The 115,343-nt window shown below is 71.2% G+C and carries 92 protein-coding genes, 1 pseudogene and 1 riboswitch (1 of these 94 running past the window's edge); of the genes and pseudogenes, 40 read left to right on the top strand and 53 right to left on the bottom strand.

Translation table 11 applies throughout. The features are described from left to right. Nucleotides 1-128: 128 nt before the first annotated feature. From AB0F72_RS01535 to AB0F72_RS01510, 6 genes are all read right to left on the bottom strand, one after another. Nucleotides 129-788: a response regulator transcription factor gene (locus AB0F72_RS01535; RefSeq protein WP_360423341.1), complete on the bottom strand. Its 660-nt coding sequence runs from the start codon at nucleotides 786-788 to the stop codon at nucleotides 129-131. Then, nucleotides 785-2,047, bottom strand: a complete 1,263-nt coding sequence (locus AB0F72_RS01530; RefSeq protein ID WP_360423338.1) for a sensor histidine kinase — start codon at nucleotides 2,045-2,047, stop codon at nucleotides 785-787. The genes AB0F72_RS01535 and AB0F72_RS01530 overlap by 4 nt, the downstream gene beginning before the upstream one ends. Next, on the bottom strand, nucleotides 2,044-2,820 hold the full coding sequence (locus tag AB0F72_RS01525; protein ID WP_360423336.1) for an ABC transporter permease: 777 nt from the start codon (nucleotides 2,818-2,820) through the stop codon (nucleotides 2,044-2,046). Before AB0F72_RS01525 ends, AB0F72_RS01530 begins: the two co-directional genes overlap by 4 nt. Before the next feature lie 86 nt (nucleotides 2,821-2,906). Beyond that, nucleotides 2,907-3,743 (bottom strand): ABC transporter ATP-binding protein, encoded by an 837-nt coding sequence (locus AB0F72_RS01520; RefSeq protein WP_360423333.1) that lies wholly within the window; start codon nucleotides 3,741-3,743, stop codon nucleotides 2,907-2,909. Nucleotides 3,744-3,884: 141 nt separating this feature from the next. Next, the gene (locus tag AB0F72_RS01515) at nucleotides 3,885-4,646 is read right to left on the bottom strand and encodes an ABC transporter permease (protein WP_360423330.1); all 762 of its coding nucleotides are present in this window, start codon (nucleotides 4,644-4,646) and stop codon (nucleotides 3,885-3,887) included. Further along, nucleotides 4,643-5,695: an ABC transporter ATP-binding protein gene (locus tag AB0F72_RS01510; RefSeq protein WP_360423327.1), complete on the bottom strand. Its 1,053-nt coding sequence runs from the start codon at nucleotides 5,693-5,695 to the stop codon at nucleotides 4,643-4,645. Before AB0F72_RS01510 ends, AB0F72_RS01515 begins: the two co-directional genes overlap by 4 nt. A gap of 156 nt (nucleotides 5,696-5,851) precedes the next feature. On the opposite strand from AB0F72_RS01510, the gene rnhA reads away from it, so the two are divergent. From rnhA to AB0F72_RS01495, 3 genes are all read left to right on the top strand, one after another. Next, complete coding sequence (gene rnhA / locus AB0F72_RS01505; RefSeq protein ID WP_360423324.1) at nucleotides 5,852-6,328, top strand: ribonuclease HI; 477 nt, start codon at nucleotides 5,852-5,854, stop codon at nucleotides 6,326-6,328. 868 nt (nucleotides 6,329-7,196) lie between these two features. After that, nucleotides 7,197-8,501, top strand: a complete 1,305-nt coding sequence (locus tag AB0F72_RS01500) for an ABC transporter substrate-binding protein (protein ID WP_360423321.1) — start codon at nucleotides 7,197-7,199, stop codon at nucleotides 8,499-8,501. 52 nt (nucleotides 8,502-8,553) lie between these two features. Then, a complete protein-coding gene (locus AB0F72_RS01495) occupies nucleotides 8,554-9,666 on the top strand; it encodes an ATP-dependent DNA ligase (RefSeq protein WP_360423318.1) in 1,113 nt (370 codons plus the stop codon). A 1-nt stretch (nucleotide 9,667) separates the two neighbouring features. On the opposite strand, the gene AB0F72_RS01490 is transcribed toward AB0F72_RS01495, so the two are convergent. Next, entirely contained in the window at nucleotides 9,668-10,054 is a 387-nt protein-coding gene (locus AB0F72_RS01490; protein ID WP_360423315.1) for a hypothetical protein, read from the bottom strand. Between the two features lie 10 nt (nucleotides 10,055-10,064). Beyond that, nucleotides 10,065-10,424 (bottom strand): hypothetical protein, encoded by a 360-nt coding sequence (locus tag AB0F72_RS01485; protein ID WP_360423313.1) that lies wholly within the window; start codon nucleotides 10,422-10,424, stop codon nucleotides 10,065-10,067. A 472-nt stretch (nucleotides 10,425-10,896) separates the two neighbouring features. On the opposite strand from AB0F72_RS01485, the gene AB0F72_RS01480 reads away from it, so the two are divergent. Further along, entirely contained in the window at nucleotides 10,897-12,126 is a 1,230-nt protein-coding gene (locus AB0F72_RS01480; RefSeq protein WP_360423311.1) for a helix-turn-helix transcriptional regulator, read from the top strand. Between the two features lie 159 nt (nucleotides 12,127-12,285). Here the strand turns inward: AB0F72_RS01480 and AB0F72_RS01475 are convergent, their stop codons facing one another. Then, nucleotides 12,286-12,807, bottom strand: coding sequence for a hypothetical protein (locus tag AB0F72_RS01475; RefSeq protein WP_360423308.1), 522 nt, complete (start codon nucleotides 12,805-12,807; stop codon nucleotides 12,286-12,288). A gap of 123 nt (nucleotides 12,808-12,930) precedes the next feature. Here AB0F72_RS01475 and AB0F72_RS01470 point away from each other — a divergent pair, with 123 nt between their 5' ends. The 6 genes from AB0F72_RS01470 to AB0F72_RS01445 all read left to right on the top strand — a co-directional run bounded on the left by AB0F72_RS01470 (nucleotide 12,931) and on the right by AB0F72_RS01445 (nucleotide 19,781). After that, on the top strand, nucleotides 12,931-14,073 hold the full coding sequence (locus AB0F72_RS01470; protein WP_360423305.1) for a histidine kinase: 1,143 nt from the start codon (nucleotides 12,931-12,933) through the stop codon (nucleotides 14,071-14,073). 47 nt (nucleotides 14,074-14,120) lie between these two features. Beyond that, nucleotides 14,121-14,804: a response regulator transcription factor gene (locus tag AB0F72_RS01465; RefSeq protein ID WP_360423302.1), complete on the top strand. Its 684-nt coding sequence runs from the start codon at nucleotides 14,121-14,123 to the stop codon at nucleotides 14,802-14,804. A gap of 103 nt (nucleotides 14,805-14,907) precedes the next feature. Then, nucleotides 14,908-17,667 carry an EAL domain-containing protein gene (locus tag AB0F72_RS01460; RefSeq protein WP_360423299.1) on the top strand — a complete coding sequence of 920 codons (2,760 nt, stop codon included), beginning with the start codon at nucleotides 14,908-14,910 and terminating at the stop codon, nucleotides 17,665-17,667. A gap of 39 nt (nucleotides 17,668-17,706) precedes the next feature. Beyond that, a complete protein-coding gene (locus AB0F72_RS01455) occupies nucleotides 17,707-18,153 on the top strand; it encodes a TIGR03618 family F420-dependent PPOX class oxidoreductase (protein WP_360423297.1) in 447 nt (148 codons plus the stop codon). A gap of 9 nt (nucleotides 18,154-18,162) precedes the next feature. After that, nucleotides 18,163-19,047 carry a TIGR03619 family F420-dependent LLM class oxidoreductase gene (locus AB0F72_RS01450; RefSeq protein ID WP_360423294.1) on the top strand — a complete coding sequence of 295 codons (885 nt, stop codon included), beginning with the start codon at nucleotides 18,163-18,165 and terminating at the stop codon, nucleotides 19,045-19,047. 17 nt (nucleotides 19,048-19,064) lie between these two features. Next, nucleotides 19,065-19,781, top strand: coding sequence for a carbohydrate-binding protein (locus tag AB0F72_RS01445; RefSeq protein ID WP_360423292.1), 717 nt, complete (start codon nucleotides 19,065-19,067; stop codon nucleotides 19,779-19,781). A gap of 92 nt (nucleotides 19,782-19,873) precedes the next feature. Here the strand turns inward: AB0F72_RS01445 and AB0F72_RS01440 are convergent, their stop codons facing one another. After that, nucleotides 19,874-20,293 carry an Hsp20/alpha crystallin family protein gene (locus tag AB0F72_RS01440; protein WP_360423289.1) on the bottom strand — a complete coding sequence of 140 codons (420 nt, stop codon included), beginning with the start codon at nucleotides 20,291-20,293 and terminating at the stop codon, nucleotides 19,874-19,876. A 150-nt stretch (nucleotides 20,294-20,443) separates the two neighbouring features. Between AB0F72_RS01440 and dinB the strand changes: the two genes are divergently transcribed. From dinB to AB0F72_RS01425, 3 genes are all read left to right on the top strand, one after another. Continuing rightward, the gene (dinB, locus tag AB0F72_RS01435) at nucleotides 20,444-21,640 is read left to right on the top strand and encodes a DNA polymerase IV (protein ID WP_360423286.1); all 1,197 of its coding nucleotides are present in this window, start codon (nucleotides 20,444-20,446) and stop codon (nucleotides 21,638-21,640) included. A gap of 46 nt (nucleotides 21,641-21,686) precedes the next feature. Then, nucleotides 21,687-22,454, top strand: a complete 768-nt coding sequence (cobF, locus tag AB0F72_RS01430) for a precorrin-6A synthase (deacetylating) (RefSeq protein WP_360423283.1) — start codon at nucleotides 21,687-21,689, stop codon at nucleotides 22,452-22,454. Nucleotides 22,455-23,051: 597 nt separating this feature from the next. After that, entirely contained in the window at nucleotides 23,052-23,270 is a 219-nt protein-coding gene (locus AB0F72_RS01425) for a hypothetical protein (protein WP_360423280.1), read from the top strand. A gap of 4 nt (nucleotides 23,271-23,274) precedes the next feature. On the opposite strand, the gene cobN is transcribed toward AB0F72_RS01425, so the two are convergent. Beyond that, complete coding sequence (gene cobN / locus AB0F72_RS01420; RefSeq protein WP_360423278.1) at nucleotides 23,275-26,808, bottom strand: cobaltochelatase subunit CobN; 3,534 nt, start codon at nucleotides 26,806-26,808, stop codon at nucleotides 23,275-23,277. 35 nt (nucleotides 26,809-26,843) lie between these two features. Further along, nucleotides 26,844-26,967: riboswitch (cobalamin riboswitch) on the bottom strand. 105 nt (nucleotides 26,968-27,072) lie between these two features. Between cobN and AB0F72_RS01415 the strand changes: the two genes are divergently transcribed. From AB0F72_RS01415 to AB0F72_RS01400, 4 genes are all read left to right on the top strand, one after another. Continuing rightward, nucleotides 27,073-28,401: a precorrin-3B synthase gene (locus AB0F72_RS01415; protein ID WP_360423276.1), complete on the top strand. Its 1,329-nt coding sequence runs from the start codon at nucleotides 27,073-27,075 to the stop codon at nucleotides 28,399-28,401. After that, nucleotides 28,398-29,018: a precorrin-8X methylmutase gene (locus AB0F72_RS01410; RefSeq protein WP_360423806.1), complete on the top strand. Its 621-nt coding sequence runs from the start codon at nucleotides 28,398-28,400 to the stop codon at nucleotides 29,016-29,018. Before AB0F72_RS01415 ends, AB0F72_RS01410 begins: the two co-directional genes overlap by 4 nt. Nucleotides 29,019-29,022: 4 nt before the next feature. Beyond that, nucleotides 29,023-30,582 (top strand): precorrin-2 C(20)-methyltransferase, encoded by a 1,560-nt coding sequence (locus AB0F72_RS01405; protein WP_360423273.1) that lies wholly within the window; start codon nucleotides 29,023-29,025, stop codon nucleotides 30,580-30,582. 161 nt (nucleotides 30,583-30,743) lie between these two features. Then, on the top strand, nucleotides 30,744-32,285 hold the full coding sequence (locus AB0F72_RS01400; protein WP_360423270.1) for a cellulase family glycosylhydrolase: 1,542 nt from the start codon (nucleotides 30,744-30,746) through the stop codon (nucleotides 32,283-32,285). On the opposite strand, the gene AB0F72_RS01395 is transcribed toward AB0F72_RS01400, so the two are convergent. The 10 genes from AB0F72_RS01395 to AB0F72_RS01350 form a co-directional block, all read right to left on the bottom strand. After that, nucleotides 32,225-33,436, bottom strand: a complete 1,212-nt coding sequence (locus AB0F72_RS01395) for a glycosyltransferase family 4 protein (RefSeq protein ID WP_360423267.1) — start codon at nucleotides 33,434-33,436, stop codon at nucleotides 32,225-32,227. The two genes, AB0F72_RS01400 and AB0F72_RS01395, sit on opposite strands and share 61 nt — an antisense overlap. Next, nucleotides 33,408-34,658 carry a glycosyltransferase family 4 protein gene (locus AB0F72_RS01390; protein WP_360423264.1) on the bottom strand — a complete coding sequence of 417 codons (1,251 nt, stop codon included), beginning with the start codon at nucleotides 34,656-34,658 and terminating at the stop codon, nucleotides 33,408-33,410. The genes AB0F72_RS01395 and AB0F72_RS01390 overlap by 29 nt, the downstream gene beginning before the upstream one ends. Continuing rightward, nucleotides 34,655-36,070: a sugar transporter gene (locus AB0F72_RS01385; RefSeq protein ID WP_360423262.1), complete on the bottom strand. Its 1,416-nt coding sequence runs from the start codon at nucleotides 36,068-36,070 to the stop codon at nucleotides 34,655-34,657. Before AB0F72_RS01385 ends, AB0F72_RS01390 begins: the two co-directional genes overlap by 4 nt. Then, on the bottom strand, nucleotides 36,064-37,044 hold the full coding sequence (locus AB0F72_RS01380) for a hypothetical protein (RefSeq protein WP_360423259.1): 981 nt from the start codon (nucleotides 37,042-37,044) through the stop codon (nucleotides 36,064-36,066). Before AB0F72_RS01380 ends, AB0F72_RS01385 begins: the two co-directional genes overlap by 7 nt. Beyond that, nucleotides 37,041-38,975: a hypothetical protein gene (locus AB0F72_RS01375; RefSeq protein WP_360423257.1), complete on the bottom strand. Its 1,935-nt coding sequence runs from the start codon at nucleotides 38,973-38,975 to the stop codon at nucleotides 37,041-37,043. Before AB0F72_RS01375 ends, AB0F72_RS01380 begins: the two co-directional genes overlap by 4 nt. After that, a complete protein-coding gene (locus AB0F72_RS01370; protein WP_360423255.1) occupies nucleotides 38,972-40,087 on the bottom strand; it encodes a glycosyltransferase family 4 protein in 1,116 nt (371 codons plus the stop codon). Before AB0F72_RS01370 ends, AB0F72_RS01375 begins: the two co-directional genes overlap by 4 nt. Further along, nucleotides 40,084-41,160, bottom strand: a complete 1,077-nt coding sequence (locus AB0F72_RS01365; protein ID WP_360423252.1) for a glycosyltransferase family 2 protein — start codon at nucleotides 41,158-41,160, stop codon at nucleotides 40,084-40,086. Before AB0F72_RS01365 ends, AB0F72_RS01370 begins: the two co-directional genes overlap by 4 nt. Nucleotides 41,161-41,222: 62 nt before the next feature. Continuing rightward, nucleotides 41,223-41,471: a hypothetical protein gene (locus AB0F72_RS01360; RefSeq protein ID WP_360423250.1), complete on the bottom strand. Its 249-nt coding sequence runs from the start codon at nucleotides 41,469-41,471 to the stop codon at nucleotides 41,223-41,225. A 113-nt stretch (nucleotides 41,472-41,584) separates the two neighbouring features. After that, nucleotides 41,585-42,736, bottom strand: a complete 1,152-nt coding sequence (gene solA / locus AB0F72_RS01355) for an N-methyl-L-tryptophan oxidase (protein WP_360423247.1) — start codon at nucleotides 42,734-42,736, stop codon at nucleotides 41,585-41,587. 28 nt (nucleotides 42,737-42,764) lie between these two features. Further along, nucleotides 42,765-45,071, bottom strand: coding sequence for an FAD-dependent oxidoreductase (locus AB0F72_RS01350; protein ID WP_360423244.1), 2,307 nt, complete (start codon nucleotides 45,069-45,071; stop codon nucleotides 42,765-42,767). A 242-nt stretch (nucleotides 45,072-45,313) separates the two neighbouring features. On the opposite strand from AB0F72_RS01350, the gene AB0F72_RS01345 reads away from it, so the two are divergent. The 4 genes and pseudogenes from AB0F72_RS01345 (at nucleotide 45,314) to AB0F72_RS01330 (ending at nucleotide 50,122) form a co-directional block, all read left to right on the top strand. Further along, the gene (locus tag AB0F72_RS01345) at nucleotides 45,314-46,120 is read left to right on the top strand and encodes a glycerophosphodiester phosphodiesterase (protein WP_360423241.1); all 807 of its coding nucleotides are present in this window, start codon (nucleotides 45,314-45,316) and stop codon (nucleotides 46,118-46,120) included. A 404-nt stretch (nucleotides 46,121-46,524) separates the two neighbouring features. Continuing rightward, nucleotides 46,525-47,058: pseudogene (locus AB0F72_RS01340) on the top strand (Pecanex-like protein 1); the annotation flags it as partial. Between the two features lie 964 nt (nucleotides 47,059-48,022). Next, nucleotides 48,023-48,859: a siderophore-interacting protein gene (locus tag AB0F72_RS01335; protein WP_360423238.1), complete on the top strand. Its 837-nt coding sequence runs from the start codon at nucleotides 48,023-48,025 to the stop codon at nucleotides 48,857-48,859. Between the two features lie 72 nt (nucleotides 48,860-48,931). After that, nucleotides 48,932-50,122: an MFS transporter gene (locus tag AB0F72_RS01330; RefSeq protein WP_360423235.1), complete on the top strand. Its 1,191-nt coding sequence runs from the start codon at nucleotides 48,932-48,934 to the stop codon at nucleotides 50,120-50,122. Between the two features lie 199 nt (nucleotides 50,123-50,321). On the opposite strand, the gene AB0F72_RS01325 is transcribed toward AB0F72_RS01330, so the two are convergent. Continuing rightward, the gene (locus AB0F72_RS01325) at nucleotides 50,322-51,815 is read right to left on the bottom strand and encodes a glycosyltransferase family 39 protein (protein WP_360423232.1); all 1,494 of its coding nucleotides are present in this window, start codon (nucleotides 51,813-51,815) and stop codon (nucleotides 50,322-50,324) included. A 196-nt stretch (nucleotides 51,816-52,011) separates the two neighbouring features. Between AB0F72_RS01325 and AB0F72_RS01320 the strand changes: the two genes are divergently transcribed. The 6 genes from AB0F72_RS01320 (at nucleotide 52,012) to AB0F72_RS01295 (ending at nucleotide 57,058) form a co-directional block, all read left to right on the top strand. Beyond that, the gene (locus tag AB0F72_RS01320) at nucleotides 52,012-52,251 is read left to right on the top strand and encodes a phosphopantetheine-binding protein (protein ID WP_360423230.1); all 240 of its coding nucleotides are present in this window, start codon (nucleotides 52,012-52,014) and stop codon (nucleotides 52,249-52,251) included. Continuing rightward, on the top strand, nucleotides 52,248-53,018 hold the full coding sequence (locus AB0F72_RS01315; protein ID WP_360423227.1) for a 2,3-dihydro-2,3-dihydroxybenzoate dehydrogenase: 771 nt from the start codon (nucleotides 52,248-52,250) through the stop codon (nucleotides 53,016-53,018). Before AB0F72_RS01320 ends, AB0F72_RS01315 begins: the two co-directional genes overlap by 4 nt. A gap of 60 nt (nucleotides 53,019-53,078) precedes the next feature. Continuing rightward, nucleotides 53,079-54,185 carry an isochorismate synthase gene (locus tag AB0F72_RS01310; RefSeq protein ID WP_360423224.1) on the top strand — a complete coding sequence of 369 codons (1,107 nt, stop codon included), beginning with the start codon at nucleotides 53,079-53,081 and terminating at the stop codon, nucleotides 54,183-54,185. Further along, nucleotides 54,172-55,734 (top strand): (2,3-dihydroxybenzoyl)adenylate synthase, encoded by a 1,563-nt coding sequence (locus AB0F72_RS01305; protein ID WP_360423221.1) that lies wholly within the window; start codon nucleotides 54,172-54,174, stop codon nucleotides 55,732-55,734. The genes AB0F72_RS01310 and AB0F72_RS01305 overlap by 14 nt, the downstream gene beginning before the upstream one ends. Before the next feature lie 13 nt (nucleotides 55,735-55,747). Next, nucleotides 55,748-56,401, top strand: coding sequence for an isochorismatase family protein (locus AB0F72_RS01300; protein ID WP_360423218.1), 654 nt, complete (start codon nucleotides 55,748-55,750; stop codon nucleotides 56,399-56,401). A gap of 66 nt (nucleotides 56,402-56,467) precedes the next feature. After that, entirely contained in the window at nucleotides 56,468-57,058 is a 591-nt protein-coding gene (locus AB0F72_RS01295; protein ID WP_360423215.1) for an RDD family protein, read from the top strand. Between the two features lie 7 nt (nucleotides 57,059-57,065). On the opposite strand, the gene AB0F72_RS01290 is transcribed toward AB0F72_RS01295, so the two are convergent. After that, complete coding sequence (locus AB0F72_RS01290; protein WP_360423212.1) at nucleotides 57,066-57,803, bottom strand: hypothetical protein; 738 nt, start codon at nucleotides 57,801-57,803, stop codon at nucleotides 57,066-57,068. 69 nt (nucleotides 57,804-57,872) lie between these two features. Beyond that, nucleotides 57,873-59,102, bottom strand: a complete 1,230-nt coding sequence (gene fes, locus AB0F72_RS01285; RefSeq protein ID WP_360423210.1) for an enterochelin esterase — start codon at nucleotides 59,100-59,102, stop codon at nucleotides 57,873-57,875. 56 nt (nucleotides 59,103-59,158) lie between these two features. Between fes and AB0F72_RS01280 the strand changes: the two genes are divergently transcribed. After that, nucleotides 59,159-63,106 carry an amino acid adenylation domain-containing protein gene (locus AB0F72_RS01280; RefSeq protein WP_360423207.1) on the top strand — a complete coding sequence of 1,316 codons (3,948 nt, stop codon included), beginning with the start codon at nucleotides 59,159-59,161 and terminating at the stop codon, nucleotides 63,104-63,106. A 413-nt stretch (nucleotides 63,107-63,519) separates the two neighbouring features. Here AB0F72_RS01280 and AB0F72_RS01275 read toward each other — a convergent pair whose 3' ends face one another. The 4 genes from AB0F72_RS01275 to AB0F72_RS01260 are packed head-to-tail and all read right to left on the bottom strand — an operon-like array spanning nucleotide 63,520 to nucleotide 67,229. Continuing rightward, nucleotides 63,520-64,554 (bottom strand): iron chelate uptake ABC transporter family permease subunit, encoded by a 1,035-nt coding sequence (locus AB0F72_RS01275; RefSeq protein WP_360423205.1) that lies wholly within the window; start codon nucleotides 64,552-64,554, stop codon nucleotides 63,520-63,522. Continuing rightward, the gene (locus tag AB0F72_RS01270) at nucleotides 64,551-65,567 is read right to left on the bottom strand and encodes an iron chelate uptake ABC transporter family permease subunit (protein ID WP_360423202.1); all 1,017 of its coding nucleotides are present in this window, start codon (nucleotides 65,565-65,567) and stop codon (nucleotides 64,551-64,553) included. Before AB0F72_RS01270 ends, AB0F72_RS01275 begins: the two co-directional genes overlap by 4 nt. After that, nucleotides 65,564-66,208, bottom strand: a complete 645-nt coding sequence (locus AB0F72_RS01265) for a hypothetical protein (protein WP_360423199.1) — start codon at nucleotides 66,206-66,208, stop codon at nucleotides 65,564-65,566. The genes AB0F72_RS01270 and AB0F72_RS01265 overlap by 4 nt, the downstream gene beginning before the upstream one ends. 25 nt (nucleotides 66,209-66,233) lie before the next feature. Further along, on the bottom strand, nucleotides 66,234-67,229 hold the full coding sequence (locus AB0F72_RS01260) for an ABC transporter substrate-binding protein (RefSeq protein ID WP_360423196.1): 996 nt from the start codon (nucleotides 67,227-67,229) through the stop codon (nucleotides 66,234-66,236). A gap of 144 nt (nucleotides 67,230-67,373) precedes the next feature. Between AB0F72_RS01260 and AB0F72_RS01255 the strand changes: the two genes are divergently transcribed. From AB0F72_RS01255 to AB0F72_RS01245, 3 genes are all read left to right on the top strand, one after another. Then, nucleotides 67,374-68,561, top strand: a complete 1,188-nt coding sequence (locus AB0F72_RS01255) for a hypothetical protein (RefSeq protein WP_360423193.1) — start codon at nucleotides 67,374-67,376, stop codon at nucleotides 68,559-68,561. 76 nt (nucleotides 68,562-68,637) lie between these two features. Further along, the gene (locus tag AB0F72_RS01250) at nucleotides 68,638-69,666 is read left to right on the top strand and encodes a DUF916 domain-containing protein (protein WP_360423190.1); all 1,029 of its coding nucleotides are present in this window, start codon (nucleotides 68,638-68,640) and stop codon (nucleotides 69,664-69,666) included. Next, entirely contained in the window at nucleotides 69,663-71,141 is a 1,479-nt protein-coding gene (locus AB0F72_RS01245) for a class E sortase (protein WP_360423187.1), read from the top strand. Before AB0F72_RS01250 ends, AB0F72_RS01245 begins: the two co-directional genes overlap by 4 nt. Here the strand turns inward: AB0F72_RS01245 and AB0F72_RS01240 are convergent. Together AB0F72_RS01240 and AB0F72_RS01235 are read right to left on the bottom strand one after the other, a co-directional pair. Next, the gene (locus tag AB0F72_RS01240; RefSeq protein ID WP_360423184.1) at nucleotides 71,108-71,767 is read right to left on the bottom strand and encodes a 4'-phosphopantetheinyl transferase superfamily protein; all 660 of its coding nucleotides are present in this window, start codon (nucleotides 71,765-71,767) and stop codon (nucleotides 71,108-71,110) included. The two genes, AB0F72_RS01245 and AB0F72_RS01240, sit on opposite strands and share 34 nt — an antisense overlap. A gap of 47 nt (nucleotides 71,768-71,814) precedes the next feature. Then, complete coding sequence (locus AB0F72_RS01235; RefSeq protein WP_360423181.1) at nucleotides 71,815-72,855, bottom strand: YncE family protein; 1,041 nt, start codon at nucleotides 72,853-72,855, stop codon at nucleotides 71,815-71,817. An 832-nt stretch (nucleotides 72,856-73,687) separates the two neighbouring features. Here AB0F72_RS01235 and AB0F72_RS01230 point away from each other — a divergent pair. The 3 genes from AB0F72_RS01230 to AB0F72_RS01220 all read left to right on the top strand — a co-directional run bounded on the left by AB0F72_RS01230 (nucleotide 73,688) and on the right by AB0F72_RS01220 (nucleotide 77,674). Then, nucleotides 73,688-76,126: a glycogen/starch/alpha-glucan phosphorylase gene (locus AB0F72_RS01230; RefSeq protein ID WP_360423178.1), complete on the top strand. Its 2,439-nt coding sequence runs from the start codon at nucleotides 73,688-73,690 to the stop codon at nucleotides 76,124-76,126. A gap of 199 nt (nucleotides 76,127-76,325) precedes the next feature. After that, on the top strand, nucleotides 76,326-76,832 hold the full coding sequence (locus AB0F72_RS01225) for a SigE family RNA polymerase sigma factor (RefSeq protein ID WP_360423175.1): 507 nt from the start codon (nucleotides 76,326-76,328) through the stop codon (nucleotides 76,830-76,832). Then, complete coding sequence (locus tag AB0F72_RS01220; RefSeq protein WP_360423172.1) at nucleotides 76,829-77,674, top strand: hypothetical protein; 846 nt, start codon at nucleotides 76,829-76,831, stop codon at nucleotides 77,672-77,674. Before AB0F72_RS01225 ends, AB0F72_RS01220 begins: the two co-directional genes overlap by 4 nt. Before the next feature lie 12 nt (nucleotides 77,675-77,686). Here the strand turns inward: AB0F72_RS01220 and AB0F72_RS01215 are convergent, their stop codons facing one another. The 5 genes from AB0F72_RS01215 to AB0F72_RS01195 all read right to left on the bottom strand — a co-directional run bounded on the left by AB0F72_RS01215 (nucleotide 77,687) and on the right by AB0F72_RS01195 (nucleotide 83,383). Further along, nucleotides 77,687-78,595 (bottom strand): DUF6282 family protein, encoded by a 909-nt coding sequence (locus tag AB0F72_RS01215; protein ID WP_360423170.1) that lies wholly within the window; start codon nucleotides 78,593-78,595, stop codon nucleotides 77,687-77,689. Between the two features lie 8 nt (nucleotides 78,596-78,603). Beyond that, the gene (locus AB0F72_RS01210; protein ID WP_360423167.1) at nucleotides 78,604-80,163 is read right to left on the bottom strand and encodes a ricin-type beta-trefoil lectin domain protein; all 1,560 of its coding nucleotides are present in this window, start codon (nucleotides 80,161-80,163) and stop codon (nucleotides 78,604-78,606) included. Between the two features lie 2 nt (nucleotides 80,164-80,165). Further along, the gene (locus AB0F72_RS01205) at nucleotides 80,166-80,759 is read right to left on the bottom strand and encodes a type II secretion system protein (RefSeq protein ID WP_360423164.1); all 594 of its coding nucleotides are present in this window, start codon (nucleotides 80,757-80,759) and stop codon (nucleotides 80,166-80,168) included. After that, on the bottom strand, nucleotides 80,756-82,210 hold the full coding sequence (locus AB0F72_RS01200; RefSeq protein WP_360423161.1) for an Ig domain-containing protein: 1,455 nt from the start codon (nucleotides 82,208-82,210) through the stop codon (nucleotides 80,756-80,758). The genes AB0F72_RS01205 and AB0F72_RS01200 overlap by 4 nt, the downstream gene beginning before the upstream one ends. A 180-nt stretch (nucleotides 82,211-82,390) precedes the next feature. Continuing rightward, a complete protein-coding gene (locus AB0F72_RS01195) occupies nucleotides 82,391-83,383 on the bottom strand; it encodes a polyprenyl synthetase family protein (protein WP_360423158.1) in 993 nt (330 codons plus the stop codon). Nucleotides 83,384-83,494: 111 nt separating this feature from the next. Here AB0F72_RS01195 and AB0F72_RS01190 point away from each other — a divergent pair, with 111 nt between their 5' ends. Next, nucleotides 83,495-84,673 (top strand): acyl-CoA dehydrogenase family protein, encoded by a 1,179-nt coding sequence (locus AB0F72_RS01190; protein ID WP_360423155.1) that lies wholly within the window; start codon nucleotides 83,495-83,497, stop codon nucleotides 84,671-84,673. Between the two features lie 113 nt (nucleotides 84,674-84,786). Here the strand turns inward: AB0F72_RS01190 and AB0F72_RS01185 are convergent, their stop codons facing one another. Together AB0F72_RS01185 and AB0F72_RS01180 are read right to left on the bottom strand one after the other, a co-directional pair. Beyond that, the gene (locus AB0F72_RS01185; protein ID WP_360423152.1) at nucleotides 84,787-86,583 is read right to left on the bottom strand and encodes a TIM barrel protein; all 1,797 of its coding nucleotides are present in this window, start codon (nucleotides 86,581-86,583) and stop codon (nucleotides 84,787-84,789) included. Further along, the gene (locus tag AB0F72_RS01180; RefSeq protein WP_360423149.1) at nucleotides 86,583-87,248 is read right to left on the bottom strand and encodes a TetR/AcrR family transcriptional regulator; all 666 of its coding nucleotides are present in this window, start codon (nucleotides 87,246-87,248) and stop codon (nucleotides 86,583-86,585) included. Before AB0F72_RS01180 ends, AB0F72_RS01185 begins: the two co-directional genes overlap by 1 nt. A gap of 92 nt (nucleotides 87,249-87,340) precedes the next feature. On the opposite strand from AB0F72_RS01180, the gene AB0F72_RS01175 reads away from it, so the two are divergent. Further along, on the top strand, nucleotides 87,341-88,153 hold the full coding sequence (locus AB0F72_RS01175; protein ID WP_360423146.1) for a shikimate dehydrogenase: 813 nt from the start codon (nucleotides 87,341-87,343) through the stop codon (nucleotides 88,151-88,153). An 81-nt stretch (nucleotides 88,154-88,234) separates the two neighbouring features. Then, nucleotides 88,235-89,566: an Nramp family divalent metal transporter gene (locus AB0F72_RS01170; protein WP_360423143.1), complete on the top strand. Its 1,332-nt coding sequence runs from the start codon at nucleotides 88,235-88,237 to the stop codon at nucleotides 89,564-89,566. 323 nt (nucleotides 89,567-89,889) lie between these two features. Here the strand turns inward: AB0F72_RS01170 and AB0F72_RS01165 are convergent, their stop codons facing one another. Together AB0F72_RS01165 and AB0F72_RS01160 are read right to left on the bottom strand one after the other, a co-directional pair. Then, on the bottom strand, nucleotides 89,890-90,414 hold the full coding sequence (locus AB0F72_RS01165; protein WP_360423140.1) for a GNAT family N-acetyltransferase: 525 nt from the start codon (nucleotides 90,412-90,414) through the stop codon (nucleotides 89,890-89,892). A gap of 188 nt (nucleotides 90,415-90,602) precedes the next feature. Then, on the bottom strand, nucleotides 90,603-91,292 hold the full coding sequence (locus AB0F72_RS01160; RefSeq protein WP_360423137.1) for a DUF998 domain-containing protein: 690 nt from the start codon (nucleotides 91,290-91,292) through the stop codon (nucleotides 90,603-90,605). A gap of 142 nt (nucleotides 91,293-91,434) precedes the next feature. Between AB0F72_RS01160 and AB0F72_RS01155 the strand changes: the two genes are divergently transcribed. Beyond that, the gene (locus AB0F72_RS01155; RefSeq protein ID WP_360423133.1) at nucleotides 91,435-91,755 is read left to right on the top strand and encodes a YciI family protein; all 321 of its coding nucleotides are present in this window, start codon (nucleotides 91,435-91,437) and stop codon (nucleotides 91,753-91,755) included. Next, complete coding sequence (locus tag AB0F72_RS01150; protein ID WP_360423130.1) at nucleotides 91,752-93,605, top strand: DUF6596 domain-containing protein; 1,854 nt, start codon at nucleotides 91,752-91,754, stop codon at nucleotides 93,603-93,605. The genes AB0F72_RS01155 and AB0F72_RS01150 overlap by 4 nt, the downstream gene beginning before the upstream one ends. A 34-nt stretch (nucleotides 93,606-93,639) precedes the next feature. On the opposite strand, the gene AB0F72_RS01145 is transcribed toward AB0F72_RS01150, so the two are convergent. The 7 genes from AB0F72_RS01145 to AB0F72_RS01115 form a co-directional block, all read right to left on the bottom strand. Further along, complete coding sequence (locus tag AB0F72_RS01145; protein ID WP_360423127.1) at nucleotides 93,640-94,416, bottom strand: peptidase; 777 nt, start codon at nucleotides 94,414-94,416, stop codon at nucleotides 93,640-93,642. A gap of 1 nt (nucleotide 94,417) precedes the next feature. Beyond that, nucleotides 94,418-95,743, bottom strand: a complete 1,326-nt coding sequence (locus AB0F72_RS01140; RefSeq protein WP_360423124.1) for a VWA domain-containing protein — start codon at nucleotides 95,741-95,743, stop codon at nucleotides 94,418-94,420. A 759-nt stretch (nucleotides 95,744-96,502) separates the two neighbouring features. Then, on the bottom strand, nucleotides 96,503-97,561 hold the full coding sequence (locus AB0F72_RS01135; protein ID WP_360423121.1) for a VWA domain-containing protein: 1,059 nt from the start codon (nucleotides 97,559-97,561) through the stop codon (nucleotides 96,503-96,505). After that, nucleotides 97,561-98,517 (bottom strand): VWA domain-containing protein, encoded by a 957-nt coding sequence (locus AB0F72_RS01130; RefSeq protein WP_360423118.1) that lies wholly within the window; start codon nucleotides 98,515-98,517, stop codon nucleotides 97,561-97,563. The genes AB0F72_RS01135 and AB0F72_RS01130 overlap by 1 nt, the downstream gene beginning before the upstream one ends. Then, complete coding sequence (locus tag AB0F72_RS01125; RefSeq protein WP_360423115.1) at nucleotides 98,514-99,434, bottom strand: DUF58 domain-containing protein; 921 nt, start codon at nucleotides 99,432-99,434, stop codon at nucleotides 98,514-98,516. The genes AB0F72_RS01130 and AB0F72_RS01125 overlap by 4 nt, the downstream gene beginning before the upstream one ends. A 4-nt stretch (nucleotides 99,435-99,438) precedes the next feature. Further along, a complete protein-coding gene (locus AB0F72_RS01120) occupies nucleotides 99,439-100,425 on the bottom strand; it encodes a MoxR family ATPase (protein ID WP_360423112.1) in 987 nt (328 codons plus the stop codon). Between the two features lie 40 nt (nucleotides 100,426-100,465). Then, entirely contained in the window at nucleotides 100,466-101,341 is an 876-nt protein-coding gene (locus tag AB0F72_RS01115; protein ID WP_360423109.1) for a trypsin-like peptidase domain-containing protein, read from the bottom strand. 504 nt (nucleotides 101,342-101,845) lie between these two features. Between AB0F72_RS01115 and AB0F72_RS01110 the strand changes: the two genes are divergently transcribed. Continuing rightward, nucleotides 101,846-103,828, top strand: coding sequence for an endo-1,4-beta-xylanase (locus tag AB0F72_RS01110; protein WP_360423107.1), 1,983 nt, complete (start codon nucleotides 101,846-101,848; stop codon nucleotides 103,826-103,828). 174 nt (nucleotides 103,829-104,002) lie between these two features. Here AB0F72_RS01110 and AB0F72_RS01105 read toward each other — a convergent pair whose 3' ends face one another. The 7 genes from AB0F72_RS01105 to AB0F72_RS01075 form a co-directional block, all read right to left on the bottom strand. Then, on the bottom strand, nucleotides 104,003-106,822 hold the full coding sequence (locus AB0F72_RS01105) for a hypothetical protein (RefSeq protein WP_360423105.1): 2,820 nt from the start codon (nucleotides 106,820-106,822) through the stop codon (nucleotides 104,003-104,005). Next, nucleotides 106,819-107,931: an AAA family ATPase gene (locus tag AB0F72_RS01100; protein ID WP_360423103.1), complete on the bottom strand. Its 1,113-nt coding sequence runs from the start codon at nucleotides 107,929-107,931 to the stop codon at nucleotides 106,819-106,821. Before AB0F72_RS01100 ends, AB0F72_RS01105 begins: the two co-directional genes overlap by 4 nt. Nucleotides 107,932-107,942: 11 nt before the next feature. Continuing rightward, entirely contained in the window at nucleotides 107,943-109,397 is a 1,455-nt protein-coding gene (locus AB0F72_RS01095; RefSeq protein WP_360423100.1) for a VWA domain-containing protein, read from the bottom strand. Continuing rightward, complete coding sequence (locus AB0F72_RS01090) at nucleotides 109,394-110,743, bottom strand: hypothetical protein (RefSeq protein ID WP_360423097.1); 1,350 nt, start codon at nucleotides 110,741-110,743, stop codon at nucleotides 109,394-109,396. Before AB0F72_RS01090 ends, AB0F72_RS01095 begins: the two co-directional genes overlap by 4 nt. Further along, nucleotides 110,743-111,228 (bottom strand): hypothetical protein, encoded by a 486-nt coding sequence (locus AB0F72_RS01085; protein ID WP_360423094.1) that lies wholly within the window; start codon nucleotides 111,226-111,228, stop codon nucleotides 110,743-110,745. The genes AB0F72_RS01090 and AB0F72_RS01085 overlap by 1 nt, the downstream gene beginning before the upstream one ends. 63 nt (nucleotides 111,229-111,291) lie before the next feature. Next, the gene (locus AB0F72_RS01080; protein WP_360423091.1) at nucleotides 111,292-113,538 is read right to left on the bottom strand and encodes an MMPL family transporter; all 2,247 of its coding nucleotides are present in this window, start codon (nucleotides 113,536-113,538) and stop codon (nucleotides 111,292-111,294) included. Between the two features lie 7 nt (nucleotides 113,539-113,545). Further along, nucleotides 113,546-115,343, bottom strand: the end of a protein-coding gene (locus AB0F72_RS01075; RefSeq protein ID WP_360423088.1) for an aminotransferase class I/II-fold pyridoxal phosphate-dependent enzyme. Its footprint extends 2,855 nt past the window's final position; the window shows 1,798 of its 4,653 coding nt (coding positions 2,856-4,653); the start codon falls outside the window, past its right edge — the gene reads right to left on this strand; the stop codon is at nucleotides 113,546-113,548.

The following is a 115,343-nucleotide window of genomic DNA, read 5'->3' as shown; positions in this document are numbered from 1 at the left end:
GCACAGCTGTCCCCTGGGGGACAGGAGAAAGAGCCGGCTCAGAGTAAGAAGCCGGCCCAGAGCAGGAAATCGGCCCAGAGTAAGAAATCGGCCCAGAGTAGGAAATCGGCTCAGAGCTGGAAATCGGCTCAGAGCAAGCCGTGGCGCATCGCGGTGGTCACCGCCGCCGTCCGGTCCGCCACCCCCAGCTTGTTGAAGACCCGCAGCAAATGCGTCTTCACTGTCGCCTCGGAGATGAACAGCCGCTTGCCGATCTCGGCGTTGGTGAGCCCGGCCGCCACCTGCTTCAGCACCTCGGTCTCCCGGGCGGAAAGAGCCGGAGGCGCCGGGGTACGGACCTGGCGCACCAGCGTCGACGCGACGCTCGGCGCCAGCACCGTCTCACCCCGCGCCGCTGCCCGGACCGCCTCCGCCAGCTCGGCCGGCGTCGCGTCCTTGAGCAGGTACCCGGACGCGCCGGCCTCGATGGCCCGCAGAATGTCCCGGTCCGACTCGTAGGTGGTCAGCACCATGACCCGCACGGGCGCGCCCACCCCAGAAGCAGCACCCCCAGCATCAGCAGCCCGCGGTGCCCCAGCCAGGATCCGCGCGGTCGCCTCCACCCCGTCACCGTCCGGCATCCGCAGGTCCATCAGCACGATGTCGGGGCGCTCGGCCAGCGCCAGAGCCACCCCTTCGCTGCCGGACGACGCCTCACCGATCACGGTCAGGTCGGGTTCGGCGTCGAGCATGCCGCGCAGCCCCATCCGCACCACGGGGTGGTCGTCGACGAGCAGGATCCGGATCACGCGGGAATCTCCACTTCGATAGTCGTGCCACCGGCACCCGGCTCACCCGTGTGGCCGCTGAGCACGGCCACCTGGCCGCCGACCTGAGCGGCTCGCGCCCGGATATTGGAAATCCCGAACCCACCCCCGCCGGCACCGCCGACCCCGCCGGCACTGCCAACCCCGCCCGGTAGGGCTCCGGCCGGGTCGAAGCCACGCCCATCGTCCCGCACGACCAGCCGCACACTCGACGCCGCATAGGCGAGCACCACACCGACCTCGGTCGCCCCGGCATGCCGGCGCACGTTCGCCAGAGCCTCCTGCGTGGCGCGCAGCAGGACCACCTCCACCCGGGTCGGCAGGTCCCGAGGCTCGCCTGTCACCCGGACCGTGGACGGCACACCCGACTCTTCGCTGAATCGGGCGGCTTGACGGCGTACCGCCTCGGGAAGTGAAGCGGAAGCCAACGCGGCGGGTGAGAGAGCCGCGATGAGTGCCCGCGACTCGGCCAGGTTTTCCCGTGCGGTACGCACGGCAAGCGCGAGGCGCTCGTCGGCGAGCTGGGGGTCGGCGGCCTGGACCAGCGTGATGATGCTGGTGAAGCCCTGGGCGAGGGTGTCGTGGATCTCGCCGGCCAGCCGGTTGCGCTCGGCCGCCGCCCCGGCCTCGTGGGAGAGCCGTGCCAGCTCCGCCCGGCTCGCCTCCAGCTCGGCCCGGCTCGCCTCCAGCTGGACGATGAGGGCGGCCCGCTCGTCGCTCTGTGCCAGCGCCCGCACGATCCAGAGGCCCATGCAGATGCCGGCGCCGGTGGAGATCGCCGCGATCACCAGGTCGAGCCCGACGCTGCCCTCCGGGTCGTTGAACAGGTCGGCCACCGGCGGGACCAGGTTTATCACCACGATCAGGACGATGGCCAGCCGTACCGTGACCATCTGGAAGATCAGTGGGATGACCGCGAACATCAGCCAGGTGGTCAGCGGCACCGCGAAGATGGCGATCGCGAAGAGCGTGAGCTGCACGAGCAGGACGATCCGGCTGGTGTTGTCCGGGCGGTCCCGGAGGGTCAGCGGCCGGCCGATCACCACGTGCAGCAGGACCATCACGGCGAGGGCGGTCAGTGCCACACCCCGCTCCAGCGACGAGAACCCGTCCACGATGACGATCGCGACCGCCACAGCAGCCGCGATCACCGCGAAATAGAGATCCCAGAGCCAGGTGGCGGGGGCCGAACCGCCTGCGACGGGGACTGCTTCCAGAGGGACTGCTTCCGGGGAACTCATTTCTCGTTGTTGTTCCACCGGAAGGTCATCAGGCACAGCACCAATCCGACCACACACCACACTCCGAGAACCAACGCCACCCTGCCGAGCTCCCACGACCCGTTCAGCTCCTGGCTCTCGGCGGACGCGGGGAGGAACACGTACCGGAAGCCCTGCGCCATCCACCGCACCGGGAAGATCGACGCGACCGTGATCAGCCAGTCCGGGAGCTGGCTCATCGGCTGGATGAACACGCCGGAGATGAACTGCAGCGCCACCACCGGCACGTTGAGGATGCCGCCGGCGTTGCGGGCGTTGCGGACCAGGGCGCTGACCGCTACGCCGAGCAGCGAACAGGCGATCACCGAGAGCAGGAAGATCCAGGTGAACGTGATCCAGTGATCGGCCGGCGGCAGCGGCATGTCGAAGACCAGCACGCCCATCAGGATCAGCAGCGCCGCTTCGGCGAGGCTCAGGACGAGAACCAGAAGAGCCTTGCCCACCAGGTACGCGGAGACCGGCATCGGAGTTCCACGGAGGCGCTTGAGCGTCCCGTCCTCCCGGTCCAGCGCGAGACCCGAGCCCATCGTCACGAACGCGGTGTTCAAGACCCCGTACGCCACCATGCTCGCCGTGAAGATCTGGCTCGCGCTGACGCCACTGTCGGTGTAGTCGTCCCCGAAGATCGTGCCGAAGAGCAGCAGGAGCATCGCCGGGAACGCGAACGTGAAGATCAGCGCCGTCTTGTCCCGGACGAACTGCAGAAGCTCGACATGCCCGCGGCTCACACTCATGGCAATGGTCCGCGCGGACCTGCTGCTCGTGGGCATGCTGCTCGTGGGCGTAGTACCCGTGGGCGTAGTACTCGTGGGCATGGTGCTCATCGGGTGGCTCCGATCAGGCTCAGGTAGGTGTCTTCCAGCGTCGGGCGGCTGATCGTGAGCGTGGTCAGGTCGGCGCCGGTCGCGACCAGCCGGCGGATCAGCTCGGTCGGGTCCTCGTGCTGCTCCTCGTGGAGCACGCCGTCCTCCCGCCAGCTGACCCGAGCCGCCGCCGCGGACCGTCCGCCCAGCGTGGCCGGGGTGCCCTCGGCGACGATCAGGCCGCCGGCCAGCACCACGAGACGATCGGCGAGGGCCTCGGCCTCGTCCAGGTAGTGGGTGGTGAGCACGATCGTGGTGCCGTCACCGGCGAGGTGCCGGATCAGCTCCCAGAACTGGCGGCGGGCCTCCGGGTCGAACCCGGTGGTCGGCTCGTCGAGGAAGAGCAGCTCGGGGCGGCCGACGATGCCGAGCGCCACGTCCACGCGGCGGCGCTGACCACCGGAGAGGGTACGGATCTTGCTGTTCCGTTTGGCGGTGAGCCCGACCAGGTCGATCACCTCGTCGGCCGGGCGCGCGTCGGGGTAGAACCCGCCGATGTGCCGGACCATCTCCCGCACGGTCAGGTCGGCGGCGTCGTCCGTGTCCTGCAGGACGATCCCGATCCGGCTGCGCCAGGCGGATCCGGCTCGCCCCGGGTCCTCACCCAGCACCCGGACGTCCCCGCTGGTCCGCCGCCGGTGCCCCTCCAGGATCTCCACTGTGGTGGTCTTGCCGGCGCCGTTCGGCCCGAGCAGCGCGAAGATCTCGCCGCGCGCCACGACCAGGTCGACGCCCGCGACCGCTTCACGATCTTTGTAAGTCTTACGAAGCCCGGTTACTTCGATTGCTTCCATGCACCGATCGTGCCGCTAGGGCACACCCCGGCGGGACGACCGCCCGGCCGTCATCGGCTGTCAACCGTTCGATGGACAGACCGGATCCGACAGAGCTGACCGGACAGAGCGAACATGCCGGACCGGACCCGGCAGGCCGGCTCACTCCCAGCGGAAATTGCGGGCGGCCGCCGTCAGCCAGACCACCGCCCACAGACCCAGGCTGAGCCAGATCGTGACCGGCACCGACGAGTCGTACAAAAGGGTGGCCCGCAACGCCTCCGCGTGCGCGGCCAGCGGCAGCAGGAACCATCCGGCCGTGCCCAGGTCGGGCGCGGCGAACATGATCCCGCCGACCGAGAGCATCAGCACGTAGATCAGCGTCGCGGCGCCGGTCGTCGTCTCCGGCTTGAGGACGCTGGCCAGCAGCAACGCGAGGCCGCTGTAGCCGGCCGCGGCCAGCACGGTCACCCCGACCGCCGGCAGCAGCTGGTCGCCGTGCGGGCGCCAGCCGACCGCGAGGCCGACCGCCGCGAGCACCAGCACCTGCAGCACGATCTGGACGAGCACCGCCGCGGTCTTGGCGAGCAGCAGGCCGGGCCGGGTCAGCGGGGAGGCGCCGAGTCGTTTGAGCACGCCGTAACTGCGCTCGTACCCCGTGGTGATCGCCTGTCCGGTGAAGGCTGTCGACATCACGGTCAGCGCGAGGACACCGGGGACCACGAAACCGAGACGGTCATCGGTCGGCAGATTGGTCACCTCGAAGAGGCCCGCTCCGAGCAGAACCAGCAGGGGTACGCCCATGGCCAGCACCACTGCTTCCCCGCGACGGGCCGTCAGCAGCAGTTCCATCCGGATCTGCTTGCCGATGATCGTCCGCATGGGTGCCCGGCCGGGCGCCGGCGTGAACGTTCCGGCGCTCATTGCGACGCTCCAACGGGGTTAGCAGGGTTCTCAGCAGCGGGGTCTTCAGCAGCGGGGTCTTCAGCAGCAGAGTTCTCGGCAGCAGAGTTCTCAGCGGCGGGGGCAAAGGAGGAGGTCAGCGAGAGGTACACGTCTTCAAGGGTTCGCCGGCGACTGCTCACGGCGGTGACGTGCGCGTCCACGCTCGCGAACCAGCCCAGCACGTCGGCCAGCGCACGGGTGTCCAGCTCACCGGCGATCGTGTACTCCCCCGGCGAGGTCTCGGTGACCTTCCGCTGCGTGCCTGCGGAGTTCAGACCGTTCAGGCAGGTCAGGGCGCGCAGCCCGGCCAGCTCGATGCCCGGGTCGGCACGCACTTCGAGCAGGTCGATGCCGGCCGCCGCGGTCAGCTCGGCCGGTGTCCCGGTCGCCGCCACCCGCCCGGACCGCATGATCACCACGTCGTCGGCGAGGCGCTCGGCCTCGTCCAGCAGATGGGTGGTGAGCAGGACGGAGACGCCGTCGGCCCGCAGCTCCTCGATCAGCTGCCAGGTGGTGTGCCGGGCCTCGGTGTCCATGCCGGCCGTCGGCTCGTCGAGGAAGACCAGCTCGGGCCGGCCGACCAGGGCCACCGCCAGGCTGAGCCGCTGCTGCTCGCCGCCGGAGAGCCGCCGGAACCGGGTGCGCTCCAGCTTCCGCAGGCCGAGCCGGTCCATCAGCATGCCGGTGTCGAGCGGGTTGGCCGCGAACGAGGCGAAGAGCTGGAGGATCTCGCCGGCCGCCGCCCACGGGTAGACGCCGCCGGACTGCAGCATGATCCCGAGCCGGGGCATGAGCGCGTCGTGGTCGCCGACCGGGTCCAGCCCGAGCACCCGGGCCCGCCCCGCGTCCGGCCGCCGGAATCCCTCGCAGACCTGCAGCAGGCTGGTCTTGCCCGCTCCGTTGTGGCCGAGCAGCGCCAGCACCCGTCCCCGGGGCAGGCTCAGTGACACTCCGTCGACGGCCGTCGTCTCGCCGTAGCGCACCACGACATCGGTGATCTCGACCGCCGCGGCTCTCTCGGCTGACAAGGCACTGTCGCCACCCACCATTGAGCTCCCGCCCCATCAGGATTTCTGGAATCGCCGCCCCCGCAACCTTACGGCGCGGCCCTGAAAAGACCCGTCACGGTGGTCCAGCAGGATGCAATGGCTCACGCCCATCATCCCCGACGATAGGGTGCGCGCATGAGCAGCCCCGTCTCCCCCAGCCGGGCCGTCGAGATCTACACCGACGGCGCCTGCGTGCCGAATCCCGGTCCGGGCGGCTGGGGCGCAGTCCTCCGGTACGGAAAGGCAGAGAAGGACCTCTGCGGTGGAGAGGCGAACCCGACGACCAACAACCGGATGGAGCTGATGGCGCCGATCCGCGCGCTGGAGACCCTGAACCGGGCGCCGCTCACCGTGGACATCTACACCGACAGCGTCTACGTCCGGGACGGCATCACGAAGTGGGTGGCCCGCTGGCGGGCCAACGGCTGGCAGACCGCGTCCCGCCAGCCGGTGAAGAACGTCGACCTGTGGCAGCGCCTGGACGCCGCGGTCCGCCGGCACGAGGTCCGGTGGCACTGGGTGAAGGGCCATGCCGGCCACCCGGAGAACGAACGCGCCGACCGCCTGGCCGCCCGCGGCCTGCAGGAGGCGCTGGAAGCGGCGAGATCCTGAGCTAGGCGCCGCGCGGCCGGGGCACGTGCGGCCGAGCCGCCTCCCGGTCCCCGGCACCGGCCGGACCCAACCCCGCCGGGCCCACGACGCCTGCCGAGCCCATGACATCAGGCGAGCCCATGACATCCTCCGAGCGGACAGCCCGGGCCCGCATCACCCGAGCGCGGGCCACGCGATCCGGCGGCAGCCGATAGGTGGCCGCCCGGACCAGCTCGTCGGGAACCGTGTGCCGCCCCTCGGACGACACAGCCGGACGCGGATCCGGCACCATCGCACGTCCCGCCGAAGCTCGCCCAGCCCCAGCCCGTCCAGCCCCAGCCCGTCCAGCCCCAGCCCGTCCAGCCACACCCCGCCCAGCCACAGCCCGGCCCGCCGCCGCACGAGTCGCCATGCTGAACACACTCCGGGTGCCCGTCGCGTACCCCTCCCGATAGGCGGCGGCCCGATCCGTGCCGTGACGGCGCCGCTGATGGACCCGGCCCGCGGTGTATCCACAACAGGCCGTGAACGCGGCGAGCAGCACGAAAAGGATCAACAGGTCGCCCGGAGCGGTCATGCCACGATTGTGACGATGTGGATAGACCACGAGCTATGGCCCGTTTGACCTACCCCGAACGAATTAGTGCAAAGGCTCAACCTGTGGCACCCGGCCGGAAAGCGACATTTTGCCTGACGGACACCCGTAGATTGTGATCTCTACTGCAGGGTAACCAGGACTCCTGTGGCATCTGCCGAGGTCAAAATCCGGATGACCGCTCCGCAGGCGACTGCACCGATAGGTCACCAGTTGACACTTTTGCCCGCCGAGCGGCACGGTACTCCCAGTTGTCCACAAGACAACGATGAACTTGGATGATTGGGGTTGGACATGCGCTCCACCCGCCGTTCTCTGGCGGCCCGGCTCACGGCGGCCGGCGCGGGGCTCGTCCTGCTGCTGCCGGCCGCCGCCTGCAGCGCCGGCGACGACGACACCGGCGCGGCCCGGGTGGAAGTCTTCACCTGGTGGGCCGAGGGCGGCGAGAAGGCCGGCCTGGACGCCCTGGTCAGCCGCTTCACCGCGGACTGTCCCGGTCAGCAGTTCACCGACGGCGTGGTGGCCGGTGGGGCCGGCATCAACGCGAAACAGGTGCTCACCGCCCGCCTGGCACAGGACGACCCGCCGGACACGTTCCAGGTGCACGCCGGGGCCGAGCTCACCGAGCACATCGACGCCGGCCAGGTGCAGGACCTGACCGCCGAGTACGACACGTGGGGCCTGCGCCAAGCTCTCCCGGAGGGCCTGGTCGACGACCTCACGGTCAACGGCAAGATCTATTCGGTACCGGCGAACGTCCACCGCGCCAACGTGGTCTGGATCAATCCGCAGGTGCTCTCCGACGCCGGCATTCACACCACGCCGAAGACGATCACCGCTTTCCTGCGGGACCTGGAGAAGCTGCGGAAGTCGGGGATCGAGTCGCCGCTCGCGCTGGGTCGCGACTGGACCCAGCTGATGCTGCTGGAGGCCGTGCTGATCAGCAAGCTGGGCGCGGAGAAGTTCTCCGGCCTGTTCAGCGGTGAGACCAGCTGGAGCAGCAGCGCGGTCTCGGCCGGGGTCCGCGACTTCGCGAAGCTGGTGAGTTACAGCAACGCCGACCGGGACTCGATGGACTGGCCGGACGCGGAGCGGCTGCTCATCGACGGCAAGGCCGGCTACCAGGTGATGGGTGACTGGGAGGCGGCCGACCTGGAGGCCAAGGGCTTCAAGGCGTACGACTGGTTCACCTTCCCGGGCAACGGCGACGTCTTCCAGTGGCTGGCCGACTCGTTCGTGCTCGCCGAGGGCGCGCCCAACCCGGACGGCACGAAGTGCTGGCTCAAGACGGTCGCCTCGGCGGAGGGTCAGGGGGTGTTCAACGCCGCCAAGGGCTCGATCCCGGCCCGCACCGATGCGGCCGGCACCGGATCGGCAAGCACCGCTGGGTTCTCCTCCTACCAGCAGTCCGCCATGGAGGACTGGAAGACGGCGACGCCGGTGCCGTCCTGCGCGCACGGCTCAGCCTGCTCCCAGGCCTGGCAGAACGCGGTGAACAGCGCGCTCAGCGCCTACTCCACCACCCATCAGAACGCCACCACGCTGCACAAGGCCCTCGTCGCTGCCGCCACTCAGTTCATCAAGCAGGAGCGGGAGTAAGCGGGGTCCGATCCGGACGGCGAGCCACCCGGATTTCCGGCACGATGGCTGCATGGCGGAAAAACGCGGCTCGAGTACCGGAACAAAGAGGACGAGCAAGGGTACGGGTGAAGAGCGCGACGGCGTGCCGCTGACCAATCTGGATCAGGAGCTCTTCCCCGGCGCCGGCGCCACCAAGCGGGATCTCGTGGATTACCTGGACGTGATGTCCAGCCGCCTGATCCCGGTGCTCCGCGATCGGCCGCTCTCCGTCATCCGGGTCCTGCCCAAGCACGGCCGGCAAGAGAAGCCCGGCCAGCAAGAGAAACCCGGCCAGCAGGAGAAGCCCGGCGGGCAGGACAAGTTCATGCAGAAGAACCTGCCGAAGTACACGCCGGACTGGGTTCCCCGCACCAGCATCTGGGCGGACGCCTCCCATCGCGAGGTCGTCTACGCGCTCGGCAACGACCGCCGCACCCTGATCTGGTTCGGCAACCAGCGCGCAGTCGAGTACCACCCCGGCCTCACCCTCGCCGGCTCGCACCACCCCACCCACCTGATCATGGATCTGGACCCGCCCGAGGACCAGGAGTCCCCGATCACCGGCTTCCGGCTGGCGGTGCAGGCCGCCAGGCTCGTGCGCCAGGTCCTCGCCGACGCGGGCATGACCGGGGCGGTGAAGACGTCCGGCTCCAAGGGCGTGCACGTCTTCGTGCCGCTCGCGCCGGAGACGGCGCCGGAGGACGTGGCCGCCGCGCAGCGAGCCGTCGCAGCCCGCGCCGAGCGGCTCGATCCCGGCCTCGCCACCACGGCGTTCATCCGCGAGGACCGGCACGGCAAGGTCTTCCTCGACGCCACCCGGGCCGGCGGCGCGACAGTGGCGGCGGCCTACAGCCCGCGGATCCGGCCCGGCGTGCCGGTGTCGTTCCCGGTCGGCTGGGCGGACCTGGACGACGTGGCCCCCGGCGACTTCACCCTGCACACCGTGCCCGGCCTGCTCGGCGACCGGGATCCGTGGGCCGATGCCCTGCCGGCGCCGCAGCCCCTGGAGAAAGGCCTGGTCGAGGAGGGGCACACCATTCCGGTCGCCCGGGTGCAGGCCATGCACGAGGGCAAACGCCGAGCCCGCGCCCAACGGGAAGCCGAAAGCACGAGGCAGCAAGAAGACCGTCCCCTCCAGGGGTGAGTCAGGCAGCTGGCGGACCGAGCTTCGGCCGATGCACCCGGATCCACTCCTCGACCGCCGAGGCCTCCCACATGCAACCCGCGTTGAGCACCGCGTACGGCGCCGGGAAGCTCGGCCCGTTGACCAGCTGATACGCCCGCTGGCGAGAGACACCCAGGCGTGCCCGGATCTCAGCGGCGCCCATCATCCGCAGCTTTCCTTGGCCCGTGATCGCGTCAGCGGCGAGCTCGGCAACCTCGGCCGTCGTCATGCGGATCACCGGGCCGCCGTCGTCGACAACCACCATCAGGCTGCGCTCGGCGCCCGGCAGGTGCGTGCCGGCTTCCGCACGAGCAGCCAGCTCCGCGCGGAGTGCGGCAGCGATCCGTTGCTCTACCTCGGAGGTCACTGGCACGCACCTACCGGAGCAGGTTCGGTCGCTGCGGCAGTCCACCGGGACCCGGTTGTGCCCGGGCGGACGAGGCGTGCGTTCCTTGGCACTTCAGGCACAGCGGCCGGACGGCATCCGCCGGCCACTTCGCCGACTGCAGATAGCCGTGCGGCCCGTACTCGATCTGCTCCACAACGACGAACGGCATGATCTCCTTCAGCGTGTGCGCGTCCATCAGCCCCGGCGGGACCATGCCGCCGAAGCAGAAGTGCAGCTGCCGCGACGGGTACGCCTCATAGGCCGCGTCGATCGCCGCCGCCGGCGAATTGCCGCCCTCTACACAGTGCGGGGCATGCAGCACCACGCCAGGCGGGTAGTCCCTGCGCATCACCGCCACCCCCGGCCCGCGTTCATCGACCGGCGAGCAGGCCGGAACGGCTCGGCGAATTGAGCGCGCCGGCGTTCCGCAGGGCACGGATACGCATCCACGCCGCATCGGCATCCAACCTTCCATGGTCTGCCGCGCCGCCAGAGTCGCCGGCGTCCGTGCTCGATCGGGTACTGCTGTCGCCAGGTCACGCTCATCGCCTCCGCTCACCGCGCCGATCCGGGATTGGGCAGCGGCGGCGAGCCTTCGAGGAGCCAGCCCGGAAATGCCCGCCGCCGCTGTACGCCGCGGCGGGGCCGCTGAAGATGTCCAGTCGACGCCGGCCCGCCACCGCTAAAAGCAGCTTTCCGACCACCCGGCGGAGTTGGAAGCAGCCAGCTATTGCCACATGGGGTCGCGTACAGTCGGCAACCTTGGCAACACTGGACGAACGACAAGCAGGGGGCAGCCTGTGGAAACGTTCGGATCGGCCGTGCGGCGGCTGCGCGAGCAACGCGGCATGTCTCAGAACAAGCTCGCCGCTGCGGCCTTCATGACACCGGGGCATCTGTCCCGCATCATCAACGACCTGCGGCCACCGAACCCGGAGATCGCGCGCCAGCTTGACCAGGCGCTCGGCACCGGCGGCGAGCTGACCGCCATGCTGCGCGGGCCCTGGATTCACAACGGCGGCCTCTGGCGACCAGGTGACGCGGAACAGCTCGCCGCCGAGCTCGCCACCGCGACACCCACTGCTGAGAACGCCGTCAACCTTGCCCACCAGTGGCTCATCGCCGAACCACCACAGGTCACCGAGTCCCGCGCCGGACGCCGGATCGGCATGGGCATGGTGCGCACGGTGGAGACGAGGGTGCGGCAATTACGCCTGATGGACGACCACGTGGGCGGTGCCGACACGTACGCCATGGTGACCGCAGAGCTCACCGCAACCATCAACTTGCTTCGGGACCGCTCGTACACCGAAGAGGTAGGCCGGCGGCTGCTCGTCGCAGTCGGCGAGCTGTGCCAGCTGGCTGGCTGGACCACCAGCGACGCGGGCCGGTACGCCGAGGCCGAGCGCATCTATCTGCTCGGTGTCAGTGCGGCACATGCCGGTGGCGATCCAGCCGGAGCGGCGAACAACCTGTCGAGCCTGGCTTATCAGGTCGCCAACATCGGGGACCCGAAGCACGCGATCACCCTCGCCCGGTCGGCGTATGCCGGCGCCCGCCACGGTGCGACACCGAAGAGCCTCGCGCTGCTCGGCGAGCGCGTGGCCTGGGCAACGGCTCGTGCCGGGGACGCCCGGGCCGCCGGCCGGGCCCTTGCCAAGGTTGATGCCGACTATGACGCCCAGCAATCCCACCACGTCGAGCCTGACTGGGTGTACTGGCTCAGCCCGGAAGAGATCGCGGTGATGGCGGGCCGCGTGTGGACACAACTACGCCGGCCACTGCGGGCCGTACCGATCTTGGAACAGGCGATTGCCGGGTACGGCGACGACACCGGTCGCGAGACGGCGCTCTATCAATCATGGATGGCGGAATCACTGGTCCAGGCCAATGAGCCGGACCGGGCTGCTGCGGCTGCGACCAAGGCACTACGCCTATCGCGGCGGGCATCGTCGGTGCGTGCCGAGGACCGGGTGGCGCTGCTGCGGCGGCAGCTGCGCCGGCACAAGGGAAACGCAGCGGTAGATGCGTTCCTGGAGGAGTCCGCGTAGAGAGGGTCGTCCCTGCGGCCTGCCGGGCAGGGCATTGCGCAGGTGCGGGAGTGCGGTCAGAGGTAGCTTCGGAGCGCACCGAACTGGCTGCCCAGGCGCGTCCCGCGTGGTCTTGCCGCTCTTCGCCCGGGCCGACGAAGAACTCCGACCCAGCCCGCCTCAGGTGGTGAGGGCGCTCCAGAACGGGACGGTGGAGCGGGCCTGCCGGCCGGCCGGCTCGCCGATGGCGAACTCCCGGTTCAGCCAGTCGCACAGGTCGGCGCCGTAGACGATCACGTCGGTCTGGTAGATGGAGAGCACCGGATGCCCGGCGATCCCGGCCGGCAGGTACCGGTGCGCGTACAGCGGGATCATCCGGGGCGCGATCAGCAGGCCGGCGCGGGCCGTCGCGAGGCGGTCGCCGAAGGCGGGACCCCACCCCTCGTACCAGAAATCGTTCTCGGCCACATCGAAGAGGACGCCCTCGACCGGCGCGGCCAGGGCGGCGCGCAGCCCGGCACGGTCCGGCGACCGCCAGTCCGGCCAGCCGACGCCGGTGGGCACGCCGGCGGCGAGGAACTCGCGGTGGTCGGGCGCGAACGTGAAGCCGAACTCGCGCTCGATATCGGAGGCTTCCGTTTCGGACAGTCCGGGCGCGATGGTGAAGCGGCCGGAGGCGGCGAGCAGTTCCGCGGCGGTCACTCCGCTACCTTAACGAACAAGGGACATACATCGAATGGTGTAGCTCGTACGCGGGAGGAGCAGACCCCGGTGACAGCCGCAGGACGACGCGCTGACCAGCCGGGCGGCCCTAGCGTTCCGGACATGTTGACGAAGAACTTCACCTATGCGGCGGCCGGGCTCACCCTGGTCGGCGTTCCGGCCGGCATCGCCGTCACCGGCGGTGACATCAACCTCAGCGGCGATGTGGTCCGCGGCGGCGGCGTCGAGGGCGCGATCTTCGCCGGGACGCTGGCCTTCTGGCTGGCCCTGTCCGCGCTCGGGCTGCGCCGCTGGCCCCGCGGCATCCTGATCCTCTCCCTCTGCGGCGTCTTCGCCATGCGCGGCGCCCTGCTGGTCCACAGCGGCGCGGTCTGGCCGGTCACCGCAGCCCTGATCGCGGTGGTGCTCGCCGGGCACCTGCGGTTCGCGATCGTCACGGGTTCGGCGGCGGTGCTCTGGTTCGCGCTCTGGGATGCGACGGCCGGCCAGCGGTCCGCCGACTGGGTGCTCGGCAGCCTGGGTGGTGAGACACTCTGGCTCGCGGCGGTGCTGGCGGGCGTCACCGCGTACCGGAACTCGGTGCGCTGGCGCCACGAGGTCGCGCACCGGATCGCTCAGGACGAGTCGCAGCGAGAGATCGATGCTCGCCGCAGGCGGGCGGAAGAGCGCGTGGAGATCGCCCGTGACCTGCACGACGTGGTCTCGCACACCCTGGCCGTGGTGGGGGTGCACCTGAACGTGGCGCTGGATTCGTTCGACGCCGAGCCGGAGGAGGCGCGTGCCTCGATGAAGCTCGCTCAGGAGGTGCGCAACCGGGCGATGACCGACCTGAAATCGCTGGTCGGCGTGCTGCGGGAGGGCGAGTTGCCGGCGCTGGAGAGCGTGGAGCGGCTCGCCGAGCAGGTCCGCGCCGCGGGCCTCCGGGTGTCGGTGAACGAGTTCGGCGATCCGGCGGACGTCCCGGCGCCGATCGCCACGGCGGTTTATCGGGTGGTGCAGGAGTCGCTGACCAACACGGTCCGGCACGCCGGGGCGACACGTGTCGTGGTGACGCTGCGGTACGCGCCGACGCGGGTCGTGGTCGACGTCCATGACGACGGCGCCGGCGCCGGCGGCTCGATCATCGACGGGCACGGCATCGCCGGGATGCGGGAGCGGGTGGCCGCGCTGGGCGGCGCGCTCACCGCCGGACCGGGCACGAGCGGTTTCACGGTACGGGCGAGCATCCCCATCCCTGCGAACTGAGGCTCGAGCAGACCGGGGGCTCGAGTAGAGAGGGGGCTTGAGTAGACATGGCGATCACGGTTCTTCTCGCCGACGACCAGCACCTGGTCCGCGCCGGTTTCCGCAGCCTGCTGCGCCGCGGGCGGGACATCGACGTGGTCGGCGAGGCGTCCACCGGCGACGAGGCGGTACGCGCCGCCCGTACCCTCAAGCCCGATGTCGTCCTGATGGACATCCGCATGCCGGGCATGGACGGGATCGCCGCGACCCGGATGGTGCTCCGGGACCTCCCGACCTGCAAGATCATTATCTTGACCACGTTCGAGACCGACGAGTACGTCTTCTCCGCGCTCGCCGCCGGCGCCAGCGGCTTCCTGACCAAGGAGATCGACCCGGACGGCCTGCGCACAGCGGTGCGCGTGGTCGCCGCCGGGGACGCGCTTCTCTCCCCCAGCGTCACCCGGCGGGTCGTCGGCCAGTTCGCGCACCGCCCGGTCCCGGCGGCCGGCCGGCCCGGGGGGAACCCGGCCGGGGGAAACCCGCCCGGCGGTGACCGGCTCGCCGTCCTCACCGACCGGGAACGTGAGGTGGTCCGGCTCGTCGCCACCGGCCTCTCCAACCTCGAGATCGCCGCCCAGCTGGTGATCAGCCCGCTGACCGCGAAAACCCACGTCACCCGGGCCATCGCCAAGCTCGGCGTCCGGGACCGGGTGCAGCTGGTGATCGTGGCCTTCGAGGACGGGCTGATCTGAGCCTCCCGGTTCACGTTCCCGAGTGGCGTTTTTCTCAGGCGGGGTCACCTCTGCCCGATACGCCGGATGACCACCCACTGACGGTGGCGAACCGGAGGCTCCGATGGCACTCAGCTCCGACGCAGGGCGCCGATGGGTGCGCGCCTGCGCCCTGATCGTGGCGTTCCTCGCCCTGGTCACCGTGCTGTTCGCCGCCGGCGGCCCGGACAGCGACCGGATCGTCGCGCTCACCGCGCTGCCGCTGGCGACCGTCGCGGCGGCCGCCGCCTGCCTGTGGCGGTCCCGCCGGTTCACCGGACGCGCCCGGTGGGGCTGGGCCACCCTCGCGGCCGGCCTGCTCTGCTGGGGCGGCGGTCAGTTCCAGTTCCTGCTGACCGCGGGTCCGACGATCGAGGCGGGACCGGTCACCCCGGGTCTCACGCTGATCGGGATGGCGGTGCTGGTCCCGGCCGGTCTGCTGATCCTGCCGAGCAGGTCGCAACCGCTCGCGAACCGGATCCGCAGCGTGCTCGACGGCCTCATGATCGCCGCCTCGCTCGTCCTGGTCGCCTGGGTCTTCGTCTCCGGGCTGATCACGGACGCCCGGGTGGGGCTGCCGTTCTACATCACGCTGCTCTTCCCGCTCGGCGACATCGTGATCGCCACGATGGCCGCGTACATGCTGCCGCAGCAGCGGCGCCGGAACGGCTGCGGCGCTGACCTGGCCTTCTTCGGCGCCGGCATGCTGGCTTTCGCGATCTCCGACATCGGGTACGCCTACCTCGGGCTGGTGCACGACGACGGCGTGGGACGGCTGCTCGACCTGGGCTGGCTCGCCGGTTACGGGCTGATCGTCGCCGGCGCGCTGCGTCCCCGGGTGCCCGCTGTCACGCCGGTCGACCTTCCGGCCGGCGTCCGCAGCGGCGCGGTGCTCCTGCCCTACCTGGCGGTACTGGCCGCGCTCGCCTCCAGCGTGCTGTTCCACATCTCGACCGGCCACAGCCACCCGTTCGTCGCGTACACCCGCTCGTTCCTGATCCTGCTGATCGTCGGCCGGCAGCTGCTCACCCAGCTGGAGAACCGCGACCTGACCCGTCACCTGGAGCAGCGCGTCGCGGACCGGACGGCCGAGCTCTACGCCCGGGAACAGCAGTTCCACGCGCTGGTCCAGCAGAGTTCCGACGTGGTGACGGTGGTCAGCCCGGAAGCCGACGTGATCTACCAGAGCGAGTCGGTCCAGCGGATCTTCGGATATCCGGCGCGGTTCCTCACCGGCCGGCGGCTCACCCAGCTGCTCGACCCGGAGTCGGCGATGCGGCTGGCTCAGGCGCTGCGGCAGGTGAGCGGGCGCCCGCACGCGACCACCGTCCTCGAGCTGACCGTGCGGCACCGGGACGGACGCACCCGTCAGGCCGAGATGACCATCACGAACCTGCTGGACGATCCGCACGTACGCGGCCTGGTGCTGAACACCCGGGACATCAGCGAGCGGATGGAGCTGCAGGAACAGCTGGTGCACGAGGCGTATCACGACTCGCTCACCCAGCTCGCGAACCGCGCCCTGTTCCGCGACCGGACCGCGGCGGCGCTCGCCTCCTCGGGTCCCGCCGTGACAGTGCTCCACCTCGACCTCGACGGGTTCAAGCGGGTCAACGACAGCCTCGGCCACCTCGCCGGCGATCAGCTGCTGGTGCAGGTCGCCGACCGGATCCGGTCCTGCGTGCGGGACACCGACGTGGTGGCCCGGTTCGGCGCCGACGAGTTCGGGGTGCTGCTCGACGAGGACGGGTCCGAAGCGGTGGCCCGGCGGATCCTGAACGACCTGGAGGCGCCGATCGTGGCCGGCGAGCGGCAGATCCACGTGCGCGCCAGCATCGGCCTGGCGAACGCGTCCTCGATCATGGAGGCCTCGAACACGGGGGCCTCGAACACGGGGGCCTCGAACACGGGGGCCTCGAACACCGAACCGCGGCTCGCGGGTTCCGGCTTCGGTGAGCGTGCCGAGCAGCTGATGCGCAACGCCGACCTCGCCATGCACCACGCCAAGGCGGCCGGTGGCGGCGTCTACGCCGGGTACCGCCCGCAGATGCGCGACGGTCTGATCGAGCGTCTCGAACTCGAATCCGACCTGCGCGGCGCCCTGGAACGCGGGGAGCTGCGCCTGCACTACCAGCCAACGGTCGACCTGGTCACCCACGAGGTGGTCGGCTTCGAAGCGCTGGCCCGCTGGCCGCACCCGACCCGCGGCATGATCAACCCGCTGGACTTCATCCCGATCGCCGAGGCCACCGGCCTGATCGTGCCGCTCGGCCGCTGGGTCCTGCAGGAGGCCTGCCGGCAGGCCGTCGAGTGGAGCCGGGCCGCCGGGGGACGCCCGCTGAAGATGTCCGTCAACGTCTCGGTGCGCCAGTTCGACCAGCCCGACCTCGCCGAGACGGTGGCCGCCGTGCTCGCCGAGACCGGCATGCCGGCTGACCTGCTCTGCCTGGAGATGACCGAGAGCGTCCTGATGACCGACACCGAGGCCAACCTGGAGCAGCTGGTCCGGCTCAAGGCCCTCGGGCTCACCCTGGCGATCGACGACTTCGGCACGGGCTACTCGTCGCTCGCGTACCTGCGCCGTTTCCCGGTCGACACCCTGAAGATCGACCGTTCGTTCGTCGAGCGCCTCGGCGTCCTGGCCGACGACACGGCGCTGACCGACACGATCGTGCGGCTCGGCAAGAGCCTGGGCATGGCGACGGTCGCCGAGGGCATCGAGGAGTTCGGCCAGCTGGCGGCGTTGCGGGAGATGGGTTGTTCGTACGCGCAGGGCTACTACTTCTCCCGCCCGGTCCCCGCCGCCGAAGCCGGCCGCCTCTTCATGGAGGGCGCGCCCGTCTGACACAGCAGTCCCGTCTGAACAGCAGTAGGGTCGGGAGCCATGGGTGCGCTTGAGGATGCCTGGGAGCTGAGCCGGGCCGAGACCGGCCTGGCGATCGTCTCCACGGTCCGGGCCGATCAGACCGTGCAGTCCACGCTCGTCAACACCGGGGTGATCGCACATCCGGCAGGCGGCGAGCCGGTGCTGGCGTTCGTCACCTACGGCGCGGTCAAGCTGCGCAACCTGCGGCAGCGCCCCCAGCTGGCGGTCGCCTTCCGCAGCGGCTGGCGGTACGCCACGGTCGAGGGCCGCGCGCTGCTGGCCGGACCGGACGACCCGCAGCCGTGGCTCGACGCGGAACGGCTCCGGCTGCTGCTGCGCGAGATCTTCACGGCGGCCGGCGGCACGCACGACGACTGGGACGCCTACGACCACACGATGGTGGAGCAGCGGCGCGCCGCCGTCCTGATCACGCCGAGCCGCATCTATCCCTCGGTGACGGGATAGTTTCACGTCATGCTGATCAGTTTCGGATGTCCGGTCTCCGGCGCCTGGGCCCGGCCGGAGACGATCACCACGATCGCCCGCCGCGCCGAGGAGCTCGGCTATGCCGGTCTGTGGGCGTTCCAGCGGCTGCTCGTCGGCCAGGACCAGGATCTCGCGCCGGTCTATCGCAGCGTGCTCGATCCGACCGTGGCGCTGACCTGGGCGGCGGCCGCGACCAGCCGGATCCGCCTCGGCGTCTCGGTGATCAACCTGCCGTACCTGTCCCCCGCCTATCTCGCGAAGCAGGTGAGCACCCTCGACCTGCTCTCCGGCGGGCGGTTCGATCTGGGCCTGGGCACCGGCTGGTCGGAACCGGAGTTCGTGGCGACCGGCTCGAACCCGAACCCGCGCGGCCGCCGCGTCGAGGAGTACCTGACGGTCCTGCACACCCTCTTCTCCGGTGGCGGGTCGTCGTTCTCGGGCAGTCTCTACGAGCTCCCGCCGAGCGAGATGGCGCCGCGGCCGGCCCAGCCGGGCGGTCCACCGATCCTGCTGGGCGGCACGGCCGACGTCGCGCTGCGGCGGGCCGGCCGGATCGCCCTCGGCTGGGTGAGCAGCAGCCGGGCCAGCATCGAGGACATCGCGCGGGGCGCGCGCATCGTCCGGGAGGCGGCTGAGGAAGCCGGAAAAGACCCTTCCCGGGTACGCATCGTCGTGCGCGGCGTCCTGCATTCCGGCCCGCTTTCCGGAACGTGGTCGCAGATCCGGGAGGGCACGCAGCGGTACGCGGAGGCCGGGGCCACCGAGCTCTTCTACGACCCGAACTGGGATCCCCGGGTCGGCGGGCCGGACGCGGATCCGAAAGCCGCCGCCGAGCTGGGCGAAGAGATCCTCACCGAACTCGCGCCGCGCTGACTCATTACCCTGTTGCGGTGGATCATCGATCGCCCAGTGTCTACCGCACCCGCTCGTGGACGAACCGCCGCCGGCTGCTGACCGCGCTCGGCGGCGTCGCCCTGGTGCTGGTCGGGTACGCGATCGGCCGCTGGCAGGACACTCCGGCCGAGGTCGTCCCCGCGGTGCCGGTCGCCGCTTCGGCTGCCGCTCCCGCGCCGGGCAGCGAGCCGGCCACTGAGTCAGCCCCCGATCCGGCCACCGGTCCGGGCAGCGGTCCGGGCAGCGAGTCAGCCAGCGGTCCGGCCACGAATGCCTCCTCGCCGCAGCCGGCCACCCCGGCGCCGGTCGCCGTCGAGTACCCGGTGATGCAGGCCGAGTCGGCGACCGAACTCGCCGGCATCCAGACTCAGGAGACCGAGGACTCCGGCGGCGGCCTGAACACCGCCTGGATCACCCGGAGCGACCACCTGCGGTTCGACAACATCGACTTCGGGCAGGTCCCGGCGACGAAGGCGCGGATCCGGCTGTCATCGGACGCGGGCGTCACCGGCCGGGTGCAGATCCGGCTCGACAGCAAGGACAATCAGCCCGTCGGCGAGGTCTCGGTCAGCAGCACCGGCGGCTGGCAGCAGTGGCGGACGGACACCGCGGCGCTGCAGCCGATCACCGGGGTGCACACGGTCTTCGTGACGTTCACGGCGCCGGACGACAGCGAGTTCGTCAACGTGAACTGGCTTCAGTTCGCCCGATGAGAAACGTTCGCCCGATGACAAAAGTTCGCCCGATGAGAGAAGTTCGCCCGATGACAGAAGGGCCGCGCGAAGCGGCCCTTCTCACCAGCTGATCAGGCGCTGACCAGCTCGATCTTGCGCGGCTTCTGCTCCAGGACCGGGATCCGCAGGGTCAGCACGCCGTTGTCGTGCCGGGCCTCCAGCCGGTCGACGTCGAGCTTCTCGGAGAGCTGGACCTGACGGGAGAAGTTGCCCATCGGGCGCTCCGCGACGAGCAGCCGCACGTCCTCGCCGCCGGCGCCCGCGCCGGCCCGCTTGCGCTCGGCGCGAACGGTCAGCACCTTGCCGTCGACCGTGATGTCGATCGTGGCCGGGTCGATGCCGGGCAGGTCGATGTCGATGAAGAACGTGTCGTCACGCCGGTAGGCGTCCAGACGGGCACCGGACTCGCGGGTCGCGTAGACCCGGGCGGTGAGGCGCTCGAGGTCGCGCACTGTGGGGGTGGTGAGCACAGCGGGCGTACTGAGCAACATGGGTGGCTCCTCAAGGCTTGAGCGTGGGTGACTCAACTTCTCTAACCGAGAGACTTGCCTCGGGATTCCCTCAAATTACTCAGCCGGGACGGGCATCTCCAGCCATCGTGGTGGCCACCACGATTAGCACAGATGTACTAGGATTCGACCGTGATCCTGCACGCCGACCTGGACTCCTTCTACGCGTCGGTCGAGCAGCGCGACGACCCCGCGCTGCGCGGCCGGCCCGTTCTCGTGGGCGGCGGCGTGGTGCTCGCGGCCAGCTACGAGGCGAAGGCGTTCGGCGTCCGCACACCGATGGCGCTGGGCCGCGCACGGGCGCTCTGCCCGCAGGCGATCGTGGTCCCGCCCCGCATGACGGCGTATGCGAGAGCCAGCCGTCAGGTCTTCGAGATCTTCGACGACACCACCCCGATCGTCGAGCCGCTCTCCATCGACGAGGCGTTCCTCGACGTCGACGGCCTCCGCAAGATCCGGGGCGGCCCGGTGGAGATCGCGCAGCGGCTGCGCGCCGAGGTGCGCGAGCGGGCCGGGCTGCCGATCACTGTCGGCGTGGCCGGCACCAAGTTCCTGGCCAAGGTGGCGAGCGGCGCCGGCAAGCCGGACGGGCTGCTGGTCGTGCCACCCGGCGAGGAGCTCGCGTTCCTGCATCCGCTGCCGGTGGAGAAACTCTGGGGCGTCGGCCCGGTCACCGCGGCCAAGCTGCGCGAGCGGCAGATCCACACGGTCGGTCACGTGGCCCGGATCGGCGAGGCGGCCCTCGTCTCCATGCTCGGCGCCCACGCCGGGCGGCACCTGCACGCGCTCGCCCACAACCGTGACCCACGCCGGGTCGACACCGGCCACCGCCGCGGCTCGATCGGGGCGCAGTGCGCGCTGGGCGCCGGTTCCCGGCGGGACGGCTCGCACAGCGAGGAGCACGTGCTGGCGACGCTCGCGGCTCTCGTCGACCGGGTGACACGGCGGATGCGCCGGGCGCACCGGGCCGGGCGGACCGTCACGGTGCGCCTGCGCTTCGGCGACTTCAGCCGGGCCACTCGTTCCCGCAGCCTGCTCAAGGCCACGATGGGGACCGAGGCGATCCTGCGCACCGCGGAGGATCTGCTGCGCGAGGCACGGCCGATCATCGCCGAGCGCGGGCTCACGCTTGTCGGCGTCGCGGTCAGCAACCTGGACGGCGAGGGGAACGTGCAGCTGGAGCTGCCGTTCGACAGTGCCGCCAAGGACTCGGGCGGGCTGGACGCGGCGGTGGACCGGGTGCGCGACCGTTTCGGGGCGGGCGCGCTGCGCCGAGCCGCGATGATCGGGCGAGACCTCTCCCCCTCGGTCCCCCTCCTGAGTGATTGAGCCCGGGGCGATTGAGCCCGAGGCGATTGAGGCAGACTTCTCTTCCATGCGGAAGATCTATGTGATCGGGATCGGCGCCGGCGACCCGGACCATCTGACCCTCCAGGCGGCCAAGGCGATCGGCCGGACCAACGTGTTCTTCCTGATCGACAAGGGCGAGGCCAAGCAGAGCCTGATCGACCTGCGCGAGCGGATCATCCGGGCGTACTCGCACCCGCACAAGCGGATCGTCGAGGGCCGCGATCCGGACCGCGACCGCACCCCGGCCGACTACACCGGCACGATCGCCGACTGGCGGCACCGGCGTTCCCAGGTCTTCGAGGAGCTGATCGCCGAGCACCTCAAGGAGGGCGAGATCGGCGCGTTCCTGGTCTGGGGCGACCCGTCGCTCTACGACTCCACGATCGCAATCCTCGACGAGATCCTGGACCGGGGCAGGACCACCTTCGAGTACGAGGTGATCCCCGGCATCAGCAGCGTGTCCGCCCTCGCCGCGAAACACCGGGTCGGGCTGAACCGGGTCGGCCAGCCGTTCCAGATCACCACGGGCCGGCGGCTCGCCGAGGGCTGGCCGGAGGGCGTCGACGACGTGGTCGTGATGCTCGACGCGCAGCAGGCGTTCACGGCACACCCGGACGCCGAGATCTACTGGGGCGCCTACGTGAGCACCGAGGACGAGCTGCTCGCGTCCGGGCGTGTCGCGGATGTGGCGGAGGAGATCGTCAAGACCCGTACCGAGGCCCGCGAGCGGCACGGCTGGATCATGGACACCTACCTGCTGCGCCGCCGTCCGGCCAAAGGCGACAAGGCCTAGTGGGTTGACCACTGAGGTTCACCGGGTCTGATTCGTCAGGCGGCCTTTCGCGGTCGACCCCAGCGTTGCCGGCGTTCGCTGCGCCCGGGCTCGTTCCCGGCGCGGGGCGGCCAAGACGTCGGGGCGACGGCGTCGCGTTGACGCACGTAATTCTGCGGGCCGCCATGATGAGCCGTTGCCGGCGGCTGTCGGTGGGGGTGACCCGGTGTTGTCGCCAGCCGGTGAAGGTTCGTGGTCAACGCACCCGGTGGTCCGGCTGGTGCTCGGCCCCGATCTTGGAACGCGCCGTCCCGGCCGTAGCCCAGACATGTGATCAAGCTCGGATAACCGCTCTGGCCTACGGCTGGCGTCGCCGGGCCGTAGCCTAAGCATGTGATCAAGCCCGGATAACCGCTCTGGCCTACGGCTGGCGTCGCCCGGCCGTAGCCCAGACATGTGATCAAGCCCGGATAACCGCTCCGGCCTACGCTCCGCCGGCCCAGGGGGCGGCTTGGCGCCTGTCAGCGGCGGCCGCACCCTCGTTTCGCAGGCAGAGCGTTCCTCAATTAGCCAGCAAGGTCGGCACTGACGACCAGCTCACTCTCCAGCTGGCCGCCAGTGCTCCCGAGCATCCGTTTTGTCCGCACTGAGAACCAGCCACCCCGATCCCTCCAAGATCCGCTAAACGCCTGCGTCGCCCCGCCGATCTGGGACAAGGCCGCGAAGCACTTCACCGAGCCGGAGCTGGCGGCGATCGTGTTGTGGATCGCCACCAGCAACTTCTTCAACCGGATCAACGTGACGACGCGGCAGCAAGCACCTCAGAACTGGGGCTGACCGCTCAGTTGTCCTCCAGCTCGCCCTCGGTCTCCAGGTAGAGCTGCTGGAGCGCGGTCAGGGTCGCGGGATCCGGTGACTCCCAGAGCTTGCGCTCGGCCGCCTCCAGCAGTCGCTCACTGATGCCGTGCAGCGCCCACGGGTTGGACTCGCGCATGAACTTCTGGTTGTCCGGGTCGAGCACGTAACTCGCCGCGAGCTGCTCGTACATCCAGTCGGTCACCACGCCGGCCGTGGCGTCGTACCCGAAGAGGTAGTCGACGGTGGCCGCCAGCTCGAACGCGCCCTTGTAGCCGTGCCGCCGCATCGCGGCGATCCAGCGCGGGTTCACCACCCGGGCCCGGAAGATCCGGGCGGTCTCCTCGGTCAGGCTGCGGGTCCGTGCCTGGTCCGGGTTGGTGGAGTCGCCGATGTACGCGGCCGGCGCCTTCCCGGTGAGCGCGCGAACCGTGGCAATCATGCCGCCGTGGTACTGGAAGTAGTCGTCGGAGTCCGCGATGTCATGCTCACGGGTGTCGATGTTCTTCGCCGCCACCTCGATCCGCCGGTACGCGTTCTCCATGTCCGGTCGCGCCGGAACGCCGTCCAGGTCCCGCCCGTACGCGAAACCGCCCCACACCGCGTAGACCTCGGCCAGATCAGCGTCGTCGCGCCAGTTCCGGCTGTCCATCAGCGGCAGGATCCCGGCGCCGTACGCACCCGGCCGCGACCCGAAGATCCGCATGGTCGCCCGCCGCCAGTCGCCGTGCTCGCCCTGGTCCCGCAGCGCGTGCTCGCGGACGTAGTTGTCCGGCTCGTCCAGCGTCGCGACCATCGTGAACGCGTCGTCGAGCATCGCGACAACGTGCGGGAACGCGTCCCGGAAGAAGCCGGAGATACGCACTGTCACGTCGATCCGGGGCCGGCCCAGCTCCGCGCGGGAGATCGGCTCCAGGCCGGTGACCCGCCGGGACGCCGGGTCCCAGTTCGGCCGCACACCGATCAGGGCGAGGATCTCGGCGATGTCGTCGCCGGCGGTACGCATGGCGCTCGTGCCCCACGCGGAAATACCGATCGATTTCGGCCAGGTGCCGTCATGGTCGGCGCGGTAGCGGTCGAGCAGCGAGTCCGCCATGGCCTGCCCGGTCTCCCAGGCGAGGGCGCTGGGGATGGCCTTCGGGTCGACCGAGTAGAAGTTGCGGCCGGTCGGCAGCACGTTGATCAGGCCGCGCAGCGGGGAGCCGCTCGGACCGGCCGGGACGTAGCCGCCGTCGAGCGCGTGCAGCACGTGCGTGATCTCGTCGGTGGTCTTCGCGAGCCGGGGGACGATCTCGGTGGCGGCGAACTCCAGCACCCGGATCACATCGGCGTTGTCCGACAAGTCCGCGATGCCGTCACGAGCCCAGCCGCGCTCCTCCATCGCCGTCACGAGAGCCCGGGCCTCGGCCTCGATCTCGTCGACACGGGTGAGCGGGGCGTCCTCGGCCAGGCCCAGCGCCTCCCGCAGACCGGGCAGCGCGGCCACCTTCCCGGCCCACATCTGCCGCGCCCGCAGCATGGCGAGCACCAGGTTGATCCGCGCCTCACCGGCCGGGGCCGCGCCGAGCACGTGCAGCCCGTCCCGGATCTGCACGTCCTTGACCTCACACAGCCATCCGTCGATGTGCATGATGAAGTCGTCGAACTCCTCGTCCCCGGGGCGCTGCGACTGCCCGAGGTCGTGGTCCATCTTCGCGGCCTGGATCAGGGTCCAGATCTGCGCCCGGATCGCCGGCAGTTTCGCCGGGTCGAGCGCGGCGATGTTCGCGTGCTCGTCGAGCAGCTGCTCCAGCCGGGCGATGTCGCCGTAGGACTCGGCGCGCGCCATCGGCGGGATCAGGTGGTCGACGAGCGTGGCGTGGGCCCGGCGCTTGGCCTGCGTGCCCTCACCGGGGTCGTTCACCAGGAACGGATAGATCAGCGGCAGGTCGCCGAGCGCCGCGTCGGTGCCGTCCGAGGCGGACATGCCGACGTTCTTGCCGGGCAGCCATTCCAGGTTGCCGTGCTTGCCGACGTGGACCACCGCGTGCGCGCCGAAGTCGTCCGCGATCCACCGGTACGCGGCCAGGTAGTGATGTGACGGCGGCAGGTCCGGGTCGTGGTAGATCGCCACCGGGTTCGCGCCGAACCCGCGCGGCGGCTGCACCATGACCACGATGTTCTCGTCGCGCAGCGCGGCGAGGACGATGTCCCCGCTGTCGACGTAGAGCTCGCCGGGCGGCGGCCCCCAGTGCTGCTCCACCGAGGTCCGGAAGTCCTCCGGCATCGTCTCGAACCACGCCTGGTACGCCTCGCCGGAGATGCGCACCGGGTTGCCGGCGAGCTGCTCCTCGGTGAGCCAGTCCGAGTCCTGCCCGCCGGCCGCGATCAACGCGTGGATCAACCCGTCGCCGTCGTAGGACCCGAAGTCCCCGATCCGGTACCCGGCGGTGGCGAGCGCGTCCAGCAGGGCCACCGTCGAGGCGGGCGTGTCCAGCCCGACCGCGTTGCCGATCCGCGAGTGCTTGGTCGGATAGGCCGACAGCATGAGGACGATCTTGCGATCGGCCGGCGGCACGTGCCGGAGCCGGGCGTGCGCCACGGCGATCCCGGCGACCCGCGAGGCCCGCTCCGGGTCCGCGACGTAGACCGACAGCCCTTCCGGGTCGATCTCCTTGAACGAGAACGGCACCGTGATGATCCGCCCGTCGAACTCCGGGATCGCCACCTGCGTCGCCGCGTCCAGCGGCGACAGCCCGTCGTCGCTCGCCTCCCACGCGGCCCGTGAGCTGGTCAGGCAGAGCCCCTGCAGGATCGGCACGTCCAGGTCGGCGAGCACGCCGACGTCCCAGGCCTCGTCGTCGCCACCGGCGCCCACGGTCGCCGGTTTGGTGCCACCGGCCGCGAGCACTGTCACCACCAGGGCGTCCGCGGTGCGCAGCTCGGCCAGCAGCTCCGGCGGCGCGGTCCGCAGCGACGCCGTGAAGATCGGCAGCGCGCGGGCGCCCTTCGCCTCGATCGCCTGGCAGAGCGTCTCGACGAACGCGGTGTTCCCGGCCATGTGATGGGCGCGATAGTAGAGAACCGCCACGGTCGCCGGCCCGCCCTCGGACGCGGCGCGCGGCAGCACACCCCACTGCGGCGCCTCGACGGCCGGCGCGAACCCGTTGCCGGTCAGCAGCACCGTGTCGGACAGGAAGTCGTGCAGCGAGGCCAGGTTCTCCGCGCCGCCCTGCGCGAGGTAGACGTGCGCGTCCGCCGCGACACCGGCCGGGACCGTGGAGAGTTTCATCAGGTCGGCGTCCGGGGCCTGCTCGCCACCGAGGACCACCACCGGGACGTCGCCGGCGAGCAGGGCGTCGAGGCCCTCCTCCCAGGCGCGGCGGCCACCGAGGATGCGGACGACGACCAGGTCGACGCCGTCGAGCAGGGCGGGAAGATCGGAGACCGAGGTCCGGGCCGGGTTGCCCAGCCGCCAGGCCGAGCCGCTGGCCCGGGCGCTGAGCAGGTCGGTGTCGGACGTGGACAGCAGCAGAAACACGCGTTGCGCTCCCCCTCGGGGTCCGCGCCCCGGAGTAGTTGGGATCACGGCGAACGGAGTTCCTGACTCCCGGGCTGGGAACCCGGTCACAGTGGCGGGACCGTGCCGGACTCGCACCGGCTTCCTCCGCGGCTTCGCCGCTCGTAGACCTCCCACCTTTCCGAACGCTCCCGCCCGCCGTCAAGGTGGGGTGACATCACCGATACAGCCGGGTGGCGACCCGAGGATGTGGTCCTGTCGGTGGCCGCCCGTAGTATCCGGGCCGTGACACCCCTCCGGCAGTCCGACACCGACGCCTGCCCCGGCGCCCTGCGGTTGCACGCCGCGGCCGACGGGTTGCTGGCGCGTGTCCGTCTGCCCGCGGGCGTGCTGAGCGGCGCGCAGCTGCGTGTTCTGCGCGAGCTGACCGAGCAGTTCGGCGACGGTTTCCTGGAGCTGACCTCCCGAGCGAACCTCCAGGTCAGAGGCGTGCGAGCAGAGGACGCGGAGACCTTGGCGGCCCGCTTGCGCGCCGCCGGCCTCCTGCCGTCGGCAACCCACGATGCGGTACGGAACATCGCGGCGCCCCCACTGGCCGGACCGGCGCTTCGCGCTCTGACATCCCAGCTGGACACCGCCCTCCTCGGCGACCCCGCCCTGTCCCGCCTCCCCGGCAAGTTCCTGTTCGCCATCGGCCACGTCCCCCTGGCCGCCGACGTCGCCGCAGTCCCCGCCAGGCCTGCGCCGGGTGGTGTGCCCGAGCGGTTCGCTATCCGGCTCGGCGGCCACGACGCGGGCATCCGCGTGGACGGCGAGACGGTGGTCCCCACGATGCTGGCGGCGGCACACGCCTTCCTCGCCGAGCGGGAGGCCCAGCGCAGCGGCGGCCCGGCAGCCTGGCGACTGCGCGAGCTCACCGACGGCCCGTCCCGAGTAGCCGCCCGTGTCCGCGCCGCCCTCGGCCCGACCACCGCGGACACGGAACCGATCGGCCCGGTCGAGGCGCTCGAGCCCGGTGATCTGCTGGGTGTGCTGGACCAGCCCGGCTCCCCGCTCGTCGCGGTGGGCGCCCTGGTCCCGCTGGGGCGGCTCGGTGGCGTACCCATGCGGGTCTTGGAGAAAGCGACCCGGCTCGTCATCACACCGTGGCGGGGCGTCCTGGTCACCGACCTCCCGCGCGCCGACGCGGCACAGTGGGCGGACCAGCTGATCGATTCCGGTCTCGCTCTGGCGGCGGACTCTCCGTGGGTGGGCGTGACCGCGTGCGCCGGCCGCCCCGGCTGCGCGAAATCCCTCGCCGATGTCCGTGCCGACGCCACGAGAGCCGCGCGTTTCGTCGACGGCCTCCCGGTTCACTGGGTGGGCTGCGCGCGGGCGTGCGGCAGCCCCGCGGGCCGGCACGTCCAGGTCCAGGCCACCCCCACCGGTTACCAGGTGTCCCGCCCGAACAGCGGCGCCACGACCGGCGCGAACACCGGTACCGACGCCGAGACCGACACCGTGACCGACACCATGATCAACCCCGACACCGTCGACCCCGACACCGTCGACCCCGACACCGATGACCCCAGCCGTGATCTAGGAGCTGTTGTGGCGACAGCGAGGAGGCCCTGATGGAGTACGTGCGCGACGGCGCGGAGATCTACAAGCGGTCGTTCGCCACGATCCGCGCCGAGGCGGACCTGACCGGCCTGCCGTCCGATGTGGCCCGCGTCGTGGTGCGGATGATCCACGCCTGCGGGATGGTGGACCTGGTCCAGGACGTGCGGTTCAGTCCCGGTGTGGCCACCGCCGCGAGGAAGGCGCTGCTCAGCGGCGCCCCGATCCTCTGCGACGCGGAGATGGTCGCCTCCGGCGTGACCCGCTCCCGGCTGCCCGCCGCCAACGACGTGATCTGCACCCTGCGGGACCCGGCCGTCCCGGAGATCGCGGCCCGGATCGGCAACACCCGCAGCGCCGCCGCCATGGATCTCTGGGGCGACCGGCTGGACGGCGCCGTGGTGGCGATCGGCAACGCGCCGACCGCGCTGTTCCGCCTGCTCGAGATGATCGAGGCGGGAGCGCCCCGGCCGGCCGCGGTGCTCGGGATCCCGGTCGGTTTCATCGGCGCGGCCGAGTCCAAGGAGGCGCTCGCCGGCTCCGGACTGGAATATCTGATCGTGCGCGGGCGGCGCGGCGGCAGCGCCATGACCGCCGCGGCCATCAACGCCCTGGCATCGGAAAATGAGTAGGCACATGACGACCAACGCAACGCGGCCCGGCCGGCTCTACGGTGTCGGGCTCGGCCCCGGCGACCCCGAGCTGGTCACGGTGAAGGCCGCCCGGCTGATCGCGGCGGCCGACGTGGTGGCGTACCACGCGGCCCGGCACGGCCGCAGCAACGCCCGGGCGATCGCCGCCGGTTACCTGCGGGACGGGCAGATCGAGGAACCGCTGATCTACCCGGTGACCACCGAGGGGACCGATCACCCCGGCGGTTACCAGGGCGCCATCGACGAGTTCTACGCCGAGGCGGCCGCCCGCCTTGCCGCGCACCTGGACGCCGGCCGGGACGTGGTGGTGCTCGCCGAGGGCGACCCGTTCTTCTACGGCTCCTACATGCACATGCACAAGCGGCTCGCCGACCGGTACGAGACGGCCGTCGTCCCCGGTGTCACCTCGGTGAGCGCGGCCTCCGCCGTTCTCGGCCGGCCGCTGATGGAGCGCGACGAGGTGCTCACCGTGCTGCCCGGCACTCTGCCTGCGGAGGAACTGGCGACCCGGCTGTCCACCACCGACTCGGCCGCCGTGATGAAGCTGGGCCGCACGTTCACCGGGGTCCGCGACGCCCTGGAACGCTCCGGCCGGTTGGCCGACGCGTGGTACGTGGAGCGCGCCACCACTGATCGGGAACGGTCAGGGCCGCTGAGCGAGGTGGATCCGGACACGGTCCCGTACTTCTCTCTGGCGCTCCTGCCCAGTCCGGCCGCGGCGGCGTTCACGGACGAGAAGAGCGACGAGAACAGCGACGAGAAGAGCGCGGAGAAGCCGGGAACGGCCACGCGCCCCGCCAGCGTCACCGTGATCGGCCTCGGGCCGGGCCCCCGCGACTGGCTCACCCCGGAAGCGCAGGCCGCCCTCGCCACCGCCGACGACGTGGTCGGCTACGGGCCCTATGTGGACCGGGTGCCGGTGAGCCCCCGGCAGCGCCGGCACCCCTCCGACAACCGGGTCGAGGCCGAGCGTGCCGCCTTCGCCCTCGACCTGGCGAAACGCGGCCGCCGGGTGGCTGTCGTCTCGTCCGGCGACCCGGGTGTCTTCGCGATGGCGGCGGCGGTGCTGGAGACCGCCGAGGACCCGCAGTGGCGCGACGTCAGCGTCCGGATCGTTCCGGGCCTGACCGCCGCGCAGGCGGTGGCGAGCCGGGCCGGCGCGCCGCTCGGTCACGACTTCTGCACCCTGTCCCTCTCCGACCGGCTCAAGCCCTGGTCGGTGATCGAGAAACGGCTCGCGGCGGCGGCCGCCGCCGACCTGGTGATCGCGATCTACAACCCGGCGTCGAAGACCCGCACCGAGCAGCTGGCCCGGGCGCAGAAACTGCTGCTGGACCACCGGTCCGCGGACACGCCGGTGGTGGTCGGCCGGGACGTCGGCGGTCCGGCCGAGTCGGTCCGGGTCACCACGCTGGGCGACCTCGACCCGGCGACCGTGGACATGCGCTGCCTGCTGATCATCGGCTCGTCGCAGACCCGGGCCGTGATCCGGGGCGACGGGACCACAGCGGTCTACACCCCGAGGACGTACCCCCAGGGGTGACGCGGCCCCCATCGGCCGCGGTTGCGGGAATGAAGAGCTCGCACCGGTCCGATCCCGCCTCGCAACCGCACTGCATCGAAGGAAGTCTCCGGTCATCGCCGTACCCGACCGAAAGGAGTGGTCAGACCGATAGGCACGAGAAAGTGAAGGGCTGACCTCCCGTGAAGACTGTTCGCAGCCGCGCAGCGATCGTCGTATCCTCGCTGCTCCTCGCCGTCGTGACGCCGGCCGGGGAGGCCACGGCCGCGACCAAGCCGAGCCCTGCCCCGAAGACCGCGAGCACCGTGAAGACCCAGACGACCAAGAGCCAGGCGGTGAAGGTCCAGGGTGAGGTGGTCGTGACGCTGAAGAGCCGGCTCGACGCCACGCTCGCCGCCAAGACGCTCAACTACTACCCGTCCAACGCCGGCTGGTCGGCGATGTGGACGGCCTACAACGGCGACAAGATCGACGCTGACATGGCGAAGGCCGCCAAGCTCGGCGCCGACAGTGTCCGTCTCATCGTGTTCCCCCAGGTGTTCGGCTACCCCACGCCGAAGGCCGAGTACACCGACCGTCTGCGCAAGTTCGTCAGCATCGCCGACTCGTACGGGCTGACCGTGAAGCTGACCCTGTTCGACTGGTGGGCGGGGTACACCGACGTCACCCGTAGCGCCGCCTGGGCGAGGGCCGTGCTCATCCCGTACGCGAACGACCCCCGGGTGATCGCGGTAGAGGTGAAGAACGAGTTCAACCCGAACGACGCCGCCGCCGTCGCGTGGGCCAAGAAGATCATTCCGGCGATCCGGACGGCCGTTCCGCAGATGCCGCTGACGCTCTCGGTCGACGCCCAGGGCGGCGCCCCGGCCATGGCGAAGATCAAGTCGAGCCTGCGGAGCACCCCGCTGGACTACTACGACTTCCACTTCTACGGCAACTCCGAGCGGTCGCTCACCGAGATCCGCAAGGCGCAGGCGGCGGTCAGCCCCTCCCCGATCGTGATCGGGGAGACCGGCCTCAGCACCGCGTCGGCCAGCGAGGGTGAGCAGGCCGCGTACCTGGCCCGGGTCCTGGCGGCCGCGAAGATCGCCAAGGTGGGCTCGGTGGCGCCGTGGACGCTGAGCGACTTCAGCAACGGCGCGATCCCGTCGAACTCGCAGGTCTCCAAGCTGCCCGCGCAGTACAAGTACGGCCTGTACCGCGCCGACGGCACCGCGAAGGCGGCCGCCTCGGTGGTCCGCACCGCCTGGACCGGCGGCCAGATCACGAACAGTGTGCTGGACCTCGGGTTCGAGGCGGCCGCGACCAGCTCACCGTGGCGGCCGTACCTGGCCGAGGCCGGGGCCGCGGTCCGGGTCCGGGACGTCGCGCACTCCGGTTCCGGGTCGGCGCGCTTCTCGGACACCGGCCGGAGCAAGAGCGGGCTGCCCTCGGTGCGTACCGCGCCGGTCACCCCGGTGCTGTCCGGCCAGAAGTGGCACGCCGAGGCCTGGGCCAAGGGCCGGGACGTGACGGGTTCCAACGAGATGGCGCTGAGCTGGTTCGACGTGAACGACAGGTGGCTGGGCCAGGTGTCGTCCAAGCCCGTCGCGCAGGGCGACAGCAACTGGACGAAGCTGACCATCGACGCGACGGCCCCGGCCGGTGCGACGAGCGTCCAGCTTCACCTCAAGTCCGGCGAGAACTCCGGGACCGTCTGGTTCGACGACGTGTCGTTCTCCTGACGTGACCACATAGCGGTCAGCAAGCGGTCGTAGGCGTCGACAGTCGACTGCCACGACGACGGATCCGCGTGCCGCCGGCCGGTCAGGCCGGCGGCACGTGTGATGCCGAGCGCGAGCTCCGCCGGCGAGGCCGGCGGCACGAAGACCGTGCCGCTGTACTGTTCGGCGGCCTCCACCAGGCCACCGACCGCGGTGACCACCACCGGCACCCCGTGGCTCATCGCGATGTGCAGCGGCCCGCTGGCCGAGCTGCGCCGGTACGGCAGAACCACCACGTCCGCCCCGGCGAAGAAGTCGTTCACCTCGGCGTCCGCGACGTACCTGTTCACGAACGTGATCCGGTCCCGGACCGGCGAGTCGACGATCATCTCGCCGGGCAGCGTCCAGCCCTCCCAGGTCTCCCCCACGATCGTCAGGTGGTATCCCGGCCCGAGCCCGGTGAACGCCTCGACCAGGTCCTCCAGGCCCTTGTACGGCCGGATCGTCCCGAAGAACAGCAGCCGGCAGACACCCGGCGTCCCGGCTCGCCGCGCCACCGGCTCGTGATGGTCGAACGGCCCGTGCAGCGCCACCTCGACCGGCGTCTCGCCGATGCCGAACGACTCGGTGACCGCCTTCCGGTCGAACGTCGAGTGCACGATCACCCCGTCGGTGCGCCGCAGCAGCGGCTGGATGCACCGCCGGACGTACCGGGCCGCCCACGCGTGCCGTGCCTCACCGGTGTCCTGCACCTCGTGGAACTCCACCACCACCCGGACGCCGAGCGACCGCGCGGCCATCACCAGCGCGAGGTACGAGTGCAGCACCGCGCCGGTCCACCACTGCAGCACCAGCACGTCGGGCCGGTAGCAGCGGAGGAACCGCACGGCCCGGATCAGCGATGGCACGGCGAACCAGTCGACGCCGTCGAACACCGGTACTGCAGGCTCGTAGCGCAGGTCGGCGAGCGAGTGACCGACCCGCTCCCGGCCGGGGTAGAGCCGCGCCGGCAGCAGCCGGCGCATCAGGATCACGCCGACGTCGTATCGCGAGGTCAGCGCGTTGCTGAGCCGGCAGGTGTAGTAGCTGATCCCGGAGAGGAACCGCCACCCGGAGCCGACGACGAGCACCCGGATCCGCTGGTCAGGAGCGGGCGGTGGCGATGCAGTCACGGTAGACCTCCTCGATCTCGGGCACGACGCGGGCCGCGGTGAAGTCGAGCCCGCGCTCATGGCCGGCGGCCCGCAGCCGTCCGGCCAGGTCACTGTCGGTGAGCACGCGCAGCAGCGCGGTGTGCAGCAGGTCCGGGTCGCCGGGCGGGACGAGCAGCCCGTTCACCCCGTCGCGCACCACGTCGAGCAGGCCGCCGGACGCCGAGGCGACCAGGGGCGCGCCGGCCAGCATCGCCTCGACGGCGACCTGGCCCATCCCCTCCAGCAGGGACGGGACGACACCGGCGGCCGCGCCGTGCCAGGCCGCCATGACCTGCGCGTGCGGGACGTCGTGGCGGACCACCACGCCGGGCGGCACCGGCGGGGTGTCCGGCCGCAGCGCGCCGAGGCAGACCAGCCGGGGCGCGGCCGGATGCAGGGCCGATGGCGTGGCCACGAGCCGCCGATACGCGGTGAACAGCACGTCGATGCCCTTGTGCGGACCGAGTTGCCCGACGAAGAGCAGGTAGGGCTCGTCCGGCAGCCAATCCGGCCGGGGCGTGTCCCGGGCCAGCGCGTCCAGCCCGTCCGGGACCAGGCTGGAGATCACCCGCACCGGCAGCTCACCGGGGAGCCGGGCCAGGTTGAGCGCGGACGCGACCGAGGACGAGATCGCGGTGAGCGTGTCGATTCCCCGGTGGTGCTGCGCGCGCAGGCCGGCGGTGAGCACCGCCGAGCGCGGCCGGCCGTACTGGGCGGTGGCGCAGCCGACGCAGCGGCCCAGGCTCGGCCCGGACGTGCAGCGACGCCCGTTGCGGGAGAACGTCTTGCGCACACAGGTCAGCCCGAAGTCGTGCGCGGTGTGCACGTGCGGCAGCCCGAGCCGGCCGAACCGCAGCGGCAGGTAGCTGTACATCAGCCAGTCGTGGCTGTGCACCACGTCGAACGTGTTCGTGCGGAGCACCCGCGCGATGTCCGCGGTGGTCAGCGGGTCGGGAAGGGTCGGGTGGAACGGCTTCGCGGGATCGGCGTTCAGCCGTGGCAGCATCGTGCTCGCGACACTGCGGACGCGCACCACCCGTACCCCGTTGATCTCCTCGTCGTGCGGCGCCGCAGGCGTCGCCAGCGTCAGCACGGTGACCTCGTGGCCGCGCCGCACCATCGCCTCGCTGCTCGTCGCGATGCTCCGTTCCAGCCCGCCGATGACCGGCGCATACAGGTTGGAAAGGTGCAGGATTCTCATCGGAAACCCCCCGGCTTGCCGCCGGCTCTCTGCCGGTCCTTCGCAGATTCGAGATGTACGCGCACCGGCTCCCCGACCGCATCAGAGGCGGTCCCGCTGTTCCTCCGGTGATCCACCGCCAGCCCAAAGGTTCCGTCCGATGCCCCTGGCCCGAACACCTGCCGCATCGCCAGGATCGCGACCAGCAGCGCGCTCGTGGTCTGGCCGGCCAGCCAGGCGACGCCGGCGCCGGTCACCCCCAGCACCGGCAGGAGCAGCCAGGTGAGCAGCAGGCACGACCCGGCCCGGGCCGCGTTGAGCCGGCGGCAGCGCCGGAAGTCTCCCCGCGACCGCCAGTGCGCCACCGCCAGATTCGTGACCGCGTCCGGCAGCGCCGCCACCACCAGGATCTTCAGGAGCAGGCCACCCTCGGCGGCGTACCCGGCGCTGAACAGACCGAGGATCGCGTCACCGGCCGAGAGCAGCAGGACCGCCGGCGCACCGACCAGGGCCAGCACCACGGCGGCGGCCCGTCGCACACCGGCCCGGGCCGCGTTGGTGCGTTCGGCGTACAGCGCGGACGCCACCGCCGGCGAGACCATGAACAGCATCGACGCGGTCATCCACGCCAGGTAGAAGTGTGCGTTCGCGTCCGAGCCGAGCCGGGCCGTGACCAGCACCGGCAGCAACGCGGCCGGCCCCGCTTGGGCCAAATTGATCAGATGATGGCCGGTCAGAGCGGTCCACAGATGCGGCAGCTCCGCCCGGATCCCCGCTGGTCGCAGCCGGGCACCGGGCCGCAGCCGCCCCGGCCCCACGATCACGGTCAGGCCGCTGACCAGCAACGTCGGCAGGGTCCAGGACAGCAGCACGGCCTCGGCCCAGCCCGCGTGCCCGGCGGGGAAGCTCAGGATCGCCAGCAGCGCCAGGATCTTGCCGGCCGCGACGGCCAGGTTGCGGACCAGCATGCCGTGCCCGGCCCGGTGCGCGACGTAGACGTTGTCCAGCAACGTCGTGAGCGTGACCGCGACAGCGGCGCAGACCAGCGCGGCCAGGCCGGGCAGCCCGGCGAGGAAGCCGAAGTTACCGGCGACCCGCGGCACGATCAGCGCGGTGGCTGTCGCCGCCGCCGCGGTGGCCGCCGCGCCGAAGATCAGACCGCCGCTGACGATCCGGGACCAGGCGGCCGGGTCGCTGCCGGGCAGCCGCTGGATGAACATGTGCCCGGCCCCGAGCTGCGTGATCATGCTGACCGCGGTGGCCGCCGAGATCAGCGCGGTGGCCGTGCCGATCTCCGAGGCGGGCACGCACCGGGCGGCCAGCATCCAGTAGAGGTAGCCGAGCCCGCCGTTGACCACCGTGGTGGCCATGATCAGCAGACTGTTCCGCGCCAGCGAGTCTCCCCGGAGCCGCCGGGCCGCCTTGATCAGCACGTCGTGCGCCCCCGAACCCCGGAGCCCGTCCAGGTGGCGCCGATCCCCCGGGCACCAGGCCCCGGAGCTGCTGTCCGAGAAGCGACCGGCAGGCTGCGGGCGCGGCCGCCCGGCCCCCGGGCGTAGAACCCGGTGCTGGTCGAGCCGACGCTGATGCTCACCGCCCGCAGGCACCCGTCAGGCGGCAGCGCCGGCAGGTTCACCGTGAGCGACCGCACCGTGTCCGCTCCCACCGTCACCGGCCGGGCCGTGATCAGCCGCCCGCCGACCCGCAGCCGCAACGGGATCGTCACTGTCGCGAGCCCCGCGCTCGTCACCCGGATCGGAACCGCCAGCCCCCGCACCGGGACCGTGACCGGCGCACTGATCCTGGCCGCCCACCCGTTGAGCGCCACGCTGAGATATCCGGGCTGCTCAGGCCGGGGCGACGTCACGTAGACCCGGGTGGCCACCCCGCCGATGACGACCGCCAGCAGAACCGGAACGGCCACCGCCACCCCGTCACCCACCCGCGCGCGCCGCGCCACCAGCCCCGCCGCACCGGCCGCCCGCCGCTCGCGCAGCAGGGCACCGGCAGCCGCCAGCGTCGCGGTCACCGCGATCCCGGCCACCAGCGGCTCGCTCCGCACCGGCGCCCCGATCGCATGCAGCGCGAGCGCCACGAGCGGCAACGTCACCAGTCCCGCCAGCGCGGCAAGCGCCGCCCGAGCCCCGGGCACGCCCGGCGCGGCAAACCCCGGCCGAGCCCCGGGCACGCCCGGCGCGGCCCCTTCCTCGCTCGCGGCCGGCCGGCCGGGCACGGCGGCCGAGCTGCCGGGCAGGGCGACCGGCCGGCCGGGCAGGGCTCTCAGCAGCAGCTCGCCGGTGGCCAGGAGCGCCGTCACGCAGAACGGCGCCGCCCAGGCCCGGCCGTCGGCGGCCAGTGTCGCGGCCAGGCCGGCGCCGGCGAGAAGCGCGAGCCGGATCGTCGTCATCGCACGCTCCCACGGGTCGTCGCGCCGAGGCTGCCGAAGTCGAACCGGTAGATCGCCACGTGCGGGCCGTCGTACATCTTGATCAGCCAGGGCATGGTGTCGAACTTGGTGAGCTGGGCCCTGTTGAACGCGGGCCGGCCGTCGTGCGGGATCGGCTCGTTCGTCTCGAAATAGATCTTGATATCCGGCACCTGTTCGGCCATCCGCCGGTCCACGACCAGGAACTCGAACCGCCAGCTGCGCAGCTGCTCCAGCAGCGCCGCCGAGATCGGCCGGCCGGGCCCGGCGCGGTACAGGTCGTACGCCGGGAAGGTGGCGGACCCGGTGGCCGGCCGCTGTTCGCCGTACGACCCGAAGATCAGGCCGGAGTACCGGTCGGCGACCAGCCGCGTCTCGCGTCCCTGCGTCTCCCGGAGCCAGGCCGCGGCGGCGAGAACCTCGGGGGTGGCGGCCCGGGTGTCCGAGCCGAAGACCGGCGGACCGGGGAACCGGTACGAGGGGTTCATCCCGGCCGCGTTGTTGCCCACCAGCATCAGCGCACACCCCGTCAGCAGCAGAGAACCTGTGAAAACGCGCCGTGGCCGGTCCAGGAGTGCGATGATCAAGGGGGCGGCGGCCACGGCGATGCCGAGGTAGCTGAACGCCCAGGAACGCCGTGCGCCCTCGGCTCCGGCCGGGGTCAGGATCAGCAGCGTGGCCGGGAAGTACAGCGCGCCGACCAGCAGCATCGCCGCCGTGCCGGCCGAGGTGAGCGGGTCGGCGGTGCGTCTGCGCCGCCACCAGAGCGCGGCCGCGCCGGTCATGGCGAGAAGAGCGAAACCCGGCGCCGCGTACGCGGTGGCCCGTTCCCACCAGGGCGCGATCGACTGGCTGAACAGCGTCCGCCCGCCCGATCCCCCGCCCGCGAGCCCGCCGAACTGGCCGAGCGCCCGGCCCAGGTACGGATCGAGATAGCTGCTGGTCCGCGGGGCGATCGCCGCCATCCAGAGGACGGTGATGAGACCGGTCCGGGCCGCGAGCCCCCACGCCACCCGAGCCACACCGGTCAGCTCACCGCCCCGGAGCGTGCAGGTGATCGCGATCAGACCGAGGATCCCGGTGAGCCAGATCGCGGTCAGGTGGTGGGTCGCCACCGTCGCGACGGCCAGCAGCAGGGCCACCGCGGACCAGCCGATCCGGACGCCCCGGCCGGGCGACCGCAGCGCCCGCAGCGCGCACGCCAGCGCCCAGACCAGCACCGTGATCGCGAGGGACTCGTACCCGAGCTGGGTGTCGAAGAAGAGAAAAGAGCTGTTCAGGCTGTAGACGAACGCGGCCGCGACGCCGATCCGGGGATCCGGCCAGAGATGCCCGGCGACGGCCGCGACGCCGAGCACCAGCAGCACGTGTGCGGTGATCAGCACGAGCAGGGCGGCGTGCCAGACGGTGAGGCCGGTGAGCGCCGCCATCGAGGAGACCGTCGCGTGCAGGCCCGGATAGTCGCCGATCACCCGGACGATCGAGTTCTGCTCGAAGAGGCGGCCGTCCAGGAGGATGTCGTGTGCCTGTCCCCAGTGCGCGTACTCGTCGTGGTAGAGCGGGCCGGACGGGTTGCGCAGCAGTTTCGGCAGGTAGGTGAAGCACGCGTAACCGGCCAGCACGGCGAGGCGTAGCCGGGGACTCGTGCGCCGGCGTACCCCCCAATAGGCCGCGGGCAGCGTGAAGAGCAACATGCCCGCCCAGAAGAAGGCGAACTGGCCCGGCTCCCCCCACTCGGCCCGCCGGTAGGCGACCACCAGCGCGGCTGCGCCGGCCGCCGCGGCGGCCGTGAGCGTCGCCGCGCACCAGGCCGTCTCCCGGACGCCGCCGGAGAAACCCGGAAGGTCGTCGCGCGCGACATCGCCGCCGGGAACACGGGCACGGAACAACCGACCGGCCGTGGTCACACTCATCGGCCGACGGCCCCCGCGGTCGCCGGCCGGCTGGTCACGGCGGTGTAGACGTCCCGGATCCCGCCGACCACGTCGTCCCAGGTCGGCAGCGTGGCCGGGCGTCGCCGTCCGGCCGTGGTCGCCTCGATCATGGCGGCGGCCAGGTCGGCCTCGTCGTCCGGGTCGGCGTACCGCAGCCACACGCCCTCACCGGCGAGGCGGGCCACCTCCTGGTGCGCCGGGATCGGCGCGGCGACAGTGGGCAGCCCGGCGGCGAGCGCGTCGGCCACCGACAGCCCGAACGCCTCGTGCGCCGAGGCGGAGACCGCGGCCGACGCGCTGGCCAGGCAGGACGCGAACGCGGCGTCGTCGAGCCGGCCGTGGAAGACGACCTGTCCGGCCAGGCCCAGCCGGGCCGCGAGCTGCCGCCACTGCGTGCCGGCCGGTCCGGTGCCGACCACGTCGAGCCGGTGGTCCGGGCCGAGGTGCGCCATCGCCCGGATCACCCGGTCGACCCGTTTGTACTGCTCCAGCCGCCCGACGCAGAGGATCCGGCGGACCTGGGCCGGGACGCCGATCCGCGGTGGCGCCGGGGGCAGCGGCGGGCGCGGGTCGGTGCCGTTCGGGATGACCACGGTCCGGTCGGCGGCCTCCGGGAAGTGCCGCAGCAGCAGGTCACGTTCGGCGGCGGTCACGCAGACGACCGCGCTGGAACGGTTCAGGACGGTGCGCCCGAACGGGCGGTAGAGCGGGTGCAGCGCGGCCCGGAACCGGGTGTGCCCGGTCCCGTGGTAGTGCGGCGTGAAGACCATCGGTGTCCCGGTGTTGCCTAGTGCGGCACAGAGCGAGGCGAGCGCGTGGTAGCTGTGGACGTGCAGGACGTCGTACATCTGCGCATGGGTGCGCAACCACCGCCAGAGCGGAAGCGAGAGGCGGTAGTTGCCCGCCGGCACGGTGAGCGGGAAACGCCGGACCAGCACGCCGTCGACGGTCTCCACGGACCGGGCGGCGTGCTGGGTGATCACCTCGACGTCGTCGCCGGCGTCGATCAGGCCGGCGCAGAGACGCTTCACGTGGGTCTCCACCCCGCCGATGTCCGGGTGGTACGCGTTCGAGACGACCCCGACCCTCATCCGACCTGCGCCTTCTTCTGTTCGACCGACGTGGCGGCGACCTGCGTGGCGGCGACCTGCGTGGCGGCGCCGGGCTGGGACGCGGCCGGCTGGGACACGACCGGCTGGGATGCGACCCGCTGGGACCCGACCGGTGTGCCGGCACGCCGCCGGGGCCGCCACTCGCGAGCGATGGTCCGCAGGACCCGCATCCCGTCGGTGAGCGCGTTGAGGTTGCTCACGCCGTGGATCCGGGAGTGCTCGAAGCTGGGCACCTCGACGATGTCGAGCCGGGCCCGGGCCGCGCGCAGGTTCAGCAGCGTCTCGATCTCGAACCCGTCGCCCCAGAGCCGGCCGTCCGCGGTGTCCGGCGGCGGCGAGGTGTGGTCCAGGTCGAAGACCTCGAGGTGCCGGGCCCAGAACGCGTTGTAGCCGTAGCAGAGGTCGCTGTACCGGGTGCCGAAGAGCGCGTTGACCAGCAGGCTCAGGCACCTGTTGCCGGCCCGGCGCAGGCGGGTGATGTCGGCGCTGCCGCCGGTCGGGGAGAACCGGGAGCCCTTCGCGAAGTCGGCGCCGGAGAGCAGCGTCTGCACGAAGCTCGGGATCTCCAGCGGGTCGGTGGACCCGTCGGCGTCGATCATGACGATGATGTCACCGGTCGCGGCAGCGAAACCGCAGGCCAGGGCGTTGCCCTTGCCCCGGCGGTTCTGCCGGACCACGCGGATGTCGGGCCGCAGCCGGCGGGCGACGGCCACGGTGTCGTCCGTGGACCCGCCGTCGACGAGCACGATCTCGTCCACTCGCGGGAGCCGCGCGAAGACGTGCGGCAGGTTCCGGGCCTCGTTCAGCGCCGGAACGATCACGCTCACCGTGGGTTCGTTCCCCACCGGCTCGCTCGGGGCCGGCTCGTTCCGGTCGGTCTCACTCCGGGCAGTCTCACTCCGGGCGGTTTCGGGCCGGGCGGTTTCGGGCCGGGCGGTCTCGGGCCGGGCGGTCTCGGGCCGGGCAGTCTCGGGCCGGGCAGGCGCCGGCGGCTCGGCGATGGTCCGCTCGGCGCCGGTCTCGTCGGAAAGCACACGGTTGACCGTGGGCATCAGCTGTCTCCGATCGGGCAGGGTATCGGGCAGGGTGGAGGTCGGGCAGGGGTGTCGGCTGGTCAGGAGAGCGGCGCGTGAACCGTCCCGTCGTAGACGGCGCTGCCGTTGGTCAACTCGATCCGCCGGTGGCGGCCGCGGTCCGAGGCGACGGTCGCGGTGCCGTTGAGCGCCAGCGACTCGGTGTGCCCGGCGTCGATCGGCTTGATCGTCTGGTCGGCGGCCTGAGCTCCACCTGCGTTCGCTGCGGCAAGTATGGAGAGCAGGGCGGACGCCAGGAGGCCGCCCCGCGCGAGTCTTGACGAACGCACGACATGCTCCATTTCAGTCGGTATGCCCGAGTTAGACCTGGCTTAAGGTAGGGCAGACCGAGGAGTCGTGTGTCCGAGTCTGGGGTAATTACCCCCGTTTGTTTTCCGTCGCGTTACGCGGATGCCTTCCCGAACCGCGCCGGATCGAAGAGCCCGATCGCGTGCCCGGTGGTCCCGGTCGTCGCCAGATCCGCGACGATCTCACCCACCACCGGTACGAACTTGAACCCGTGCCCGGAGAACCCGCAGGCCACCGTCACCGCGTCGTGCCCGGGGTGCCGGCTGATCACGAAATGCTCGTCGGGCGTCGTGCTGTAGAGGCAGGGCTCGCCGCGCAGCCACGACCCCGGCAGATCCGGCAGGATCCGGCCCGCGCCCCGGGCCATCTCGGCGGCCTCGTCCGGATGCACAGTGGTGTCCAGATCCTCCGGGCTGGTGAGCGAACCACGCCGGAAGAACGCGATCTTCGCGCCGCCGTCCGGGCCGTCGATCGCCGGGAACCCGTACATCTGGCTGCCCTCGGCCGGCTCCCAGATGTAGACCGGATGCCGGTCGGCGAGGAACGGCGTCACGCCGCCGCGCGGCTGGAACCAGTGCTGAACCTGACGCTCGATGTTCACCGGCACACCCAGGTCGGCGAGCAGCCGGGGCGCCCACGGTCCCGGCGTGATCACCAGCTGGCCGGCGGTGTACTCCCCGGCGGCCGTCCGCACCCGCACGCCGCCGCCGATGTCCGGCTCCCAGGACTCCATCGGCTCGTGGAACCGCAGGTCGGCGCCGTGCCTCGCGGCCAGGTCGAGTTGCGCCAGCACGGTCCGCTCGGGACGGACGAACCCGGCTTTCGCCTCGTAGAGCGCCACCTCGTCCGGTGCCGGGGTCATCGTGGGGAAGCGGCGGCGCAGCTCGGCGGCGTCGAGCAGCTCATGCTCCAGGCCCCACTGCCGGGCGCTGCGCAGGGCGCCCGAGACGGTCCGTGAGTCCGGCCGGCCCACCATCACCCCGCCGGTCAGCGTGATCACGTCCTGGCCCGAGTCGGTGGCCAGCCGCTCCCACAGCTCGTACGCCCGGAGCAGCAGCGGAACGTACTCCGGCCCCTCGAAGTAGGACTGCCGGGTGATCCGGGAACCGCCATGGCTGGCGCCGCGGTCGTGCCCCGGCCCGAACCGCTCCAGCCCGAGCACCCGGTGCCCGCGGGCCGCCAGGTGGTGGACGGTGGCACTGCCCATGCCCCCGAGACCGACAACGATCACATCGTAAGCGGGCACGCCCGTGCTCCTCGTCTTGCGCCGCAGGTCAGCGCCGGAGGCGCTCCTGCTCCGGTTCGTAGAGCGGCTCCGCGGCGACGGTGGCGAGAAGCCTGCGGTCGAAGTATCCGACCTCCACCTGTGTCCCCGGCACGGAGAGGGCCGCCGGGAGCCACGCGAACGCGATCGGGGCGCCGACCGTCCACCCGTACCCGGCGCTCGTCACCTGGCCCACCGCGAAGCCGCCGGCGTACACCGGCTCGCCGCCCAGCGGAACGTCCCCGGTGTCGGCGAGACGCAGGCAGGCCAGGCGCCGGTCCGGCAGCGTCGCCGGCCGCGCGCCCGGTCGCACCAGGGCTTCCAGCCCCACCTGGTACGGGTCGTCCTCGCACGTCATGTCGATGCCACAGACCCGCCGCCCGTGTTCCATCCGCAGGCTGTCGTGCGCCAGCCAGCCCGCCGCGACGAGCCCCGCCTCCCGCCCGGCCTCCCAGAGCGTGTCCCAGAGGCGTAGCCCGTACTGCGCCTCGGTGTAGATCTCCCAGCCCGGCTCGCCCACCGGGGAGAGCCGCAGCACCGTCACCGGAACCATGCCGAGGAACCCCTCACCCTCGGTCAGCGACAGCGGTTCGGCCAGCTCCCGGGCGCGCGGCCCCCAGAGACCGACGCCGCAGGTGCCGCCGGTGACGTCCCGGACCGTGACGCCCGGCGGCGCCTGCCGCGCCAGGAGGTCGAGGTCGAGCGGCCCGCCCGCGCCGAGCAGGAACCGGTCGGCCGCGAGCCGGGCCACGACCAGGTCGCCGCGGATCCCGCCGGCCGGGTCGAGCAGCAGGGTGTGCGTCACGGCGCCCACCGGCTGGTCGATGTCGCCGCTGGTCAGCGCGGCGAGGAAGGAGACCGGACCGGTCACCTCGATCCTCGTCCGCCAGGTCAGGTCGAAGAGCGCGACGCGTCTGCGGGTCTGCCGGGCCTCGGTCTCGGCGATCGGCGACCAGTGCCGCGCCGACCAGTCGTCGCGGGGCCGGATCTCCTCGGGGGGCGGGTTGGCGGCGTACCAGAGGGGCCGCTCCCAGCCGCACGCCTCGCCGAACACCGCGCCCAGCTCGGCCTGGCGCGGGTGGAACGGGCTGAGCCGCAGGTTACGCACCGGCGGCGGGTCGTGCGGGTGCGCGATGCCGGTCGTCTCGGCGTAGCCACGGATCGCGCGCCGGCGCACGTAGGCGGGCGACAGCTGGGCCGTGTCAAACCGGTTGAGGTCGCACTCGTGCAGGTCGATGCTGGGGTAGCCGTCGACGAGCCACTCGGCCAGGGCCTTCGCCGCGCCGGCCGAGTGGGCGACCGAGATCGCCCCGGCCACCCAGAAGCCGCGCAGCGCGCGCGACTCGCCGAGCAGCGGGAACCCGTCGGCGGACATCGCGAGCACGCCGTCGAAGGCCTCCTCCAGAGCGGTCCGCTGCAGGTCCGGGATCAGCTCGGTCATGGCCGACCAGGACTTCTTGAAGGCGTCCGAGCTGAACGGCAGCATCGCCGGGTGCGCGTCGCCGGGCAGGTCCTCGAGCCGCACCGGGATCGGCTCGTGCCGGTACGAACCGATACCGAGACGGTCGCCGTAGGGACGGGCGTAGAGGCCCCGGTCCGGGTGCCGCAGGATCGGCAGACCGGTCATCCCGCCGGCCATCGACGTGGTCCGGACGTACTGGTGGGCCATCGGCAGCAGCGGAACCGGCACGCCGGCCAGGTCGCCGATCGCCGGGCCCCAGAAACCCGCGCAGCTCACCACCACGTCGGCCGGGTGCACGGCGTCCGCGGTGCGCACCCCGGAGACCTGGGCGCCCTGCCGGAGAACCGCGACCACCCGCTCGTTGCCGACGAACCGGGCGCCGCGCGCGGCGGCCCGGGAGGCCTGCGCCTGCGCGGCCTTCACCGGCTCGACCAGGCCGTCCGCCGGGACGTGCAGGCCGCCGAGGATCCGCCCGGGGTCGAGCAGCGGGAAGAGCGCGCGGCAGGCGGCCGGGTCGAGCACCGCCGAGCCGATCCCGGCGGCCTGCCCGAAACCGGACCGCCGGTGCAGCTCGGCGAGCCGTTCCGGTGTGGCCGCCAGCTCCAGCCCGCCGACCGCCGCGAAGCAGCCGAGCGCGGCGTACTTCTCCACGGTGTAGCGAGCCAGCCGGGACAGGGTGCGGGACGGGCTGATCGCCGAGACCACGCCGGCCGAGTGTGAGGTGGATCCGCCGGTGGTGAACAGCGGACCCTGCTCCAGCACCGTGACGTCGGTCCAGCCGCGACCGGTCAGCTCGTCGGCGAGAGCGCAACCGGCGATACCCGCGCCGATGATGACGACCCTCGGTCCCGGCATCGGTCAGTGTGTCTGGGACGGCCGCGCGGACCAGCGCAGACGCGGCCAGCGCGGGGTGATCCGCAGCCGGCTCCGCGGGCGGGCACCGAACCGCCGGGTGACATGACGGCGCTTGACGGTGCTCCGCCGCGCCACACACGATCTCACCGCTGCCTACCTCCTTTCAGCTGACGCTGTGTTCCCCGCTCAGGATGTTTTCCCCGCACAGGATCTTCACGTGAGTGGCACTGGTCAATGGGCCGATGAGTCTTTTACCTATGCGCAACAAAGCCCGCCATACTGCTCGCGTGGATCACCCGTACCTGGACGCGCCGCGGCCGCTGGCCTTCGCGCACCGCGGCGGCGCCGCGGACGGCGACGAGAACACCGCGGCGGCCTTCCAGCGGGCGATCGAACTCGGTTATCGGTACGTGGAGACCGACGTGCACGCCACGGCGGACGGCGTGCCGGTGGTGATCCACGATCAAGGGCTGGACCGGGTCGCCGGGCGCACCGGACGGGTCGCGGAGATGACCTGGACGGACCTCGAGACGGTACGGGTCGGCGGCGCCGCCGTGGTGCCCCGGCTGGACGACGTGCTCGACGCCTGGCCGGAGATCCGGTTCAACGTGGACGTGAAATCCGACGCGGTCGTCGCGCCGGCCGTCGAGGCGGTCCGCCGCTCCGGCGCGCTCGACCGGGTCCTGCTCGCCTCGTTCAGCGACCGCCGGCTGTCCCGGGTCCGCGCGCTCGCCGGCCCCCGGGTCGCCACCTCGCTCGGCATGGGCGAGGTGGCCCGGCTCCGGATCGCCGCGACCGCCGGGATCCCGCTGCGGCCCCCGGTCTCGGCGGTGGCCGCGCAGATCCCGGTACGGCACCGGCGGATAAAGGTGCTCACTCCGCGATTTCTCGCTTATCTGCACCGGGTCGGTCTCGCCGTGCACATCTGGACCATCGACGATCCGGAAATGATGAATACGCTGCTCGATATGGGTGTCGACGGCATCATGACCGACCGCATCGACGTGCTTCACGACGTATATTCGGCACGCGGGCTCTGGTCCCGTTAAGGAACTACCGCCTTGCCGGGCGGTCTTGTAACCTCCCAGTTCAGCGTCGTAGCAGCAAGATCGCGTGAACTCGGGGCATCATCCGTTCGGAGGATGCGGAGAGTTCAAGGTCGAACCCATATTTTTTCTTTAAGTTCGGCATAAGAATGGCTCAAGTTTCTGCCCGGAATTGATTTCTGTGAGAGCGGCTCTTAACGTCTGGGCGTCGGCGCCGCCACCGGCGCCCGATTCCGGGAACTTGGGGAAAAGAAGGTCTCGTCATGCGACGCACCCGGCTTCTGGCCGCCGGAGCAGTTCTTGCCGCGGTCGGCGGTGTCATCGGATTCACCCAGTTCTCGTACGCCGAGGACACGCCGGGCACCAGGGCCGGCGAGAGCGGCGCCGGCAAGGTCGTCGGCAACAATCTCACGATCCTGACCGACACCTGTGTGGACAGCGACCTGGAACCGCACGACGGCTTCCAGAAGGGCAACCGGTGCGTCTCCACCGAGTTCGGTGAAGTGGGCGCGGCGGCGAACAACCCGACGCTGCTGATCACCGAGGCGCCCCGCAACGTCGAGCCGGCCACGCCGTTCACGCTCCGGGTGAGCACCCGGAACCTGATCCGCGACAGGTTCCTCGCGGCCGGTCAGGGCGGTTACTACGTGGAGAGCAGCGTCCTGCAGAACGGCCTGGTCCGCGGCCACTTCCACACCGCCTGCCGGATGCTGACCAGCACCGACGAGGCGCCCGAGTCGGCGCCGGTCCCGGCGTTCTTCGTCGCCACCGAGGACCGGCGGGGTGGCGCCGACCCGGACACCGTGACCATCCAGGTGCCGGGGCTGCCGGAGGAGGGCACCGCGCAGTGCTCGTCGTGGGCCGGTGACGGCTCGCACCGCATCCCGATGATGGAGCGCGCCAACCAGACGCCGGCGCTCGACTCGGTCCGGATCACGGTCCGCGCCGCGGGCGGCAACGACGGCGAGGGCGGGAACAACAACGGCGGCGGCAACAACGGCGGCGGCAACGGGGGCAACACCGGCGGTGGGAACAACGGCGGTGGGAACAACGGCGGTGGGAACAACGGCGGCGGCGGTAACAACGCCGGCGGCGGTAACACCGGTGGGAACGACACCAACAGCGGCACCGTGAAGCCGTCGAAGCCGGCCGCCACCAGGCCGGCCGCCAGCAAGCCGGCCGCCACCGCGACCCCGAAGACGACCACCTCCACGCCGCGCCCCAACTCGACGGCCACCGGCTCCGGGGACGACGGCGACGTGAGCGCGGACGGCGCAGGCAACGGCTCCGGTAACGCCTCCGGCAACGACGACTCGTCGAACGAGAACGCGAACCAGGGCACGAAGGACAACGACGCGACGACCGAGCCCGAGGGCGGCGACACGGAGGCCGGCGACACCGAGGCCACCGAGACGGCGGACTCCGAGGAGACGACCGAGGCCGCCCCGAAGGCGACCACCAAGGCCGCCAAGCCGAAGGCCTCGAAGTCGGCCGAGAGCGTCACGACCGAGGACGAGAACGGGACCGGAGCCGCCGACGACGGCGCCCCCGACGACATCGAGTACGTCCCGGCCGACACCGGCACGCAGGCGGAACCGCCCGCGGCGCAGGAGAGCGGCCCGATCAGCCTGATCGCCAACAACATCGCCTGGGTGGGTGGCGGCGCGGTTCTGCTGCTGGTCGGCCTGGTGGCGGCGGCGCTGATGCGCAACCGCCCGCGCAACAGCTGGCGCTGATCCAGCACCCCAGCACCCGCATCTCAGCGAAAGGTGGGCCGCCCGGCCCACCTTTTCGTGTGCCCGGGAGGAAAACACACAATCACCAGCAGGTGGAGCGGTAGATCGCCGAGATTAAGGGTAGCCTTACCTGCCGAGCGGGATCGTCCCACCGGCAGTGAGGTGAAGTATGGCGAACAGGCCAGCGCGACCGGCCCACCAGGGCGTGGTCACCCGGGTCGAGCAGCTGACCCCGCACATGGTGCGCGTGGTGGTCGGTGGTGACGCTCTGACCCGCATCGAGGCTGGGCAGTTCACCGACCATTACATCAAGGTGCTCTTCCCGCAGCCCGGGGTGGACTATCCCGAGCCGTTCGAGATGGGCGTCATCCGCGAGACCATGCCACGCGAGACCTGGCCGGTGGTCCGGACCTACACGGTGCGCAAGTGGCTGCCCGAGATCCCCGAGATGTGGGTCGACTTCGTGGTCCACGGCGACAGCGGCATCGCCGGCCCGTGGGCGGCGCGCGCCAAGCCCGGCGACCCCTTCCGGTTCATGGGACCCGGCGGGGGTTACGCGCCGAGCCCCGACGCCGACTGGCACCTGCTCGCCGGTGACGAGAGTGCCCTGCCGGCCATCGCGGCGGCCCTGGAGGGCATGCCCGAGGGCGCTCCGGTGCGGGCGTTCCTGGAGGTCGAGGGTCCGGACGAGGAGCAGAAACTCTCCACCCCCGCGGACGCCGAGATCACCTGGCTGCACCGCGGCACGCGCCGGGCCGGCTCGCTGCTCTGCCCCGCGGTGCGCGGCGCGGCCTTCCCGGACGGCCGGGCGCAGGCGTTCGTGCACGGCGAGGCGAACTTCGTCCGTGACCTCCGCGGCCACCTCCGCCGGGACCGCGGGATGACGCTCGACCAGCTCTCCATCTCGGGTTACTGGCGCGACGGCATGAACGAAGACGGCTGGCAGTCCAGCAAGCGGGAGTTCAACGAGGAGACCGAGCGCGCCCAGGAAAAAGCGGCGGTGTAAGCACCGGCCGGCCGATGTGACCGTACACACCTGGCCGCGCATCAGGCCCTTCACCAGGGCCATTATGTTTCCGTGGCATTACGGGAAAAGCAGGCGGCCTCACGCCGCCAGGGCCGGCTGTTTCTACTGACCGCGCTGTTGCTGGCGGCGGTGAACCTGCGGCTCGCCGTCACCAGCGTGGGGCCGGTGCTGACCGAGCTCCGGGTCGGCCTCGGCATGTCGACAACGGTGGCGGGACTGCTCACGTCCGTACCCGTGGTGTGTTTTGCCGCAATCGGCCTGGCGGCGCCCCGCCTGGCCCGGCGCTTCGGCGCCGCTCGCGTGATCTTCGGTGGCCTGGCGCTGCTCACCGCCGGCCTCGCGGTGCGGCCCTACGCCGTCGACTCGGCGATGTTCCTGCTGCTCAGCGCGGTGGCCCTGGCCGGCATCGCCCTCGTCAACGTGCTGCTGCCGTCGGTCGTGAAGGATCGCTTCCCGGAGCAGGTCGGCACGGTGACCGGCCTCTACACGGTCGCTCTGAACATCGGCGCGACCACGGCCGCCGCCGCGACCGTCCCGCTGACCGGCGCGTTCGGCGACGACTGGCGTCTCGGCCTGGCCTGCTGGGCCCTCGCCGCGGTGGTCGCGCTCCCGCCGTGGCTGATGCTCGCCCGCGACCGGACCGAGACCCGCCATCAGGATCAAACCCCGATTCCGGTACGGGTGAGCCGGCACCCGGTCGCCTGGGCGCTCGCCGTGTATTTCGGCATGCAGTCCACCGCCGCCTACGTGATCATCGGCTGGCTCCCGCAGATCTACCGGGACGCCGGGATCTCGGCGGGGACGGCCGGCCTCCTCTTCGCGACCACCTCGTTCCTCGGGGTGCCGCTCGGCTTCGCCCTCTCCGCGCTGGCCGGCCGGATCCGCAGCCAAAGCATGATCGCACTGGTACTCGGCCTCTTCGGCATCGCCGGCTGGGCCGGCCTGCTCTGGTCACCGACCGCGGCGCCGTGGCTGTGCGCCGTCCTGCTGGGCGTGGCGAACACCGCGTTCCCGCTGGTGCTCACGATGATCGCGCTGCGCGGCTCCAACCCGGGCACGGTGGTGAAGCTGTCCGCGTTCGCCCAGGGTGTCGGTTACCTGATCGCCATCCCGGGCCCTTTCGTGATCGGCGCCCTGCACGACGCGACCGACGGCTGGCGGGCACCGCTCGCGGTGATGCTGGTCCTGACGATCCCCCAGATAATCGCCGGCGTCTACGCGGGCCGCGACCGCCAGATCTGACCCCCAGCGTGTGAAGTTCGGGCGCGCTCCACACCCCCAACTCCACACACACTCCCGGGCCCACCCCAGCGTGTGAAGTTCGGGCGCGCTCCGCACCTCAACTCCACACGCACTCCCGGGCCCACCTCAGCGTGTGAAGTTCGGGCGCGCTCCGCACCCCAATTCCACACACAGGCGTGGCCCCCACCGGGCGTACGGCTCAGTCGTAGTGCTGCACTGTCGGCCAGATCTTGCTCCACGGCTCGATCAGCCGGCAGACGTACACCTGGACCTCGAGTTCCTCGTTGTCCACACCGGCCGCGTTGCTCAGCCGCGCCTTGGCGACGCAGTCGCCGAACTGCCGGGGCGGGGTCTGCATCACCGCGAGCGCCACGGTCTTCCCGTCCGGCGGCGGGCCGTAGTTGTGCAGCTCGTTGTGCCCGCTGTAGACGTCCGGCAGACCGAGCGACCGCCCGTACCTGTCGAGCGCTCCGGCCTCGCCGTAGTTGCCGGTGAACAGCACCGTCCGGCTCTGGTCGGTGGGGGAGAGCCCGGCGTAGACGGCACCGATCTGCCAGACGTAGTCCCGCCAGCCGATCTGGTCGGCGACCGTCGGGTTGGCGGAGGCGACGAAGCTGCCGCGCAGATCGTCCTCGGGAATGACCGGGAGCGACGAGACGATCGACAGCATGGCGAAGACCGGAACGCTCGCCCCGACGGCGATCACCCGCCACCGCCGGCCGGCCATCCACCGCTCGACCGGCACCGCCCCGATCGCGAAGAGCGCCGTCAGCAGGCCGAGCGGATAGTACGGCTGTCCCGCGGTCACCAGCACGAGGATCAGCAGGATCGGGTAGGCGACCGCGACGGACCGCAGCCGCCGATCCCGGAAAGCCGTGACGAGGCCGGCCATCCACACCGGCGGCAGGATGAGCAGCAGGAACTGGAACGGGAGCAGCAGGATCCGCGACTCGTCGCCCTTGTTCGCGGCGATGGCGGCCGCCATGTCGGCCTGCGGGAACCCGTTGACCACCTGGTAGAGCAGGTTCGGCAGGCCGACCAGCACCGCAGCGGCGGCACCGGCCCAGAGCCATCGGGACCGGAACACCTGCCGGGGACCGGCGATCAGCAGGCCGGCGGCGAGGGCGGCCAGCAGCAGCACGACGAGATGCTTGTTGTAGAGGCCGAGCCCGGCCGTCACGCCGGCCGCCAGCCAGGCCCACTCCCGGCCGTGGAGCAGCGCCCGCATCACGAAGAAGATCACGCCGAGCCAGACCAGCAGGTCGGGCGCGGCGGTGGAACCGACGTGCGCGGTGGTGAGCGGGAAGACGCTGAACACACCGGCCGCGGCGATCGACTGGGCGGCCTGCCCGCCGCCGGCCTCCCGGGCGATCATCGCGGTCAGCAGTACCGTCAGACCGAGAATGATCGCGAACGGCACCCGCATCGCCCACACCGTGTCCCCGAAGATCTCGATGCCGAGGCGGGCCAGGAGCGGGGTGAACGGCGGCTGGTCGGCGTACCCCCACTGTGGATGGGCACCGAGCATCCGGAAGTAGAGCTCGTCGCGGTGGTAGTCGTACCGGCTCGCGGTGATCAGGAGCAGCAGCGTGGAGGCGGCCGCCATCAGACCGACAGGCCACCAGGCGACCGGTCGACGCCCGACGATGTCGATACGTTCGGTGGGGAATGTGTCGCTCACCGCGTTCGCCACGCTCACACCGTAACCCGCTGGCGCCAGCGCGCCTTCCCGAGAAACCCGCGGCACATCGCCGCCCACCCGGAGAACGGCACACCGCCTCTCCTCCCGGCGGATTGTCCACAATCTTGCGCGTGATGTTGTCCACGTTCAGCTCGAGCGTCGGCCGATGCTAGGTTAGGCTCACCTAACCACGAACGGAGCCGACGGCATGACCGTGCCCTTGGACAAGGACCGCCTGCGTGCGGACATCGCCGAGGTCCTCGCGGAGGACCCCGCCGATCTCGGCGACGACGAGAATTTGATCGATCGCGGGCTGGACTCGATCCGCGTCCTGATGCTCTCCACGCGCTGGCGTGAGGCCGGCCACGACATCGGCTTCCTGGATCTGGCGGACGAGCCGACGATCGCGGCCTGGGCCAAGCTCACCGCCGTGACCAGCGAGAAGTGAGCGGCTTCGGGCTGACCGGAAGCGTCGCGCTGGTCACCGGCGCCGGGCAGGGCATCGGCCGGGCGGTCGCGTGCGCGCTCGCCGCCGAGGGCGTCCGGGTGGCCGCCACCGACCGCACCGGTGACCGCGTCGACGAACTCGCCGGCACGCGTCGCGGCATCCTCCCGCAGGTCGCCGACGTCACGTCGGCAGAGCAGATGGAGGCCGCCGCCGAGAATGCCGAACGGCTCCTCGGGCCGATCGACATGCTGGTCAACGTCGCCGGCGTGCTGCACACCGGCCAGATTGTCGACTTTAGTGATGACGATTGGGCGCACATCTTCGCGGTCAACACCACGGGTGTCTTCCACACCAGTCGCGCGGTGGCCCGGCGGATGATCCCGCGCCGCTCCGGCGTGATCGTGACGGTGTCGTCGAACGCCGCGGGCGTCCCCCGCGCCGGGATGGCCGCCTACGCCGCGTCGAAGGCTGCCAGCACCATGTTCACCAAGTCGCTCGGCCTCGAACTCGCGCCCTACGGCATCCGCTGCAACGTGGTCGCGCCCGGTTCCACCGACACCCCGATGCAGCGGGCGCTCTGGACCGAGGCCGGCCCCGCGCCGGTGATCGAGGGCGACCCGGCCGCGTTCCGGACCGGCATCCCCCTCGGCCGGATCGCCGCGCCCGAGGACATCGCCGACGCCGTGCTCTTCCTGGCCTCGCCGCGCGCCCGGCACATCACGATGCACGACCTCTACGTCGACGGCGGCGCCACCCTGCGCGCCTGAGCACAGCGCCGGTCAAACGCCTGTTCCCACGCCCGATCGCAGCTGCTTCAAAGGAGATCCATGTCCGTCGTCAGCTCCACGCTGAACGGCGCCGCCCTGCTCGCCGCCTACCGGCCGGGCACGTCGTCGGTGTTCGCCTCCCCGCGCGGCACCCTGCTCGCCGAAGGCGTCCGCGCCGAGGCCACCACCGTCGCCGAGGCCGCGTCCCTGCTGCGCACGCAGCGGTTCGTCGTCGGCGCCGTCCCGTTCGACCCGAGCCACCCGGCCCGGCTGGTCGCGCCGGAGCGCCTGCACCGGGCCGACCCGATCACCACGACTGCCACAGTCCCGACCGCCCGCCGGGCCGTGCCGCCGATTCCCGACGACGCCTACGTGAACGCCGTGACCAGGGCGGTCGCGGACATCGAGGCGGGCACGTACACCAAGGTCGTGCTCGCCCGGGCGCTGCGCCTGACCGTCCCCGGCTTCGATGCGGCGCCGGTGGTTCGCGCGCTGGCCCGGGCCGGCGGTTACACCTTCGGTGTCGACCTGGGCGCCGGTCGCACTCTGCTCGGCGCCAGTCCGGAGCTGCTGGTGGCGCGGCACGGCCGTACCGTCGTGGCCCATCCCCTGGCCGGATCCGTCCCGCGCAGCACCGACCCGGCGGAGGACGCCCGCCGGGCCACCGCCCTCCTCGCCTCCGCGAAGGACCTGCACGAGCACACGTTCGCCCGGGCGGCGGTCGCCGACGGGCTGCGGCGGTTCTGCAGTGAGCTGCGGGTGCCGCCGGAGCCGGCACTGACCGCCACGCCCACGATGTGGCACCTCGGCTCGCGGATCACCGGCGAGATCACCGACCCGTCGGTCTCCGCGCTGACCCTGGCCGCCGCGCTGCATCCCACGCCCGCGGTCTGCGGCACGCCACCGGAGGCCGCGCGCCGGGCGATCGCCGAGCTGGAGCCGTTCGACCGCGGCTTCTTCGCCGGGATGGTCGGCTGGAGCGATGCGGACGGCGACGGCGAATGGGCTGTCACGATCCGCTGCGCCACCGCCGGGCCGGACGGTCTGGACGTGTACGCCGGGGCCGGCATCGTGGCCGGCTCCGATCCGCAGGCCGAACTGGCCGAGACCACCGCCAAGCTCGGCACGATGCTGACCGCCCTGGGAGTGACCGATGTGGCCCGATGAGTTCGCCGCGCGTTATCGGGAGAAGGGTTACTGGATCGGGCAGACCTTCGACGATCTGCTGGCCGCGAGCGCCGCGTCGTTCCCCGACCGGCTCGCGATCGTCGACCGGGACCGCCGGATAACCTACCGTGAGCTGCGGGAACGCGCGATGCGCCTGGCCGCCGGCCTGCACCGGGCGGGGATCGGGCGCGGTGACCGGGTCGTCGTCCAGCTGCCCAACGTCGCGGAGTTCTTCGACGTCATCTTCGCGCTGTTCCGGATCGGGGCGGTGCCGGTCTTCGCCCTGCCGGCGCACCGGAGCGCGGAGATCGGCTACTTCCGCTCGCACACGTCGGCCGCCGCCTTCATCACGACCGACGTCTACGACGGGTTCGACCATCGGACCCTGGCCGGGGACGGCTTGACGATCATCGCGGGCGACCCCGGCGACCATGTCCCGTTGCGCAGCCTGTATCACGACGGTCCGCTGCCGGCCGGTCCCGCGCCCGGCGACCTGGCGTTCCTCCAGCTCTCCGGCGGCAGCACCGGCCTGCCGAAGCTGATCCCCAGGACCCACGACGACTACCTCTACAGCGTCCGGGAGAGCGCCCGGATCTGCCGTCTGACCCCGCAGAGCTCCTACCTCGTGGTCCTCCCGGTCGCGCACAACTTCCCGATGTCCTCCCCCGGCGTCCTCGGTGTGCTGCACGCCGGCGGCAAGGTCGTCCTTTCCACCACCCCGGACCCGGCGAAGGTCTTCCCGCTGATCGAGGCCGAGCAGGTGACGATCACCGCGGTCGTCCCGCCGGTCGCCCTGGTCTGGCTGGACGCCGCCACCGCGCCGCTGACGAGCCTGGAGGTGATCCAGATCGGCGGGGCGAAGCTGCTCGACTCGGTCGCCGCACGCGTCGAGCCGACCCTCGGCTGCCGGTTGCAGCAGGTGTTCGGGATGGCCGAGGGCCTGGTCAACTACACCCGCCTGGACGACCCGGACGAGGTCGTGCTGCACACGCAGGGACGGCCGATCTCGCCGGACGACGAGGTGGTCGTGGTGGACGACGACGACAACCCGGTGCCGGACGGCGTCATCGGTCATCTGCTGACGCGCGGGCCGTACACGATCCGGGGTTATTGGCGCGCCGACGAGCACAATCGGACCGCGTTCACGGCGGACGGGTTCTATCGCACCGGCGACCTGGTCCGCCGGGTCGGCGACGGGTACCTGGTCGTCGAGGGCCGGGCCAAGGACCAGATCAACCGCGGTGGCGAGAAGATCGCGGCCGAGGAGGTCGAGGATCATCTACTCACCCATCCGGCCGTGCACGACGCCGCCGTGGTCGGGATACCCGACGACTACCTGGGTGAACGCAGTTGCGCCTTCGTGGTCGTCAGGCCCGGGCACCCGGTACCCAAGCCGGCCGAGATCCGTGCCCACCTGCGGGACCGGGGCCTGGCCACCTACAAGATCCCTGACCGCCTGCGGGTGGTCGAGCAGTTCCCCGTGACCGGGGTCGGCAAGACGAGCCGCCGGGAGCTGCGCACCCTTCTGCGACACCTCGCCACCGCCTGAGAGAGGCTGATCCGTGCTTCCCCGCATCACCCCCTACCACCTGCCCACCGGCTTCTCCCGGGCCGCCGGAAAGGTCCACTGGCAGGTCCGGCCGTCCCGTGCGGCGCTGCTCGTCCACGACATGCAGAACTACTTCCTGGCCCCGTTCGGCACCGCTGACAACGCGCTGCTCTCCAAGGTCACCGCCAACGTCGCGACGCTGCGTGAGCACGCCGCCCGGACCGGCATCCCGGTGATCTTCTCGGCGCAGCCGGGTGGCCAGTCCCGCGAGGAGCGCGGGCTGCTCCAGGATTTCTGGGGCGACGGCCCACCCGCCGACCCGCAGGCCCTCGCCATCACCGACGCGCTGCGTCCCGGCCCGGACGACGTGGTGCTGACCAAGCGTCGCTACAGCGCCTTCGCCGGCACCGACTTGGCCGAGATCCTGTCCGGTCGTGATCAGCTGATCATCACCGGCGTCTACGCCCACATCGGCGTGCTGGCAACGGCCATGGACGCCTTCATGCGAGGCATCCAGCCCTTCGTCGTGATCGACGCCGTGGCCGATTTCAGTCCGGCGCACCACGCCGACGCGCTACGCCACGTCCAAAGCCGCTGCGGCGTGATCGCCTCCACCGCGGAGCTCGTTCCGGATCTCCTGGCAGTACCGGCTGCGCGGATCTTTTGATCATGCTGGGCAGGAAGTACCTTCTCCTTCTTGCACGTTTCATGATCAGCGAGAAGAGCTCAGCACATGACATATCCGGCTCCCGGCGGCTCACCGGCGCCTCAGCCTCCGCACACCTCCGGCCCGGCGACCCCACCGCCGTACACCGGCACCGCTCCCGACCTCGGGTTGCCGGTACCCGGCAGCCTGCACGCCGCGGCCTGGGATCTCCGCGTCTCGGTGGAGCATCAGCTCGGTGTGCCCTCGGGGGACCTGCCCACCTCGGGCTCCCCGCTGCCCGGCTGGCCGCAGCAGCCGGGGCGGGCTCCACGCCTGGTCAGCGCGGGCGGCCGGCTTGCCGCGTTTCTGCTCGAACTGGTGCTGGTCATGTTCACTGCCGGGATCGGATGGCTGGCCTGGGCGCTGGTGACCTTCCGGAACGGTCAGACGCCGGCCCGGCAGATCCTCGGCCAGGTCGCTGCCGACGCGCACACCGGCCAGCCGCTCGACTGGTCGCGGACGGCGCTACGCGAACTCGTCTTCAAGGGTGTCGTCGGGTATTTCGCCACAGTGGTGTCGGGCGGGATCTACTTCTTCGTCGATTCGCTGATGGTCTTCGGCAGCGGTCGGCAAACCCTGCACGACAGGATGGCGAACTCCATCGTCGTACGGAGGTAGCCGCCCGTCACAGCGGCCGGAACACCAGCAGGTCCTTGATCATCGTCAGCATCTCGGGCGTCACGTGGTCGCAGTAGACGATGAGCTCCTCCGCCGACGAGAATCCGCCCGCCCGGGCGGATCGCGCCGCGACGATCTCGTCCGCCAGCTCCTGCGGGATCTGCAGCGCGAAAGCGAGCCAGTTCGCCGGCACGTTGTTGACGTCCACCAGGCCACCGTCGTCGTACTGCCGCCCCGCGATGTCCGGGCGACCGATCCGCAGCTCCCACGCCATGGTCGGATTGCTGATCAGCAGGTTCCGCGCCTCCTGACGCCGCGCCGCCCGGCGGGCGGCCGCGGCGACCGCCGAGTCCGGGGTGTGCGGCACGACGGCGGGGCCGGTGGCCGGTGGGCCGTCGAGCTTGCCCGCCAGGTGCTGCAGGACGGCGGTGTGACCGGTGCCGCCGAACCACACGACGACGAGATAGCCGAGCGACAGCAGGGTGGACGCGGTCGACGGGGATGCGTTGGGGTCGGCGTTCGGGTCCGAGGTGAGCGCCACCGTGCAGAAGAACGCGATGGTGGCTACCAGATAGGTGACGGCCGCGTAGAGGTTCGCCTTGGACTTCAGCTTGAGGGCACCGACCAGAACCATGACGAACGTGCCGAACCCGAACGTGAGGAGTGGGATCAGAAACCACCACCACGTCCGGGGCATCGGGGCGCTGCGGGGGACTGGTGGATAGGTCGGTGCACCGTGAGCCATCAGCGGATCTTAGACGCCGCAGACCTCGTAAAGATCATCCGATGGCTGATCAAATATGGACAGCGGCTCTCAGGTGAAGAGGCTCGCCAGGGCATCCCCGAAACGCTCCCGCCAGCACAGCCGGTCATGTCCGCCGGCGAACTCGGCGTAGGTCAGGTCGTAACCGCGCGCCAGCAGCACGTCCCGCAGGTGCCGGTTGGGGCCGAGATTGACCCACTCGTCCAGGCCGACCTCGACATGCCAGCGAACCGGCCGGCGCCCGGCGAGCGCGACCTGGTGGGCGAACCACTCGGCGTCCACGTCGTCCGGAGTGTTGCTCCGCCACCAGAACGCGCCGGACTGGCTGAGCACGTTGCCGAACCGCTCCGGGCGGGTGAGCCCGGCGAACGCCGCGGTGAGGCCGCCGAGGCTCTGCCCGGCCACGACGGTGCGGGCCGGGTCCGCCGTCACGTTCACGTCGCGGCCGGCCTTGGCGATCAGGCCGGTGGCGAGGAAATCGGCGAAGGCGGGGTCGCACGCGTACTCGGTGAACCTGGTGGCCCGGTCGCCGCTCTCCGGCAGCAGCGCGACGAGCGGCGGGATCCGCCCGGCCGCGATCAGGTTGTCCAGGATCGGCGCCACCGGCAGCAGCGGCCCCCAGATGTCGCCGTCGAGAAGCACCAGCAACGGGTACGCCTCGCCGTCGCTGCGATGCCCCGGCGGCAGATAGCGCCAGACCCGCCGGCCGGCCGTCTCGACAGTGTCCAGAGTGCCCCGGGCGGTCCCCGGCCGCGGCTGCCACCAGCGCGGCGCGGGCGTCGCGGCCGGCCCGGCGGCGACCGATTTGTGCGGCGGCCGGGACTGCGGCAGCGTCACCGGGTTGAGCGGGTCGGCCACCAGGTTGAGCGCGACGTCGCGCCAGTGCGCCGGGCCGAGTTCGAGCGGCTCGTGCGGCGACTCGTCCGGCGCGAAGTGGTAACTGCCCTGCCAGTCGTCACGAACCCGGTAGGTGAGGTGCCACAGGTCGGAGCCGGGCAGCTTGCGCATCCGGGAGCGGCTCAGGTCCGATCGGTCGGCCAGCTTGTTGACGAGCGCCAGCACGTCCCGGGTGGGCCGCCGTTCCCGCCAGACGAAAGTGATCAGCGTGGCGTCGCCGTCCCGCTCGATCAGTGGAGCGCCGGTTCGCGTCACCTCGGCCCAGAACCGGGCCACCGCCTCCGGACCGCCGTCCCGCAGCCGGGCGATTCGTGGGCTCTCCGCGATCGCGGGCGGCCGCGGTCGCGGCATCCGCGGCGGAATCGACGTGAGCGGGACGCTCACCGACATGGCACCCCCCTGTTACAAAACCGATCTAGTTTGCTTAGGCTAGCCTAACTATGGACGCTGATCGCCGCCCCCTCACCGCGCCGCAGCAGGCGCTCTGGTTCGCCCAGCTGCTCGATCCGGCGAACCCCTCCTACCTCTGCGCCCACCGCATCGACATCGACGGCCCGCTCGACGCCGACCGGCTGGCCGCGGCGATCCGGGCCGTCGGCGAGGCGACCGACGTGCTGCGCACCGGTTTCGCGGCCGACGGTGACGAGGTGTGGCGGATCGACGTGCCGGCGACCGGTCCGGAGACCGTCGACCTGCCCGGCGAGGCGGCCGTCACCCGCTGGATCGACGCCGACCTCGCGGCCGCGCTGCCGCTCACCGGCGTCCCGCTCGTGCGCCAGGCGCTGCTGCGAACCGGCCCGGAGCGGACGGTCTGGTACCTGCGGGCCCACCATCTGCTGCTCGACGGCTACGCGTTCGCGATGATCACCGAGAAGGTGGTGGCCGCGTACACCGCCCTCGGCCGGGACGACGAACCGCCGGCCGGTTTCCGGAGCGTGGAAACCCTCGTCGCCGAGGAGCAGGCCTACCGCGCGTCCGAGAAGTTCGCCGCCGACCGGGCCTTCTGGCTCGACCGGCTCGCCGGCGCCCCCGAACCCGTCACCCTGACGGCGCGCCCCGCGCCCACCGCACACCGGTACGCGCACCGGCACACCGAACTACCGGCCGAGGCCGCCGACGGGCTGCGGGCCGTGGCCGGCCGCCTCGGCGTCAGCTGGGCCGAGGCCGCCTACGCGATCACCGCCCTCTACCTGCACCGGATCACCGGCGAGCACGAGCTGACCCTGGGCATGCCGGTCTCCGGGCGTCTCGGCACCGGCGCGGCCCGGGTGCCGGTCACCGTGGTCAACGTGCTGCCGCTGCGCCTCGCGGCGCCGGCCGGCATCACCCTGCGCGCGCTCGTCGCGGCGGTCCGGGACGAGGTACGGGCGGTGTCGCGACACCAGCGCTACCGGTACGAGTGGTTGCAGCGCGACCTCGGACTCGTCGGCACCGGGCGTCGGCTGTTCGGGCCGCAGGTCAACGTCAAGCCGTTCCGCCGCACCCTGGACCTCGGTCCCGGTCTCACCGCCCGGGTGCACTACCTGGCCACCGGCCCGACCGACGACCTGGAGGTCACCGTCGGGCTGGACGCCGGCACCGGGCGGCTCGACCTCACCGTCGACGCGAACCCGGACAGCTACACCGGCGACGAGCTGGACGGGCACTTCGACCGCCTGGCCCGCCTCTTCACCACGATCGCCGCCCTCGACCCGGACCGGCCGGTCGCCGAGGTGGAGGTGCTCACCGACCGGGAACGGGATCTGCTCCTGGGGTGGAACGCGACTGATCACCCCGTACCGGAGAAGACGCTGACCGCGCTCCTGGCGGAACAGGCCGCACGGACGCCGCACGCCCCCGCGCTGCGCGCGGAGGGTGTCGAGATCAGCTATGCCGAGCTGCACGAGCGCGCCGACCGCCTGGCACGCTGGCTGGCCGCGCGAGGGGCCGGTCCCGGTACGCTCGTCGCCGTCGCGCTGCCCCGCGGAATCGATCTGATGGTGGCACTGATCGGAGTGCTGCGGTCCGGGGCGGGATACCTGCCGCTGGACCTCTCCTACCCGGCCGAGCGGCTGGACTTCATGATCGAGGACGCCCGTCCGGTCTGCGTGCTCCGCGAGCTCCCGGACCTCTGCCCCGTTCCGCTGATCGACATCGTCCAGGCCTCGCCCGCTGACACCGCCTATGCGATCTACACGTCCGGATCCACGGGACGGCCCAAGGGTGTGCTCGTCCCCCATCGGGGCATCGTCAACCGGCTGCTCTGGATGCAGCACGAATACCGCCTGAGCCCGGGTGAGCGGGTTCTGCAGAAGACGCCGATCGGCTTCGACGTCAGCGCCTGGGAGCTGTTCTGGCCGTTGATCACCGGAGCCACCCTGGTCATGGCGAAGCCCGAGGGGCACAAGGATCCGTCGTACCTGGCGGGTCTGATCGTCGACGAGCGGATCAGCACTGTCCACTTCGTCCCGTCGATGCTGCGGGTGTTCCTCGCCGACGAGGCCGCGGCGATCACGCGCCGGACGTTGCGCCGGGTCGTCTGCAGCGGCGAGGAACTGCCCGACGATGTGGCCCGGCGCTTCCACGAAGTGATCGGTTGCGGACTCCACAATCTGTATGGCCCGACCGAGGCGTCGGTCGACGTGACGTACCAGCCGGTGCGCCGCACCGACCCGCCCGGCCCGGTGCCGATCGGGCGGCCGGTCTGGAACACCCGGATCCACGTGCTCGACGCGGGTCTGCGGCCGGTGCCGCCCGGCGTGGCCGGTGAGCTGTACATCGCCGGGCGGCAGCTGGCGACCGGGTACCTGAACCGTCCCGAACTCACCGCCGAACGGTTCCTGGACCATCCCGGTCTTGGCCGGCTGTACCGGGCCGGTGACCTGGCGAAGTGGCGCTTCGACGGGACGCTCGAGTTCCTCGGCCGCACGGACGGCCAGGTGAAGATCCGCGGATTCCGGGTGGAGCTGGGCGAGATCGAGGCCCTGCTGAACGAGCATCCTGGGGTGCTCCGGGCGGCCGCGGCCCTGGTGGACGGACGCCTCTGCGCCTATCTGGTCCCCGCAGGTGGCGCGGCCGGCGTGGGCAGCGCGGGTCTCGCCGACCCCGAGGTTTCCCGAGGGCTTGACCTGGCTGCGATCCGGGGCTATCTCGCGCCGCTCGTCCCGGACCACATGCTGCCCGCTGCGGTCGTGCTGCTGGACGATCTGCCACTCACCCCGAGCGGGAAGCTGGACCGGCGGGCCCTCCCCGCCCCCGCCGCCGAGGTGGGCGGCGGCGCCCCACGCACGCCGGCCGAGGCAGCGATCGCCGGATTGATCGCCGACGTGCTCGGCGTGGCCCGTCCGGGCCCGCAGGACAACTTCTTCGACCTGGGCGGGCACTCGCTGCTGGCGGCGACGCTGGTGCAGCGCATCCGCGCCGAACTCGGGGCGTCCGTCCCGCTGGCCGCGATCTTCGCCGCGCCGACGGTGGCCGGGATCGCGGCCCGCCTGCACTCCGGGACGCCGTCCGCCGACGCGCTCGGGGTAGTGCTGCCGCTGCGCGACCTGCCGTCCGGACCGGCACTGTTCGCGGTGCATCCGGCGGGCGGGCTGGCCTGGTGCTACGCGGGTCTGCTGTCCCGTCTGCACCCGTCGATCGCGGTCTACGGAATCCAGGCGGCCCTCTTCTCCTCCTCAGCTGCGGCGTCCCTCCCCTCGGACCTGGCGTCCCCGGCTGCCGAGCGCTCGGGTGCCGACCGCTCGGGTGCCGACCGCTCAGATGCCGACCGCTCGGGTGCCGAGGGCTTTGGCGGGCACGGCTCGTCGCTGGTAGAGACCGCGGCCGGATATGTCCGGGCGATCCGGGCGGTCCGTCCACACGGCCCCTACGCGCTGGCCGGCTGGTCGGTCGGCGGCGTGCTCGCGCAGGAGATCGCGGTCCAGCTGCGAACCGCCGGCGAAGAAGTGGCGGTGCTGGCGCTGCTCGACGCGTACCCCAGCGACCAGTGGCGCGACCTCCCCGCACCGACCGGCGAGGACGCGTTGCGGGCGCTGCTCTACATGGCGGGACGCGACGAGGCGGCGATCAGCGGCCCCCTCACGGTCGAGTCGGTGATCGGAGCACTCCAACAGGCCGACAGCCCTCTGTCCGAACTGGGCGACGCCGTCCTGTCGAAGATCCCGCAGGTGGTGGCCGAGAACGCCCGCATGATGAGGGAACACCGACACCACGTCTTCGACGGCGCGGCGGTGATGTTCGTGGCCGCCGCCCCTCGCCCCGAGGACTGGTTGTCAGCGGATGCCTGGTCGCCCTACATCGACGGCGACCTGGAGATCCACGAACTGAACACCACTCATCCCGGCATGGTGTCACCGGAGTCGCTGTCAATCGTGGCGTGTGAACTGAATGCCCATCTCGCCCCCTGAATCGCACCCCGAGGCGTCTCGTCGGTCAGGTCGTCCGCAGTTCCGCCCGCTGGGTGCACGGTTCGCCGCGTTTGCGTCCGGGTGACCTCGTCGAGCCCAGTCCGCGTCACGATGGGTGACTGTCCACGGGGAGCACTACGGGGTGTGCGGCATTCTGCGGGGCCTCCCACGTCCGCGGCTTTCCGCAAAGCGCCGGCTTTACCCCGGACGCCGGCACACCACGTGACGATCCAGGGGTAGTCGGGCGGTTGGGAGAGGGCGGCCGTGGCATTGATCGGCACGTGGTCGAGGCGCGGACACTTCCTGCGCTGCCATCGCGATCACGCTCATGATGCGTCCGCATCACGTCGACGCGTGGCGGCTACCAGCGGCCGGCCCTCCGACCAGCTACCAACGGCCGTAGCTGCGGCCGGCTACCAACGGCCGGACCTGCGACGCGCGGCCAGCAGCCAGACCAGGTAGACGCCGCCGAGTGAAGCCGTCAAGACGCCGACCGGCAGCGTGACCGGCGCGAACAGCCGCTGCGCCGCGAGGTCCGCCACAGCCAGCAGCGCCGCCCCGGTCAAACCGGCCACGAACGGTGCCGCATCGGGCGACCGGGTGAGGCGGCGGGCCACCTGCGGCGCGGCGAGCGCGACGAACGGGACCGGGCCGGCGGAGGCGGTGGCGACGGCGGTCAGGGCGACCGCGCCGATCAACAGCGCCCGCCGTACGCGTTCGATCGGCACACCGAGCCCGCCGGCGGTGTCGTCGCCGAGCGCGAGGGCGTCGAGCGGCCGGACCAGGCACAACACGGCGACACTGCCGAGCAGGACGGCCACGCCGACGGGTACGGCGTGTTCCCAGCCCCGCCCGTTCAGACTGCCGGTCAACCAGACCGCCGCCTGCATCGCATCGCCCAGATCAGCTCTTGTCAGCAGATACCCGTTCAGAGACGCGAGCATCGCACTGGCCCCGATCCCCACCAGCACCAGCTGACCGGGCCGCACCGCACCGTCCTGTACCGACAGCAGATAGACCAGCAGAGCCACCACCAGTCCACCCGCGATCGCGCTCCCGGCGATCACCAGGCTGCCCCCGCCGAGCACCAGGATCCCGATCAGCGCCCCGGACGCCGATCCGGTGGTGAACCCGATGATGTCCGGGCTGCCCAGGGGATTGCGGGACAGGCTCTGGAACACCGCCCCGGCCAGCCCGAACGCCATCCCCACGAACAGCGCGGTCAGCACCCGCGGAAGCCGCAACGAGTAGACCGCGAACTCAGATGCCCGGTCGCCGTGACCGCTCAGGGTGCGCAGCACGTCGGCGACGCTGAGCGGGTAGTCCCCGACGGTGAGGCTGACCACGGCCGTGGCCGCGGCGAGCAGCGCCACAAGCGTGCCGGCGACCACCCCGCGCGGCGCGTACCGGGCGGAGACCGGGCCGAACCGCACCACAGCCGTTCTCATCGGGCCATCCGCAGTCGCCGTACCAGATAGATGAAGAGAGGGGCGCCGACCATCGCTGTCACCACGCCGGTCTCCAGTTCGCCGGGCCGGCCGAGCAGCCGCCCGGCCACGTCCGCGACCAGCAGCAACGCGGGCGCGGCGAGGGCGGAGAACGCCATCAGCCACCGTTCGTCGGCGCCGACGAGGAACCGGGCCACGTGCGGGACTGCCAGGCCGACGAATCCGATCGGGCCGGCCGCGGCGGTGGCGCCGGCGCTCAGCGCGACAGCGGCGAGCGCTGCGGATCCCCGTACCAGAAGGGGGTTGGCTCCGAGGGATCTGCTCTGGTCGTCACCGAGCGCGACGGTGTTCAGCGCCGGGCCGATGACGGCGGCGATCAGCAGACCTGTCGCGAGAAACGGGACGACCTGCCAGAACACCGGCATGCCCCGATCGGCGAGCGCGCCGACCGCCCAGAACCGGAACTGATCGAAAGCGGACGAGTCGAAGAGCACCACGGCCGAGGTGAAGCCGGTGAGGGCGGCACCGACAGCGGTTCCGGCGACGGCGAGCCGGGCCGGCGACTCGGTGATCCGGCCACCACCGCCGAGAAGGTACACCACCGCGAACGCGCCGGCCGCGCCGATCAGCGCGAACCAGACGTATCCGGCGGGCGCGGTGATGCCGGCGAAGCTCATCGCGGTGACGATAGCGGCGGCCGCACCCGCGTTCACGCCCAGCACACCGGGCTCGGCCAGCGGATTGCGGGTCAGCGCCTGCATCAGGCAGCCGGCCACGCCGAGGGCGGCACCCACGAAGACCCCGAGCAGGGTACGGGGTAACCGCAGCTCCCGCACCGCCACCGCGTCCGGGCTCCCGTCCGAGCCGAAAAGCGCCGCCCAGACCTGCCCGAGCGGCACCGGCCGGGCGCCGAGGGCGATGCTCGCCACGACGGCCAGCAGGAGCGCGACACCGGCCAGCACCACCGCGAGGACCCGCGCCGACGAGCCGCGCCGGATATCAGTAACGGTCACGAAGGGTTACGAGCCCGACGGCGACGCTCAACCAGGAGCAGAGCGATGCCGACGACCGGCAGCGCCACCGTGCCGGCCAGCCACGGTCCCGCGTCGATACCGGTCTTCGGCAGCGTCTCGGCGGTGCCACCCGCAGTCGTGCCACCCGCAGTCGTGCCACCCGCAGTCGTGCCGCCCGCAGTCGTGCCGCCCGCGGTGGTGGGGGCCGCGGTGCTGCCGCCGGTCGTGGCGGCCGAGCCGGTGGAGGCCGCGGTCACCGCGAAGTACCCGCTGGCCAGGCTGCGCGACGGCGAGTCGTTCTCCCGCCCGGAGCCGGCGAGGAAGCGCAGCCAGTGCTCGTTGCCGGCCGTGGTGGCCTTCGGGATCGTGACCGTCCCGGAGATCGCCCCGCTGTCGCTGGCGGTGACGCTGCGCAGGATGTCGACGTCGTCCAGCTTGATCGTGACGATCTGCCCGCGGCCGCCGTCGTTGACGAAGCCGGTGCCGCTGAAGCGGAGGGTCTTGCCGGCGGCCACGCTGGTGGCCGCGAGTGAGACCGTGGCGCCGACCGGGTTGGACGGCCGGGGCGCGGCGGCCATGGCGGGCCCGGCGCCGGCGAGGAAGGCGAGGGTGGCAGCCGCGCCGATGACGGCGATTCTCATGGCAGTCCTTAATCAGAGAAAAGCTCTAACGGAGAAGAGCTGTGCCGAGCTGGTCGAGGATCACGGTGGCGGCGATCGGGCCGCCCGCGCTGGCCCACGCGGAGCCGTCGACCGGGATGACGTGCTTGTTCCGGTACGCGGTGAGCTGCGTGAAGCCCGGCGTGCCGAGCGCGTCGTCCCTGAGCATCGCGGCGCTGGCCTCGACGCCGACAGCGGTGCCGGTGTTGCCGCCCTGTGGGTTGGTGGCGCCGCCGAGGGTGCCGAAGAACATCCAGTCGGCGTCGAGCTGGTCGAGGTTCTCCCGGCTGACCGGGGTGGAGTGGCCGAGGCCGTCCTTGTCCTGTGCCGGCGGCCGGCGCAGGCCGACGTCGGCGACCACAGTGCTCGGCGGCAGCTCCTTGAGGATCACCGAGGGCTGACCGGTGCCCCAGCGGACGATGCTGACCGTGTCGTCGGCGTGGTCGCCGAGCTTCCCCTTGATCTCGTCGACCCGGCTCGCGTATCCGGCCAGCACCTTCTCCGCCTCGGCGGTCCTGCCGAGCACCGCGGCGAGACTGGTGAACGCGGCCTTCCAGTCGGCGGCCTTCTTGCTGACGAAGACCGTCGGCGCGATACCGGCGAGTTTGCCGAGCACCGCGTCGTCGGCGGCGACGGTGCCGTCGGTGACGATCAAGTCCGGCTTGAGGGCGAGGATCTGCTCGATGTCGGGACCGGCGACGGAGGCGACGATCGGGATCCCGTCGGCCTGGTCGCTCAGGTAACCGGGCACCGAGCCCTGGCCCCGGCCGCTGGTGGTGCCGACGACGCCGGCGCCGAGCGCCAGCGCGCCGTCCAGAGTGGGCTCGCTGAGCGCGATGATCCGCACCGGGTTCTCCGGGACGGTCACCTCGACTCCGTTGCCGTCCGTGACAGTGCGCCCCTCAGCCGTCGTCGTGGCGTCCGAGGCGCCGGACGTGCACGCGGTGAGCGCCAGTCCGAGGACACCGCCGACGGCAAGTGCGCGCCAGCCGCGCTTTCCCACCGATTCCTCCCGAGGTTTCTGGTGACCAGCCGCACTGCTGTCTAGCTGGCGGCGTTAGGTTAGCCTAACCTCCGACGGGAATGCGTCGACCTTATGGTCAACAATCTCACTCACAATATCCCTCCCTTCTGGAAGGACGACGCCTTGCTCCCATCACGAACCGTCCGCTGGGGTGCGGCCCTCACCGGCCTGGTCGCCGCACTCGCGGTCACCTCACCGGCGTACGCCGCCGATCCCCGCCCGGACAATCCCGCCGGGGCCACTGTCGCCCTGGTCTCCACATCGGTGACCCCCGGTGGAAAGGTCAGCTTCACCGGCACGGGTTTCGTCAACGCCGACGGCACCGGCTCGGTCGTCATGGTGAAGATCGACGACGGCGCCGCGCGCCTGGCCGACGGCTCCGACGTCTTCACCTCGGTGAAGGCCTCGGACACCACCGGTGAGGTGTCCGGCTCGGTCACCCTGCCGTCCACCGTGACCGGTTCCGGTCACTGGCTGCGGATGCTGACCGGCTCCGGCCAGGTCGGCGACACCACCCGCAGCCTGCACACCGGGTTCTTCACCGTGGAGGCCGCGCCGAACACCCCGGCGGTCACCCTCGCCGCCGACACGGTGACGGCCGGCGCGAGCCTGACCGCCTCCGGCGTGCACTACCCGGCGAACAGCACTGTCACCGTGAAGCTGGACAAGACCACGATCGTGACGACGTTCACCAGCGGGGCCGACGGCTCGTTCTCCGGCAAGGCCGTCCCGGTGCCGGCCGGCATCGCCGAGGGAGCGCACACCCTGCACTTCCTCGCCGCCGGCGTCAGCGTCCAGGTGAACTTCACCGTGGCCGCCGACGAGCCCGAGGAGCCGGGTGCGGTCTCGGCGACCGTGACCATCACGGCAAGCGTTCCCGACACCGGTGCCCTGGCCATCAAGGTCAGCTCCGGCTCGGTGGCGCTGAGCACGCCGCAGGTCACCTCCGAGCTGGACGCGCTGGTCTCCACCGGCGAGCTGCCGACCGTCACGGTCAGCGACCTGCGGGCCGCCAACCCGGGCTGGAGCGTCTCCGGTCAGATCGGTGACTTCTCCGGCACGGCCGGAACCGTCGACGGCAAGTACCTGGGCTGGACCCCGAAAATCGTCTCGGCCGCCTCGGGCCAGCAGGTGAAGCCGGGCGCCGCGGTCGCCGCGGGCACCGGCCTGAAGTCGGCGTCCGCGCTGGCCACGGCGGCGTCCGGAGCCGGGCGGGGCACCGCGGCGCTCGGTGCGGGCCTGGAGCTGCGCCTGCCGACCACCACGGCGCCGGGTGACTACTCGGCGACGCTCACCCTGACCGCCATCTGATCTCTCCACCGTTTCCGAGGCCGACCGGGGCAGGCAGCCTGCCTGTCCCGGTTCTCCCGTTTCTGAAGGAACCCGCATGCACCGCGTTGCCGCCGCGACAGCCGCACTGACGGCCGCCGCTCTCACCGTGCTCGCCCTCCCGGCGCCCGCCGCAGCCGGCGAATCCGCGTGGTCCGTGCAGCCGTCGAGCCGGACCGGCCCCGGCAACCGCCCGTTCCTCACCTACGACCTGACGCCCGGCGGGACCGTCACCGACTACGTCGCGGTCACCAACCTCGGCACCAAGGAGATGACCTTCACGGTGTACGGCAGTGACGCGTTCACCACCTCCACCGGCGGATACGACCTGTTACCGGCCACCCACGAGTCCACCGACGTCGGCTCCTGGGTCCGGCTCGGGGCGACCACGGTGACCGTTCCGGCCCGCTCCCGCGCGGACATCCCGTTCGTGCTGACGATCCCGGCGAACGCCACTCCCGGTGACCATGCCGGCGGCATCGTCGCCGCGATCACCACGGCGTCGGCGGACGCCACCGGCAACACCACACGCGTCGAACAGCGTGTCGGCACCCGCCTCTACCTGCGTGTCACCGGCGATCTGAAGCCCGGGCTGCGGGTCGACGGACTGCGCGCCGCGTACCGTCCGGCGTGGACGATGTTCACCGGTGACCTCGAACTGAGCTACACGGTCCGCAACACCGGGAACACCCGCATCACGCCCGGCCAGGCGGTCACGACCGAGGGCCTCTTCGGCCTGGCGGCCGCGTCGGCCGATCCGGAGCCTCTGCCCGAGCTGCTGCCGGGTGCGGCTGTCGAGCGGACGGTACGGGTGACCGGCCGGCCCGCCCTGCTCCGGCTGTTCGCGAGTGTCGAGCTCGACTCCCCGGACGGCGCCACGGCGCGATCGTCGGTGGGCGTCTGGGCCTGGTCCTGGTACCACCTGGCGCTGCTGCTCCTGATCGCCGCCGCCGTGCTGGCCGTCCGCCGCCGCCGTGGCCGCGCCCGCGACGGCGCCCGCGCCCGCCCTCGCGCTCGTGCTCGTGCTCGCGCTCGCGCTCGCGAAAACGCTGCCACCACCTCGGCCGCTGACGAGACTCCCGCATGAAGGCCCTCCTCCGCGTGCTCGCGGCCGCGGCCGTGGCGTTCACTCTGATCCCCGCTCCGGCCCGGGCCGCCGACCCGGCGCTCACCGTCAGCCAGAGGACGGCCCTGCTCGGTGACACCGTCACGGTCCGGCTGACGGGCTGGCCGGCCGGGGTCGTCACGGCCGCCCTCTGCGGCAACGAGGCCCGCGACGGCTCCGCCGACTGCGCCGTCGAGTCCGCCTCATCCGTCTCCATCCCGGCCACCGGAAGCGCGGACCTGCGGCTTCGTCTCACGAAACCTCCTCTCGGCTGCCCGTGCGTGATCCGGGCGACCACCGTGACCGGCGACCGGATCGCCGCCACCCCGATCGACGTGACGGATGTCCCCGACGCCGCCACGGTCTCCACAGCGGCCACCGGCGGCACCGGCGACGCCGCACTGACCGTCGCCGACGCCGACATCGAGAACCGCTGGAGCCTCTGGTCGCTGGTCGGCGGCACCGCGCACCGGACCGTGCGGGTGACCGTCCGCAACACCAGCGCCGAGCCCTCCCCCGGATCCGCGTTGAGCCTGGACCTGGGCCGCGCCGCCGGAGCACGGGCGCCGGACGCGCTGCCGATCGGCCCGCTCGCTCCGGGCGCCGAGCTGCGGCTGGAGATCCCGTTCGAGGTGGCCGCCCCGGCGATCGGCCGTTATCGGGTGACCGGGCGGATTGACGGGACGGCCGGAACCGACGCGACGTTCACGGTGACGACCACGGTCTGGCCGTGGCTGCTTCCCCCCGTACTCCTCAGTCTGCTTCTGATCGTAAAAGCGGCACGCGCGCTGCGCCGGATGTCTCCGCTGCGAGCGGGGGGATTCTCGCTGATCGGGGCGGGGGCGCTCTGTGCGGCGGTGCTCGCGGCGCAGACCCTGCTGCCCGGACCGGAGACCGCTGACGCGCAGGCCGCCCTGGACCGCCGGCTGGCCGCGGCGTGGGCAGCGGCGCCGGCCGCCGGAGCGACCGGCGGAAGCGCCGGCCAGGCCGCAGTGACCAGCTTGGACACGGTCACCGTCACCCCGCCGCAGGGGCAGCCGTTCGCGGTGCTGCGGGTGCCGCGGTGGAACGCCCAGTACACGATCGTCGAGGGAGTCAGCACCGCTGACCTGCGACAAGGCCCGGGACACTACCCCGGGAGCGCGCTACCGGGCCAGATCGGGAACATGGCGATCGCCGGGCATCGCGGTCCGGCCGGGCTGCCCTTCAACGACATCGACAAGTTGCGCGCCGGCGACCCGATCGAGGTGGAGACCGCGACCGCCCGGTACGTCTACCGCGTCCAGCGCCACCTGATCGTCGCGCCGACCAGGGTGGACGTGGTCGCGCCGACCCCGGAGAAACCCGGCGTGGAACCCACCGAGGCGATACTCACGCTGACCGCCTGCCATCCGAGGTTCTCGTCGAAGCAGCGCTACATCCTCTACGCGAGGTTGGCGGAAGTACTGTCGAAGTGACAGACCGCCGTGACCACGAGTCCGTTCTCGATCACGAACCGGCCGTGCATCTCGTCGAACGGCGCGTCGATCAGGATCCGTCCGGTGAACGTGCGCTCCGCCGGATCGATGCTCAGCTCGGCGTCCTCGAAGCCCAGCCAGCGGCCGGTCAGCGGGTACCACGCCTTGTAGATCGACTCCTTGGCGCTGAAGAGCAGCCGGTCCCAGTGCACGTCCGGGTCGGCCCGGCGCAGCTGGTCCAGACGGTCCCGTTCGGCGGCGGTGCTCACCGCCGGCAGGACCCGCGGCGGGAGCAGCGCGTGCGGTTCCGCGTCGATGCCGAGGCTCGCCACGTCGGCACGGCGGGCCACCGCGGCGGCCCGATACCCGGTGCAGTGCGTGATGCTGCCCGCCACGCCGTCCGGCCAGAGCGGCTCGCGGCGCGGGCCGGGCCTGATCGCCACCGGCGGATGACCGAGAAGGCCCAGTGCTTCGCGGGCGCAGCGGCGGGCCGTGAGAAACTCGCGGCGCCGGCCCGGCACCGCGGTGCTGAGCAGGTCCTCCTCACCGGGGAAGGCCTGCTCGCCCGGATCGTCGGAGAACGCCTCGGCGACACACACCGATGACGGCAGCAACTTCTCGAGCACGGGGGAAGTGTCCCACCCCGTGCGGGGTGGGACACTTCCGGGCCGGGTCAGTTCGCCGGGTCGATCTTGTAAATGAAGTCCCCACCGGTGGCGCCGGCGCCGGACTTGTCGACCGCGTACGCCTTGCCGTTCGCGGTCTCGATGTGGTTCGGGTTGGCGGCGGTCACCAGGTTCTCCTCGACGACGGCCGTCGTGGCGTCGACGACGGTGACGGTGGCCGCGGTGCGGTTCGCGACCAGGACCGTGCCGGACCGCTCCTCGTAGGCGACGGAGAGCGCACCCGCGCCGGTCGCCACCTCAGCGGTGACGGTGCCCTTCTTCAGGTTCACGAACGACACGCTGCCCGCGGTCTGGTTCGCGGTGTACGCGGTCTTGCCGTCCGCCGACAGGTCGATCGAGATGGGGCCGTCGCCGGTGGCGATGAAGCGCGGGGTCTCCGCCTTCGGGGACACCTCGATGATCCGGTCGTTGTTGAGGTCGGCGGCGTACAGCGTGCCGGTCTTCTCGTCGACGACCAGGCCGGTCGGGCCGGCGCCCTCGACGACGACGCGCTTCTTCTCGACGAGCGTCTTGCTGTCGTACGCGACCAGCTCACCGGAGGTGAACGCGCTGGCCCACACGGTGTTGTGCTTCTCGTCGACGACGATCTCCCGGGCGTGCGGCACGTTCGCGAAGCTGGCGACGTGCGCGCCGGTCCGCTGGTCGTAGACGGCGACCGCGTTGTTCCGGGTGGCGGTCACCCAGACCCGGTTGTACTCGTCGTCGACCCCGACGCCGTAGACGGCCTCCACGGCCCCGGTGGTCTCGTTGGTGACCGGCGGGGTGATGGTGGCCTCGATCTCGAGCGTCTTCGGGTCCACCTTGAGCAGCGCCGAGCTGGTCACCGGCGGGCGGCCGACCGCGGCGGTGACCCAGAGGGCCTTGTTCCGCTGCGAGTAGTCCGACTGGTACAGCCCCTTGATCAGCTCAGCGGACGCGACAGTCGCGGCGTCCTGGCCGGAGTGGGCGGAAGCGGCGCCGGGAGCGGCCAGCACACCGGCGGCGATGGCGACAGCCGCGACGGCGGCACGACGGGACGTTGAGGACATGGTTCTCCTTACGGGTGTGCCCTCGGTGAAGGGCAGGCACCGATGAACTTAGGTGTGCCTTACCTAAGTTGCACCACATCCTCGGTCCAATGTAATCAGCGCCATAGATTGTTGACAAAAGCATGAGCAAAAGCATCAACAAAACCAAGTACGAGTGACGGCTCCCAACGCACCGACCAGGTCCCCCGCGCGCCCGACGCGATCCACTCCCGAGCGTGTTGAGTTCGGGCGCGCTCCGCACCCCAGCTCCACACACAGGACGGCAACCGTGACAGCGTGTTGAGTGCGGGCGCGCTCCGCACCCCAGCTCCACACACAGGACGGCAACCGTGACAGCGTGTTGAGTTCGGGCGCGCTCCGGCGACCGGCGCTGCGCCGCTCGTGCTGAGGCCGCCGCGCCGACCCGCCGGGCCGCGAACAGCCGCCCCGCCACGACCCACCCCGCCGGGACCCACCCCGCCGCGACCCGCCGGGACCGCCCCGCCACCCCCCGCCCCGCCGCCCCGCCGCGCCGCCGACCCGCCGACCCGCCGACCCGCCGACCCGAAAGGCACACGCTCCGCCGAAACCCGGTCAGCGTGTGGATTTGAGGTGCGGATCGCGCCCGAACTCAACACGCCCACGTCGACGACGCCGCCCGCCGGTAGCGATGGGCGCCGGACGGCCCGGCTCGGCAGCGAGGTCGCGTTGTACTCACGGGGACCGGGCCGGTGCGTTTGGGGAGCCGTCGCGCGTACCGGATAAAGCCGGAAGCGTGAGTGAAACGCCTCCCGGGACCCCCGCAGGGGCGAAACGGGGTCGATCTGAAACGCGGAGACGGCACAATGGCGGCATGGATCTTCGACAGGGCATCGGTCTTCGCAAACTAGGCAAGACCGTCGATGAGTTCCAGCAGGACCTGTTGAGCAACCTCTACTTCCGGCGCGGCACCACGGTCGAGTCGGCGAGCATGCGGGACGCTTACGAGACGCTCTCGCTGACCGTTCGGGACCATCTCGCCGAGCGGCGGGCGCGCACCTCGGCCGCCCACTACGCCAGCAACCCCCGCTGGGTCTACTACCTCTCCGCCGAGTACCTGCTCGGCGCTCAGCTGGAACAGAACCTGCTGTACTCCGGCACCGGGGAGATCGCCAGTCAGGCGGTCAAGTCGTTCGGCCTCACGCTGGAGGAGATCGAGGAGCTCGACGTCGAGCCCGGTCTCGGCAACGGCGGTCTGGGGCGGCTCGCGGCCTGTCTCGTGGACGCGATGGCGACCCGGGACATTCCGGCGGTCGGCTACGGCATCCGCTACGACTTCGGCATCTTCAAGCAGTCGCTCGCCGCGGGTGGTCAGGCGGAAGGCCCGGACGACTGGGCGTTCCAGGGCAATCCGTGGGAGTTCCCGGCGCCGGACGACCGGCAGACCGTCGGCTTCTACGGGCACACCGAGCCGGTGCCGGGCTCGTCGACCCGCAAGGTGTGGGTGCCCGGCGAGATCGTGCTCGGCGAGCCCAGCCACATGCTGGTGCCCGGCTACGGCACCGAGACCGTGAACATCGTGCGGCTCTGGCGGGCCCGGGGCAGTGAGGCCTCGTTCGACTTGAGCCGGTTCTCCGCGGGGCAGTACGCCGAGGCCGTGCAGGAGGCGGTCCGCGCCGAGAACATCAGCAAGGTCCTCTACCCGGACGACAGCACCGAACTGGGTCGCGAGCTGCGCCTCAAACAGCAGTACTTCCTGGTCTCGTGCTCGCTGCGGGACATCATCCGCCGGTTCCGGCTGCGGAACTCCGACTGGGACGAGTTCCCGGAGAAGACCGTCATCCAGCTCAACGACACGCATCCGACGATCGCCATCCCGGAGCTGATGCGGCTGCTCGTCGACGAGTACGAGCTGGACTGGGACCGGGCCTGGTCGATCACCCGGCGCACGTTCGCGTACACCTGCCACACGCTGCTGCCGGAGGCCCTGGAGACGTGGCCGGTGCACGTCTTCGAGCGGCTGCTGCCCCGCCACCTGGAGATCATCTACCTGATCAACATGCTGTTCCTGCGTGAGGTCGAGGAGCGGTTCCCCGGCGACACCGACCGGTTGCGCCGGATGTCGATCATCGGGGAGCAGCCGGAGCGCCGGGTCCGGATGGCGAACCTGGCCGTGGTCGGCACCGAGGCGGTGAACGGCGTCGCCGAGCTGCACTCGAAGCTGCTGCGGGAGACCGTGCTCAACGACTTCGCGGACCTGTGGCCGGCGAAGTTCCAGAACGTCACGAACGGCATCTCGCCCCGCCGGTTCGTCAAGATCGCCAATCCCCGGCTCTCCGACCTGATCACCGAGGGTCTCGGCGACGACGGCTGGCTGGTCGACCTGGAACGACTGGCCGAGCTCGGCTCGCTGATCGACGACGCGTCGTTCCTGGAGCGCTGGCGGGCGATCAAGCGGGCCAACAAGGTCGACCTGGCCGCGGGTGACCCGGACTCGCTCACCGACGTGATGATCAAGCGATTCCACGAGTACAAGCGGCAGCAGCTCAAACTGCTGCACATCATCACGCTCTACCACCGCATCCGGAACAATCCGGCCGGCGACTGGGTGCCGCGTACCGTGCTGTTCGCCGGCAAGGCGGCGCCCGCCTACCACGCGGCAAAGAACATCATCCGGCTGATCAACGCGGTGGGCGCCACGATCGCCGCGGATCCGATCGTCTCGCCGTACCTGAAGGTGGTCTTCGCCGAGAACTACAACGTCAGCCTCGCCGAACGGATCGTCCCGGCCGCCGACCTGAGCGAGCAGATCTCGCTCGCCGGCAAGGAGGCGTCCGGCACCGGCAACATGAAGCTGGCCCTCAACGGCGCGCTCACGATCGGCACGCTGGACGGCGCGAACATCGAGATCCGGGCCCGGGTCGGCGAGGAGAACTTCTTCCTCTTCGGGCTCGACGCGTTCGAGGCGGCCGAGATGCAGATCGCCGGTTACCGCCCGTGGGAGCACTACGAACGCGACCCGGAGCTGCGTCAGGCCATCGACGCGATCAACGCGGGCGTCTTCGGCGGCGTCGGCCACGACGTGGCGGACTCCCTGCTCGGCCGCGACGAATACCTCACGCTCGCCGACTACCGCTCCTATCTGGACTGCCAGGACGAGGTCGAACGCGCCTGGCGCGACCAGGACCGCTGGACCCGGATGTCGGTCCTCAACACCGCGAACAGCGGCTTCTTCTCCGCCGACCGCACGGTGGGCGACTACGCCGCCCGCATCTGGCGAGTTTCCCCGGTTCCGGTCCCGAAAGACCAATAACGGGGTACGGCTACGCATCGTCCCGTGGCGCCCCACCGCGACCACCTGCCTACGCACGGCCGCAGCGCGGCCATCGCTACGGGCGGGTGGTCGCGCTCCCACCAGCGACTCCGCTGATAATCCGATCTCACCTCCTTGCGCTCGAGCCGTCGTGATCTCTAACGTCTTGCGGTCCGGGATGATCAGGGAGGAGCTGCCGATGCGTGACGACGCGTTCCGTGCGTATTTCGAACGGCACCACGCCTCGCTGTCCCGCCTCGCGTTCCTGATGACCGGGGAGTCCGACGTCGCCGACGATCTGGCGGCGGACGCGCTGACCGAGTGCTGGCGGCACTGGGACCGGGTCACGGCTGCCGACGACCCGGCGGCCTACGGGCACGGCATCCTGATGAACCTGGCCCGTAACTGGGTCCGCCGCCGTGGCCGGGAACGCCTGATGTCGTTCGAGTCGTTACGGCGTACCCGGGAAAGTGACGTCTCCGCCGTGCTGGACGTGCGCGGCGCCCTGCGTCGCCTCCCGCATCGCCGGCGCGCGTGCGTGGTGCTGCGGTACGCGTTCGACCTGCCGGAACGTGAGGTCGCCACGATCCTCGGGATCTCCGTCGGCGCGGTGAAGAGCGCGACCTCGCGCGGCGCGAAGCAACTCGCCGGCCTGCTCGGTGACGGCGGCGTGGCACGGATCGACGGCTGGGAGGCGGCGCGATGAGGCTCTCCGATGACGACCTGCGCGCGGCCCTGCGCGCGGAGGCGGCCGCTCACCAGCCGGACCGCGACGCGATGCTGAGCCGGATCACCATGGCCGCGACCTCCGCGCCGGTCACCCGCCGTCGTGCGGCGCGGCGCGGCCCGAGGGTACGGATGGCCGCCGCGGCCACCGCTGTCGTGGCGCTGTTCGCCGGGGGCGGGTTCGCGAACTGGGCCCTGGCCGGCAGCGACGACGCGGCTCCGCCACCGCCCCCGGCCCCGGTGATCTCCGCGCCCGCCCCCACGACGGAACCGGCCACCGAGCCGACCGGCGAGCCGTCGGCGAGACCGTCGGCCGAGCCCTCAGCCGCGAGCCCGTCGCTGTCGCTGTCCCCGTCGCTGTCCCCGTCACTGTCGCTGTCACCGTCGCGGAAGCCGAGCTCCGCACCGCCGGAGCCGGCCCCCACCACGGAACCAGCCCGGGGCACCCGGGTCCAGCAGGGTCCCCTCTGGTCGGACGGCTCGGTCGTCGACGGCTCCAGCGTCGTGACCCTGACCACCACCGAGCGGCTGACCTCGCTCGACGTGGTCATCCGGGTGGCCCGCACCGAGGGCCTGGCCGTTCGCGGCGCCACGAAGCAGACACCCGGCGGCAGCGTCACCACCTCGGTCACCGAGGAGGCGGACGCCTTCCAGTACCGGTTCGTCCTCTCCCCGGCCGACACGCTGGAGCCGGGGACCTACACGTTCACGGCGAAGTACACCCACCCGGCGGAGAGCCGGGACGCCGGCGGCGACACCTACCGGGCCCGTGCCGCCACCGCGTCGGCCCCGGCCCTGGACGTCTACGGCGACTTCTACTGACGTACCAGCCTTCTACCGGCGTACCAGCCGGCGGGAGTTCTCCACGGCCATGGTCCGTACCTCGTCGGGGGTGAAGCCCGCCTCGAGCAGCCGGTCGGCGAAGAGCGCCAGCCCGTCCTCCACCGGCGGGTTGAACGGCTGACCCAGGTCGCTGGAGAGCACCGAGTGCGCGGGCCCGGTGGCCCGGATGGTCGCGAACATGTCCGTCCACGACACCTTGCCGGTGTGCGGCGTCGTGAAGCACCGCTCCAGCAGGGCGCCCATCCCGGCGAGGCGGCGCTGGTCGGTGACCGGGAGACGCTGCGAGGTGAACTCGGGATGGGTCACCACGATCCGGCGTACCCCCTCCTGGCGTGCCGCCTCGGCCACCGCGACGATCTCGGCGGCCGCGAGGTGGCCGGTGGCGAGGACCATGTCGTGCCGGGCGACCACCCGGAGGACCTGCCGGACGGCCGGGAGCACCTCGCCCGCCTCGTCCACCACGTCGACGATCTCCGGCACGATGCCCTGGGCGTGCAGGTCGGCCTGGAGCGCGCCCCACATGGCCGGCCGAGCCCCGGGCAGGTCACCGGCGGTGCTGGTCCGCTGGTTGCGGGCGTCCACGGTCGGCATCCAGACGATCCGCGCGCCGAGCCGTCCGGCGATCTCCACGGCCGCCGGGTTCATCCCGCCCATCGAGCCGTTCAGGGTGATCGCGCCGAGCACGTCGGCGCCGGGCACCGCCTTGCGGACGACGGCGGCGCGCTCGGCGGTCGTGAGGTAGTGCGACTTCAGCACGAACCCGGCCATTCCCACCTCGATGAACCGGCGGGCCAGGTCGAGGTCGTCGATGCGCCGGTCCATCACGTCCGGCGAGACGTGCACGTGGGTGTCGTAGGCGCCGGAGACCAGGTCACGGGCGATCGCCGTAGGGTGCGCCATGAGACTCCTCAGTCGTTCGGTGACTCGTCCTCGTCGACGTCCTTGAGGGCGAGCGCCGCGATCACGTTCTTGTCGGCGTTCCACTTCTGCAGGGTCGAGCCGTCACACACCCCGACATAGATCTTGGCGACCTGGTTGGTGGCGTTGAAGTAGTCGGTGGGCGATGCCGACTGGCTGCGCGGCTGCAGGCAGTACTTCCCGGAGCCGTCCACGATCTGGTAGCTGGTCGCGTATCGATCGGTCTTTCCGTAGACGGTCCAGCTCTGATAGAGCGTACTGCCGGTGCAGGCCAGGGTCCGGACGTACTTGCCGACGGCGGTCGATCCCGGACTCTCCAGGCAGTAGGTGACGTTCTTGTCCGTGGTGGTGGTGATCGTGCCGGTCGCGTAGTTGGTGGCCCGGCCGTCCTTGGCCGCGTCGAGCGCCGGCAGCGTGTACCGCTGGTTCCAGGTCACCTTGTCCGGGTTCGGGTTCTGCTTGCAGGGCCACGCGATCATGTGGGGGTAGTCCGGATTCTTGTTGGTGGCGTCCAGGCAGCGGCCGAACTGCGCGTAGTTCACCAGCTGCCCGATCACCTGCCCGCCGGTCGGCGAGTTCGCCATGCCGGCGCCGACCGCGCTGTCCGGCGCCCAGCTCGAACAGCTCGACGTGGCGATCACGATGCCGGCGCCGGCGGAGTTGTCCGGCGTCCGCCGGAAGCAGTTGCCCGTCACGTCCGAACCGTCCGCCAGCTTCGCGCCGACCAGCTGCGAGTTGTCGTTGAAGCTCCACTGCTGGCGGTAGAGCGAGGGCTTGGTGTCCTGGCACGGCTGCATCACCACGGCGGCGCCCTCGGCCTGGGTGCCGGCGTCCAGGCACATGCCGGACGGCCGGGCCGGCTTCTGCGACGAGATCAGCACGAACTTCAGCTCGTTGTCGTACGCCCAGGTCTGCGCGACGGCGCCGTACTTGCACGGCTGCATGGTCACCGCGCTGCCCGCCGCCGGGTCACCCGACTCGGCCGCGACGCAGAGATCCACCGAGCCGTTGGAGTGCACCAGACCGCCGTAGATGTTGGCGTTCGTGGTGTGCAGGATGTACGTCCCGTTCAGCTTCCGCCTGACCGTGCCGTCCTTGTCGGCGTACGTCCCGACCGAGGTGAACCGGGCGTACGCCGGCACCTCCTGCGGCGCGCCACCGGACGGGCAGGAGATCGCGTTCTCGGACTGCCAGCTGTCGGACTTGCCCTGCGGGTCGACGAGGTAGTACCGGGCCTCGACCCGGTACGTGCCGTCGTTGCCGGCCCCGACCGTCCCGGACATCGGGTCGCAGGGCAGCAGCGTGCGATCGCCGCTCTCGTCGCCCTCGTCGTCCGTCGACACGGCGGCTCGCACATGACCCAGCGCCACGTCCAGACCGGCCTGCGCCGCGTGCAGGGCGAGCAGCTGCCGGCTGGACGTGACGCCGCTCTGGATCCGGCCGAGCACCATGGTGGTGAGCAGCGCGCTGAGGCTGACCCCGACCACCATCACCAGCATCGCCATCGGCATCGAGCCGCGCTCGCCGATCGGCGCGACGAGTCTGCGCATGACTACACTCCCCGGCCTTCGGTGCACGTGCTCTCGGTGTTGTTCGGGTTCGTCGCGTTGAGCGCGGTGAACGTCACGTCGGTGACCCGGCTGGACGCGCTCGCCCCGGCGCCGACCGTCACCGTCGCCAGCAGCCGCAGGCGCTGGTAGCGATATCCGGTCAGCGACTCGATGTCGACAGCGCTCACGGTGAACGGCGTGCCGGCCGTGACGTTGCTGGCCAGGGTGGTCCAAGCGCTCGGCGACGGCGGGTCGGCGCCGCTGACCCAGGTGCGCCGCTGCAGCTCGGCGACGCCGGTGTCGACCCGCAGCTGGACGCAGGTGGTCACCTCGTTCAGGTCGACCTGGTACTCGACGTAGTAGTCGCCGTCCAGGACGGCCGGCTTGCTGATGCCGCGGGCGTACCGGACCTCCTTGTCGAGGCGGGTGTAGGCCGCGGTGATCTGGGTCTGCGCCTCGGTCTCGGCGTCGGTGCGGTCGACCGAGCGGTAGATTTCCACGATCCCGCCGGTGACCATCGCCATCATGATCAGCATCACCGACATGGCGACGACGACCTCGATGAGCGTGACACCCGATTCATCCCGAAATTTCATGAGATTTTCCAGGGAATCGTTTTACTGACGGTCACGTTCGCCGTGTCCGTCACGATGAGGATCACCGGATAGGTCCTGGCCGCGGTCGGCGTCCCGCTGATCACCCCGGTCGAGCTGTCCAGCGTCAGCCCGGCCGGCAGCCCGGAGGCGGTCCATGATTTGTACGGCTGAACGCCCCCGGCGGCCACCAGCGTCACGGCGGTGATCGCGGTGCCGGCCGTCGCGGCGGAGAACTCCTTCGTGCTGATCGAGAGCGCCGGCACGGTCCAGGTGAACGACTGCGTGGCCGTCTGCCCGTACGCGTCGGTGACCGTCACGCTGACCGGATAGACCCCGGGCGTGGTCGGCGTACCGGCGGCGGTGTTCGTGCTGTTCATGCTCAGCGAGGTACTGGTGCTGGCAGTGCCGGCGCTGGTCAGCGTGACGCCGGGCGGCAGGCCGGTGGCCGTCCAGGCGTACGGCGAGGCCCCGTTGTTCGCCGTGAACGTCACCGAGGCCGGGACACCGCCCGTGGTGTTCACCGCGTTGATCCTGCTGATCGTGGGCAGCGCCCGGATCACCCAGGTCAGCGTGACGTAGTCCTGCTGGTCGTACGCGTCGGTGACGGTCAGCCGGATCGAGCCGGTGCTCCTCACCGTGGTCGGCGTGCCGCTGACGGTTCCCGAGGCGGAGTCCAGGGTGAGACCGGCCGGCAGGCTGCTCACCGTCCAGACGTATCCGGCGCCGCCGCCCTCCGCGGTGAACGTCTTCGACATCGGCACCGACACGTCGTTGATCTGCGTGCCGGGGTCGGCGATGTCCAGCGCGGTCGCGCCCTCGTTGGTGTTGAAGATCGGCTCCTCGGTCTCGCTGCCGATCAGCGACGAGGTGACGTACGAGCAGGAGCCGCCGTCACAGGTGTTCCCCCTCCAGGTCACCGCCACGATCACCCGGTAGAACGGGATGGTCCGGCCGGTCCCGGCGCTCTTCACGCAGTCGCCGCTCACACCGGGCAGCCGCTCGCACGCGCCGACGTAGAAGTGCTGCTGATAGGCCAGCCCGTCCACGGTGACGACGGACCAGGTGGTGGGCAGCGCGGCGCCGGCCGGCTTGTCGGCGTACGCCGCCTGCGCCGCGACGTCGGCCTGATTCGTGGCGCCGGTGTCGTAGACCATGGTCATCTCGTCGAGCAGGTCCGCGACCGGGCCGATCAGGCCGCGGGCCGGATCCCACTGGTACGCGACGCTCGCCTGGTCACGGCCGCTCACGATGGCGGCGACCTTGAGCCCGCGGACCCGCTCCATGGCGCTGTTGGCGACCGCGATCGCGGCCAGCCGGTCACCCTGATAGCTGTTGATCCGCATGGTCTGCGTGAAGTACTGGGTGAGCGACAGCATCACGATCGAGATCACGGCGATCGAGATGATCGTCTCGATCATGGTGAAGCCGTCGTCGGCCCGTTCGCCGCGCATCCCTCTCCCCCTGGTGCCCGACGGCCAGGCAGTGCCGTCACAGCGCAGTGCCGTCACAGCGCAGTGCCGTCACAGCGCAGTGCCGTCACCGACAAAGCCGTCATAGGCACCATCGGCAGGCGATGGGGGTTCTAAAGGAACTCCACCCGAGGCCGGGCGGCCGGCCTCAACCGCGGAGGGTCAGCCGGTGCGGTCCGCGATGTAGTGGCAGAGCCCGTCGATCGTCCGGCGGGCCGCCCCGGACGGCAGAGCCGCGGCGTGCCGGCGAGCCTCCTCGGCGTACCCATGAACGGTTTCCCGCGCCTGTTTCAGCGCGGCCGACTCCCGCAGCAGGAAAAGCGCCTCCGCGTGCAGCTCGTCGTCGATGAGCGGGCCGGACGAGAGCAGCTCCTTGAGCCGCCGTGAGTCGGCCCCGGTGTCGGCGGCCGCGAGCGCGTAGAACACCGGCAGCGTCGGCACGCCCTCCCGCAGGTCGGTGCCGGGAGTCTTGCCGGACTGGTCGGAGTCCGAGGCGATGTCGAGCAGGTCGTCGGAGAGCTGGAACGCGATCCCGATCGAGGTGCCGAACGCCTCCAGCGTCGCCAGCTGGGCGGCCGACAGCCCGGCGGCCATCCCGCCGAGCCGGGCCGAGGTGGCGATCAGCGAGGCGGTCTTGTCCTCGATGACCCGCAGGTGATGCCGGATCGGGTCGTCGCCGCGCGGGCCGACCGTCTCGGCGAGCTGGCCGCGGACCAGCTGAGCGAGGGTACGGGCCTGCAGGCGCACCGCCTCCTCACCCAGGTCCGCCGCGATCGAGGCGGCACGGGCCAGCAGGTAGTCGCCCACGTAGACGGCGATCGAGTTGGTCCACCGGGAGTTGGCGCTGGCCGCGCCCCGGCGCATCGGCGCCTCGTCCATCACGTCGTCGTGGTAGAGCGTGGCGAGGTGGGTGAGCTCCATGACCACGGCCGAGGAGACGGCCGCGGCCCGGTCCGCCGCACCGAAGTGGGCGCCGAGGGCCACCACCAGCGGCCGGAACCGCTTGCCGCCGGCCTCCACGAGATGGGCCGCCACTTCGGACACCAGGGGTTCCGGGCTGACCACCGAGGCGCGCAGCTCGGACTCCACGTCTCCCAGGAATTCGGAGATCGCGTCCCGGACAGCCGGGTCGATGAAGTCGTTCACCACCGTCATGATCTTGAGGCTAGTTCATGTCGCTGGGAGGACGCTGATCCCCCGGCAGGGGCAGAATCCGGTCCCTCGGCAGGGCGGAATCCATCCCGCCGGCAAGGCAGAATCCTCAGGATGACGACGCACAGAACCGGCACCGACCCGCTCGACCTGATCGACGTCACAGGCCTGCTCAGCGACGAGGAACGCCAGATACAGGACACCGTCCGACAATTCGTCGCGGACCGGGTCCGCCCGCACGTCGCGGAGTGGTTCGAGGCCGGCACGTTCCCCCGCGAGCTCGCGCCGGAACTCGGCAAGCTGGGCCTGCTCGGCATGCATCTGGACGGCTACGGCTGTGCCGGGACGAGCGCTGTCGCGTACGGGCTGGCCTGCCTGGAACTGGAGGCCGGCGACTCGGGTCTGCGCAGCTTCGTCTCGGTGCAGGGTTCGCTGGCGATGTTCTCGATCTGGAAGTACGGCTCGGAGGAGCAGAAGCAGGAGTGGCTGCCGAGGATGGCGGCCGGCGAGGCGATCGGCTGTTTCGGCCTGACCGAGCCCGACTTCGGCAGCGACCCGGCGAACATGCGCACCAGGGCGACCCGCGACGGCAGTGACTGGATACTCACCGGCACCAAGATGTGGATCACCAACGGCAGCATCGCGGACGTCGCCACGGTCTGGGCGCAGACGTCGGACGGGATCCGCGGCTTCCTGGTCCCGGCCGGCACCCCCGGTTTCACCAGCCGCACCATCAAGCAGAAACTCTCCCTGCGCGCCTCGATCACCGGTGAGCTGATCCTGGACGAGGTCCGCCTGCCCGACTCCGCCCGCCTCCCTCTCGCGACCGGGCTGGGCGCTCCGCTGGGCTGCCTGAGCGAGGCCCGGTTCGGCATCATCTTCGGCTCGGCCGGCGCCGCCCGGGACAGCCTGCGTGCCGCCCTCGACTACGCGAACAGCCGCGTCCAGTTCGGCCGGCCGATCGCCGCGTTCCAGCTCACCCAGGAGAAACTCGCCAACATGGCGGTCGACCTCAACACGTCGCTGCTCCTCGCCCTGCACCTGGGCCGGCTGAAGGACGCCGGCGCGATCAAGCCGCACCAGATCAGCGTCGGCAAGCTGAACAACGTCCGCACCGCGCTGGCGATCGCGCGCGAGTGCCGCACCATCCTCGGCGGCAGCGGCATCACCCTCGAGTACTCACCCCTGCGCCACGCCAACAACCTGGAGTCCGTCCTCACCTACGAGGGCACCTCCGAGATCCACACGCTGGTGGTCGGCCAGGCCCTGACCGGTCACGCCGCCTTCCGCTGATCCAGCGAGGGTACGGCCACACCTCCCGAGAAAATCCCATCCGTCCCCGAGAGTCCACCGCGACCCAGGCGCCGGACCAGGCCGTCCGGCGCCTTTCGCTACCGCTGCCGGGTCTAGCTCACCCCGCCCGCCAGCCGCCGATGACGCTGGGCGGCCATCCGCACCGGCGCGTTCGCCTCCCCGAACCGCGCGTATCCCCCACGACGCTCCACGATCTCGAAGAACACCCGGCCGCCCAGCACCGGCGTATAGAGGTGCAGCAACTCCCCGCCCGCGGCGTCACGGTCATAGAGGATCCCGTGCCGGCGCAGCGCGCCCACGAACTCCGCGGAGAGCCCGAACCGAGCGGCCAGATCGTCGTAGTAGTTGTCCGGCACCGGCAGCATCCCCAGGTCCAGCGCCGCGGCGGTCGCGAAGATGTCCGCTGTCGAGAACGACACGTGCTGCGGATCAGCCACCGCCGGAGCCCACTCACCACGACGCAGCAACGCCACTGTCAGCGCCAGCCGCAACCGGTGCCCCGCATTGCTCAACGCCCGCGAGCGCATCAGCCCGAACGGCGCCGCGTACTCCTCGGTGGAGAGCGGCGACAGGCCCAGCACCGAGTGATAGAAGAGCCCCGCCTCGTCGAAGTGGTCGAACGGCTGCGCCAGGCCGAGATGGTCGATCTCCAGCAGCCCGGCGCCGGGCACGGCCGAGCCGGTCGGCAGGAAGTCGTCGCGCCATTCATCGCCGGCCCCGGTCACGAACACGCTCGTACCGTCCGGCGCGGTGATCGCGGCGAGCTCCGCCTCGCCGGGTTCCCGGACGTTCGGGTGGGCCGGGGCGAGCAGGGCCTCCGCACGCTGCAACGACTGCGAAGGATCAGCCGACGCCACGGCGAAGGCGCTGATCGTGGCGGCCTGCGGGCGGGTGACAGCGCTGTTCAGCACGACCCGGCACCGGCTCTGCTCCCAGAGCTCGACGGGCTTGGTGCGGTGCTGCCCGGTGTGCGCGAACCCGAGCCCTCGCAGCGCGGTGCGCAGCTCCGGCCCGGAGCTGCCGTCCACCGCGAACTCGGCGAACGAATACCCGGACAGTTCCGGGAAGTCGGGGAGGCTGGGTGAGATCGAGTCCTCCAGCGCGATCAACGACCGCATCGCGTCGACAGCGGTACGCGCCGGATCGGCCTGCCGGAAGACATCGTTGAACACTTCGAGCGAGAGCGGACCGTCATATCCGGCGGCAAGCGTCAGCCGGACGAAACCCGGCAGGTCGAACGCGCCCTGACCGGGAAAGAGCCGGTGATGCCGGCTCCATTGCAGGACGTCCATCCGCAGCTGGGGCGCGTCCGCGAGCTGCAGGAAGAAGATCTTCCCGGGCGTGATGCCGGCGATCCCGGCCGGGTCGGTCTCGCGGGAGAGGACGTGGAACGAGTCCAGACACAGCCCGAGGGCGGGGTGATCGGCGAGCCGCACGATGCGCCACGAATGGTCCCAGGTCGAGACGTGCCGGCCCCACGCCAGCGCCTCATAGGCCACCCTGATCCCGTTGTCCGCGGCCACCTCCGCCAACGACCGCAACTGCTCGGCCGCCAGCTCGTCATCGTCCACGGCCGACGGATGAACCGACGAGCACACCAGCATCGTCCTCACACCCAGCGCCGCCATCACGTCGAACTTGCGCTTCGCCCGCTCCAGGTTCCCCCGGAAGATCGCGTCCGGCACCGCCTCGAAGTCCCGGAACGGCTGGTACAGGTCGATCGTCAGCCCCAGGTCCGCACACCGGGACCGGATCCGAGCCGGCGACCACGGCGACACCACGAGATCGTTCTCAAAGATCTCGATGCCGTCGAAGCCGGCCGCGGCCGCCGCGGTGAGCTTGTCGTCCAGAGTGCCGGAAACGCAGACCGTCGCGATGGAACGGCGCATCACACCTCCCGTAGATACCCGGTCACCAGGTCGCCGAGCATGGTCCGGTAGTGCACGCGACGATCCGGGTCCAGCAGGTCCCGGTCGAAGAGCGCCCCGAACGTGTGCCGGTTGGCGACCCGGAAGAAACAGAACGAACTGATCAACATGTGGACGTCGAGAGCGTCCACGCCGGACCGGAAGAGCCCGTCCCGGCGCCCTCGCTCCAGCACCCCGTCCAGCAGCGCGACAGCCGAGCTGTTCAGGTCGACCAGCCCGGCGACGTGCCGCATGTGCCTGGCGTGCTGCGCGTTCTCCACCCCGACCAGCTTGATGAAGGCCGGGTGGGCCTCGTGGTGGTCGAACGTGACCTCGGCGAGCCGGCGCAGCGCCGCGACCGGGTCGAGGTGGTCGACGTCGACGGCCCGCTCGGCGGCGCGGATCTCCGCATAGGCACGTTCCAGCACCGCGAGGTAGAGCTGCTCCTTGCCGCCGAAGTAGTAATAGATCATCCGCTTCGTGGTGCGGGTCCGGTTGGCGATCTCGTCGACCCGGGCGCCGCTGTAGCCGCGCTCGGCGAACTCGTCGGTCGCCATCTCGATGAGCTCGGCGCGGGTGCGCTCGGCGTCACGCCGCCGTCCGGGCGACAACGGGGGCACCGCCGGCATCGATTTCTCCTGCGTCATGTGGGCAAGTCTGCCGTGGGTCTTGACAGTGGTCCCCGTCACACCCGATAACTAACGTACCAGTTAGTACATAGATGGCCCAGGGGCGTGAGATGGCGAATTGCCGATGCGGTTTGGTCGGGGCGGGGATCGGCACGTCGCTGTCACCGGCACTGCACGAGAGCGAGGGCCGCCATTCGGGCCTCGACCTCACCTACACGCTCTTCGACACCACGGCCCTCGGCCACACGCTCGACGACGCCGAACGCGACGGCTTCGCCGGGCTCAACATCACCCATCCCTTCAAGCAACAGGTGATCGAGTTGCTCGACGACCTGTCACCGCAGGCCGAGGCCATCGGTGCGGTCAACACCGTGGTGTTCCGCGACGGCAAGCGGTTCGGTCACAACACCGATGCGTACGGGTTCGCCCAGTCCTTCCGCGCCGGTCTGCCGGACGTCCCGCTCGGGCACGTCGTGCAGCTCGGCGCCGGCGGGGCCGGTGCGGCGGTCGCTCACGCTCTCCTGGAGCTGGGCGTCACGAAGCTGTCCATCATCGATCCCGACACCCAGAAAAGCACCGATCTATCGGCTCAACTCGGGCAATCCCCCGCCCACGAACTGCCGACCGCGTTGACGACCGCCGACGGCCTGGTCAACGCCAGCCCCGTCGGCATGCACCACCACCCCGGAATCCCGCTGCCCGCAGAGCTGCTCCACCGCGATCTGTGGGTCGCCGACATCGTCTACATGCCGGTCGAGACGGAGCTGCTGCGCGCCGCCCGTGCCGCCGGACTGCGGACGCTCGGCGGGACGGCGATGTGCGCGTACCAGGCCGCCGCCGCATTCCAGCTGTTCACCGGAATCGCCCCCGATATCGCGCGGATGCTGCGTCACCTCGACGTCCTGCTTCTGCAACGCGCCTGACGCGTAACCGTCCTCCAGGAGCGTCACATGTTGTCCGACACCACTACCCGGGAACTTCCCGAACCCCTTTCCCTACGTCGCATGATCGGCCCCGGCATCATCGCCGTGGGCATCGGCATGGCCGCCGGCGAGATCATCCTGTGGCCGTACCTGACCGCGATCGGCGGTCTCGGCCTGCTCTGGCTCGCGTTCACCACGCTCGCCGTGCAGTTCGTCATCAACATGGAGATCGAGCGCTACACGCTTGCCACCGGGCAGACCGCGCTCGCCGGCTTCTCCCGCTGGTGGAAGGGCTGGGGCATCATCATCTGCCTGGCCGGCGCCTTCCAGTACGTCTGGCCGGGCTGGGCGACGAGCGGGTCGACCGTCCTCACGTACCTGATCGGCGCCGGTGATCCGGTCTGGATCACGGTCGGCACGCTGGTGGCCGTCGGCGCGCTGCTGACGATGTCCAAGGTGATCTACACGACGGTCGAGCGGGTCGAGACGGTCAAGGTCGCGCTCACCCTGTTCTTCCTGACCGTCGTCGTCATCTTCGTGATCTCGCTGGGCACCTGGGGCGAGGGCGCGAAGGCCACCGTGACCGAGTTCGGTCAGATCCCGGACGGCATCACGTTCACCCTGATCCTCAGCGCGATCGGCGCGGCCGGGGCCGGCGGCGTGCACAACCTGGTGCTCAGCAACTGGATCCGCGACAAGCGTTACGGGATGGGCGCGCACGTGCCCCGCCTGATCTCCCCGATCACCGGCCAGGAGGAGGCGGCCGGCACGGACCGTTACGAGTTCCCGATCAACGAGACGTCAATGAGCCGCTGGAACGTCTGGTGGAAGCGGGCCAACACCGAGCACCTGACCACGTTCGTAGCGGTCTGTTTCGTGACGATCAGCATCATGAGCCTGCTCGCCTACGAGACGCTCTTCGGCCGCGCCGACCTGAAGTCCGACTCGTCGTTCCTGCGCATCCAGGGTGAGATCTTCGAAGCCGAGGTGGGCGGCTGGCTGCGCCTGCTCTTCCTCTCCATCGCGGCGGTCTCCCTCTGGGCGGCGGCGATGGGCCTGCTCGACGTGATCGGCCGCCTGGCCTCCGACTTCCTGCGCCGCAACTACCTGGCGAACTCCGCCCGCTGGACCGAGTCCCGCCTCTACCTCGCTGTCGTCTGGGCCGAGATCATCCTGGGCTCGATCATCCTGCTGGCCGGTTTCAGCCAGCCGCTGGGCCTGCTGATCGTCTCCACCTGCGCCGCGTCGGTGGTCACCCTGCTCTACTCGGTCCTCCTGATCCGCCTCAACACCCGCGACCTGCCCTCCCCCATCCGCCTGCGCGGCTGGCGCCTGATCGGCATGCTGGCGGCGATCGCCTTCTACGGCTTCTTCGCGATCGCCATGGTGGTAACCCAATTGCAGCGCCTATGAGCCAGACCCATCCGGTACGCGCCACACCTCCCCCACCGCACCACACCCCTCCCCAAGAGCCCACCACCTGACGACCCGAGGGCCGGCGCACTCCGCCGCCGGCCCCGCCGTCCCGTCACCCCGCCGTCCCGCCGTCCCGTCACCCCGCCGTCCCGCCGTCCCGTCACCCCGCCGTCCCGCCGTCCCGTCACCCCGCCGGCCCCGCCGTCCCGTCACCCCGCAAGCGCTGAGTGCCGTCACCTCATGCGCCGAGCCGAGCCGCCAACCGTGCCGCCGCAGAACAAGCTGACCCGCCCGGCATCAATCCCACCTCGCGGGGCAGCTCAGGTGACGGATCGGTCAGTGCTGTCGTCCGGCTTCACAGCAATGCTCATGTCGAAGTTCCGCAGCCGCTGCCCGCGGATCTCGGCCAGACGGGTGGCGTCGACGGCGAACCCGAAACGCTCGAAGGCGGGTCGCGCGGTGAGGCTGGCATGCACATACAGCCTCCGGTGCCCGGCGGCCGCCGCCGCTCGCAGGATGTGGTTGACCAGCGCCCGAGCCACCCCACGGCCACCGGCGTCAGGGTGGACGAAAAGCATGTCAAGCAGGCCGTCGCCGGTGAGGTCACTGAACCCCACGACCCTTCCGTCCAAGCAGGCGACATAGGTCGTCGCCGCCGAGCGACGTTCGTGCCACCGAGCCTCATCAACAGTCGGCGGCGCCCACGCCTCGATCTGCTCGGCCGTGTAGTCACGGCTGGCCGTGCCGTGGACGGCTGCGCGGAAGACCTGCCATGTATCGCCGGCGTCAGCGGCCTGATAGCGGCGGATGACAAGATTCCCAGGTGGACGCGGGTCGGAGGTCACGATCCTATTCTCGGCCACCACGGAACCGACATGCGAACATGCCGCCCACAGCACGCTGGGCAGCCGCCGCTCTCACGTACAGACGCACACGTGCCGTCAACATGACGCGACGTATTGAATTGAGTGAGTTGAGTTGAGTAGACGGCTTGTCAACTCAACTCAACTCAACACGGGCGGTGGGGCCTGTGTCATCGACGGGAGTTGAGGGCGGCGATGGACAGGAAGCACATCGCGGTGATCGCGCCTACCGCAAGCGTGAGCGTTCCGGCCGACCCGCCGGACATCGCCCAGCCGTCGCCGACGAGGAGCGCCGTCCCGGAGAACGCCGCGCCGATCGCCATCGCCCGCGAGCCGGCACGCGAACCGGCAGGCGATCCGCCACGCGAGTCGGGACGCGAGCCGCCGCGCGAGTAGTGCCGCGTCAGCACGTAGCAGGCCGCGATCAGTGCGGTGAACGTGATCGACCCGGCCGCCATGTGACCGATCGCGTGCCAGCTCATCGTGGACGGAACGGTGTCCGGAGTTCCGGCCGGGAAGCCGCTGCCCGGATCCATCACCAGCGCCCCGGCGGCGATCATCCCGGCGCCGGCGATCCGGACCAGCCGGGGTGCCCACCGTCCCGGCAGGACACCGGCGCCGACGATCAGCAGCACTCCGGCCAGCACGAAGTTGACGATCTGGATCCAGCCCAGCGCACCGGTGCTGAGCAGGCTGAGCGGATGCCGCAACAGGTCGAACCCGTCCCGTGTCGCCACCTGAGCGAACGAGACGGCGGCCCAGAGCGGCCCGGCCACCGCAAGCGACGCAACGGCAAAACGCGACGAACCCGCGAGGCGCGACGAGCCTACGGTGCTGCGGGGCGGGACGACGGCGGTCATGGCGATCTCCTTCATGCGGTGACGCGGCTCTTCCACCCACTCGTCGTCTGGCGCCATGTGACAGGTAATGCTCGAATTACCTGTCACATGGGCCGAGCCGACGCTGAGGCAGAACCGCACACCGATCGAACGGAGAAGCGTCATGCGTTACCTGATGTTCCAGAAGGCCCAGAGCACCGAGCCCGACGCGAAGCTCTACGCCGACATGGCCGCGTTCGTCGAGGAGCTGACCGCCTCCGGCGTGCTGCTCGCCACCGGCGGCCTCGACCCGGCCGGCTTCAAGCTGACCTCGGAGGGCGACGAGGTCACCGTGACCGACGGCCCGTTCACCGAGGCGAAGGAGGCGATCGGCGGCTTCGCGCTGATCGAGGTCCGGTCGCGTGCGGAGGCGATCGAGCTGGGCCGCCGGTTCCGGAAGATCGTCGGGGACGGGGAGAGCGTGATCCACCAGGTTTACGGATGATCGACGCCGCGGCCACGGCCGGCGCCGTCTGGAAGCAGGAGTCCGCCCGGATCGTCGGCGGGCTCCTGCGGATGGTCCACGACGTCGGCCTCGCCGAGGAGTTCGCGCAGGACGCCCTGGTCGCCGCCCTGGAACAGTGGCCGGCCACCGGCGTGCCGGACAACCCGGGCGCGTGGCTGCTGACCATCGCGAAGCGCCGGGCCGTCGATCATCTGAGACGCGCCGGCCGGCAGGAGGCGCTCTCCGATCAGCCGGAGCAGGCCACCGAACCCGCCGACGACGACGTCCTGCGACTCATGTTCACCGCCTGTCACCCCGTACTCCCGGCGGAAGCTCGGGTGGCACTCACCTTGCGCGTGGTCGCCGGCTTGAGCCCCGCCGAGATCGCCCGGGCCTTTCTCGTCGCCGAGCCGGTGATCGTGCGGCGGATCGCCGGCGCTAAGCGCACCCTGGCCGAGTCCGGTGTGGCCTACGAGCCGTCCGCGGCGCTCACGTCGGTCCTCGAAGTCGTCTACCTGATCTTCAACGAGGGCTATGCGGCGACCTCCGGCGATGACCTGATCCGCGCTGACCTCTGCCTGGAGGCGCTACGGCTCGGACGGCTGCTCGCCGGGCTCGCGCCGGATCAGGCCGAGGCGCACGGCCTGGTCGCGCTCATGGAGATCCAGCAGTCCCGGTCCGCGGCGCGCACCGGACCGTCCGGCGAGCCGGTCCGGCTGCACGAACAGAACCGCGGCCGCTGGGACCAGCTGCTGATCCGGCGCGGCTTCGCGGCGATGCTGCGCGCCAGGGAGGCGGGCGGGCCGCCGGGGCCGTACGTGCTGCAGGCGGCGATCGCGGTCTGCCACGCGCAGGCCCGCACCGCCGGGGAGACCGACTGGGCACGGATCGCCGCGCTGTACGACGCCCTGGTCACGCTCCTGCCCACACCGGTGGTCCGGCTGAACCGGGCGGTGGCGGTCGGTTTCGCGCACGGGCCGCAGGCCGGGCTGACCCTGATCGACGAGTTGCGCGCCGACCGCCGGCTGGCCGGCTATCACCTGCTGCCCAGCGTCCGCGGCGACCTGCTGGAACGGCTTGGCCGCACCACCGAGGCTCGGCACGAGCTGGAACAGGCCGCAGCCCTCGCCGCGAACACCGCCGAACGGGACTTCCTGCTGCGCCGCGCGGCAGCCCTCGATGAGCCGCCGGCGTCCGGCCCGCTGCTGGGCGAGGCGATCGGCGAGTTCCTGTCGTCGGGTCTCGCTCCGGCGACCGCCCGGGCGTACGGTCAGACCCTGCGACGGCTCGGTGATCGCACTCCGCTGGCCGGGCTGACCGCGGCCCGTGTCGGTGCGATGGTCGCGTTGCACTGGACGGAGGTGAAGCCGCGGAGCTGGAACCGGCACGTCGCCGCGGTGCGATCGTTCGTCACCTGGGCGGGGGTTCCGGAGCTGGCCGCGGACCTCGAGACCCGGCATGTCCCGGAAAGTGGCGGCAGGACCGTTGTCGATCTTCCGGCCGACGCCCCGCTCCGGGAATTGACACTGTGGACCCTGCTGAGGGAGTCGCGGGCCCCGATCGGCACGGTTCTCGCCATCGATGTCGAAGACCTGGATCTTGACGACCGGCGGACGAGCAGCGGCGACGTCACGTGGCGGTCCGCGTCGGCCCGGTTGCTGACGGAACTCATCTCCGGCCGTACGCAGGGGCCGTTGTTCCTTTCCGAGAGACGCCACGGCCCCGGCCGCCGACCGGCGGCGCACGACCTCTGCCCGACGACCGGCCGCCGGCGCCTCTCCTACGAGCGCGCGGAATACCTCTGCAAACGCGCCACCGGACACACGCTGGGCCGCCTCCGCCACACCTGAGACACGCGACGGAGACGGCCCTGAGCAGCCTGTATCAGACCGCGCGACGCCGCCGGGTCCAGGAGAAACCGATCAGCCCGGTGATCGCGGCCAGCACACCGCCGCTGACCGTCCACACCCACCGTGACGAGAACTCCGGCACCCAGTCCGCGGAGAACGTGGCCGGCTCCGTCGACGGCGACGCCGCCGGAGCGGCCGTCAGCACCTCACCCGGCCGGTTGTTCGGAACCAGCGGCGCCTCCAGCTCACCCTGATCCGCACCGGTGTCGCCGGTCGGCGCGGTGAGCGTCAGGTCGACCTCGATCGGCAGGCCGAGATCCACCTCCGGCAGATCGGTGCTGGACAGCCGCACGTAGTAGGTGCCCGGCAGCGGGTCGCCGTCCCACGGCTCGGCCCAGCTCCGCACCTGCCGCAGCCGGCAGCCGAGCGTCACCGCTGTCGCGCCGGTGTCCGCGACCGGGCTCTGCTCCCCCGCCACGCAGGCCTGTCGCCGGCGCAACCCGTCGAACACCTCCACGGTCCACGACTGCGCGCCGGTCCGGCCCTTCGCGGGCAGCGCGACGGTCGCGGCCAGCGTGGGGTTCTCCCCCGCTGACGCGCTGAACGACCAGTAGAGGTAGTCGCCGGTCACCGCGTCGACCTTCACCGGCTGCTGCGGGGAGATCCCGACTGCGGTGAGGAACGAGGTGCCGGCGCTGCTGACGTTCGGGGCGGGTGAGGGGTCCGCGGCCAGTGCTGGTGAGGCGGCCAGGACTGGGGCGGCCAGGAGCGGTGCGGCCACGACGGCCGCGAACGCGTAGAAGCGACGCATGTCAGTTCTCCCTCCAGGTGGCGACCCACCAGCGGGTCAGCCAGCCGGCCAGCACACCGGCGATGAGGCCCGCGACCGCGAGCACGAAGAGCAGCAGCCAGCCGCGGCCCAGCCCGGGCGCGTCCGGCGTCTGGGAGGCGTCGACAAGATCGATGCTGAGCTCCAGCGGCATGCCGGGGGCGCCGGCCGCGGTCCTGGACGCGAACGAGTTGCTGACGACCAGGCAGACGCTTTCCAGCTTTTCCGAAATTTCGGTCTTGTCGTCGTCGCTGCCGCCGCTGTCGCCGCTGTCGCTGCTGTCGCTGCTGTCGCTGCCGTCGCTGTCGTCGTCGTTTGCCGACCAGCGCAGGCCGGTGGAGAGCACGTCCGCTCTGCCGCTACCCGCGTCCACCCCGCGAACCAGCTCACGGCCGTTCTCGGTGGCCGCCTTCAGCAGTACCCCGTAGTCACGGTTCAGCTCGCGGTCCAGGGCGATGCTCACCGAGGCCCGCAGTTCCTGACCCGGCTGGACGGCGACCCGGTAGTACCGGTGCTCCCCGATCAGCTCCCGGTCGGTGTAGACGCCGGCGGCCAGCATCGGCGCCTTCGTGCAGTCCTCGGCGCCGGCCACGGTCGCCGGCTGCACCGGCGGCGGCTGTGCGGCCCGGTCCACGAGTTGCTGGATCCGGTCGGTCAGCTCCTCCTCGCTCTGCGCTGCCGCATACGTTCCGCCGGTCGCGGTGGAGATGCAGACGAGCTGCTTGCGGGTCTTCTCGTCCGGGGTCAGGCCGAGCGTGTCGACGACCAGGCTGGTGCCCTGCGCGGCCAGTTCGCGAGCGACAGTGCAGGGATCCGGCGGCGTGCAGGTGTCCTCACCGTCGGTGATCAGCACGATCCGCCGCACCGAGCCGGTGTCTCCCAGGTCCTCGGCCGCCTTCCGCAGCGCGAGGCCGATCGGCGTGAACCCGGTCGGCTTCAGCGTGGCGATGGCATTCTTGGCGGCGACCCGGTTGACCGGCCCGACCTCGACGATCTGCTGGGTGTCCTTGCAACCCACCTTCTTGTTCTCGCCGCCGTAGGTCGCCCCGAGCACCCGGATGCCGAGCTGCGTGGTCTCCGGCAGCGCGTCGACCACGTCGTTGAAGGCCTGCTTGGCCACCGAGATCCGGGTGGCGCCGTCGATGTCCGCGGCCCGCATCGACCCGCTGACGTCGAGCACCAGCTCGACCCGGGGAGGCTCGACCCGGGTCTCCGGCACTTCGTCAGCTCGGGCGGGCGAGGCCCCCAGCGCCACATTCGCGGCGATCAATCCTATTGCTGCCACAAAGGACAGTTTCTTGTGGATCACGCGGCAAGATCATAAACACTGCCCCCACATGTACGGTCAACGCCCTCCCCCGCCGTCCACGCCCACCGGGTCCGACCCGTTCCCGCACCCGTCCCGACCCGTTCCCGCACCCGTCCCGGCCCAGCCCGGCCTAACCATGATCCCGTCCCAGCCGTAGCCCAGACGGGTAACCAAGCGGGATAGCCTGCGCCAGCTACGGCCCAGCCCCGCGAGCCGTAGCCCAGACACCCAACCAAGCCGATTTACCTGCGCCAGCTACGGCCCAGCCCTCCGAGCCGTAGCCCAGACACCCAACCAAGCCGATTTGCCTGCGCCAGCTACGGCCCGGCCTCGCGAGCCGTCGCTCAGCCAGGTTATGGAGGGGCGGATACCTGGCTGAGCGACGGCTCGCATGGGCGGCGCTCCCGGGTGGGGCCGATCCTGGGCCGCAGGCCCGTCCACTACTGGTCTGCGGCCCAAGATCGGTGACTGGTGAGCCGACGCTGGACCGACCAAGCCGGACAGACCCCACCAAGTGGGACGGCCGGCTCGGCGGGACCGCTGGACTGAGCGGGACCGCCGAGTTGGGCGGCATCGCCGAGCTCAGCGGGACCACCGAGCTGGGCGGGACCGCCGGGCTGGGCGGGACGCCGGGGCCGGCGGCTGGGGGCGCCGGCGGAAGGGACGTCAGTCACCGGGGGTGGCGGGACCGGTCACGTGCGGTTGGGTGGGTGTGGCTCGTACCCTTGCGGGGGTCGCGGGCGACGGACCTCTGTTCCACTAGAGGGACAGGCCGGCGCCGCTGGTGACCAGCAGGAGACCGACCAGCATGAACCAGACCGAGATCTCCACGTTCTGCCTGGTGAGGCCGAACTCGCGGGGCAGGTCGCCGAGCACGTCGGTGAGCTGTTCGGCGTCCTCGGCCTTGAAGTAACGGCCGCCGGTCAGGTCGGCCACCTGGGTCAGCGCCTCCTCGTCGATCTCGCGTGCGCCGCCCCGGCCGCCGCCGAGACCGCCGCCGAACCCGTTGCCGCCTCCGCCGAAACCGTTGCCGCCGAAGGGTGTGTCGCCGCTCACCTGGTCGGCGGTGCAGACCAGTTGCTGCGGTTCGGTGGTGCCGAAGCCGATCGTGTAGACGCGCAGGCGGCGGGCGGCGGCTTCCTGGGCGGCGGTGACCGGATCGACGCCTGTGGTGTTGGAGCCGTCGGTGAGGACGACGATGGTGTCCGGCTCGTAGTCCTGCGGCGACGAGGGCTGGGCGGGGTCGCCGAGATCGACGCCGGTGGCCGCCACGTCCGGGTTGATCTCGGCGATCGCGTCGACGGACGTGAGGATGGCCTGGCCGATCGCGGTGCCCCGGGCGGTCTTGAGGGTGTCGATCGCGTCGAGCAGGGACTGTTTGTCGGTGGTCGGGGCGACCAGCAGGCCGGCGATGCCGGAGAACGCGACCAGGCCGATCTTGGTTTCGCCCTCCTGGGCCTCGACGAAGCCGCGGGCCGCGTCGGTGGCGACGGCGAGGCGGTTGGGGGCGATGTCGGTGTTGCACATCGAGCCGGAGACGTCGATGGCCAGCAGGATCGTGGTGCTGTTCGACGGCACGGCGATGGACGCCTGTGGCCTGGCGACCGCGCCGGCCAGGGCGAGCAGGCCGGCGAGGAACAGGTAGACCGGGATGCGGCGGCGCCACGCGGTGCGGCCGGGCAGGGCGGCGCGGATCAGCGCGACGCTGGAGACGGTGATCGCGGTTCGTTTGCGGCGCCGGTTCAGCCACCAGCGGGCGGCGAGCAGCAACGGCACGACTCCGAGCGCGAGCAGTGCCCACGGCCAGCTCAGCGACATCAGACGATCCTTCCGTGCCAGCGGGTGCTCAGCAGGCCGCCGAGCGTCAGCAGGAGCAGGGCCGCCGCGGCGAACGGCGCGGTCAGCTCCAGCGGCTCCTTCTCCGTGGTCAGCCGCAGGTCGATCGACTTGGTGGTGTCGGCGAGCGTGGCCGCGTCACCGGCCGCGTGATAGGTGCCGCCGGTGACCTGGGCGATCGAGGTGAGCAGCGACTCGTCGAGCGCGGTGCCGAGCTGGAAGCCGTCCACCTCGACGGTGCCGCCCTGCGCGGTGCCGACACCGACGGTCTGGATGTGCACCCCGGCGGCGGCCGCGAGCTCGGCGGCGGCCTGCACGTCGGGCCCACCGGTCTCCTCGCCGTCGGAGAAGACCACGATCGTCGCCGACGGCCAATATCCAAGATTCGTTCCAGCCGGCGCGTCCAGCGACACCGGCTTGCCGGTGATCGTGCTGAGGCCGACCAGGATGGCCTGGCCCAGCGACGTGCCGCCGCTCGCCTTGACCCGCTGGATGGCGGCGACCGCGGCCGCGTGGTCGTCCGTCGGCTCCTGGGTGAGCAGCGCCTGGTCACCGAAGACCAGCACGCCGACGTCCACGGTGTCCGGCTGTTCCTCGACGAATTCGGCGGCCGCGGTCTGCGCGGCGCCGAGCCGGCTCGGCGTGACGTCGGTCGCGGACATGCTGTTGGAGACGTCGAAGGCGAGCAGCACGGTCCCGGAGACCCGCGGCACGGACACCTCGGCCTGCGGGCGGGCCAGCCCGGCCAACATGATCGGCAATGCGGCGAGCAGCAGCGCGTAGGGCAGGTGCCGGCGCAGACCGCCGCCGGCCATCGTGCCGAACCCGGCCGCGGTGAGGGCGGCGGCCCGGCGGCGCTGCACCATCAGGTACGCGTAGATCGCCGCCCCGGTCACCAGCACGGCGACCAGGAGCAGCAGCGGGTAGTGGAAGCTCATCGCCCGGACCGCCTGACCATGTCGATCAGCACGGCGAGCAGATCCTGGTCGGTGGTGACCCGGTGCGGGTTCACCCCGGCCTTGCGCATGCCCTCGGCGAGTGCCTGCTCACGTGCGCCGACCTGCTCGGCGAGCCGGCCACGCAGCAGCGGATCACTCGTGTCGACGAGCACCTGCTCACCGGTCTCGGCGTCCTCGACGAGCACCAGGCCGAGATCCGGCAGCTCCAGCTCCGCCGGGTCGACCACCCGGATCACCACGACCTCGTGGCGGTGGGTGAGCATCGCGAGCGACCGCTCCCAGCCCGGATCCCCGATGAAGTCGGACATCACGAAGACCAGGCTGCGGCGCAGCGATGTGGTGGTGGCGGCGAGCCTCAGCATTTCGCTCAGATCGGTTGTCGTGCCGATTTTTCGTGATCCCGAAGGCGAGGTGAGCTCGCGCGCGAGCCGCAGGATCTGATCCCGCCCGCCCCGAGGGGCAACGACCTTCTTGTCCGCGTTGTCGAACAGGATCGCGCCCACTTTGTTGCCGCCCTGCGCGACGAGCCGGGCCAGGCTGACCGCCAGCTCGGCGGCGATCGACGCCTTGCCGTCATGTCCGCCGAACCGCATCGAGGCGGACCTGTCGATGACGAACCACGCGGTCATCTCGCGGTCCTCGGTGTACTGCCGGATGTGCGGCTCGTCGGTGCGTGCCGTGACGTTCCAGTCGATGTGCCGGACGTCGTCCTCCGGCGTGTACGCCCGCAGGTCGGTGAAGTCGAGCCCGGTGCCGTGCCACACCGTGCGGTACGCGCCCTGCAGGCGCCCGTCCAGGCGACGCCCGAGCTTCCACTCGAGGCGCCGCAGCAGCCGGTCCGGAGCTGTGACACCCCGCCGGGGAGAACCCGAGGCAAAACCGGACTCTGAGATCATGAGGTCAGCGGCCCCGCGGCTCGGGGAACGACAGATTCGCCAGGATCTTCGAGATGATCAGGTCGGGGGTGACCTCGTCGGAGAGCGCCTCGTAGGAGAGCACGAGGCGGTGCCGCAGCACGTCGAGGGCGAGGTCGCTGAGGTCCTCGGGCACCACGTACTCCCGGCCGCGGATGAAGGCGAGCGCCCGGCCGGCCAGCACCAGGCTGATCGACGACCGGGGACTGGCGCCGAACGTCACATACCTCGCGAGGTCGGTGAGCCCGACCCGGCCCGGCTCACGGGTGGCGTGCGCGAGCTGCACCGCGAAGTCGATCAGCGACGGGTCGACGTAGACCCGGTCGGCCTCCTGCTGCAGCGCGACGAGCGTCTCCGGGTTGATGATCTCCTGGATCACGGCGGCCGGGGCGAGCGCCCGCTCGACCACCACGAACTCCTCGGTCGGCGACGGGTAGCCGACCACCACCTTCATCATGAAGCGGTCGACCTGCGCCTCGGGGAGCGGGTAGACGCCCTCGCTCTCGATCGGGTTCTGCGTCGCCATCACGAGGAACGGGTTCGGCAGCTTGTGCGTCTCGCGGCCGATCGTGACCTGCCGCTCCTGCATCGTCTCCAGCAGCGCGGACTGCACCTTGGCCGGCGCGCGGTTGATCTCGTCGGCGAGCAGCAGGTTGGTGAAGACCGGGCCGAGCTGAACCTGGAACTCACCGGTGGGCTGGTGGTAGACCCGGGTGCCGACGATGTCCGCGGGCACCAGGTCGGGGGTGAACTGGACCCGGTGGAAGTCACCGCCGATCGCCTCGGCCAGGGATTTCACGGCGAGGGTCTTGGCCAGCCCCGGGACGCCCTCGACCAGGATGTGCCCACGGGCCAGCAGCGCCACGATCAGCCGTTCGAGCAGGATGTCCTGGCCCACGATGGTCTTCTTGACCTCGTAGAGCACCTTCTCGATCGGGCCGGCGGTGGCCGCCGGTGCGTCGGTCCAGCTCATGTGGGATGTCCGTCCTTATGTCTCAGAGGGGCGGTGCGGCTCAGAGGGGCGGTGCTTGTCCGTCGCCGTCGCCGCCACCACCGAGGGCCGCGCCGATCGGGACCGCGAAGCCGATGCCGATGAAGGTGCCCGCGTCGGTCGGGTTGGCCAGCGCCACGACGATGCCGACCACCTGCCCCCGCGTGTTGATCAGCGGTCCGCCGGAGTTGCCCGGGTTGACCGCCGCGTCGAACTGGATCAGGCCCTCGATGTCGCCGGACGCGTCCCGGTCGAGCTTGCGGTCCAGCCCGGAGACGACGCCGCTGCTGGTGCTCCAGGCGAGACCGAGCGGGTTGCCGATCGCCACCACGTCGTCGCCGACCGCCACGCCGCCGCCGAGCACGGCCGGCACCAGCGTCTCCGGCAGCTTGTCCGGTGCGATGGTGGCAATGTCCTGATCAGCGTCCTTGCTGGCGATCGAGGCCGCCGCACGGGTGCCGTCGGCGTAGGTGACCCGGATCGCCTCGGCGCCGTCGACCACGTGCAGGGCGGTGAGGATGGTCCCGTCCGCGTTGACGATCACTCCGGTGCCGGTGCCGGCCTCGAGATGGTTCTGCGAGTCGTGGCCGGTCGTCTCGATCAGCACCACCGAGGGGGTCAGCGCCCGGGAGACCTCGGCGACGGTGAGAGGCGCGGCCGAGGCGGAGGGCGCGGCCGAGGGGGCGGCCGCGGCAGGGCTTTCGGTTTCACCCCGATCGGGTACGAGGACGAACGCGGTGATCGCCACAGCCCAGAGGAGGGCCGCACCGAGGAGCACCTTGCGGCGCCGCTCCGGCGTGTTCCACCGGGCTCCCCGTGTCTCCGGCTTCTCGGCTTTCTCCGGCTCCTCCCGGGCGGGGTCCGGTGACGGGACTCCCTCCGGGCGGAGCACGGTCATCACGACACGACCGCCAGACTGTCCATTCCTTGAATCTAAAAGCGATTCCTAGGAATTCGCCATGAGTCCTCTGACGGTTTCCCGTACGCAAATGGGGCTATACAAGGTAATAAGGGTTCCGGCCGGGGTGGTTTGTCAGCTATCTAAGGATTCGCACCCGTGTGGTGCCCGCCCATAGCGGGCATCGGCGCTCAGCGGCGGGACCGCCAGCGCCGCAACCATCGGCGCAACTGGTGCGACCAGGTGCCCGGTCCGGCGGTGACTCCGGGGAAGTTGTCGTCGCTGTCGATGGGTCGCATGTCAGCTCCTTTCCGTTCGAGGCCTCACTTGTTGAGCGTCGCCGGAAACGGTCGCGTTACTCCATTGTCCTGGGAGCGCTCCCATGTAACGATGTTCATCACTTCGTCATCCGCATACCCCCGGAAGCTTCAGGCGTACCCCCCGGAGGCTTCAGGCGCACCCCGGACGCTTCAGGCGTACCCCCGAACGCGAAGGACCACGCAGATGCGCGCACTCGCGCGGCTGGCCGTGACCACCCTGCTGGTCGCGGCTCCTCTCGCCGCAGTCACCGTCGCCACCACCACCGCCAGCGCGGCCGACGATCCCGCTCCGATCACCGTGCTCACCAGCGACTTCGAGGACGGCACCGCACAGGGCTGGACCGGTCGCGCCGCGGAGACCGTCACGCACAGCACCGCCGCCGCGCACGGCGGCGCCGGCAGTCTCGCGGTCACCGGACGCACCGCCGCCTGGCAGGGGCCGTCACTCGACGTGCTCGGCGTGTTCGAGAAGGGCACCGCCTACACGATCTCCGCTTGGGTACGGCTGACGTCCGGCTCGGACAACGCCCGGCTCAGTGTGGAACGGCGCAGCGGTGGCGTCGCCGCCTACGACCAGGTGGTCGGCAACACGGCGGTGACGGCGGGCGGCTGGGTGAACCTGACCGGCCGGTACACGCTCGCGGCCGACGTCGACTTCCTGCGGATCTATCTGGAGACCGGGTCGACGACCGGTGACTTCCACATCGACGACGTGACGGTGTCGTACGTGCCGGCGTTGCCGATCCAGACCGACATCCCGGCGGTACGGGACGTGGTCGACGAGTTCCCGGTCGGCGCCGCGATCACCGGCGCGGAGATCATCGGCGACCACGGTCTGCTGCTCTCCCGCCACTTCGCCTCGGTCACCCCCGGAAACGCCCTCAAATGGGACGCCACCGAGCCGAGCGAGAACACCTTCACGTACGCGCAGGCCGACCCGCTGATCGCGTACGCCACGGCGAACGACCTCGCCGTCCGCGGGCACACCCTGGTGTGGCACAACCAGACGCCGTCCTGGGTGTTCACCGGCGCCGACGGCCAGCCGATGACCGCCAGCGCGGAGGACAAGGAACTGCTGCTGGCCCGCCTGGAGAACCACATCCGCAACGTCGCCGGCCACTACGGCGACACGATCGCGGCCTGGGACGTGGTCAACGAGGTGATCGACGAGAACCAGTCCGACGGGCTGCGGCGCAGCGACTGGTACAACGTGGCCGGGCTGGACTACATCCGCACCGCGTTCCGGGTGGCCCGGGACGTGCTGCCGGACGCGAAGCTGTTCATCAACGACTACAACACGAACGTCCCGGCGAAGCGCGACAAGCTGTACGCCCTGGTCGCCCAGCTTCGTTCGGAGGGCGTGCCGATCGACGGCGTCGGGCACCAGATGCACATCAACGTCAGCTGGCCCACGCTCGCCGAGACCGAGGCGATGATCCAGAAGTTCGTGCCGCTCGGCGTCGAGCAGCAGGTCACCGAGATGGACGTCAGCATCTACACAGGCAGTGGGGAGAGCTTCCCGGCCCCGCCGGCCGACCGTCTTCTCCAGCAGGCGTACGTGTACCGGGACATGTTCGCGCTCTTCCGCAGGTACGCCTCGGAGATCACCTCGGTGACGCTGTGGGGTCTGGCGGACGACAACACGTGGCTTGACACGTTCCCGGTGACCCGCAAGGACGCGCCGCTGCTGTTCGACACGAGGCTGCAGGCCAAGCCGGCGTATTGGGGCGTGGTCGACCCTTCCAAGATCGGCGTCTCGCCGTCGGGGTCGGTCTCGCCGTCGGGGTCGGTCTCGCCGTCCGGGTCGGTCTCGCCGTCCGGGTCGGTTTCGCCGTCGGCCGGGGTGGCGGGGTGTTCGGTGACGTATCGGGTGACCGGGAGCTGGTCGGGCGGGTTCCAGGGCGAGGTGACTGTCGCCAACACCGGCGCGGCCGCCGTCAGCGGCTGGTCGCTGGCCTGGCAATTCGCCGGTGGGCAGCGGATCGCGCAGCTCTGGAACGGTTCGGTCACCCAGTCCGGCGCCGCCGTGACCGTGACCAACGCTTCGTGGAACGGCACCCTCGCTCCGGGCGGGTCCGCCTCGGTCGGCTTCCTGGGCAGCCGGACCGGCAGCAATCCGGCCCCGGCCGCCTTCACCGTGAACGGCACGGCCTGCGCGGTCCTCTGAGCCGGACGTGATCGCGGCTGAGCCGAGCGTGATCGCCGCTGAGCCGAGCGTGATCGCGGCTGAGCCGAGCGTGATCGCGGCTGAGCCAGGGGGTCACGACGCCCGGGGGAAGCTCTCGGCGGCGGGAGGCGGCACATGCAGCCCCGCTTCCCGCCGCCGAGGCCTCGGGCCCGGTCAGGCGTTCATCATCATGTCCAGCGCCTCCGCTGTCTCCGGGTGCCGGGTGAGCAGACCGCCGGCGGCCGACTCCAGCGCGGCTGTCCCGGGCACGGCCGTATCGGGCACTGCCATATCGCGCACTGTCATATCGAGCACTGTCACATCCGGCGCCGACCACTCCCCCGCGATGCCGAGCAGGGCCGCGACCCCGTCCGCCGCCTCCGGGTGAGCGGCCAGCAGCACCCCGGCCGGGCCACCGCCCCGGACCGCCGGACCGGCCGGCGCACCCCCGGCCGGCGCCGGGCGGGACCTCCACGGCGGTGTCCACGCGTCGATACCGGCCAGGGTCGCCGGGAACGTGCGCCCCGCTTCCCGGGTCAGCACCGGGACCAGCTCCGCGGCCTGCGATTTCAGCGTCGTGATCAGCGTGGGCAGCCACGGGAGCAGGACCGGGTCGGGCAGCCGCCCGAACGCTTTCGACAGGGTCTCGACGACGAACGGCGCCAGCCTCGGCACCGGTTCGAGCGCCTGGACGAACCCGCTCACGTACTGCGGGACCGCGGGCACCACCAGGGGGTTGGCGAGCAGCTCGTCGACGCGTACCCGGAGGTCGGCCAGCGGCAGGGCACCCAGCTGGTGGCGCGCCGCCCAGAGCAGGGCCAGTTTCGCCGGCGTCTCCGGATGGGACTGCCGGACCGCGAGCTCCAGCTGGGTGCGGTCGCAGCCGAGCGACAGCGCGAGGCTCTCCATGCTGAACAGGAAGCCGAGCATCGCGCCGACCTGCCGCACGCCGGTGTCGTCGGCCACGAACGCGGTCGGCAGCAGGGTGCAGTAGTGCGCGTAACCTTCCGTGACGAACCGCTCGCACCAGGCCGGGAGCGCCGGTTCGGTGGCCCGGTAGTGGGCCATCAGCCGGCGGATGCGGCGCAGCACGGCGGGCGCGTCGTCGACAGTGCGCTCGGCGGCGAGCAGTTCCACCGCCCGGGTGCCGAGTTCGTCGGTGAGGCGCGGGCTGCGCAGGAAGAGCAGCGAGTCCTCGACGGCCTTGAGCGCGGTGGCGGCGGTGGCTTTCGGGTCCCAGGCGGACCGGCGCAGCCGCTGTTCCAGGACCTGCTCGACGGTGACGCCCTCGTAGCCCAGCTCGATGATCGTGCGCTGGTGGCGGCCGAGGTCGAGGTCCCAGCTCTCCTGGATGTGTTTCTCGCCGAGCCGTCGTGAGCCCATGATCGGCCGGACCGCCTGGTCGGGCAGCAGGTAGCGGAGCATCCAGAGCAGCTGGGAGCAGGCGGTCAGCTCGGGCCGCGCGGCCAGGTCGAGCAGGGCGCGCTGGATGGTCCGCTGTTCGAGGTTGAGCCCGAGCGGCGCGAGACGGTCGTAGACGTCGCGGGCCAGCGGCGGGAGGGCGGCGTACCCCACCTGGCCGATCCGGTCGCCGCCGAGCAGGATCTCGCAGAGCCGGCGCACGTCACGCCGTCCCGGCACGGTCTCCTTCTCGATGCAGGTGACCGCCGCGTCCTGAAAGTCGTACGGCGTGGGCCGCCGCCGCCCGCGCATCCCGGCCAGCAGCACCGACGTCTCGAACACCGCGATCGCGTCCGCCGTGCTCGCCAGGTAGCCGTTGCGGCGGGCCAGCCGGACGATGTCGACGCACCAGCCTCGCAGCTCCCCCTCGTCCAGGGCGTCCAGCGCCGCCGGCCCGGTGAGGTAGCCGCTGAGCTGGTCGGTGACCGGCCCGGAGGCGACCGCCGCGGGGAGCGCCGGTGTCTTCTTGCGCCCGCTTTTCTGACCGGTCAGCGAGAACGGTTTCACCCGGGTGCGCAGCAGCGATTTCTGCCAGGCGGCGGCCGCGATCGACACCGATCCCGGCGCCAGCCCGAACTGCGCCTCGATCGCCGAGTGGCTGGACGGAATGAGCCCGTAGAGCCATGTCGTCGCGGTCCGCTCGGTGATCGCGAAGTCGGGTGTGCCCGGCGCCGAGCCGGCCTCGGGGACCCGGCTCGACGCGTGGAAGGCGCCGCAGATGTAGAGGCAGTCGGCCCGGTCGGCGCCGCTTCGCGCGAGATGCTCCCGGATCCGGGTCCACATGTAGCGCTCGCGGTCCTCGTCGATCGCGAACCGCCGGCTGTCGTGCGGCGCGAGCCGGCGGAACAGGCTGCCGATCATGACCATGACCTGCCGGTACGTGTCGTGATCGGCCCCGGCCAGCGGCTGCTCGACGTACTGCTCCCACCACTCGGACCAGTGCCGGACCCGGCCGTGGTGCAGCAGGTGCTCCTCCAGCTCGGCGAAGCGCGGCCGCAGGTCGCCGATCTCCACCCCGACCGCGTCACCGTGCAGATCGTCCTCACCGGTGGACGCCGAGACGTCCGGCTGCCACTGGAAGACGTGGTCGGTGGACCTGTCGACGAGCACCAGCTCGACGCCGGGGGTGTCCAGCGCGTACGCGATCGCCTGGTACTCGGCGGACGCCTCGGTGATCGGCGCGACCACGCTGAGCGGCGCTGACTCCTTCGGGAAGCCGTCCAACTCGGAGGCGAACGCCTGCAGCGCCACCGGCAGCCGGCAGTTCCGCAGCTCGGTGAGGAGCGGTGCGAGGTCCTCGCAGAGCTCCAGGTAGATCACCTTGGGCTGTTTCTCCCGCAGGCGGCGGGCCATCGCCAGCGCCGAGGCCGGCGAATGGTGGCAGACCGGGAAGATCTCCAGCGGCTCGCGCAGCGCGTGATCGACGTCGTCGACCATCCCGGCCAGGATCTCCGGCAGGGCCGCCGGGCCGTCCGCGAGGGCTTCGGCCGCTCCGAGCAGCTGCTCCCGCAGCGCGTCGAAGGGCCGGCTCACGACAGCGTCGCGATCGCCTGGCGGCCGCCTTCGAGGAAGCCGTCCCACTCCCCGCCGTGCTCCCGGCTGCGCGGCTCGACCACGCCGTGCCAGTACTTGTTGAGGATCGCCAGGTCCTCCGGGCTGCGCCGGGCCAGCGAGCCGACCAGGGAGCCGGCCAGCGTCTCGGCACTGAGCGCCCTGGCGCCGAAGAAGTTGCTGTGCAGGATCGCGTCCTCCAGCACGCCGATCTGCTCGGCGGTGGAGAGCGCCGACTCCAGGCGCTCCTCGTCGCTGGTCGCCGCGCCGGCGGCGGCACGCAGGTCGGCGAAGCTCTGCAGCAGCACGTCGAGCAGGGTGGGCGGGACCTCCAGCTCGATGTTGTGCCGGCGCAGCAGTTCCTCGGTGCGGAACCGGACGATCTCGGCCTCGCTCTTCTTGTTGGTCATCACCGGGATGCGGACGAAGTTGAAGCGGCGCTTGAGCGCGGAGGAGAGGTCGTTGACGCCCCGGTCCCGGCTGTTCGCGGTCGCGATGATCGAGAAGCCCGGCCTGGCGAAGACGATGTTGTCGGAGTCCAGCTCGGGAATGGAGACGTACTTCTCGGAGAGGATCGAGATCAGCGCGTCCTGCACGTCGCTGGTGGAGCGGGTCAGCTCCTCGAAGCGGCCGATCACGCCACCCTCCATCGCCGTCATGATCGGCGACGGGATCATCGAGGCGCGGGACTGGCCTTTCGCGATGACCATCGAGACGTTCCAGGAGTACTTGATGTGGTCCTCGGTGGTGCCGGCGGTGCCCTGCACGACGAGCGTGGAGTTGCGGCTGATCGCGGCGGCGAGCAGCTCGGCGAGCCAGCTCTTGCCGGTGCCCGGGTCGCCGATCAGGAGCAGGCCGCGGTCGGAGGCGAGGGTGACGATGGACCGCTCGACGAAGCTGCGGTCACCGAACCATTTCTGGCTGACCTCCCGGTCGAGGCCGTCGGCGCGCTCCGAGCCGAGGATGAACAGGCGCACCATTTTCGGGCTGAGCCGCCAGGAGAACGGTTTCGGGCCGTCGTCGATCGACTCGAGCCAGTCCAGCTCCTCGGCGTACTTGATCTCGGCGGGGGCGCGCAGCATGTCACTCATGGGGGTGTCTCCTAGAAGGCGAGGAAGTTCTTCAGCTCGGTGACGAGCTTCTTGATGCGACCGGAGAGCACCGGCGTGCCCTGGTCTTTGAAACGCTGGCGGAACCAGGGGTTGACGCTCTGCTGGCCGCCGCTGCTGACGGAGCCGACCGGGATGAAGCGAGCGCCGGAGCGGTGGATGGCGGCCATCCCGTCGAAGACGGCCTGTTCCTTCCACTCGTAGAAGTCGGAGATCCAGACGACCACGGTGTTGCGCGGGTCGGCGATTTTCGGCCGGGCCAGGTCGAGCGCGACGGTGCCGTCCGTCCCGCCGCCCAGCTGAGTGCGCAGCAGCACCTCGAACGGATCGTGCACCCACGGCGTCAGGTCGAGCGCACGGGTGTCATAGGCGATCAGGTGCACGTCGACCTTGGGCAGGCCGGCGAAGATCGAGGCGAGGATCGTGCAGTTCACCATCGCGTCGACCATCGAGCCGGACTGGTCCACCACCACGATCAGCCGGGCCGGGGTGATCCGTTTCGCGGTCTGCTTGTAGTAGAGCCGGTCGACGTAGAGGCGCTCCTCGGCCGGGTCCCAGTTCGGCAGGTTCTTCCAGATCGTGCGGTTGATGTCGAGGTTGCGGTAGACGCGTTTCGGCGGGATGGACCGGTCGATCGTCCCGGTGCTGGCCTGCGCGACCTGGGTGCGCAGCACCTCGGCCACCTCGTCGACGAAACGCCGGATCAGCGCCTTGGCGTTGGCGAGCGCCACGCCGTCCAGGTTGTCCTTGTCGCGGAGCAGTTGCTCGATCAGCGACATGCTCGGAGTGAGCTGCTTGGCGAGGGCGGGGTCGGCCAGCACCTCGCGCAGCCGCATCCGGCTGACCAGGTCGGCCTCGATGGCGGCGAGCACAGGAGCGAGGTCGACGTCGAACCCGTTGCCCGGCCCGGTCCCGACGCCGGCCCCACCGCCGCCCGGCGCGGCGCCGCCCGGCGAAGACCCACCCGGCGAACCGCCGCCCGGGGAAGCGCCGCCCGGCGAGCCGCCGCCCGCCGGAGCGCCCGCCGACGGAGCGCCCGCGCCGGCGGCCGCGGCACGACCGCGCAACGAGCCGGGGGTGCAGCCGAGGGACCGCTCGAACCAGCCCGCGTCCGACTGCCAGCGGGCCAGCTGACCGGCCGTGACGTTGCCGGAGCCGGTGCCGAAGACGTTGAGCAGCAGCTTGGAGACGAGCGCGGCCCGGCGGACCTCACCCTCCCGATCGTCGCCCGCCCCGCTGAGCAGGCCGTCGAACTCCGCCTCGAGGTGCGGGAAGCGCTGCACCACGGTGTCGACCGAGACGGCCGGGTCGAGCAGCGCGGCCGGCAGGTCCAGATCGCCGACGATCGCCACGCTGCCACTTTCCAGCGCGGCCTGCTCCTCGGGATCGAAGAGCCGGGCCAGCAGCCGCCAGTACAGCACCTGACGCCGATTTTCCGCGGTGCTCATTTGCGCAGCAGCCTTCCCGCGCGCTCGCGCAGCACGTCGACGGCCGTGCCGGCGACCGCCTCTGCCTTCGCGGCCTTCGCGTCGAGCGGGCCGAGCGCCCAGTCACCGGCGTGCACCGCCACCGCTTTCCGTTTCACAGTGGCCTGCACGGCGAGCGGCTGGAGCGCCCATCGGCCGGCGTCCCAGCGCAGCAGCCCGAGACAGGCGGTGGACGCGGCGATCAGGGCCGGGGTGAGCGGGCCGGCGGCGGGCAGCCGGTCCAGGTCGAGCGCCAGGGTGACGCCGCCGAGGTCGAAGCCGTCGGCACCGGCGGTGTAACCCTCCAGCAGCACCGGCTCGGCGACCGCGGCCGGGTGCCGGTCGAGCGGCGGGAGGGACGCTGCCGCCGCCGCGTCGAGCCGGACCCGGGCGGTGGCGAACGGGTCGGCCGGCTCGCCGGCGGTGACCCGCGACTCGTCCCAGATCAGGTCGCCGCCGCCGGTCAGGACGAGACCGCTGACCTCGACCGACCGATGCTCGGCCAGGGCGGCCCGGAAGATCGGGAACGCCGCGAGCATCCGCCAGGCGGACGGACCGGTGATGGTCTCCACTTTCGGTGCGGCCACCGCGGTACGCACCAGGCGGACCTCGCCGCCGGCCGTCTCCAGCAGACCGTGCGCCTGCGCCTGGAAGATCGTGGGGTGCTCGTGCAGGTCGGCGCCGAGCAGCAGGAACCGCCCGTCGACCGGCTCGCCGGAATCGGCGGGGAACCCGTCCTGGGAGAGCAGCAGGGCGCGGGACCAGAGGTCGGCCCAGCGCCGGGCCGGGACACGATCCAGGGTGGCGACCGGCGCGGCCGTCCGGAGCTCGGCGGCGAAACCGTCGAGCAGCACCGCGAGGCGGCGGGCCGCCGGATCGGCGAGCAACGCCTGCACGGTCGGCGAGCCGGCCGCGGCGAGCTCGTGGTCGACGCCGCGCCAACCGGCGATCGCCAGCTCCCGCAGCCAGGACCGGCTGCCGCCGGCGACGAAGGCCGCGGCCTCAGCCGGAGCGGGCGACGGCAGCCTCTTGCGGGCCAGCGTGCCGAGCAGGGCATCGTGCGCGGCGCCGAGCAGCGCGGTGCGCGCGCCGGCCAGGACCGCCAGGTGCTCGTCGGTGACCGTCCCAGCGACGATCTTGCCGATCGAGTCGGCCACCCGGTCGGCGAGCGGCGAGCCGGCGAACGCGGCGGTCAGCGACGTCAGCGACGCGGCGCGCTCCTCGTCGATCCGGGCCAGGCCGTGCACGAGCACGTCGTCGAGGCCGTCGACCAGGACGAGCGCCTCGCTCAGGCCGGCGGGCTCGGCACGCAGGGCGTCGGCGAGCATCAGCGCACCGCCCCGGCCGCCGGGAACCACTGCAGGTCGGGCAGCGGGTCGGTGGTCGCCGGCAGCTCCAGGTAGGAGAGGTGCCGCAGGAAGCTGCTGAACACCTCGGCCGCCCGGTTCGGCGCGGCGGCCGGGTGCAGGCCGGTGATCAGGTCAGCGCCCTCGGCGACCTCGACCTTCAGGTATCGCGCGACGCGGGCCGCGCCGTACTGCAGGGTGGCCTCGGCCAGCAGCGAGCGCAGGTGGTTGCACGGGTGGGCGCCGCTGAGGCCGCCGCACGGGCGGTTGTTGTTGGTGTGGCAGCTCAGGCCGTGGTCGCCCGCGGTGATCGAGGAGACGTAGACCCGGGAGACGTCGGACCCGCTCGACACCACGCCCTGCAGCCGGCCCTCGGCGAGCTCGAGAAAGGGCACTTTCGCCAGTTTCCGCGATCGCACTGGCTCGATGACGGGCGCCGAGCTGCGGCGCTCGTAGGGGATGCTCATGGGGCGTAGTTGTATCGGAGGGGTCCGACAAAAACCGGCCGGCCCTGGCCGGACCCCTCGACCTCAGCCGTGCTCGCGCAGACCCATCCGGGCGTGCAGGGCCCGCAGCGGACCGGGCGCCCACCAGTTCCAGCGGCCGAGCAGCCGCATGAACGCCGGCACCAGCACCGGTCGGACCAGCAGCGCGTCCAGGATGATCGCCAGCGCCGCGCAGAGGCCGAAGAACTGGATGAACGACACCCCGGACACCAGCATGGCCAGGAACGACACCGACAGGATCGCGGCGGCCGCGCTGATCACCCGGCCGCTGCGGGACAGGCCTTCCACCACCGAGGTACGCAGATCGGCGCCCTGCCGATGCCGTTCGATGATCCGGGACAGCACGAACACCTCGTAGTCCATCGAGAGCCCGAACGCCACGCAGAACAGCAGCACCGGGATCGCCACGGTCAGCGGTGTCGCGGTGAATCCGAGCAGCTCGGACAGGTTGCCGTCCTGGAAGATCCAGACCGCGACGCCGAAGACCGAGCTCATCGTGAGCAGGTTGAAGACCAGGGCCTTGAGCGGCAGGAGCACGCTGCCGGTGAGCAGGAACAGCAGCGCGAACGTGGTGCAGGCGATCAGGATCAGCGCGTGCGGCAGCCGCCCGCCGATCGAGGCGGTGATGTCGACCAGCTGCGCGGCCGGACCGGTGGTCATGACCGGGACGCCCGCCGGGACCGGCACGTCCCGGATCGCACGAGCCAGGTCGGCGCCGGAGTCCGAGTACGGCTCCACATCGCTGAGCACCGAGAAATAGGTGGCCAGCTTCCCGGACGCGAACGTGCGCGGATGCCTCGTGATCAGCTCCGGCGCCGCGGCGCCGCGCACGAACGTCCCGGCCATGCTGTCCACCCGGCTCACCCCCTCGACCCGGGAGAGCCGGGCCGCGTAGACGGCGGCCCGCTTGATGCCGTTGGTCCCGGTGCCCCAGCCGTCGGCGACGATCACCGTGGCGCCGCTGCCGGTGCCGGCGAACTCGGTGCGCAACGCGTCCGCGACGACCCGGCTCTCCGCGTCCTTGGGCAGCACCCGGTCGTCGGCGATGCCGAACTTGATGTGGGTGAACGGCAGCGCGAGCGCGATCAGGAACAGGATCACCGGTACGGCGCTCCGGAACGGCCGGCGCATCACCTCCGCGGCGACCCGTCCCCAGAACGGCGCGTGCCCACCGACGGCCGGCCGCCGGCGCAGCACCGGCCACTTGTCGATCCGGTCCCCGAGCAGCACCAGCAGCGCCGGCAGCACCATCAGCGCGGCGCAGACCGTGGCGATCACGACGGCGATCCCGGCGTAGGCGAACGACCGCAGGAAGTACTGCGGGAACACCAGCAGGCTGCAGAGCGCGACCGCCACGGTGGCCGCGCTGAACACCACGGTGGACCCGGCGGTACGCATCGTCGCCGCCAGCGCCGTGATGTTGTCCGGGTCGCGGAGCCGCTGCTCCCGGTACCGGGAGACGAACAGCAGGCTGTAGTCGACGGCCAGGCCCAGCCCCAGCGCCGTCGCCATGTTCACCGCGAAGACCGATACGTCGGTGAAGACCGCCAGCAGCCGCAGCGTGCCGAGGGTCGTGACGATCGAGAAGAGGCCGATCAGCAGCGGCGCCCCGGCCGCCCACACCGTCCCGAAGACGAGCAGCAGCAGGATCAGCGTGATCGGCACCGCGATCGCCTCGGCGTGCGCCAGGTCCGTGGTGACCTGGGCGTTGATGTCGTTGTTGACCTGGGTTATCCCACCGAACCCGACAGTCACCTCACCGGTACGCCCGGCGAGCTCATGGAGATCCTTGACCCGCGCCGCGCTGGTGTCCTCGTCACCGTCGACGCGGGCCAGGATGATGCCCTTGTCCCGGTCGCGCCCGGCCAGCTGCGGAGCCCGGCCGGCCCAGTACGAGCCGACCACGCTCACGCCCTCGGTGCCGGTCAGCCGCTGCGTCACCTGGTCGGCGACCGTGCGGACGTCCACGTCGTCCACGTCGCCGCCCGGCTTCTCGAGCATGACGACGAGGTTCGGGTCGGCGGCGCGGAAGTGCTGGGCGAGCGACTGCTGGCCGCGTACCGACTCCGAGCTCGGATCGTCGAAACCGCCGGTCTTCAGGGCCCCGACCAGATCACCGCTGAACACGATGGCGGCCACCGCGATCAGCAGCGCGGTGATCAGGACCGATTTCGGGCGGCGGGTGACGAGCCGGACCACCGGCCCGGTAGCCGGGCCGGTGGTCGGGACGCGCCGGCCGGTGGTGGCCGGGCGAGGGGTTACCGATGTCATTCCGCGCTCACACGGACTGCGACAGTGTGGCCGGGTCGAGGTTGCGGGCCAGCAGGTCCACGGTCTTCTCGATGTCGGCCGTGGTGTGCTCGGCGGTCACGAAGAACCGCAGCCGGGCCATCTTCTCCTTGACCGCCGGGTACAGGATCGGGTTCGCGCTGACCCCGTTCTGGAACAGCATGTCGGCGAGGAGCAGCGCCTTGATCGAGTCACCGGTGATCGCCGGGACGACGGGCGTGCCGACGGCGCTTCCGGTGTTGACTCCGGCCTCCTTGGCGAGCCGCAGGAACGTACCGGCGTTGTTGTGCAGCGCGGCGAGCCGCTGCGGCTCCTCGCGGAGGATGTGCAGGGCGGCCAGCGCCGCGGCGGCGTTCGCCGGGCTCATGCCGGCGCTGAAGATGTAACCGGGCAGCGTGTACCGCATGTAGTCGATCAGCTCGTGCCGGCCGGCGATGTAGCCGCCGCAGCTCGCCAGGGACTTGGACAGCGTGCCCATCCAGACGTCCACGTCGGTGCGCTCGACGCCGAAGTGCTCGCCGACGCCACCGCCGCGGGCGCCGAGCACGCCGATGCTGTGCGCCTCGTCGACCATCAGCAGCGCGCTGTGCTTCTTCTTGAGCGCGATCAGGGCCGGCAGGTCACAGATGTCGCCGTCCATGCTGTAGACGCCCTCGACCACGATCAGCACCCGGCGGTACCGGTCACGGGTGGTGGTGAGCAGCTCGTCCAGGGCCGCGTAGTCCTGGTGGGCGAACGGCTGGCGGCTGGCGCCGGAGAGCCGGCAGCCCTGCAGGATGCTGTCGTGCGCGAGCGCGTCGTGCACGATCAGGTCCTCGGGGCCGACCAGGTGGCCGATCACGCTGACGTTGGTGGCGTGGCCGCCGATCATGGTGATCGCGTCCTCGCAGCCGACGAACTCGGCCAGGGCCCGGTCCAGCTCGTCGTGCAGGGCCCGGTTGCCGGAGAGGATCCGGGCCGCCGAGACCGAGGAGCCGTACCGGTCGACGGCCTCCTTCACCGCGTACGCGACCATCGGGTGCCCGGCCAGGCCGAGGTAGTTGTAGCTGGAGAAGGAGATCAGCTGCCGGCCGCCGACCGTGGTGGCCCGGCCGATCCCGCCCTCGTGGACGATGAAGTACGGGTTGGCGACCTGCACCATCCGCTCCATCATCGCGCCACGCTGCCGGAACTCCACGACCTCGGGCAGGGCGGCCACGTCGGCGACCTCCTTGCGCGGCGGCGCCACCAGGGCACGCTCCGGCACCGGCACGACCGGGGCGGCGTGCTGCGGCGGCGCGGGCGGCGGCGAGACGGCGGCCGGCGCGCTGTTGCCGCCGAGGGCCGCGGACAGCAGCTGCGCGAGCTCGCCGACCTTGTGCACCTCGAACATGTCGGCCGGGTCCACGTCCACGTCCGGCCAGCGCCGCCGCATCGCGGTGAGCAGCTCCGAGATCATGATCGAGTCGAATCCGAGGTCGTCGGCGAACGACTGCTCGGCACGGACCAGGTCGGACGGGTACGCGCTGATCGAGCCAATGATCTTCGCGAGCTCGGCCACGATCGCGCCGAGGTCGTTCGGCCCGGTCTTCTGCGCCGGCACCACGGCCCGCTTGGCCGCCGGCTCGGGTTCCGGGACCGCCCGGACGACCGGCGCGGGCGCGGCTTCTTCGAGGGCCGGTGCGGCGATGGCCCGGATCGGCTCCACACCGATGTTGCGCAGAACGGCGAGCTGTTCCCGCATCAACGAAATGACGTCGTTCACTGGCGTCGGATCTCCATTTCTGGTGGCGACCGGAGGCGCCGAG

This window comes from Actinoplanes sp. NPDC023936 (assembly GCF_040639325.1).
In the GTDB taxonomy this organism is placed as follows: Bacteria; Actinomycetota; Actinomycetes; order Mycobacteriales; family Micromonosporaceae; genus Actinoplanes.
The sequence above is the reverse complement of the archived record's forward strand: the minus strand, read 5'-3'. Positions and strand labels throughout refer to the sequence as shown.

Coding starts and splice junctions, on each gene's coding strand:
- AB0F72_RS01460 (WP_360423299.1), top strand. CDS start 14,908: ATGGCACTCAGCTCCGACGCAGGGCGCCGATGGGTGCGCGCCTGCGCC.
- AB0F72_RS01440 (WP_360423289.1), bottom strand. CDS start 20,293: ATGTTGCTCAGTACGCCCGCTGTGCTCACCACCCCCACAGTGCGCGAC.
- AB0F72_RS01115 (WP_360423109.1), bottom strand. CDS start 101,341: ATGACCGTGCTCCGCCCGGAGGGAGTCCCGTCACCGGACCCCGCCCGG.
- AB0F72_RS01155 (WP_360423133.1), top strand. CDS start 91,435: ATGCGTTACCTGATGTTCCAGAAGGCCCAGAGCACCGAGCCCGACGCG.
- AB0F72_RS01485 (WP_360423313.1), bottom strand. CDS start 10,424: ATGCGCAGGGACTACCCGCCTGGCGTGGTGCTGCATGCCCCGCACTGT.
- AB0F72_RS01185 (WP_360423152.1), bottom strand. CDS start 86,583: ATGCGCCGTTCCATCGCGACGGTCTGCGTTTCCGGCACTCTGGACGAC.
- AB0F72_RS01470 (WP_360423305.1), top strand. CDS start 12,931: ATGTTGACGAAGAACTTCACCTATGCGGCGGCCGGGCTCACCCTGGTC.
- AB0F72_RS01345 (WP_360423241.1), top strand. CDS start 45,314: ATGAGTCTTTTACCTATGCGCAACAAAGCCCGCCATACTGCTCGCGTG.
- AB0F72_RS01095 (WP_360423100.1), bottom strand. CDS start 109,397: ATGAGCACCGCGGAAAATCGGCGTCAGGTGCTGTACTGGCGGCTGCTG.
- AB0F72_RS01210 (WP_360423167.1), bottom strand. CDS start 80,163: ATGCGCAGACTCGTCGCGCCGATCGGCGAGCGCGGCTCGATGCCGATG.
- AB0F72_RS01525 (WP_360423336.1), bottom strand. CDS start 2,820: ATGAGTGTGAGCCGCGGGCATGTCGAGCTTCTGCAGTTCGTCCGGGAC.
- cobF (WP_360423283.1), top strand. CDS start 21,687: ATGCGGAAGATCTATGTGATCGGGATCGGCGCCGGCGACCCGGACCAT.
- AB0F72_RS01170 (WP_360423143.1), top strand. CDS start 88,235: ATGATCGGCCCCGGCATCATCGCCGTGGGCATCGGCATGGCCGCCGGC.
- AB0F72_RS01305 (WP_360423221.1), top strand. CDS start 54,172: ATGTGGCCCGATGAGTTCGCCGCGCGTTATCGGGAGAAGGGTTACTGG.
- AB0F72_RS01110 (WP_360423107.1), top strand. CDS start 101,846: ATGCGCGCACTCGCGCGGCTGGCCGTGACCACCCTGCTGGTCGCGGCT.
- AB0F72_RS01370 (WP_360423255.1), bottom strand. CDS start 40,087: ATGAGGGTCGGGGTCGTCTCGAACGCGTACCACCCGGACATCGGCGGG.
- AB0F72_RS01135 (WP_360423121.1), bottom strand. CDS start 97,561: ATGTCGCTGAGCTGGCCGTGGGCACTGCTCGCGCTCGGAGTCGTGCCG.
- AB0F72_RS01085 (WP_360423094.1), bottom strand. CDS start 111,228: ATGAGCATCCCCTACGAGCGCCGCAGCTCGGCGCCCGTCATCGAGCCA.
- AB0F72_RS01100 (WP_360423103.1), bottom strand. CDS start 107,931: ATGAGTGACATGCTGCGCGCCCCCGCCGAGATCAAGTACGCCGAGGAG.
- AB0F72_RS01125 (WP_360423115.1), bottom strand. CDS start 99,434: ATGATCTCAGAGTCCGGTTTTGCCTCGGGTTCTCCCCGGCGGGGTGTC.
- AB0F72_RS01310 (WP_360423224.1), top strand. CDS start 53,079: ATGTCCGTCGTCAGCTCCACGCTGAACGGCGCCGCCCTGCTCGCCGCC.
- AB0F72_RS01350 (WP_360423244.1), bottom strand. CDS start 45,071: ATGCCGGGACCGAGGGTCGTCATCATCGGCGCGGGTATCGCCGGTTGC.
- AB0F72_RS01495 (WP_360423318.1), top strand. CDS start 8,554: ATGGCGGAAAAACGCGGCTCGAGTACCGGAACAAAGAGGACGAGCAAG.
- AB0F72_RS01150 (WP_360423130.1), top strand. CDS start 91,752: ATGATCGACGCCGCGGCCACGGCCGGCGCCGTCTGGAAGCAGGAGTCC.
- AB0F72_RS01190 (WP_360423155.1), top strand. CDS start 83,495: ATGACGACGCACAGAACCGGCACCGACCCGCTCGACCTGATCGACGTC.
- AB0F72_RS01365 (WP_360423252.1), bottom strand. CDS start 41,160: ATGCCCACGGTCAACCGTGTGCTTTCCGACGAGACCGGCGCCGAGCGG.
- AB0F72_RS01515 (WP_360423330.1), bottom strand. CDS start 4,646: ATGAGCGCCGGAACGTTCACGCCGGCGCCCGGCCGGGCACCCATGCGG.
- AB0F72_RS01090 (WP_360423097.1), bottom strand. CDS start 110,743: ATGCTCGCCGACGCCCTGCGTGCCGAGCCCGCCGGCCTGAGCGAGGCG.
- AB0F72_RS01200 (WP_360423161.1), bottom strand. CDS start 82,210: ATGCGCGGCGAACGGGCCGACGACGGCTTCACCATGATCGAGACGATC.
- AB0F72_RS01530 (WP_360423338.1), bottom strand. CDS start 2,047: ATGAGTTCCCCGGAAGCAGTCCCTCTGGAAGCAGTCCCCGTCGCAGGC.
- AB0F72_RS01265 (WP_360423199.1), bottom strand. CDS start 66,208: ATGAGAATCGCCGTCATCGGCGCGGCTGCCACCCTCGCCTTCCTCGCC.
- AB0F72_RS01380 (WP_360423259.1), bottom strand. CDS start 37,044: ATGACGACGATCCGGCTCGCGCTTCTCGCCGGCGCCGGCCTGGCCGCG.
- AB0F72_RS01225 (WP_360423175.1), top strand. CDS start 76,326: ATGCGTGACGACGCGTTCCGTGCGTATTTCGAACGGCACCACGCCTCG.
- AB0F72_RS01230 (WP_360423178.1), top strand. CDS start 73,688: ATGGATCTTCGACAGGGCATCGGTCTTCGCAAACTAGGCAAGACCGTC.
- AB0F72_RS01160 (WP_360423137.1), bottom strand. CDS start 91,292: ATGACCGCCGTCGTCCCGCCCCGCAGCACCGTAGGCTCGTCGCGCCTC.
- AB0F72_RS01280 (WP_360423207.1), top strand. CDS start 59,159: ATGGACGCTGATCGCCGCCCCCTCACCGCGCCGCAGCAGGCGCTCTGG.
- AB0F72_RS01465 (WP_360423302.1), top strand. CDS start 14,121: ATGGCGATCACGGTTCTTCTCGCCGACGACCAGCACCTGGTCCGCGCC.
- AB0F72_RS01455 (WP_360423297.1), top strand. CDS start 17,707: ATGGGTGCGCTTGAGGATGCCTGGGAGCTGAGCCGGGCCGAGACCGGC.
- rnhA (WP_360423324.1), top strand. CDS start 5,852: ATGAGCAGCCCCGTCTCCCCCAGCCGGGCCGTCGAGATCTACACCGAC.
- AB0F72_RS01295 (WP_360423215.1), top strand. CDS start 56,468: ATGACATATCCGGCTCCCGGCGGCTCACCGGCGCCTCAGCCTCCGCAC.
- AB0F72_RS01335 (WP_360423238.1), top strand. CDS start 48,023: ATGGCGAACAGGCCAGCGCGACCGGCCCACCAGGGCGTGGTCACCCGG.
- AB0F72_RS01215 (WP_360423170.1), bottom strand. CDS start 78,595: ATGGCGCACCCTACGGCGATCGCCCGTGACCTGGTCTCCGGCGCCTAC.
- AB0F72_RS01320 (WP_360423230.1), top strand. CDS start 52,012: ATGACCGTGCCCTTGGACAAGGACCGCCTGCGTGCGGACATCGCCGAG.
- AB0F72_RS01080 (WP_360423091.1), bottom strand. CDS start 113,538: ATGACATCGGTAACCCCTCGCCCGGCCACCACCGGCCGGCGCGTCCCG.
- AB0F72_RS01275 (WP_360423205.1), bottom strand. CDS start 64,554: ATGAGAACGGCTGTGGTGCGGTTCGGCCCGGTCTCCGCCCGGTACGCG.
- AB0F72_RS01180 (WP_360423149.1), bottom strand. CDS start 87,248: ATGACGCAGGAGAAATCGATGCCGGCGGTGCCCCCGTTGTCGCCCGGA.
- AB0F72_RS01375 (WP_360423257.1), bottom strand. CDS start 38,975: ATGAGTGTGACCACGGCCGGTCGGTTGTTCCGTGCCCGTGTTCCCGGC.
- AB0F72_RS01235 (WP_360423181.1), bottom strand. CDS start 72,855: ATGTCCTCAACGTCCCGTCGTGCCGCCGTCGCGGCTGTCGCCATCGCC.
- AB0F72_RS01390 (WP_360423264.1), bottom strand. CDS start 34,658: ATGAGAATCCTGCACCTTTCCAACCTGTATGCGCCGGTCATCGGCGGG.
- AB0F72_RS01250 (WP_360423190.1), top strand. CDS start 68,638: ATGCACCGCGTTGCCGCCGCGACAGCCGCACTGACGGCCGCCGCTCTC.
- AB0F72_RS01195 (WP_360423158.1), bottom strand. CDS start 83,383: ATGACGGTGGTGAACGACTTCATCGACCCGGCTGTCCGGGACGCGATC.
- AB0F72_RS01290 (WP_360423212.1), bottom strand. CDS start 57,803: ATGGCTCACGGTGCACCGACCTATCCACCAGTCCCCCGCAGCGCCCCG.
- AB0F72_RS01175 (WP_360423146.1), top strand. CDS start 87,341: ATGGCGAATTGCCGATGCGGTTTGGTCGGGGCGGGGATCGGCACGTCG.
- AB0F72_RS01220 (WP_360423172.1), top strand. CDS start 76,829: ATGAGGCTCTCCGATGACGACCTGCGCGCGGCCCTGCGCGCGGAGGCG.
- AB0F72_RS01130 (WP_360423118.1), bottom strand. CDS start 98,517: ATGAGCTTCCACTACCCGCTGCTGCTCCTGGTCGCCGTGCTGGTGACC.
- AB0F72_RS01520 (WP_360423333.1), bottom strand. CDS start 3,743: ATGGAAGCAATCGAAGTAACCGGGCTTCGTAAGACTTACAAAGATCGT.
- AB0F72_RS01500 (WP_360423321.1), top strand. CDS start 7,197: ATGCGCTCCACCCGCCGTTCTCTGGCGGCCCGGCTCACGGCGGCCGGC.
- AB0F72_RS01405 (WP_360423273.1), top strand. CDS start 29,023: ATGACGACCAACGCAACGCGGCCCGGCCGGCTCTACGGTGTCGGGCTC.
- AB0F72_RS01120 (WP_360423112.1), bottom strand. CDS start 100,425: ATGAGCTGGACCGACGCACCGGCGGCCACCGCCGGCCCGATCGAGAAG.
- AB0F72_RS01145 (WP_360423127.1), bottom strand. CDS start 94,416: ATGCGTCGCTTCTACGCGTTCGCGGCCGTCGTGGCCGCACCGCTCCTG.
- AB0F72_RS01245 (WP_360423187.1), top strand. CDS start 69,663: ATGAAGGCCCTCCTCCGCGTGCTCGCGGCCGCGGCCGTGGCGTTCACT.
- AB0F72_RS01205 (WP_360423164.1), bottom strand. CDS start 80,759: ATGAAATTTCGGGATGAATCGGGTGTCACGCTCATCGAGGTCGTCGTC.
- AB0F72_RS01450 (WP_360423294.1), top strand. CDS start 18,163: ATGCTGATCAGTTTCGGATGTCCGGTCTCCGGCGCCTGGGCCCGGCCG.